Origin of the sequence: Fictibacillus fluitans, assembly GCF_030418125.1 — a bacterium.
Taxonomy (GTDB): Bacteria; Bacillota; Bacilli; order Bacillales; family Fictibacillaceae; genus Fictibacillus_C; species Fictibacillus_C fluitans.
In genome coordinates, this window is the sequence record NZ_JAUHTR010000010.1 from 57672 (window position 1) to 151346 (window position 93675).

Here is a 93675-nt window from a genome sequence, read left to right on the forward strand (position 1 = left end):
TTCTCCCGCCTCTTTACCAGGATGACCGTTATATTTTCTTTGGTCATTTTAAAGAACATCCAAAGTACGGAAAGCAATACCATATCACGCAATTTCGCAAAGACATGCCACAGACAAAAGAAGGCATGGTTCAATATTTGTCGGGGGATTTATTCCATGGAATCGGTAAAAAGACCGCCCAGGCCATCGTGGACCATCTTGGAGAAAACGCGCTTTCTGCTATTTTGGAAAACCCTGATGTTCTTAACGGGATTCCGCAGCTGAATGAGGAAAAGGCGAAAAACCTGTATGATGTTCTCGTTGAGCATCAAGGCCTCGAGCAAGTCATGATCACACTGAATCCATTTGGCATCGGGCCACAGCTGTCGATGAAAATTTACCAAACCTATCAGGAAGAGGCACTTCATATTATTCAAAACAATCCGTATCAGCTGATATACGATATTGAAGGCATTGGCTTTCAGCGGGCTGATGAACTTGGAAGAGGAATTGGATTGTCCTACAACCATCCGGAAAGAATCAGGGCCGGCTGTCTTTACGTTCTGCAGGAAAGAGGAACCGATGCGGGGCATGTTTATCTCCCTGCTGATTTTGTGCTGGATGAAGTGAAAAAATTGCTGACGAATGGGGAAGCCCCCATTAATGACAGCGATATTTTCCGTGAAATCGAAGCGCTTCGGGAAGATAAAAAAATCGTAATGGAAGAAGACCGGCTGTATTTGCCGTCTCTATACTTTTCTGAAAAAGGACTTGCCGAATCGGTAACAGGTATTGCAGGTCAGGAAGATTATAAAGAGGCGTTTCCGCAGGCTGAATTTTTAAAGGCGCTTGGTGAGCTTGAGGAACGGCTTGGCATTCAATATGCCCCTTCGCAAAAGCAAGCGATCGAAACGGCCATTTTTTCTCCAATCATGGTTCTTACGGGAGGACCGGGAACCGGGAAAACCACGGTAATCAAAGGAATTGTAGAGGTCTATGCGGAGCTGCATGGTGTTTCCCTTGACCCTGGTTCCTACAAAAAGGATGAGCCGTTTCCGGTGCTGCTTGTAGCTCCGACCGGGCGGGCCGCCAAACGGATGTCGGAATCCACAGGCATTCCCGCCTTCACCATCCACAGATTGCTCGGATGGAAGGGCGGAGCGGGCTTTGAACACACCGATGAAAATCCGCTTGAGGGCAAACTGCTGATTGTGGATGAAATGTCCATGGTGGATATCTGGCTTGCGCATGCCCTGTTTAAAGCTGTGCCCGGAAATATACAGGTGGTGATCGTGGGGGATGAGGACCAGCTGCCATCTGTCGGTCCCGGCCAGGTATTGCGTGATTTCATATCTTCGAAAGCCATTCCGACGGTTGAATTGAAGGATATATACAGGCAGGCAGAAGGGTCATCGATTATTGAACTTGCTCATCACATGAAAAACGGTGTGCTTCCAAACGACCTTGCAAAGAGAAAAGCGGACAGAAGCTTCTTTTCCTGTCAGGCGCATCAGGTTTTGGAAGTGGTCAAGCAGGTGTGCCAAAATGCCCGGCAAAAGGGATATACGGCAAGGGATATTCAGGTGCTCGCCCCTATGTATCGAGGAAACGCAGGTATCGATGTTTTGAATCAAAAGCTGCAGGAATTGTTTAATCCGCCGACACCGCAAAAAAGGGAACTCAACATCCAGCAGGTGGTCTATCGCGTGGGTGATAAGGTGCTTCAGCTTGTTAACCAGCCGGAAGACCTGGTATACAACGGGGATATGGGTGAAATCGTCTCGATTATTTATGCCAAAGAAACAACAGACAAAGAAGAACAGCTCGTCGTGGCGTTTGATGATGTGGAGGTTGTTTACACGCGCTCTGATTTCCATCATATTACCCATGCTTATTGCTGTTCCATTCATAAATCTCAGGGAAGCGAATTTCCCATTGTCATCATGCCAGTGGTGAAAAGTTATTTCCGGATGCTGAGAAGGAATTTGATTTATACGGGTATTACAAGGAGCCGGGAGTTTTTAATTTTGTGTGGGGAAGAATCGGCTTTTGAACTGGCTGTTCAAAGGAATGATGAAGCGTCCAGGTATTCTCGTCTAAAGGACCGTTTGACTCAATTCCAGATGGAAAACCTTTCAAGCATGAATCCCTGACTCCTGTGGGATGATAAGGATGTTCGGAAGGGTGGGGGTTACTTTGCGGACATTTTCTTTTTTAAAAGGTAAAAAGGCTGTTCTTTCGGCGAACCGAAAATCAATCGGTAAAGTCGAAGATATACTGACAGATTCAGGAGGAAATGTGCTGGGTTTCATTTTATGCGAAAACAGCCTTTTCTTCCGGAAAAGTTATTTGCCGTATTCCTCAGCCAGAATACAGGAGGAAGATTCCGTTTTGATTTGCAGCTGCAGGCCATCCAGGGTGCCTTCCTATCCGGAGGGAACATTCCGGATGGAAAAACAACCTTGCTGTTTGCTGAAGCAGGCTCTCTTGTCTAAGGACGGAGAGACGGAAGCAGTAGTCGAGGATGTATATTTTTCGGATAATTGGGGCAGGATTGTAGCCATTGAGGTATCAAAAGGATTGTTTTCGGACTGGACGGATGGACGATCGCTGATTTATTCGCACGAGCCGTTGCACATCGGAAAGCAGTCTCTTTTTGTACGATAGTGCTATGAAGGAGGGCCCCACACTTGAAATGCCCCAACTGCAGCTGTAAGGATATCGGAAAAATCGGTGTTAATCAATATTATTGCTGGAACTGCTTTATTGAGCTGTCCATTGTAAATGGCATGCTTTCCCTTCACCAGGTGGAGGAGGATGGAAGCTTGACCTCACTGGATGATCTGTTTGAGGATCAGGATTTGTCCTACAAAGCAGATGCCCAATAAGCAGGCTAACTTGACAAAAGGGTTGGTGACAACATGAACAGCTATTTAAAACCTGTACTTGCCCTTGGTCTTTGGGCCGCTTTTTACGGAATGAAATCCCGAAAAAACGGGATGAGCTTTATGGGGATGGATGACATGCTGTCCTCAAAACGTGTACGAAAGTTCCGCAAAAGACTGGCAAAGGCCATTTATTAAAGAAAGCAAGCCCATGCTGCAAAAAGCGTGGGCTTTTTCTTTACTTACATGAAAAATGAGCAGGTGGCAACAATAAGGGAGGAGGTGATACCATGCAGCGGGAGAAGTACATAAAATGGATCATCCGTTTGTCTCTTCTGGTCTTGCTTTTTCTTTGCGGCTGGCTGCTGTTGAAGCTGGCTCCTTTTTGGGCTCCTGTACTTGCCATTCTAAAAGCGGTGCTGTTCCCTTTTTTTATTGCCGTATTCATCACCTATTTGCTTCATCCCCTGGTGGAAATTCTTCACCGGAGAGGCATGCCGCGTACCTTATCCATCTTATGCATCTATCTGCTTTTTTTTGGCGGAACCGGCTATGCTTTATATAAAGGAATACCTTACATGGTCCTTCAAATCCGGGAACTTGCATCCAATCTTCCCACCATTTCAAAAACGTATCAAAGCTGGCTGCTTGAAGTGGATCATCATACCTCGAACCTGCCCAAATCAATTCATCTAAGGATTGAGGATTACATTCATTCCGGTGAAAGGTACTTGCAGAAAAGCGCAGCCAATGTGATTGGCTCCCTAAAAAAAATAGTGGATTATTTTTTTGTGCTCATCATTATTCCGTTCCTTGTTTTTTATTTTCTAAAGGATATTGACGGAATTAAACGGGCATGCTGGTACGTAACGCCGCAGAAGTGGAGAAGGGAAGGCAGGCAGGTTCTCAAGGAAATTGACAGGTCTCTGGGGGGGTATATCCGTGGCCAGTTGTTAGTGGGGACGCTTCTGGGAGCAGCAGCCATGCTCGCACTCTGGCTTGCAGGAATGCCGTATCCTATCATATTGGGAATTATTATTGCCATCACGGATATCATTCCGTATTTTGGGCCGATTCTCGGCGCTGTACCCGTCATTTTTATTGCGTTTACCATTTCTGTGAAAATGGTTTTGGTGGTGGCCGGCATCATGCTGGTACTGCAGTTCATTGAAGGAAACATATTGGGCCCGCTGATTGTGGGAAAGAGCCTCCACATCCATCCCGCTTTAATTATCCTGGCGCTCCTGGCCGGCGGGGAAATCGGAGGAGTGGCCGGTCTGATCCTGGCTGTTCCTGTGTTTTCAATCATGAAGGTTATTATTGTGCATATCCGAAACCACAGGCTGCAGGCCAAGATTGACAAGATGCCTTAGAACGAATTATACTACTGCTAGATAAAGCAAATCGATGATGGAGAAAAGTATGTTCCGAAACCTTTTTAAGAGAGGAAACCCACGGCTGTAAGGTTTCTAAAAGGGAAGAACAGAAAGCTACTCCCGAGTGCAGTTAATTCCTGCCGGTGAAACCCCGTTACGGTTTACATAAGGTGATGTTTTTGGTGTTTTGGCTGAAATCATAACCAGGGTGGTACCGCGTGATAACAACTCTCGTCCCTGATGCAGATCAGGAACGGGAGTTTTTTTATTTTAGCAGGACAAAGCGCTGCCGCTTTTTCTAATAAAAGAAAGGAGAATGGAAAGATGAAAACCTTAACGTCTGCTCAAGTAAGACAAATGTTTCTTGATTTTTTCCAGGAAAAGGGCCACGGTGTTGAGCCAAGCGCTTCCCTGGTGCCTTATGAAGATCCATCACTATTGTGGATCAACAGTGGGGTCGCTACCCTTAAAAAGTACTTTGACGGCCGGGTCATTCCGGAAAACCCGAGAATCGTAAACGCCCAGAAATCAATCCGTACAAATGACATTGAAAATGTAGGAGTAACCGCACGGCATCATACGTTCTTTGAAATGCTCGGAAATTTCTCCATCGGTGATTACTTTAAAAAAGAAGCCATCATTTGGGCATGGGAATTTTTGACCAGTGAAAAATGGATCGGCTTTGATCCTGAGAAACTCTCAGTCACCATCCACCCGGAAGATGATGAAGCTTATGAGCTTTGGAACAAAACCGTAGGAGTGCCGCCCGAGCGAATTATTCGATTGGAGGGCAACTTCTGGGATATCGGAGAAGGCCCAAGCGGACCAAACACTGAAATTTTCTATGACAGAGGAGAAAAATACGGCAGTGATTCCAATGATCCGGAGTTGTACCCGGGCGGAGAAAATGACCGTTACCTCGAAGTATGGAACCTTGTATTTTCCGAGTTTAATCATAACCCGGATGGAACATACACCCCGCTTCCAAAGAAAAATATTGATACCGGAATGGGGCTTGAACGCATGGTTTCTGTCATACAGGATGTCCCGACCAACTATGATACAGACTTGTTTATTCCAATCATTCAGCAGACAGAAAAGCTTAGCGGCAGCAAGTATGGCCAATCCAAAGAAACCGACACTGCGTTCAAAGTTATTGCCGATCATATCCGTACCGTTGCGTTTGCTGTTTCTGACAACGCCCTTCCTTCAAATGAAGGCAGAGGGTACATTCTGCGCCGATTGATCAGAAGGGCCATTCGCTTTGCCAAGCAGATCGGGCTCGACCGTCCGTTCATGTTTGAACTGGTTCCAACCGTTGCCGAAATCATGGTAGACTATTATCCGGAAGTAAAGGAGAAAGTGCCTTTCATCCAGCGCGTTATCAAAAACGAGGAAGAGCGGTTCCATGAAACAATCAACGAAGGGCTTGCCATTCTCGAGGATGTGATCCAAAAGGAAAAAGCGGCCGGAAACAGCACAGTTTCAGGAAAAGATGCCTTCAAGCTTTACGATACTTTTGGCTTCCCGTTTGAGCTGACCGAAGAATATGCTGCGGATCACAACATGGAAGTTGACCGAACCGGTTTTGAAAAAGAAATGGAAGGCCAGCGTGAACGGGCGCGTTCTGCACGTCAGGATGTGGACTCCATGCAGGTACAGGCCGGTGTATTAAGCGACATCAAAGCACACAGCGATTTTGTGGGCTATGACGAGGAACGAAGCACATCAAAAGTAGTGGAAACCCTGCAAAATGGTGAGCGCATCGATATCCTTGCCGAAGGAGAAGAAGGGCAGATCATCCTTGATATTACTCCGTTTTACGCAGAAAGCGGAGGACAGGTTGCAGACCAGGGCACAATAACGGGGGAAGGGCTGGAGCTGGTTGTCAAGGATGTTCAGAAAGCGCCAAATGGACAAAATCTCCATACGGTTGTCGTGAAAAAAGGAAATCTTCGTAAAGGAATAGAAGTTGTCGCTCAGGTTGATACTGAAAAACGTGCGGCCATAGTCAAAAACCATACGGCTACCCACCTGCTGCATCAAGCGCTCAAGGATGTTCTCGGTACCCACGTCAACCAGGCAGGTTCCCTGGTTGCACCTGGAAGGCTGCGATTCGACTTTTCCCATTTCGGCAGTATCTCGCAGGAAGAAATGGAACAAATAGAGGATATTGTAAACCAGAAGATCTGGAAGACCATCTCTGTCGATAAAATGCAAAAGCCGATCGAGGAAGCAAAAGCGATGGGGGCGATGGCCCTATTCGGCGAGAAATACGGAAAAGTGGTCCGTGTGGTTCAAATCGGTGACTACAGCCTTGAATTATGCGGGGGCTGCCATGTACAGAATACTTCTGAGATCGGCCTCTTTAAAATCCTTTCAGAGACTGGCATTGGTGCCGGTACCCGAAGGATTGAAGCGGTAACCGGCCAGGAAGCCTATCAAGTCATGAAGGGCCAGGTGCAGACACTGCGTGACTCAGCCGCTTTGCTGAAGACCAATGCTAAGGAAGTGCCGGGCCGTATAGAAGCGCTGCAACACCAGGTACGAGAGCTTCAGCGGGAAAAAGAGGCATTATCCGCGAAGCTAGGCAATCTTGAAGCAGGCAGCCTGATTAACGAGAAAGTTGAAATCAATGGTGTTCCGCTGATTGTCAAAAAAGTAAATGCTGCCGACATGAATGGCCTCCGGTCCATTGTGGATGATCTGAAAAACAAGCTTTCAAGCGGAATTGTCGTACTCGGTGCAGTAAATCAAGATAAGGTGAATATTGTCGCCGGGGTAACCAAGGACTTAATACCAAAAGGCTATCATGCAGGAAAACTTGTAAAAGAGGTGGCTTCACGCTGCGGCGGAGGCGGCGGAGGCAGGCCGGATATGGCGCAGGCAGGCGGAAAAGACCCGGAAAAACTTGAAGCTGCCCTGGAATACGTAGCAGAAGCAGTGAAATCTGTTTCCTAATCCCCCTATTAAGGGTACAATGAGGATATAAAGGGAGAAGCTAGAGAAAGAGGTGTTGGCCGTGAGCTCTATGGACAAAACAATGAAGTTTAACTTTCATGACGATTCAATGGATCCCAATGTCCAAAAAGTGCTGTTTTCAGTGTATGAGGCGCTTCAGGAAAAAGGGTATAATCCGATCAACCAGATTGTAGGCTACCTGTTATCAGGAGATCCAGCTTATATTCCACGCCACAAGGATGCAAGAACCATGATTCGAAAGATTGAACGGGATGAACTGATTGAGGAACTGGTTAAATCCTATCTTGATACAAAGAAAGAGGATACTCTCTAATGATCAGAATTTTGGGACTTGATGTAGGATCCCATACAGTAGGAGTGGCTGTGAGCGATGAAATGGGCTGGACAGCCCAGGGAATCGAAACGGTCAGAAGGAAACCGCATCAGCCCGATGAAGTTTTTGAACGTATTGGTGATTTTATCAAACAGTATGATGTGAAAGAAATAGTGGTCGGCTTGCCCAAGAATATGAATGGATCCATCGGTCCCAGCGGGGAAGCGTGCCAGGAATTTGCCAGGCAGGCAGAAGCCAGGTACGGGGTTCCTGTGGTATTATGGGACGAGCGTCTGACCACGATGGCTGCTCAAAAAATGCTGATCTCTGCGGATGTCAGCCGGAAGAAAAGAAAACAGGTCATCGACAAAATGGCCGCCGTTTTAATTCTCCAGGGATATTTGGACAGCCGTCAATTAAAAAAATGAGGTGATCAAATGGCAAACGAAGAAAAAGAACACATTATTATTCCAGGTGAAAACGGAGAAGAGAATCTATTTGAAGTGCTGATGACGATTGATGGCAGCACAACGCCGACAGGCCATTCATACATTCTTCTTGTTCCAGCAGGAGAAGATCAGGAAGATGACAGCGATGAGCAGGAAGTTTTCCCTTTCCGCTTTGAGGACAAAGGAGAAGGCGAAGATGATATCGAGCTATTCCCATTGGAAACAGATGAAGAGTGGCAGATGATTGAAGAAACTCTAAACGCATTTCAGGATGAAGAAGAATAAAACGACTTTGCAGCTAAAGATAAACTTTAGCTGCTTTTTTTATACAAATTGAACATACTAAAAGACTGTACCAGTGTTGCATAGATCTGGAAATTTATCTGATTTTTGTTTCTTTATTATGGAAACTAGACATGAAATTTACTTATCAGTATAATAAAGCAGATGAAAGGGGAGAAAAAGGTGTCACAATATAATGATGTTCCCGGCGGCCCGGCAGGTTCCGGTAAGAAAAAGAGAAAGAAAAAAGTACTTACTGTGCTGACCGTCATTATCGTGCTGCTGGCAGCAGCTGCTGTTTTTGGCTATACATATATTAAGGATGCACTCGGCCCAGCCGATGCAGGAAATAAAAAGGATGTAACGGTTGATATACCAATCGGTTCATCTGTTTCAACAATCGGAAAGATTTTGGAAGAAAAAAACCTGATCAAAAACAGTATGGTCTTTCAGGTGTATGCCAAAACAAAAGAAAATGGCAACTTGCAGGCCGGGGTCTATGACCTTAATCCTTCCATGAATATGGACCAGCTCATTGCTGCTCTTAAAAACGGGAAAGTATACCGTCACCCTGAAACGTCCTTTACGGTACCTGAAGGGTTTATTATTCCTCAGATCGCAGAAGTGATTGCGAAGAACACGGGAAGCAACAAAGAGGATGTCATGAAGCTGATGAATGATCCCTCATTCGTCAAAGAGCTCCAAAAGGAGTTCTCTGTGATCGATAACAAAGTATACAACAAAAAAATATACTACCCGCTTGAGGGCTATTTGTTCCCTGCGAAATACGAGTTTGATGAAAAGCAGCCGGATCCTAAAGCTGTTATTACAAAAATGGTGCAGAAAACGCAAAGCGTAATGGATGTGCACCAGGAAGAAATCGAAAAGAGCGGAAAAAAACCATTCGAAATTCTGACGCTGGCGTCCATGATTGAGGAAGAAGCCCAGCGGCCTGAAGACCGGCCCAAAATATCAGGTGTATTTTATAACAGACTAAAAAAAGGAATGAAACTCGATTCCGACCCGACGGTTAAATACGCCCGCAAGAATTTTAAAGTACAGGTGCTCTATAAAGAGCTGAAAGTGGATTCTCCATATAATACTTATAAGTACAAAGGGCTGCCTGTTGGTCCGATCGCTTCCCCCGGGGAAGAAGCGATTAAAGCGGTATTGAACCCGGCACAAACAAGTTTTTACTTTTTTTATGCACGTCCAAATGGACAAGTCATTTATACCAAAACATTTGACGAGCATAAGAAAATTGTTCAAAAATATCGTAACGAATGGCAGGAACGTGCAGGGAAAAACTAAAAACAAAACATGGCAGGTTGTTTTTATGATATAATGTTTCGGTTAAGTAAGGAGGCGCAGCCTTGATTTCACAGGAAGTCCAGAATTATATTGAACAATTAATCCCCAAGAGGGATATTCGGATTCAAAAAATAGAGGAGTACGCCAAAGAGCATGGTGTACCCATCATGGAGCTGGTTGGGATTGAAGTTCTGCTTCAGCAGCTTCGGATGATCAAACCCGAAAGAATACTGGAAGTCGGAACGGCTATCGGATATTCAGCGATAAGAATGGCGGAAACTTTGCCGGCTGCATCCATTGTTACGATTGAAAGAGACACGGAACGCTACAAGCAGGCACTTCATAATATTAAAGAGTTTGACTTGGCTGACCGAATTGAAGTACTGTTCGGTGATGCCAATGAATTGGTCCCTGAAGCAGGAAAAAAGGGACCTTATGATGTGATTTTTATTGATGCAGCTAAAGGGCAGTATCAGCGTTTCTTTGAAAGTTATGGAGAGTTTCTCCGGCGGGGAGGCATCATATTTTCAGATAATATTCTGTTTAAGGGATATGTTGCGGACGATGCTCCCAAAGGAACCAGGCGGCTCACTTCCCTGATCCGGAAAATACGTTCCTACAATGAATACCTAATGAATCATACAGGATACACAACCGCCATTTTGCCAGTAGGAGATGGCCTGGGCATCAGCATTAAAAAAGATAACGAGCAGCGTTAGAGATTTTGGAAGGAGAAAGAACATGGTACAAAAACCGATTGTCATTGGGGTAGCCGGGGGATCGGGCTCCGGAAAAACAACTGTAGCGAAGGAGATATACCGCCAGTTTGCCGATCAGTCGATTCTCATCATTGAGCAGGACTCATATTACAGAGACCAATCCGAAAAAACAATGGATGAGCGTTTGAAAACAAATTATGACCATCCTTTGGCATTTGATAATGAATTGTTAATTTCACAATTGAACGCTCTTTTGGAATTTAAATCCATTGAAAAGCCGGTTTATGACTATACAGCACATACAAGAAGTGATAAAATTATCCCAGTTGAACCAAAAGATGTTATCATTCTTGAAGGAATTTTGATACTGGAAGATGAGCGCCTCAGAGATTTGATGGATATCAAGCTCTTTGTTGATACAGATGCCGATGTACGCATTATAAGGCGCATGGTCAGAGATACCCGGGACAGGGGGCGCACCCTTGAATCGGTCATCGACCAATATACGTCGGTTGTTCGCCCGATGCACAATCAATTTATTGAGCCAACCAAACGATATGCGGATATCATCATTCCGGAAGGTGGACAAAACCGGGTAGCCATTGATTTAATGGTAACCAAAATTCAAACCATCCTTGAAGAAAAAGCAATATTAAAAAAATGAGGCCAAGCCCTCATTTTTTACTTGTATTTTGGATGATTACTGAGTAAATAATTTGGCAAGCGCTTTATTTTTTAGTAAGGTGTAACCATCCACTATACATATCCGATCTATTAGACAACATATATAGTTATCAGGGTACTGATTAATTGAAGGAGTGAATACAGTATGTCAGAAGAGAAAAAGCATTATATGACGCTTGAGGGTAAGCAAAAGCTTGAAAACGAACTGGAACAGCTAAAAACAGAAAAAAGAAAAGAAGTTGTCGAACGCATCAAGATCGCCCGCAGTTTCGGAGACTTGTCCGAGAACTCGGAATACGATGCAGCCAAAGACGAGCAGGCTTTTGTGGAAGCTCGGATTGTTCAGCTGGAAAAAATGATCCGTGATGCAGTAATCATCGAAGAAAACAAAGCTGCAGGAGATGTGGTTTCTATCGGGAAATCCGTCAGATTCCAGGAACTTCCTGATGGCGATGAAGAAACGTATATGATTGTCGGAAGTGCCGAAGCAGATCCGTTTGAAGGCAAAATTTCCAACGATTCTCCAATGGCTAAAAGCTTGCTTGGCAAGAAAGTAGGAGAAAAAGTATCTGTTCAAACTCCAGGCGGAGAAATTAGTGTCAAAATCGTAGAAATAAAATAGAGCACTCAAGGCGCCAGCGCTTATGCCTGGCGTCTTTTTATTTTGTTCCGTTTATATATTCTTCCATCCGACCACACTGGGAGGTGAGGTGGTCTTCATGAAAAGGATCCATAAACGGATAGTCATTGCAGGCGCTTTATTTCTTGCCGCATTATTTTTGCTCGTTGGACGGCTGGTTCAAATTCAGCTCATTTCAACAGAATCTTTTTCAAAGCATAACATCAATTTAATAGATGAGAGCGTCAGACAGCGTACTCATTCTTTTATGATCAATGAGGGAAGAGGCTTGCTGCTCGACCGCAAAGGACAAATGATTTCAGCTGAATTGAAGCCAGCGATCATTTTATTTCCTTTTATCAAGGAGCAAAAAGGCGCAATTGACAAGGTGGCAGCAATCCTGGATAAACAACCTGAAAATATCAAAAGCGCCCTCAAACGTCATGAGGAACCCTTTGTGATAGCTGATGATCAGGATCAATTAACACAGGAGACCATGGAAGAAATCAATAATCTCCAGCTCCCTGGCGTTTATGCGCAATATATTTCACGTACAAAGCATTCTCCGTTTGCCGGTGCGCTGCTTGGTGTTACCGGCCAGGCACCGGAAATCATCAAAAAAAAATATCCTGACAAATTGGAAAAAGGAACCATCACCATTAACACAAAGATAGGAAAAACAGGATTGCAGCAGGCTTTTGATCCTTTTTTAATTTCAGAAGGTGAGACCAAACTAATTTACCATGTTGACCGCTCAGGTTCTCCCTTGTTCGGGCTCGATGTCAAGTATCTTTCTCCATCAAATCCCTTTTACCCAGTTAGCGTCAAAACAACAATCGACAAAAACCTTCAAGAGATAATGGAAAAGTCGGTAAAAGCCAGTCATATTAAAAGGGGCGGGGCTGTACTGATTGATATCGAAACCAATGAGCTGTTAGGCATGGTGAGTGTTCCTTATACGTCTGGTTTAATAAAAAACCAAATGCTGAGCCGCCATGCACCAGGTTCTGTGTTTAAACTGGTGACGGCCGCATCTGCCATCGAGCATCAGGACCTTGCAAGCGGGAGGACTTTCGATTGCAATCTGGGTATTGATGGCAAGGAGGCTAAACATCCACTTGGAAGACTTGATTTTTCTGAAAGCTTTGCTCAAAGCTGCAATCGGACATTTGGATTGCTGGCTAATGAAATGGTGATAGAAAATCCAAAGCGGATTGATGAATACGCAGAGAAGCTTGGCTTATCCGGAAGGTCCGGATGGAGGGGACAGGTTTATCATTATCAGGATTTTGCCCAGTTCCCCGAGGAAGAAGCAGGAAACATATGGGGCGCGTCCTATGACAAGAAAGTGCCGCTTGCAATCTCCCAAACCGCAATCGGCCAGAAGGATGTTCAAGTAACACCATTATCGGTCGCCCGCATGGTTGCCGCTATTGCGCGGGGAGGAACGGTAAAAGAAGTTAAAGCGGCTACGGAAATTGAATATAAAAACGGAACAACGTTTCTTTCATTTCCGGATCATAAAACGGAAGACAAAATTGAGCCCTATACCGCGAAAAAGCTGCAAATGCTCATGCGCGAGGTGGTGACCAGCCCAAAAGGAACGGGCCGTGCCTTAAACGAGCTTCCCTATGCCGTTGCAGGAAAATCGGGTACTGCCGAAAAAGGCGGATCTGAAGCATCGAACAAATGGTTCGCCGGCTATTTTCCTGCTGGCCAGCCAAAATATTCACTGGTCATTGTCGATCTGGATTATAAAGGGGGAGCGAATGGGGTACTGTCTGCTTATTCAGAAATCGTAAAACAAATTTACAAATATGACAAAAAAAATAAATAAAGTACTCCGACATACGCAAAATCTCAAACTTGTCGAATTCGTTTATCGTGGTAAAATTGATGTAGGCATAGTTTTGAGGAGGTTAGTATGGGAAGAAAAGAGTACCGTTCTCGTTTTGAGAAACGAAAACAAAATCGGGCGCTAAACATAGCAATTGGAGTCGTGCTATTATTAATCGTGGTAGTGGGAGCAAGCATTTTTATAAACGGAGGAAGCAGCCAGCCATCATCGTCTTCTGCTAATAATTCAACCGAAAAGAAAGACCAGTCTTCTGGAGATAAAGGTTCTAAAAAGAACGATGATTCATCCATTGCTGTTGAGGATAATAATGACAGCGAGGCTGCAGATGCAAATCAGGATGCTGCCAAAAAAGAAGAAAAAGATAAAGAAGCCGCTGAAAAACAAAAGGAAAAAGAAGCCGCTGACAAAGAAAAGGCTGATGATGAAAAATCTAAAGGCGGCCCCGAAGGTCCATGGGATGCTGTAGGGACGTCACAAACCGGTGAGCATACCAAGTCGTATGACAAAGGATCAGCTGATTGGAGCGAACAGACAAAAGCTCTTTCTTATGCTTCTGGAATCCCGGAAGATCAAATGACCATCCTTTGGCTCGGTAATGGGGGAGCACCTGATCAATCTGTTGGAAGGGTGTTATCCAAAGCGGACGGATCCCGATATGAGGTTCAGCTTAAATGGGAAGACGGACAAGGCTGGAAACCGACAAGTGTAAAAAAACAATAACAGAATTGATTAAAGCTGGCGGGAAGCATATGTCTTACCGCCGCTTTTTTTGTGCTTTTAAAAGGATAAGAATGGAAGCGCTGTTTCATTGATTATTACGGATTTCTGTGATAAATTGTAACTTGTAACGAATTAATCCATAGTATAGTGATAGGAATTATATATTTTATTGATAAACGGAGTGAAGACAATGGGCAGAGAGTTTATTTCGCTGTTTGATGAGTGGGCAGATTCCTATGATCAGTCGGTATCGGGCAAAGACGAAGAATATAGGGAAGTGTTCGATCATTATGAACACATCCTTGAAACTGTCGCATCCAAAACGACAGGAACAGTAGTGGAGTTTGGGGTAGGGACTGGAAATCTGACAGAAAAGCTGTTGGCCGCCGGAAGAATCGTATACGGCATCGAGCCTTCTTTGGGAATGCGCGAAAAGACGAAAGCCCGTTTCAACAATCTTGAACTGATTGATGGTGACTTTTTAACATTTCCGCAGCTTCCTGGTGAAGTGGATGCGATCGTCAGCACTTACGCTTTCCACCATCTCACAGATGAGGAAAAGGACTCCGCCATCCAATTATATAGCCAGATTTTAAAAGAAAATGGTAAAATTGTTTTTGCGGATACAGCATTCATCAATGAAGCCGATCGTAAGGAAAGGCACCGCCTTGTAAAGGAAAAGGGATACCTGAATCTTCTTCAGGATTTGCAGACAGAATACTACACGACCATTGACGTGCTGGATCATCTTTTCCGCAAGCACGGCTTTGACGTTTCCTTTGAAAAACTGAACAATTACGTTTGGCTGATGGAAGCTGTAAAGACCAAAAAAATCTGAACAGAATATACTGGAGTTGTCGCTATGAAAATTGGAATTATTGGGGCTATGGAAGAGGAAGTCGTCATTCTCCGCAGCAAACTTGCTGAGAGAAAGGATACAAAGCTCGCAGGATGTGAATTTTACACCGGCCGAATTGACGGACTTGATATTGTTCTTCTAAAATCGGGTATTGGAAAAGTAAATGCCGCCATCGGAACGACGTTAATGATTGAGATGTTCAAGCCCGATTGCATCATTAACACAGGGTCTGCAGGTGGATTCCATCAGGATTTAAATGTGGGGGATGTTGTCATTTCGACTGAAGTCCGCCATCATGACGTAGATGCTACTATATTTGGGTATGAATATGGTCAGGTGCCTCAGATGCCCGCCTATTATGTGCCGGACCCTGAATTGGTGTCTGCTGCTGTAAAGAGCGCAAAAAAGGTCAGCGGGGTTCAAGTCGCTCAAGGACTGATTGCTTCGGGTGATTCCTTTATGAGCGATCATGAACGCGTGGAATTTATCCGAACCAAACTTGCCGGTCTTTATGCAGCAGAAATGGAGGCGGCTGCGATAGCGCAAGTGGCTTACCAGTTCAATGTCCCGTTTGTTATTATTCGGTCACTGTCGGATATTGCAGGAAAGGACGCCCGTGTGTCCTATGATCAATTTTTGGATACTGCATCCAAGCATTCAGCAGAATTGATTTTACTAATGATTGAGGAGTTGAAACAGAATGGTTAAAAAGATGAATGTAGAAAGTTTTAATCTGGATCATACTAAAGTAGCAGCGCCATATGTGCGCCTGGCTGGAACAACACAAGGTAAAAACGGAGATGTAATTCATAAATACGATATCCGTTTCTGCCAGCCGAACAAGGACCATATGGATATGGCCGGCCTTCACTCCATTGAGCATCTGATGGCTGAAAACATCAGAAATCATCACGACTCTGTTGTGGATATCAGTCCGATGGGCTGCCAGACAGGCTTCTATCTTTCTGTGATCAATCACGATAATTACGAAGAAATTCTGGATGTCTTGGAAAATACATTAAACGATGTATTAAAAGCGGAAGAAGTACCTGCCTGCAATGAAATCCAATGCGGCTGGGCAGCCAACCACAGCCTGGAAGGCGCAAAGGATATTGCAGAGAAGATGCTTGCGAAAAAAGATGAATGGAACAAGGTATTTGCTGACTAAGAGGAGCCTGAGCAATGACGGTTTACAAAAACATACATGAGTTAATAGGAAACACACCTTTGCTTCAGCTAACCCAATTTCAGCTGCCTAACAAGGTAAAACTTTATGCAAAGCTGGAATATTTGAATCCGGGCGGCAGTGTAAAGGACCGGCTTGGTAGAGAATTGCTGGATGAGGCTTTTCGTACGGGTAAACTGGCTGAAGGAGGGACCATCATTGAGCCGACAGCCGGGAATACGGGAATCGGGCTGGCTCTTGCTGCGATCAATCGGGGAGTGCGTGTTATTTTTGTAATCCCTGAGAAGTTCAGTATTGAAAAACAGGAAATAATGAAGGCGCTTGGAGCGACTATCATTCATACACCTACAGGGGAAGGGATCAAAGGAGCCATCAAAAAAACGGAACAGCTTCTTAAAGAAATTCCGGGCTCCTTTACGCCTGCCCAATTCTCCAATCCTTCCAACCCGAAAACGTACTACAAAACATTGGGACCTGAGATTTGGCACGATTTAAACGGTGAGGTAGACATCTTTGTTGCAGGAGCCGGTACGGGAGGAACCTTTATGGGTACTGCCCAATTCTTGAAAGAAAAGAAACCATCACTAAAAACGGTAATCGTAGAGCCGGAGGGATCCATTCTAAACGGTGGACAGTCCGGGCCCCACAAGACGGAAGGAATTGGCATGGAGTTTTTGCCTGGCTATATGGATCCTTCTTATTTTAACGCGATCCATACGATTCAGGATACTGACGCCTTTTCCAGAGTAAAAGAACTGGCGCAAAAAGAGGGGATCCTGGTGGGCAGTTCATCGGGTGCTGCGCTTCACGCAGCCTTGCTGGAAGCAGAAACAGCACCTGCTGGCTCCACGATTGTGACGATCTTCGCTGACGGAAGTGACCGGTATTTAAGCAAGAAGATTTATGAAGGGGGAATTTAAGTGAAACGTAAAACAAAATTAATTCACGGCGGGATTCCGAGTGATGCAGCAACAGGAGCTGTTTCTGTTCCCATTTATCAAGTGAGCACATATAAACAGGAAGAAGTCGGAGTGCATAAAGGGTATGAGTATTCACGAACTGGAAATCCAACCCGATTTGCGCTTGAAGAGCTTGTAAAAGATCTCGAAGAAGGAAAACGAGGCTTTGCTTTTGGATCTGGAATGGCTGCTATCACAGCTGTCATGATGCTGTTCAGTTCAGGCGATCATGTTATTTTAACGGATGATGTGTATGGCGGCACGTACCGGGTGGTTTCCAAGGTGCTGAACCGGATCGGCATTGAGTCCACGCTGGTGGATACAACCAATCTGGATGCCATTAAAGAAGCGATTCAGCCGAATACAAAAGCTCTTTATGTAGAAACACCAACAAATCCGCTGTTAAAAGTAACCGATCTTAAATCGGCATCCCAGCTGGCAAAGGAAAACAACCTTTTGCTGATCGTCGACAATACCTTCAGCACTCCATATTGGCAAACACCGATTACATTTGGTGCGGATATCGTCCTTCATTCGGCAACGAAATACCTTGGCGGCCACAGCGATGTGGTGGCTGGAGTGGTTGTAGTAAACGATGAAAAGCTTGGCGAGGATCTGCACTTTGTTCAAAATTCCACAGGCGGTATTTTAGGGCCTCAGGATTCATGGCTTCTCATCAGAGGGATCAAAACACTCGGCTTGCGAATGGAAGCAACTGAAGCAAACACGAAAAAGATCGTGGATTTTCTGTCCGATCATCCATCGGTTAAAAAGATCTACTATCCTGGCCTCGAGAGCCATCCGCAGCATGAGATTGCCAAAGCGCAAGCCGGTGGTTTCGGAGGAATGATTTCTTTCGATGTAGGCAGTGAAGAAAAGGCAGCTGAGGTGCTCAGTAAGGTTCGTTACTTTACGCTGGCTGAAAGCCTTGGAGCGGTGGAAAGCCTGATTTCTGTTCCTGCCAAAATGACTCATGCTTCCATACCGGCTGAGCGGCGTGCTGAGCTGGGTATTACCGACGGATTGATCAGAATTTCGGTTGGTATTGAAGATGCTGAGGATTTGATCGAAGACTTGAAAGAAGCTTTGGCGTAAATCCCAGTCAAAATTTCTTTAAAACTCCCGTTTCTCTTTAGAGAACGGGAGTTTTTTCATATATTTGTCAAAAATTAAGTATGTCTTTCTACCTGTTTTATGTTATTGTAATAAAAGAGGTTAGGAGGCTGTTAAAAGTATGGAATCAAAAGTATTGCAAGACCTAAAGCAAAAGATCCAGGACTATCAGCACTACGGGATTGTCCTATTAGGGCTTAGCTCTTTTATGTATTTGGGAACAGTAATTCCGTTCGCAGGCAAAGACGTAACCGATGAAATCGTCTGCGGAACCACATCATTGACTGGACTTGGATTCACAACACTTATGTATTATCAAGCAAAGCGGCTGAAAAAACAGCTGCAGGATATAGAATCATAAAACAAAAAAATGACCGGCAGCGTGGGGGCTGCCGGTCATTTTTTTTGTATGTTGGAATAACAGCTACTTTATATTGATATACCAATTAAGGTGCCGATGCAAAGCAGGATGCCAAAGGCTAAATGAAGCATGGCCGTTAATCCCAGTGTAGTGTTCAATTCTTTTGGCTCCCAGGTGCGCAGACTGATGGAGAGGGCTTTAAGGGCAATGGGAAGCGACAAGAAAGCAAGCAGGCTCCATACAGGAAGCATAGAAACTGCAACCAGGATCAGCAGCAGAACATAGGCGCCAATCATCAGGATCAAATATTCAACGCGGGCACCGGTTCGGCCAAGCAAGCCCGCCACGGTAATTTTGTTGATCAGTTTATCACTGTCAATGTCCCTTAAATTATTCGCCTGCAAAATCGCCATAATCAAAAAGGCATTAGGCAAGGCGATCAGTACAGTACCCCAGTCAACGGTAAGTGTCTGAACATAATAAGAACCAATGACAGCAAGCACGCCAAGCGTGGTACCGGATGCGAACTCTCCAAACCCGTTATATGCTAAAGCATAGCGGGTGGCCGTATAAAAATAGCCGATCAGGAGAGACGGAATACCGATATAAAGGATAAAGCGGCCAGTAAGACCAGCCAAAACCAAGCCAATGATACTGCCGAGAGCAAAAAAGATAAGACCGGTAATATGGACTTGTTTTGGAGTCATTTCTCCGCGGTCTATAACGCCTGAAGGGCTGAGTGATCCGGGCTGGTCAGCCCCTTTCACATGGTCGTAATAGTCGTTGACCAGATTTGTTCCGCACTGCATAAAGACGGCACCAAGGAGTGTTAAAACAAACAGTCCCCAATGAATGCCGGTGGATTGCAGAGCGAGTATGGTTCCGAACAGAACCGGTATAATAGCAGCCGTTAATGAAAATGGCCGTGTAGAAGCCAAAATAACTTTAGGGCTTACCATAATGTTCCTCCTTACTAAAATGCAAATGATGTAGTATAACCATTATAATACAAATGTTTGTGAAAATGTACACAAGATGCTTGGGCCACAGAAATAATCATGGCAGGGCTGGAATCTTTTTCTTGAGAAACAAATAATAAAATGGGTGATCTTTTACCTTTCTTTTGCATATAAATAAATTGTTTGGAAAAAGTGGTTTACAAAGTGATCAGACTACGTTTATACTTACCGTGTAAAGAATAATCAGAATTCAAGAAGGAGGTCGGACACAATGATGAAATTACAGCCAGCTTTTGCACAACTACAACTTCATGCAGCACTAAGATGTTCGGCCAATGGACACCCGCTTTTTTGATTTGTAATTTTCGATAAAAAAGCGCCGCAGGCCGAATGATGCCCTGCGGCTTTTTTGCGCCCTTTTTTAGGGAAGGCTGCAGGGATCATCAGGATCTCTGCGGCCTTTTTTTATACAACTAAAACGAGAAGGAGATGAGTGTAATGATGATTAGCATCGCATTACTAACCTGGTTTTCACTGGAGAAGGATATGGACTGTTAAAGGCCACAAGAAAGGAGGAATGCCAAATGATTACACTGAACTTATTTTTTGGAACCATTACGATGTCATTTCAACGAAAAATGAACAGCAAGAGTGAAATAGTTCATCAGCAGCAAGTCGATAAAATGTACAGGGAAACTCAAGAAAAATTGATGAATCAAGTGTATTAAAACCTTGAAAGCATTTGATTAAAAAAGGAGAGGGTATAAATGATGAAGCGAAAACTGGTATTTCTGGATTGGATGGTAACGGAGAAGGATACGACCTGAAAGAGTAAGAACGCAGGAGAGGAGGAGCCTGTATGCTAACATTAAATCTTTTCTTTGGTACGTTGACCATTTCATTAAGGAAGAATGAAAGAACGTACAAAGAATATGTACATCAGCAAAATGTAAACGAAATGTTCGAAGCTGCCCATAACAAGGCGAGAGAAGCGAACTATATAAGATAAATGAAAAGCAAAACCGCCCGTGCCAAATGATTGCAGGGCGGTTTTTTTGCGGTATGATGAAGATATGACTTCAGTATAGAAGGGTGGAATATCATCCATGAAAAAAGATGTTCATTGCTGTGCAACGTGCGTAAATTTCAAGGCATCGCGGCTCAATAACGGAATGAAATATGAATGCGTACGGCTGGGATTTGATACAAAGCCTTCCTACAAATTCGATTGCTGGGATCCAAAGGAGCACGTAAAAAAATGGATCGAAAAGTAGCTACCACCCCCTGCCTGCACCACCACCGCCAGAGGATCCACCTCCGCCTCCTCTGCGGCCGCCGCCTCCACCGCCTCCTCTTGAAAGCATGGAAAGAATCATGTAGGTGAGAAAGCCGTTAAAGAATTTAATGTCCAAAAAAATAACCGCTACAATAATGATGATGTAAAACCAGGAAAAGGGATCCTTTTTCTGCTCCTTGTTCTTGGCCGTGGGAGCATCCTGGCCTTTATATTCCTTTTGGATTTCTTTGGCCAGGGCTTGATAAGTATGAGTGATGGCCTGATCATTTTTTCCCTGCTTTAAATAAGGAATGGCATTTTCATCCAGAATTCTTCCCGCTTTGCCATCCGGAATGGCTCCTTCAAGCCCGTATCCCACTTCAATACGGATCTTTTTCTGCGAAAGGGCCACCACAAGCAGAACACCGTTATCCGCTTCCTTCGTTCCAAGTCCAAACTTCCTGTATGCCTCATTTGAATACGTTTCAATGGGTGTATCACCAATGGATTGAACGGTAAGAACAGCAAGTTGTGCACTTGTTTGATCCTCCAGCTGTCTTCCAAGAGACAGAATCTCCGTCTTTTCCTGCGGGCTAAGCACTCTTGCATGGTCCTGAACATAAATGTCTCCCTCTTGTGCCGGTATCGTATCAGCAGAAACCGGAATGGCGGTTGTAAGTACGGAAAAAATAACAAACAAGCCCACGAAGAGGGAGAATTTTTTGGAAAACATCAGCTGTTTCCTCCAAAGTCTACTTTAGGCGGCTCCTGTGCATTGGCACTTGCCTTAAAGTATTCTTTTTTATCAAATCCTCCAATCCCTGCAATTAAGGCTCCTGGAAACCTTTTTACTTTTTTGTTGTAGGAAGCAACTTTTTCATTGTAATCTCTTCTCGCCACGGCAATTCGATTTTCAGTGCCGGCAAGCTCATCCATCAGCTGGGTAAATTGCTTGTCTGCTTTCAGATTGGGGTATCTTTCCTGAATGACAAGCAGGCGGCTAAGGGCACCGGTCAGCTGGTCATTCGCCTGGGCTTCATCCTGTGGCGATTTAGCGCCGGCAAGACGTGCGCGGGAATCAGAAATATCTTTAAGAACCTCTTTTTCGTGTGAGGCATAGCCCTTAACTGTACTCACAAGGTTTGGTACCAAATCAACACGCCGCTGCAGTTGAGTTTCGATTTGGGAATACGACTGGTCCACATCTTCTTCGCTATTTACGAATCCGTTATAGCTTGTGAAAAACAGGATTACGAGTACAGCAATAATTAATACAGGCACTAGCCAGCTTTTTTTCATATGTACACTCCTCGATTCTTATTGGATAATTTTTATTTTTCCCCTATCGTATGATTTAAAAACGAAAAATATGGCACATGATTAATATCTGTTGGACATGGGTATATACCACTATAGACGATTTTGAATTTCCTAAAGGAGGAACCAACCATGAATGACGATCAAACACAAGGAAAATTAGACAAGCTGAAAGGCGAGGCAAAACGCGGACTCGGCAAACTGACAAATGATGAAGCAACAGAGGCAGAAGGAAACAAGGATAAAATGAAAGGCGAAGCGCGTGAAGGAGTTGGCGATTTGAAAGATAAAGCAGCCGACAAAGTAAATGACGCGTTTGATAACAGAAGATAATTATTTATAAGTAAGAAATGAGGCAAAAGGAGAAACTTCTTTTTGCCTCATTTTTTTTGGGGAACCTCTCTTACGGAGAGGTTTTTTTTGTATGAAAAAATGCCCAGGCAGACTGTACCCTTTTCCTACAAAAGATCCCTTTTTTTGTATTTGTATTTACTTAAATTGACAAAATTATATAAATATTCAAAAATTAAAGTATCTAAAATAATAGGGAGGTAGGAAAGAGTGTTGAAAAAATCAATGCTTTCGTTGATAACAGCATTTGCATTTTTAATGGGAGGTTCTTCGTTTTCCACGAATGCGGAACCGCTTACTCACCAGCAAAATTGGATGGCTTCATGGGGAACGAGCCAGCAAATGCCATATGACACCGGAATTTCACATGAAGGTTTCCGTAATCAAACGATCAGAATGGTCGTAAATCCCAATCAGAAAGGGAACCAGATTCGACTGCGTTTTTCCAATCGGTATGGAACCAAACCATTAGCACTGGACCGGGTGGTGGTTTCCAGGTCTGCAGGAGGAGCAGATACGGTTTCCCATACAAAACGAACCATAACGTTTGGAGGGAAAAATGGAGCAGTTATTCCTGTGGGAGAAGAACTGGCCAGTGATGCAGTAAAGATGCGGATAAAAGAAAACAAGAACCTGACCGTGTCCGTTTATACACATTCCGCTACAGGCCCGACTACCTGGCACTCTCTGGCAGAGCAAACCACTTATGTATCTGATGGAGGGGAGCATACTGCTGAAACGAACGGAGCTTCTTTTTCAAGAAGGTATAATAATTGGTTTTGGCTGGAAGGGCTGGATGTTATTCGAAAGCAAAAGAAAGACAGGGTGATCGTTGCCTTAGGAGATTCCATTACTGATGGGTATGGATCCACGGCCAATACCAATCAGCGCTGGCCTGATTTTCTTGATCAAAGACTGCAAGATACAAAAAAGGACGGATCGATCGCCGTCATTAATCAAGGAATATCCGGGAATAAAATTCTTCGTGATTCCCCCATCTTTGGTATCAAGGCTCTCGACAGATTTGATCATGATGTTCTTGAGCAGCCCGGTGTAAGCGATTTCATATTAATGGAGGGCATAAATGATATTGGGCATGAGCCGCATGAGTTTAATTCGGGGAACATTATTGCCGGAATGCAGCAGATGATTGACAAAGCACATGCAAGAGGAATAAACGTGTATGGCGGCACATTGACGCCATTCCGGGGTACAACCATTGCCGATTATTTTACGGAAGAGGGAGAACAAACGCGAAAAGAAGTGAATGAATGGATCAGGCACAGCGGGGAATTTGATGGAGTCATCGATTTCGATCAAATGATTCGTGATCCGCAGCAACCTGAGCGTATGCTTCCCGCTTTCGATTCAGGAGATCATCTGCACCCGAATGATGCGGGATACCGTGCTATGGCATATGGCATCAATCTTTCTTTATTTAAATAAAGCAGGGAGGTTGTTTTATGTATCGTCCATTATTTAAATGGCTGGCTGCATTCCTCATTGTCCTTGTGATTCTTCCGCCTTTACACACACAAGCAGAGGGCGGGGAGCATTTACGAGTTGTTTCTGATACGGCATTAACTGAAAGGCTGCACGAAATCGTGCTGGACAGCCCGGCTCTTGGAAAACAGACCCCTTTGAGGGTCCTCCTGCCAAAAGATTATGATGAACACGCAAAGAAAAAGTATCCTGTGCTTTATATGCTTCACGGCTGCTGTGGCGATTATAAATCCTGGACAGTTGCAGGTGATATTGAAAACATGACAAAGGATCTGCCTTTGGTTATCGTAATGCCTGACGCAGGCCGGGGAGGAAGCTACTCCAACTGGTACAACAATGGGTCCTATGGAAAGCCTCAATGGGAGGATTACCATATCAAAGAGCTCATTCCATGGGTTGAGCAAGCCTATCAAGTTAAAAATACAAGAGAGGGAAGAGCTATTGCCGGCTTGTCGATGGGTGGCTTCGGCTCCCTGTCCTATGCTGCCAGACATCCGGATCTATTCCTGGCTGCTGCTTCTTTTTCAGGAGTCATAAATACAAACCTGGACCCTGTTTTCCTGGACAAAACCATTTTTCAAAATCAGGAAAATGTGCCTCCGGGAACCGTCTGGGGAGACCGTGAGACACATGAAATCATATGGAGAAGCCACAATCCATGGGATCTTGCCGAAAATTTAGATGGTGTAAACCTGTCAATCTATACGGGAACAGGTGAAGCTGGCGGTCCTTTGGACGGCGGGGTGGCTTCGTCTGTTGAAGAGATTTGCTACAGCATGTCCACAAGCCTGCATAACCGGCTGGAGCAGCTTAACATTTCGCATGAATGGAATAGCTATGGCCCCGGTTCTCATACATGGGGTTACTGGAAGCGGGACCTTGAGCAGACGCTTCCCCGTTTCATGACATTGTTTGCGCATCCAACGAAAGCTCCGATGCCCTTTTCGTATAAATCGGCAGAAACCTCGTTTTCCATTTATGGGTGGAGCGTGCAATTTAACAGAGTAGCAGAAGAGTTCGCAGAACTGCAGCAAGTCTCGAAAAATGGTTTTACAATTACCGGTTCCGGGACGGCTGAAATGAAGACAGCAGCCTGGTATAATCCGCATAAACGATACCTCGTTAAAATGCACGGAAAAGGAAATCACCAAACAATAATCATTAAACCGGACCGTAACGGAAAGCTGAAGTTCGATGTGAAAATTTCTGCTGATCCGTCAAAGCAAGAGAAAAATACAATTGAGGTTATCATTCGAAAATTAGGCTGAAAAAGCCGCCCTCCTTCCAAAAGAAGAGGGCGGCTTTCATGATTTTTTACAGTTTAATAGAGCTTTTCTGTAGAGCCCATGTTTTCTTCCAGGCGTTTTGTGCGACCATTAAAAGAATGAAAGCAAAACCACCAATCAAGGAATAAACGATAAAACCCGAAGCATATGTGCCTGAAAGTTCCTTTAGTGAGCCCAGAATAATCGGAACGAAAAAACCGCCGACTCCTCCTGCAGCCCCTACAATCCCTGTAATTACCCCGATCTCGTTTTTAAACCGCTGAGGAACCAACTGAAAAACCGCACCGTTTCCCTTCCCAAGGCATGACATTCCGGCAAAAAGCAAAACAGTTGTCACAGAAAGGGAAGGGAGCTGGCTGACACCAAGCATGCACAATGTCACACCAATCAGTAAATAACTCAAAAGCCGGACGCCTCCGATACGGTCGGCGATCATGCCGCCAATCGGACGGACAATGCTGCCAGCGGCAACACATAATGTAACAAAATTGCCGGCTGAAACGCTCGGCAAGTGATATTGATCCACGAAAAAAATACTTAAAAAACTGGTCAGGCCCACGAATCCTCCAAAGGTTACACAATAAAGAAGGCAAAAATACCACGTATCTTTTATCTTAAGCACGTTGAAATAATCTCTGACCGGCTTAGCGGGAGGCTGCGAGGGAGCATCTTTCGTAATGAAAAGGTATAACACCAGCGTGCACAGCAGCGGGATCAGGGCAATTCCCATGACTCCATTCCAACCGTAGTGTTCGGCGAGCCTTGGACCAAACAGTGTGGCAAGCAGTGTACCGCTGTTGCCGGCTCCGGCAATTCCCATCGCCACTCCCTGAAGGTGTGGAGGATACCAGCGGCTTGCCATTGGCAAAGCGGCCGAAAAGCTCGCGCCTGCCACACCAAGCAAAAATCCGATGCCATAAAGCTCTGCCAGATGCGTTCCTGATAACCAACCCCATAAAAGAGGGACAGTGGTCACCAGCATTCCTCCAACAGCCGTCTTTCTTGGACCGATCCGATCAGTGAGTACACCGAACAAGAGCCTGAATAATGAGCCGCTGAGAATAGGGATGGCGACAATCAGTCCTTTTTGAGAAGGGGAAAGTCCAAAATCCTTTGTAATATAGACACCCAGAGCACCAAGGAGCACCCAGATCATAAAGCTTACATCAAAATACAAAAAAGAACCCAGCAGTGATGGGGCATGTCCGTGACTTCTTAACTCTTTTAGTCTCATTCATCTCTCTCCATTCCTGATTTTTCTTTTAAGTCTACGATTGTTGTCTGGGCATTGCTTTGTTAATGGAAGAAAAGATAACAAACTTTTTTCATGAAAAAACCATGTCAGCTTTTCTTACAATAAACGAGAAATTATTCCAGTGGTTGTGATAACTTTCTAAAAAAGAGAGATAGGATATTGACTAACAGGAGGCTACCATGGAAAAAAAGAAGCTTGTGCTTATAGGCAATGGCATGGCCGGAGTTCGCTGCATTGAGGAAATCTTGAAAATAGACACTGAGGCTTTTGATATTACCATTTTCGGAAGTGAGCCGCATCCCAACTATAATCGAATCCTTTTATCTACTGTTCTTCAAGGCGACACTTCCATTGAGGATATTACTCTTAATGATCGAACGTGGTATGAGAAGAATAACATCACATTATATACAGGGGAAACGGTGATCAGCATTGATTCGGAACAAAAGAGCATATATACCAATCTTGGAAGAGAAGTGGCATATGACCGCTTGATACTGGCAACAGGATCGAAGCCCTTCATGCTCCCGGTTCCGGGTGCAGATAAAGAGGGAGTTACGGCGTTCCGTGATATAAAAGACTGTGAAACGATGATCGATGCCGCACAGAATTATAAAAAAGCGGTGGTTATCGGCGGAGGGCTTTTGGGGTTAGAAGCAGCAAGGGGGCTGATCAACCTTGGAATGCAAGTGGATGTGGTTCACCTTGGCAGTCAGCTGATGGATCGTCAGCTCGATGGCACTGCTGCTGCCCTTTTGAAAAAGGAACTGGAGCAGCAGGGTATGAACTTTTTGATGGAAAAACAAACAGCAGAAATAATAGGTGAAAAGCGGGCAGAAGGTGTCAGGTTCAGTGATGGGTCGATGGCAAAAGCCGATCTGGTGGTCATGGCTGTTGGCATCCGGCCGAATGTACAGCTTGCCAAAGACGGCGGAATTCCTGTAAACAGAGGGATTCTTGTCAATGATTATCTGGAGACTGAAGTTGGAGACATTTATGCAGTGGGAGAATGTGCGGAACACCGCGAAATGGTGTACGGCCTTGTCGCTCCGCTATATGCACAAGGAAAAGTATTGGCTGAACATATTACAGAAACAGGAACAAGCCAATATGAAGGTTCTGTTATTTCCACACAATTAAAGGTTTCAGGCGTAGATGTGTTTTCTGCAGGTCACTTTATGGATGAAGAACATACAAAATCGGTAAAGATTTACGATGAAGTAGAGGGTGTATATAAAAAGATCGTCTTTCAGGATAACCGTGTAATTGGTGCGGTCATGTTTGGGGAAATCCAGGATGGTCCGAGGATTTTTAAAATGATACTTGAAAAACAGGATGTTACCGGCATTCCAAAAATAGCGGTTATGGCAGCGCCTGTGGAAGAAACAGCAGAAAGTGTTGTTGCCTCCATGACTGAAAGTGAAGTTGTCTGCGGATGCAACGGGGTAACCAAAGGTGCGATATGCGATGCCATCGTGAATCAGGGTCTGACCACACTTGACGAAGTAAGGGATTGCACCAATGCTTCCCGTTCCTGCGGAGGGTGCAAGCCGGTAGTTTCAGAGCTGCTGGAATACACGCTTGGAGATGACTTCAAGTATATTGAGCAAAAAGAAGCGATCTGCAGCTGTACCAGCCTTAGCCGGGAAGAAGTGCTGGAAGAGATTAAAAGCAAGAACCTGAAGTTTGTGAAAGAAGTCATGCATGTTTTGGACTGGAAGGAAAAAGAAGGCTGTTCCAAATGCCGTCCTGCCCTTAACTATTATTTGGGAATGATGAATCCACAGCATGAAGACGAAGCAGCTTCGAAATTTGTAAATGAGCGGATGCACGCGAATATTCAAAAAGACGGAACCTATTCTGTCGTACCGAGAATGTACGGCGGTGTAACCACAGCAGAAGACCTGCGAAAAATCGCCAATGTCGCGGAAGCCTACAATGTACCAATGATTAAATTGACCGGAGGCCAGCGGATTGATCTTTTGGGCATTAAAAAGGAAGATCTGCCAAACGTCTGGGCAGAACTGGATATGCCTTCCGGTTATGCGTATGGAAAAACCCTGCGGACAGTGAAGACGTGTGTAGGGGAGCAATTCTGCCGTTTTGGAACACAGGATTCCACCAGCCTGGGCATTGAATTGGAGAAGAAATTCGAGCGGCTTAATACCCCGCATAAGGTGAAAATGAGTGTATCAGCATGTCCTCGGAACTGTGCCGAGTCGGGAATCAAGGATTTTGGAATCGTGGGAGTAGATGGCGGATTTGAGCTGTATGTCGGAGGAAACGGAGGTACCCACCTGAGAGCCGGAGATTTGCTCTGCACCGTCCAAACGAAAGAAGAGGTCATTACAATGGCGGCCGCCTTTTTGCAATTTTACAGAGAAACCGCCCATTACCTGGAGCGTACGTCAAAATGGGTTGAGCGGATGGGGCTTGAATACGTCAGGGAAGTTCTTTTTGATGAAGAAAGCCGTTCCCAATTGGCCGGACGGATTGAAGAAGCTCTTTCCTACACGAAAGAGCCGTGGAAAGAGATCATTAAAAATAAGGAAACGAAAGAGAAGTTGTTTGAAAGCCTTAGTGTTTAATAGATCAAAAGGAGGACAAACATAATGAACCGAATCGAAGTCGCCAAGCTGAGTAAATTACCGGAAAAGCTGGGAATGTCATTGAAAGTGGGAGAGCATGATATTGCTCTCTTCAAGCTGTCGAACGGAAAGATTAAAGCCGTGGAAAATCGCTGTCCGCATAAAGGGGGCGTACTCGCACAGGGAATGGTTAGTGGAGAGTATGTATTTTGCCCGATGCATGACTGGAAAATATGCACTGAAAGCGGAGAGGCGCAAGGTCCGGATACAGGCTGTGTGAAAACGTATAAAGTGGAAGTGCAGGAGGAGAAGGTTTACCTTTGTTTATAAGAATGAAAGACAGGGAGGGAGGAAGGTGAGTATCTTTGACAAGTAGTTTTCTGGAGCATTTCCGCCATCAGCAGCAGGATACAGAAACAGAGAGTGTGATGGATACACAGTGTCCCTTCTGCAGTGTTCAATGCACCATGCAGCTGCTTGAACAGCGTACGGGAGACCGGAAAAAATATAAAGTTCTGCCGCTGAAGGAAACGGTTTCCGAGGGTAGATTGTGCATAAAAGGCAGAAACGCGCATCAGCATGCACTTCATAAGGAACGGATTCTGCATCCGATGAAAAAGGTAAACGGACAATTTGTGGAGATTACGTGGGAAGAGGCATTGTCCTTTATCAATAAGCAGTTCCGCACGATTCAAGAGCAGTACGGACCGGATGCTGTGGGGGTGTATGGAGGAGGCTCCTTAACCAATGAAGAAGCCTACCTTCTTGGAAAGTTCGCCAGAGTTGGGCTGCAGACAAAGCATATCGATTATAATGGGCGCTATTGTATGTCAGCAGCTGCTTCTGCGATGAATGAAGCGTTTGGTCTGGACCGCGGTTTAACAAATGAAATGGAAGAAATTCCACTTGCAGAGTGCATCTTACTTGCAGGAACAAACATTGCCGAATGCCAGCCGACACTTCTTCCCTATTTTCGCAAAGCGAAGGACAACGGTGCGTTTATCATCGCTATTGATCCAAGAGAAACGCTGACTACCAAACTGGCTGACCTGCATTTAAAAGTAAAGCCGGGGATGGATGCCGCTCTGGTTAACGGGATGTTAAAGGTGATTCTTGACCGCAATCTTCATGACGAGCAGTTTATAAAAGAGCGTACAGAAGGTTTTGAACAAGTGCAGCAGCACCTTTCCGAAGTTAACCTTGAAGAAATCGCTGATTTAACAGGTCTTCCCCGTGAGATCATTGAGTATGCGGGAGTTGCATTCGGTTCCGTATCACGTGCCATGGTATTTACCGCCAGAGGGGTCGAGCAGCAAACACACGGTCATGAAACCGTCAGAAACTTTATTAATCTTGTGTTGGCTACAGGGAATATTGGTAAGCCGGGTGCAGGCTATGGTGCCGTCACAGGCCAGGGAAATGGACAAGGCGGCAGGGAGCATGGCCAGAAAGCAGACCAGCTTCCGGGCTACCGAAGTATTGAGAACCCGGAACACAGGAACTATATTGCCAGAGTGTGGGGCATTCCCGAAAAGGCGCTGCCAGGCAAGGGAGTTTCTGCGTATGAGATGATGGAAAAGATGGCAGATGGCGAGATTTCGGCTTTGTTCATCATGGGCTCTAATCCTCTGATTTCCACACCAAATGCCAATCTTGCCGAACATGCACTAAGGCGGCTCAAATGCCTGGTGGTGGTCGATATGTTTCTTTCAGAAACCGGGGAGCTTGCCGATTTGCTGCTGCCCAGTTCTTCGTATTTGGAAGACGAAGGAACATTGACTAATCTCGAAGGCAGGGTGACGTTGAGAAGAGCAGCCCGCAGCTGCCCGGGAAAGGTGAAGCATGACTGGGAGATCCTTTGCGATGTGGCGAGGGCATTGGGGAAGGAAACCTATTTTTCCTATTCCAAAGCAGAAGATATATTCAATGAACTAAGACTGGCGAGCAAGGGAGGAAAAGCCGATTACTTTGGAATCACCTATACACGCCTGAAGGAGGAACGAATGTACTGGCCCTGCCCAAGTATGGGACACCGGGGTGAGGGCAGGCTGTTCGATGGATCTTTCGCCCGGACGAACGGGAAGGCAAAGATGCTTCCTGTTATCAATCATGTGCCCATGGAGCAAACCTCAGATCGGTATCCTCTGCATTTGACAACAGGAAGGGTCATGAGCCACTATCTTTCCGGAGCGCAGACCAGAAGGAGCCCAGCCCTTTCTGCCCGTCAGATTGAAAGCTTTGTTAAAATACATCCGAAAACTGCTCATGCATTCGGCATTAAAGACGGGACCATGGTCTATGTGGATTCACAAAGAGGAAGAATGAAAGCACGGGGAGCGTATGATGAATCGATACGGGAAGACACCCTGTTCATTCCTTTTCACTGGGGTGGAGAGCAGAATGTGAATAACGTAACCTATGATGGGCTTGACCCTGTGTGCAAGATGCCCGGATTTAAAGTGTGCGCAGTTAAAGTGTCGCCTGTCATAGATTTGACCATAAATTAACCAGGACAAATAAAAAGCAGTTTCTCTTTTTAGAGAGAAACTGCTTTTTGATATCAACCGGACTTGGAGGAAAACTCTCTGGAATAGAGGCGGGAGTACTCTCCGTTTTTTGCGAGCAGTGACCGGTGGGTTCCCTGCTCCGAAACGCCTTTTTTGTTAAGGACAATAATGCGTTCTGCATTGCGGATCGTCGAGAGGCGGTGGGCAATAACAATGGTTGTTCTTCCCCTGGCAAGCAGGTCCAGAGATTCTTTTACGATGCTTTCACTTTCGTTATCCAGGGAACTGGTTGCTTCATCAAGAATCAAAATCGCCGGGTCTTTTAAAAATACCCGTGCGATGCTTAACCGCTGCTTTTGCCCGCCGGACAGCCTCACTCCACGTTGTCCGATTTCAGAATCGTAGCCGTTTGGCAGACTCATGATAAAATCATGGGCATTGGCCTGCCGGGCTGCTTCTATAATTTGAGCATCACTTGCCACAGGAAATCCATAGCGGATGTTTTCACGGACCGTGCCGTCAAAAAGGTAAACATCCTGCTGCACCGTTCCAATATGCTTTCGAAGTTCCTTTTGTTCAAAATGGCGGACGTCGATTCCGTCAATTAGCAATTCACCTGATGTGACCTCATAAAAACGGGGGATGAGGGAGCACAAGGTCGTTTTCCCGGCACCTGAGGGACCAACCAGTGCTACATATTCTCCAGGCTGGATAGTAAGTGACAGATCGGTGATAACAGGATCCAAATCCTGCTCATACTGAAAGCCAACCTGCTTGAATTCGATTTTTCCTTCCAACGCTGGAAGAGATAAGGCGTGGCTGACATCTTCAATTGCGGGCTTTGTATTCATAATTTCCATAAAACGTGTGAAACCGGTAAGCCCTTCTTGAAGCTGGGTGCTCATGTGCGTCATACGCTGAATCGGTTCAACCATGAAATTGACATAAAGAAGAAAGGTGATCAAATCAGAAAGGTCAAGTGTATGATGCACAATCTTCGAGCTTCCATAGATGATTACTGTCAGAGTGATCAGTTGAATGAACGTTTCAACACCGTTAAAAAATATCGCTTCTGCCCGGTAAATGTTTTTCCGGCTGTCAAGAAAACGGTTGTTTTCCACATTGAACTTTTGGATTTCAATGTTTTCGTTGGCAAACGATTTAACGACGCGTATCCCTGAAAGGCTATCCTCAACACGGGCATGAATATCGCTGATTCTTTCTTTGTTCTTCGTCAGGGCCCGGTTCAGTACTTTATTGAAGATCAGGGAGAAAAAGCCGAGCACCGGCAGAAAGCAAAATACGGCAAGCGTCAATGATGGATTGATTAGAAATAAAATAACAAAGGCACCAGCAAAGCGCACCAGGTATTTAATGTAATCCTCCGGTCCGTGATGATACAGTTCAGAAAGCAAAAGCAAATCATTTGTGACCCGTGACATCAGCTTTCCGGTTTTCTCGCGATCAAAAAAACTGAAGGAAAGCTTTTGCATATGTGCGAATAATTCGCTCCGCAAATCACGTTCCATCCGGGCGCCAACCTCATGGCCTTTAAAATCCACAAAATAATTGCCGATGTTTTGCAGGCCAGTTAGAACAAGCATCAGGGCACCTGTCCAATACACTTTTTCGATGTCCAAAGAGATCTCATCAGCCAGAATGTCCTTCGTAATATACCGGACAAGAAGCGGGTAGACGAGTGCAATGGCAGACGTAATCAGCGCACAAAACAAAACGGAAAGAAACAAACGCAGGTAAGGTTTGTAATAGGATAGAAACTTTTTAATTGGAAATCGCATGGTTTACCCCTTTATGAGTGATTCAAAGACACACATACAAGGGGGAGACACTGTTCACTCACTGCTTAAGAATGTGTATCACCCTTATATGGTCGCTGGCGATGGACATGTCTTAATTTTCTCATTTGAACAGCCTCCTTGTTTATCGTTGCTTATATTGTAAACGATTTCTTTAAAGGAAGACATAAATAAAAAGAAAATTGAAAAAAATTATTTTTGCTTGTTGACATCCACCTGTCATGTGGTAAACTTTTTAAAAATGGAACCGGTTCCAAAGAGAAGATTTGATTGAAGGTAAGGTGGGAAAAGTGGCCCAAAAGGTAACCATTTATGATGTAGCGAAACGGGCGGGTGTTTCAAAAACCTCAGTTTCACGTTATTTAGGCGGACGGCTGGAAGAACTGGCGGAAAAAACAAAAAAGAAAATAGAGTCGGCGATTCAGGAATTGGATTACCGGCCCAGTACGGCTGCCAGAGGTTTAAAGGGGAGAAAAAGCTATCTTATTGGCGTCATTATAGCTGATATCCGCAATCCATACAGTACAGCAATATTAAGAGGTGCAGAAGAGATTTCATCGAAAAATGGTTACAGCCTTATGATCTGCAATTCCGATAATGATCCGGAGAAGGAGAAAAATTTTATTCATATGCTTCAATCTCACCGGATCGACGGGCTCATTATTCATACGACGGGTGGAAATAACTCTTCTTTACTGGAAATGAAAGATGATTCCATTCCGGTCGTACTTCTGGATCGAAATATTCCAGAACTGGATATGGATTTTGTGGGCCTGGATAACCGGACAGCAATAAAGGATTCTCTCGAATTTCTTTTGCAGCAGGATTACCAGCGCATCGCGTTTTTTAGTGAACCGTTTCATGAAATCAGCACTAGGCATGAGAGGTATCAGTTCTTTCAAGATGTTTTGAAAAAGAATAATCACGAAAGCTCTGAGGATATTTATATTGTTTCTACAGAAGACAGCTGCCGGTTTAGAAATAAGCTGCTTTCATTTCTTGAAGATGCCAAGGGACAATCAAGAGCCATCTTTACTGTAAATGCACTATTAATGCTGAAAATCGCAAATGAACTTAATACCATGAACATTTCAGTGCCAGATGAACTGTCACTTCTCACGTTTGATAATCCGGATTGGGCGCCTGTAGTTTTTGGAGGAATCACATGCATTGAGCAGCCCACATTTGAAATTGGAGTAAGCGCAATGAATATGGTGCTGGAACGAATCAGGGGAGAAAGGACAACCTCCGAGTCTTTCTTGTATAAAGGTAAATTAATTAAAAGGAATTCCACCCCGCTGATGTAAAAGAGGTCTTATCGCTAGACCCTTTTTTAAACAGAAAAATGGTACCGGTACCATTAAAAAGTAAGCGCATTCAAGGAGTGAAGACATGAATCACATTTATTGTACACAAAATGCATTTGGGAACACTGGGTCTATTTCGCAGGAAGTTGAAGAGATAGCAGTGTGCTTAGCGGTAGCAAATGCCGATGGAATGGAGGTGCGCCGGGAATTGCTTCCTTCGGGGATTTCGTTGGAGGATGCGGGAGAAAGATTAAAGGAACTGAATCTGGACGTTGTTTTTTCCTCACCCGAGCCATTATTCGATGAAAACGGAAAGCTGAACAACAATAACCTTACGTGTCTTCTTCAGGAGGCAACAGCCATGGGGGCTTTGCTGTTAAAAATCCCGCTTGGCCGCTATAAGGGCATGAAGCATGAACTATTTTCTTTAAAACATCTCTTGTCACAGTTCCCAGCGATAACGTTTACCGTCGAAAACGATCAGACCGCTTATGGCGGAGTAACAAAACATTTGGAAGCCTTTTTTCTGGACTGTCAAGATGAAGAAGTTCCTGCAGGGTTCACCTTTGATGTGGGCAACCCAAAATATGTGGGAGAGAATCCGCTTGCTATGTTTAGAAAGTTGGAAGTTTTTATTCGATACATTCATGTCAAACACGTGATCAATGGCATGGGAGGGTGGAAGACAGTCCAGGTTTCACCTGAGCCTTCTGCCGAGATTGATTGGGTGATTGGTCACACTCCTGAAGATGTTCCCATAGCAATCGAATATCCGGTAGATTTTCTGAATGTATCTCAGCATGTATCAAGGCTGCGTAGTGAACGGTTGAGAAGCTGTCAGGAGCAGGTGCAATAAACGTACTGAAAAAAATGATAGTAAAAAGGAGCGTTTAACAATGATGGATTCGATAGCTTCAAAAAAACGGTTTCGCCGTTTGATTCCTTTAGCTTTTATTACGTACAGTCTCGCTTATCTGGACCGTGCAAATTATGGATTCGGTGTAGCTGGAGGGATGGGTGAGGAACTGAATATTACAACTGGAGTTTCTTCCTTTTTGGCTTCTCTCTTTTTTCTTGGATACTTCTTCTTCCAGGTTCCGGGTGCTCATTACGCAGAAAAGCATAGCGCCAAAAAGCTGATCTTTTGGAGCCTTATCCTATGGGGCGGCCTTGCGACTGCTACAGGCATGGCAACCCATGTGGGATGGCTTTATCCGATCCGGTTCCTTTTAGGAGTTGTTGAAAGCGCTGTTATGCCAGCCATGCTTGTATTTTTGAGCCATTGGTTTTTAAAAGAAGAACGCTCAAGAGCCAATACATTCTTAATCCTCGGTAATCCGGCCACCGTATTATGGATGTCAGTTTTATCCGGTTACCTATTAAACTCGTTCAGCTGGAGATGGATGTTTATTTTAGAAGGGATTCCGGCGGTATTGTGGGCATTTATCTGGCTGAAGCTGGTCAACGACCGTCCCAAAAATGCTTCATGGCTTTCAAATAAGGAAAAGAAAGATATTGAAAATGAATTCAATAAAGAACAATCTGCATTAAAACCCGTTAAGAATTATCGTGAAGCGTTTAAATCCAAGGCCGTTATTCTGCTGAGCCTTCAATATTTTGCATGGAGCATAGGGGTTTATGGCTTTGTTATGTGGCTTCCGTCCATCATTAAAAATGCGTCCAACATGGATATTGTTTCAACAGGGTGGCTCTCTTCCGTTCCCTATGTTGTAGCTGTGATTGGCATGCTCGTCCTTTCTCATTACTCTGATAAAACATTGAACCGAAAAATATTTGTATGGACATCACTGCTGATCGGTTCCATTGCCTTTTTTGCTTCGTATCTTATCGGTTCCAGCAATTTCTGGCTGTCCTACTCGCTTCTTGTTATAGCTGGCGGAGCCATGTATGCCCCATACGGACCGTTTTTTGCCATCATTCCCGAGATTCTTCCGCGAAATGTGGCCGGTGGAGCAATGGCCCTCATCAATAGTATGGGAGCACTCGGTTCTTTTGTAGGGTCTTATATTGTAGGGTATTTAAATGGTGTCACCGGCGGACCGTCTGCCTCCTTCATATTCATGGCATCTGCGCTCTTTGTATCGGTTTTGCTGACAATGGCTGTTAAGGCTCCAGCTGCAAATGAGACGAAAAAGAGAATGAAGGTTGCTTCTCAATGAAAATTCAGCTGGCACTCGACCGGATGACCATTCCTGAGGCAATCGAAACCGTAAAAGAGGCAGAGCATTATATCGATTTAATCGAGGTTGGCACATCATTAATTAAGGAATTTGGCGTTGACAGCATTTCTGAAATTAAAAAAGAGTTTCCATTAAAGCCGGTGCTCGCAGATATGAAGACCTTTGATAATGCTGCCTATGAATTTACCATCGCCTTTGATGCGGGAGCCGATATGGCAACCGTCATGGGAGCAGCTCCACTTGTAACGATTGAAACATGCCTGCAGGTCGCTGAGGAAAAACGAAAAGAAGTGATGATTGACCTGCTGAATGTCACACCAGAACAAATGAAAAGGCTCCTAACCTATCAGTCTGCTGTTTTCTGCGAACATGTGAGCAAGGATGAACAGGAGTCGGGCAGTAAAACGAAACAGAATAAGGGAAGGTTGCCCGTAGACCGGCTGGCTCTTGCCGGCGGAATTGCCTTTTCCTCCCTCCCGTTGGCTGCCGATAAAGATCCGGAGATTATTATCGTTGGATCAGCGATTACAAAAGCTGAAAATATACAGGAAGCGGCCAAACAAATCTATACAGCTTTGCAAACGATCAAGACAGGAGAAAACGTATGAATGAATTGAGTGTTATTGTAAAAGAGATGCAAGGCGTTATTGAACAGATTGGAGAAAAAGAGGTTGAGCGCTTTTTTACAGAACTCCAGAAAACAACGAGGATCTTTGTCACAGGCGAGGGAAGATCCGGGTTTATGGCAAAAGCATTTGCCATGCGCCTGATGCACCTTGGGTATAATATGTATGTCGTTGGTGAGACAGTAACACCAGCGGTTGCCGGGGGAGATTGCCTCATTGCCATATCCGGTTCTGGGTCCACTCAGTCCGTGATCCATCAGGCACAGCGGTCAAAGTCAGCAGGCTCCAATGTAGTATGCATTACAGCAAATGAGGATTCTGATCTGGCGCAAGTGGCTGATACATGTATTGTCATTCCGGCAGCCACTAAGAACAGAGGAGAGAAGGAAGCCAAGAGCATACAGCCGCTCAGTTCCCTTTTTGATCAGTGTTTGCATGTTTTTTGCGATGCGGTGTGCCTGAAAAGCAGCACCCGGAGAACATTGAGCCATGAGGAAGTCTTGGCTAAGCATAGCAATACGGAATAAAAAAATATAAAAAGAAAGCTTGAAACATTCAGATAATTGCGGTACACTAGGAACTACAATTTGATACGGATTAGATTTTCTTATCAAGAGAGGTAGAGGGATTGGCCCGATGAAACCTCAGCAACCTTCAGCGATTTCTGCTGAAAAGGTGCTAAGTCCAACAAGTTCTGTAATGAACTTGGGAGATAAGAAGAACGACAATTTGATTATTCAAAAGTCTTCTTCTTAAGAAGGCTTTTTTTATTTTTTCTTTTGACTTTAGGAGGCTGTCATGTATAAACCAGAGACAAAATTAGCTCAAATTGGAAACCGAAGTGAAGACCGCACGGGAACGGTTAATCCGCCCGTCTATTTTTCTACAGCATACCGCCATACCGGAATCGGAGAATCAAGTGGATACGATTATATTCGAACAGGCAATCCCACACGGGAGGTTCTTGAAAAAGCGATCGCCGAACTGGAGGGAGCTGACGCCGGGTTTGCCTGTAGTTCGGGGATGGCGGCTATTGCAGCCATCCTCTCCCTCTTTCAATCAGGTGATGAATGGATTGTTTCCAGTGACTTGTACGGTGGTACCTACCGGCTTCTGGAGGAAGGATATAAAAAATGGGGATTACCCAGTAAATATGTAGACACAGCAGACGTTGCCGAAATTGAACAGGCCATCTCTGAGAATACAAAAGCTATTTTTCTGGAGACTCCGACAAACCCGCTCATGGAAGTATGCGATATTGAAGCCGTTGCCAGCCTGGCCAAGAAACACGGGCTGCTTGTCATCGTCGATAATACCTTTTACACACCTTTGCTTCAAAAGCCGATTGAGCTAGGGGCGGATATTGTCATCCACAGTGCAACCAAATATCTTGGCGGTCATAATGATGTCCTCGCAGGTCTGATTGCTGCCAAAGGTGAGGACTTATGCCAGGAGCTTTCCTACCATCATAATGCCTCGGGAGCGGTATTAAGCCCGTTTGATGCCTGGCTGTTAATGCGCGGGATGAAAACACTGGCCCTCCGAATGAAGAAGCATGAAGAAAACGCAAAGGCCCTGATTCAATTTCTTCAGGATCATGAAGGCGTAGATGACGTCCTTTATCCAGGAAGAGGAGGGATGATCTCCTTCCGGCTGAAGAAAGAAGAATGGGTTCCCCGTTTTCTGAAGTCTGTGAAACTGATTACTTTTGCTGAAAGCCTGGGCGGTGTTGAAAGTCTTGTAACCTATCCTGCAACCCAGACCCACGCCGATATTCCTGAAGAAATTCGTACAGCACGCGGAGTCTGCAACCGGCTTTTGCGTTTATCGGTGGGCATTGAAGACGAAAATGATTTGATAAGCGACCTAAAACAAGCGCTGGACATTGTCCAGAAGGAGGCTGTTATTTATGAGTGACCAATCGTGTCATACCTTTCAAACCAAGCTGCTGCATCATAAACATAAAACCGACCCGGCGACCGGCGCGGTGAGTGTGCCTATGCATCTGTCCTCCACGTTTCATCAGGACGATATCGATCAATTTGGAAAATATGATTATGCACGGTCGGCCAATCCGACAAGGGAAGCGCTCGAACAGCAAATTGCAGATCTTGAAGGAGGATGCAGAGGCTTTGCGTTTGCCTCGGGCATGGCAGCAATCTCCACCTCATTTCTTCTTCTGTCACAAGGCGATCATATGATCATATCGGAGGATGTGTATGGCGGTACGTTCCGTATGGTCACGCAGGTGCTTTCAAGACTGGGAATCACCCATACCTTTGTGGACATGACAGACCTTTCCGCAGTAGAAAAGGCAATCCAGCCCAACACAAAAGCCTTTTACATTGAAACGCCATCCAACCCGCTTTTAAAAGTGACCGATATTCAGGCGGTCAGCGAATTGGCAAAAGAGGTTGGCGCGTTAACCTTTGTGGATAATACCTTTTTAACACCGGCTCTCCAGCAGCCTTTGTCGATCGGGGCGGATATTGTTCTTCATAGTGCTACCAAATTCCTTGCCGGCCACAGTGATGTGGTTGCCGGCCTGGCCGTGGTAAAAGATGAAGAATTGGCCGAGCGCCTTTACTTTTTGCAGAACTCGTTTGGTGCTGTGCTAGGTGTCCAGGATTGCTGGCTTTTAATGAGAGGGCTGAAAACGTTATACGTACGCCTCCGCCACTCTGCAGAAGCAGCAGGGAAACTAGCAGACTATTTAAACGGACACCCGCTGGTCAAAAAGGTCCACTATCCGGGGTTAAAGGAGCATCCAGGCTACTTTGTACAGCGGAGCCAGGCAGAGGGGCCAGGTGCGGTCTTCTCATTTGAACTGGAAAGCGAACAGCTGGTGCGGCCATTAACTTCCAATCTTCAAATTCCGGTTTTGGCGGTGAGCCTTGGCGCGGTGGAGTCGATTTTATCGTATCCGGCAAAAATGTCACACGCCGCTATGCCTGAAGAGGAAAGAAGAAAGAGGGGAATTTCAAATACTCTGTTCCGATTCTCTGCAGGCTTGGAAGACCCCGAAGATTTAATTGCAGATTTTGAATTTGCTTTGGCACAAAGCACTATACACACGCTTGCAAGATAAGCGTTATTGAAGGGAAAACGAGTCTTCGTTTAAAAGACTCGTTTTTTGTTTTTTTTTAAAACTTTGTGCATTCTCTTTACCCCAATTTTTCCTTCCATCAAAATAAAGACTTTTTTCGCCGGAAAGGGGTTCCTGGACAGGAATTCCTCTTTTTTGTATGTGAGATGTCTATACCATTTTAAGTATTTGTACATAAAATAAACAGACACTCATACAGAAAGGGAGCACAGCATGAAAGACGCATCCTACCTGCCTTTTTGTGCAGAGGATTTCCTGCAAAACGTTCAAGCCGGGGATACTCACTTTTTTGTCTTCCGGGGCTCAACCATTCCGGTGAGACTGACATTTATATCGTATAACTCGGTGACCAACTGTATCACAGCATCCCTTGAAGAGGGAAGAAATCTTATATTTGACTGCAAATATGTGGCTGCAGTCTTCTAAAAACCTCCCAGATTCCGAGACGAATCGGTTCCGGGAGGTTTTTATTATTCAAGCAAGAGAAAAATCAGTAGAGAAAAGGTACAAGTTTGCTTGTGCTCTTTCGATATTGCAAAAAAGCGGTACCGTATTTTTCTTCGAGGTGCTGGTCGAGCATGGGGATATTATAGAAAGTAAATAAAATAAACAGGGCAGCAGGAATGAAAAGTGCCCACAGGTTCCAGGTTAACATAGCCAGCGCCAATACCCACAGGCAATCGCCAAAATAGTTCACATGCATGGAATAGCGGAACAGTCCGCCAGTATACAGTTTTCCGTGATTGGAAGGATTCTTTTTCCAGCGGTCCCGCAGCCATTCGGAATAAGTGTTAATAAACGAACCCAGAAAAAAGATCAGAACAAAGGATATATCCCAAGCATTTAAGGGCTTGTTAGTAAAAAGGCTCAGTAGAGGAATGAGCAGATAATAGATGGCAAAGGCAAAAGGTACGGTAAATGCTTCTTCCCACGGGAGGGGCCTTTTTAAAAAATAAAAAATCGTAAAGATCATTCGGATATAGGTGAGAACAATTAAGAATAACATCAGACCATTGCGGCGTTCATCGCCATGGGGAAGGTTCCAGTTCAACCAGCTGTTCATTATGGCAGGTCCATTATACAAAAGCAGCCAGCATGCAGCGATAAGAATGAGGGTTTCCAAACCCATTAGGACGAGTCGGGGATACAACGAATGGAGCTGGTGGTCATACAATTTATTCATTGATAAACCTCCGAATTTTAAAATTTGAATATATTGTATTTCATATTTTAAGTATAAGGCTGCACCTGAATAAAATCTACATAATTTTGAAATTTCATGATTCTGTATTTCAAAATGGAGTATAATGAGAAGGAGGTGATGGTGAATGGATGGATTTACCCGTCGTACGGAACAGAAAAAAAAGATCATTCTGGATGTTGCATTTGAGAAATTACAAAACCAAAATTATAAAAAGGCAACGATAAAAGAAATAGCCAAAATGGCTGGTGTTTCCCAAGTGACCATCTATAATTATTTCGGCAGCAAGGATCAGCTTCTTTTTGAAGCACTTGAGAGGTTGATGAATCAGAAGCTTAATAAGTATGAACAAGCGATGAAAATGGAGGGGAATTATCCAAAGCTGGTAAGTCATATCATGGCTGAGGAAATGAAGTTTGTAAAGGTAATTATGGAGGGCATCAATCAGTCAGCGGAGATCGAGTGGATGCAAGAAAAAATGAAAGACTTTCAGAATTCACATTTGATTCCCTTCATGATAAAACTTATCAAACAAGGAATTAGAGAGGGATTCATTTCTCCTCATTTATCTGAAGAAGAGCTGCTGTTTTATTTTGGCATGTACCAAAGGGAATTAAGCCGGCTGTATGTAGAAAAAGGCGAGACTAAATCTCTAATTAGTGAAGAAACGTTTATTCATTTCTTCTTTAATGGACTAACAGGAGGAATTACAATGAAAAGTAAAAATATGTCCGATTTTTACAATCATTTAGATAAATAGTGTTCTAGAATAGAGATGTACGATATGAGAACGAGATTTCAAGGAGGTGTGCAGGTTTCCTTTGATCAAGAGTTTCTGGATTTACTGATCGTTTAAGAAAAGTAAACGGAAGGAGTCTGGTAATGAAATCAATAACAAAGAACGCGCAGTATATGGCACTTGCTTTGGGATTGACGCTCACCTCAGTAACAGGTGTGCTCCCTTTATCAGAGGCTGCCCCTGTATCCGCCTCATCCGATGACTTGCAGAATACTGTGGCTTACCACGAGGTGACGGCCTGGATGCTGAATGTCCGTGCCGAACCAAATGCGCATTCACATATAATCGGTGTGCTCCATAATGGAGAAGTTGTTGGAGTCGAAGGGTATATTGAGGATACTAAATGGGCCTTGATTGATTACGACAAAGGTGAAAATGCGTTTGTTAACTCTAGTTATTTGAAGATAACATTAAGCACAGTCAAAACGACTGCCAATTTGAATTTGCGGGAAGATGCAAAAATGAGCGGGAAGATATTGGCTGTAATCCCTAAAGGAACAAAACTAACAAATGTACGGTGGGGATTCGGAGACTATCAAAAGTGGGCTTATGTTACGTATAAAGGTTATACCGGCTGGGTTTATGACTCCTATCTCTATCCCAATGATACGATAGGATAGGTCTGTGCGATAAAAGGTAGGGGCCTTGGTCAAAAGAAAAGTGTACGTACCAGTTTTCAGTAGGAAAACTGGTTTTTTTTATTAAGCAAAAATCAATATTCGGTTTATAGTCAGTTATCTGGAAATCCGAATGAAAGCGCTATAATTCATACTGAAAAGGTGGATGGCAGACGATGAATCGTACTAATGGTCAGCCCCATCTGTTCAGATAACATAGGATTAAGACAAGGGAAAAAGTGGTATGTACTTAGAGCACGCAATAACAACAATAGGAGGAATAAAAAAGATGGCAACTAGTTTAACAGATACAACTACTCTACATAATGGAGTAAAAATGCCGCGCTTCGGGTTGGGTGTTTTTAAAGTAAAAGAAGGAGAAGAAGTAATCGAATCTGTAAAAGCTGCAATTAAAAATGGTTATATCAGTATTGATACGGCAGCAATTTACGGAAACGAAGAGGGAGTAGGGCAAGCGATCAGAGAATCGGGAGTTGCTCGTGAAGACCTGTTCATCACAACAAAGCTATGGAACAGCGAGCAAGGATATGACTCGACATTAAAGGCATTCGAAACAAGCATGGAAAAACTCGGTCTGGAATATCTGGACCTCTATCTTATTCACTGGCCTGGAAAAGATAAATATAAAGATACATGGAAAGCGTTTGAAAAGCTGTATAATGACGGAAGAATAAAGGCAATTGGGGTAAGCAACTTCCAGGTTCACCATTTGGAGGATTTGATGAGTTCATGTGAAATCAAACCGATGGTTAATCAGGTGGAATATCACCCGCATTTAACCCAGAAAGAGCTTCATGCGTTCTGCAAAAAAAATGAAATCCAATTGGAAGCATGGTCACCGCTTAAACAGGGACAGCTTTTGGAAGATGCTACACTGAAAGAAATTGCCGATAAGCACAATAAAACGGTAGCTCAGGTGATCTTGCGCTGGGATCTGCAAAATGAAGTGGTAACCATTCCAAAATCAACAAAAGAACACCGTATTATTGAAAATGCTGATGTATTCGATTTTGAATTAAGCAGTGAGGATATGGAGCGAATTGATGGGTTGAACCAGGACAGCCGTGCTGGTACGCATCCGGACCATATGACTGTTGGCTTCGAATAAAACGTGCAAAGGATGACCTGCTGCAGGTCATCCTTTTTATTTTTCATATTGAAATATCTTTTAGTCACTATCAATTCACTCGCGGGAATAATTCATTGTACAATCCGTATCTTCGAGATCAATTTGAATGGTTGTATGCTCAATATGAAATTGTTCCTTCAACAGCTGATTCGCCTTTTTCAACAAGGTTTGCTGATGTTCCTCTGAGTCCGCCACGAGGTGACAGCTGAGAGCGGGAAAATCTGAAGAGATCGACCATACATGAAGATCATGGACTTGCTTCACTTCAGGAATCGAAAGCAATGCCTGTTTGATCTCCTCAAAGTTAATATTTTGAGGTGTTCCTTCCATTAATATGTGAACAGATTCTTTCGTCACTCTCCAGCCGCTGATCAGGACCAGAATTGCTACAATAATGCTTGCGATGGGATCTGCCAGATTCCAATTGAAAAACATGATGAGAAGGGCAGCCGTGATTGCGCCGACGGATCCGAGCATATCCCCAAGTACGTGAAGAAAAGCACTTTTAACATTCAGGTTTTCATCTTTGTCGCCCTTCATGAGGATGTAGGCTGCTGCAATGTTTACAATCAAACCGATGATTGAAATAATAAGCATCCCTTTACTGATGACTGAAGGGGGATTCAAGATGCGCTGATAGGATTCCCAAAAGATATAAATGGCGATCGCTAACAGAGCAATTCCGTTGATAAATGCCGCTAAAATTTCAAAACGCCGATAACCATACGTTTTTGACTGGGAGGATGACTTTTGGCCATAGGTCAAGGCCAGGTAGCTTAATCCAAGAGCTGCCGCGTCACTTAACATATGCCCTGCATCTGATAGTAACGCCAGGCTGTTGGTCATTATACCGCCGGCAATCTCCACGACCATATAAGCTGTGATCAGAAAGAATGCCCATTTTAATGCCCTTTTATTGTTCGTACCATGATGGTGATGTCCATGAGTTTCCCCATGGCTGTGAGAATGAGCCATAAATGCACCACTCCTTTTTATCTATATATGAATATATGCTCATATATATTGTATAAGAACATCTTTTACCGCGCAATGATTTTCCTTTATTTTGTATACTTTTCCCCATATTTCTTATGAAATGCGGAATAGATGCACAGTTTATTCATTATAGTTAAAGAAAAGAGAAAAGCAGCATATCAGATTGCAGCATTTACAGAAGGATATCATTCGTTTACAATATGAGTAGTTATTCATATAGGTTGAAGTGGTTAGGAGATGATATATATGGATGAACACGAAAAAGCGATTATAGAAAGTGAACATTTGGATGAGGAAACTCTTTTTGTAGCCTCTCAAACCTTTAAGGCGCTTTCTGACCCTACGCGAATACGAATTCTTCACCTGTTATCACTTAAAGAATCTTCAGTGAATGAAATAGCTGAAAAGCTTTCATTATTACAATCAACTGTTTCACATCAATTGCGGTTTTTGAAAAATCTTCGCCTTGTAAAATTCAGAAGAGCAGGAACAACCCTGTTTTATTCAATTGATGATGATCATGTGATTACATTGTTAAACCAGGCAATTCATCATGCATGCCATGATTGAACCTTTACTTAATACACTGTGTTGACACTCTTATTCGTATTGAACATATAATGAATTATATATGAATTACTGCACATATAAGCATAGATGAAAAGATTCATGGCCAGAGGGGAGTGAACCAAGTGAATGATCAACATAAAGAGTTTTTATTGGAAGGTTTGGATTGTGCACATTGCGCCTCCAGGATTGAAAATGGTGTCCGGGAACTTGAAGGAGTATCATCCTGCAGTGTCAATTTTGTAACCAAGACATTAAGAATGGAAACGGAACAGGGGATAGATATTCCTGTAATTCAAAATACAAGGGAGCTTATTCAATCGATTGAGCCTCATATAAATGTGGTTGATCGGCGGAAGACAAAGCAAAATCCTGTAAGGAATTTCTATCTGGAAGGCCTGGACTGTGCCAATTGTGCAGCAAAAATAGAGAAAGAAGCCGCTGGTCTTCCGGGTGTAAGCCTTTCAAGCCTGGATTTTGTTTCGAAAACGTTGCGTATAAAAACGGATCCGACAGCAACGGAAAAAAACGATTTGTCAGCTGAAATCGTGCAAATCGTCAAACGTCTGGAACCGGGGGTTAAGGTGGTACAGCAATCTCCTCACTCCAGAAGCGAGAAATCACAAGAAGATGGGACAAAAAATGCGGTCATGTTAACACGCATTGGTGTGGGGGCCGTTTTAACTGCAACTGCTGCATTTGCTCCACTTAACCAGTGGCTGGAGTTTTCCCTCTTTCTTGCCGCCTACCTGATTGTTGGCGGAGATATCCTGCTTAAGGCCATCCGTAATATTACTCGGGGCCAGGTCTTTGACGAAAACTTCCTGATGTCATTGGCAACGGCTGGTGCTTTCGCTGTTGGCCAGTTCCCCGAAGGAGTAGCCGTCATGCTGTTTTACCAGGTTGGTGAATGGTTTCAGAGCCTGGCGGTCAACCGGTCGCGGAAATCAATACGAGCGCTCATGGATATCCGGCCGGACTATGCCAATCGCAAAGTGGGGAACAAAACAGAGCGTGTATCACCTGAAGACATACGGACAAATGAAGTAATTATTGTTAAACCGGGTGAAAAGGTCCCGCTGGACGGTAAAATCATTGAAGGAGAGTCCATGGTGGATACTTCAGCGCTAACCGGCGAATCGGTCCCGAGGAAAGTGAAGCCGGGCAGTGATTTGTTAAGCGGGACAATCAATAAAAATGGAGTGCTAACCGTAGAAGTAACAAAGGAATTTGAAGATTCCACGGTATCTAAAATTTTGGACCTTGTTCAAAATGCAAGCAGCAAAAAGGCGCCAACGGAAAATTTCATTACAAAATTTGCGAGGTATTACACTCCTGTTGTGGTTATTACAGCTGCTGTTCTTGCGTTCCTGCCTCCTGTTCTCATCCAGAGTGCTTCGTTTTCAGACTGGATTTACAGAGCCTTGGTCTTTTTGGTCATTTCTTGTCCTTGTGCGCTCGTTGTTTCCATTCCCCTCAGCTTTTTTGGCGGTGTGGGAGGAGCTTCAAAAGCTGGTATTCTTATTAAAGGAAGCAACTATCTTGAAGCATTGAACGATGTGAAATATGTTCTGTTTGATAAAACAGGGACGTTAACAAAAGGCGTTTTTAATGTGACAAGGATCCAACCGGAAAATGGATTTTTAAGTGATGAATTGCTTGCTTATGCTGCTGCAGCAGAAGCGCATTCCAACCATCCCATTGCTGTTTCTATCCGCGCCGCGTATGGGATAGAAATTCAGCCTGACCAGATAGAGGGTTATAACGAGATTTCCGGACATGGCATTGAGGCAACCGTAAAGGGGAAAGAGGTTTTTGCCGGAAATGAAAAATTAATGAATCAAGAGAAAATAGCTTTTACGAAACCTGAAGCTGACGGTACAATTGTCCATGTGGCAGTTAACCGGGTTTATGCCGGATACTTGGCCATTTCAGATGAAGTGAAAGAGGATGCAGCATCGGCTATTAGAATGTTGAAAGAACTTGGAATCAAGAAGACAGTCATGCTGACTGGGGATTCCAAAACCGTTGGTGAACGCGTGGGACATCAATTAGGATTGGATGAGGTGCATGCCGAACTGCTTCCCCACGAAAAAGTGGCGCAAGTTGAAAAATGGGATGCCCGGAAACTTAAAAATGAAAAGCTGATATTTGTTGGTGATGGCATTAATGATACACCTGTACTCGCCCGGGCGGATATCGGAATGGCCATGGGAGGATTGGGGTCAGATGCGGCGATTGAAGCAGCTGATGTGGTTATCATGACAGATGAACCCTCCAAAATTCCTGAAGCCATAAAAATAGCGAAACGAACAAGAAGAATCGTTTGGCAAAATATTATTTTTGCATTAGGGGTCAAAGCGATCTTCCTCACATTGGGGGCCTTTGGAATTGCCACCATGTGGGAAGCCGTATTCTCGGATGTCGGTGTAACCCTGATTGCCGTTTTGAATGCCATGCGTGTCTTGAATGTTAAAAACAGCGCATAATGAAAAACAACCTGCCAAATTTTCGGCAGGTTGTTTATGATTACAGTCCCTTTTCATTAAGATGTGAATAGTATAGAGATATATTAAATTTCTTACAAATTTATTGATTCAACAGGCTGAATGTAGTATTGTTGATTCAACCTATTTCTTCAATAAGAAAGGACTGTTCTGATCTGTTTGCTTATTCGCATAAAGTGATGGCGCACCACATTCAATCACATGTCAGAGAAAGCGTTCAGTATGATTTAAATAAGTCGATGTTTACCTGGGCCAATATGAAGCCCGACTTCATCCCGGAACTTGCCAAACGAAAGCATTATATAGAAGAAAGCTTTGAATTTGTTGTTGATAAAATTGTGGCTTTGCTGGAAACTCCCGCATCTGATTTGCTCGATAAGCAAAAGCGGAGATGGCTTGAAATCGAAATGGGCGTCATTTGCCACTTCGTTACCGATTTCTTCTGTGTTCCCCACAACCAGCGCTGGGAATTTAAGCATGCGATGATTCCCCATGTGAAATATGAAAGAGCATTGGATAAAAAGGCCAGGATGCTCAACAGTATTAACTGCTTGACATTGCCTGAAATCAAAGAGTATTCCAAGGAAAGCGTTAGTTTTTTCCTTGATGAGCTGCTTTATGAGTATGAGCAAAAAAAGGATTATAAACGGGATATGGTTTATTCCATCAGTGTCTGCAGTGCGATCTGTACCTTTATCCTGGAAAAGATTTATTTGAATGACTTTGGCAAAACAGCATAAGATAACCAAACTCCAAGTGGATTCAGCAGAATTCCCTTGGGTTTTTTTGTTTTTACAATTAGGAAAAGACCGGCTGATCAAAGCCGGTCTTCTTGCTGTTTTAAGAGGTTTTTAAAATCAGGAAGGAGGGGTGCTGATTTCTGAATTCGGTTTCCCATTCAACCGGCAACTGGCTCCAGTGGCGTTCCCCAGCGTTTAACCGGTACATTCCAAAATTATTGAAGGCATAGAAGCATCCCGGGTCTTTTTGATCCGCTGCCAGTGCTGCGAGATAAGCTCCTTCACATTCCACACCGTCACTGAGCTCCTCCCATTTTTGATCTCCTTGTTTTCTGTATATGGTAGAAAAAAGTGAAGCGTGATGCCCGGTGGAAGGACTGGCTGCTGCGGCAACAAGCTTTTCATTCGGATCATGTGGATGGAGGACCATGTTGTAAAGGTAAGGATGTTCTTCCAGCCCTTCACTGTCATAGTTCCAGGTTTCTCCATCGTCGTGGCTTTCCGCATAGGAATGTCCTTTTATCATGAAGCCATCGCCGCAAGCTGCATACAGGGTTCCCGGTTGATTTGGATGGGCGAGTAGTGTGTGTGCATCCAACGGACTGCCGAACGGACGGTCTTTCCATGTATGCCCCCCGTCAAATGAACGGATCAATGCTCCAAATTCGATGGAAACAGAAACAGCGGAAGGATCCGTATAGCTTGGCGTAATCCAGCGAACATGGCTTGTGTAAGGCCTGGGAGGAAACTGCCAATTGACCTTCGACTTCAAATTTTGCACAGACTTACATTCACGCCATGACTCTCCCTTATCCTCCGAGTAATAAATGGCGGATGGTTCCGTTCCTGCCCACACGTTTCCTTCCTTATCAGGTTGAGAGGCAACAAACGTAACATGTGGAGACCGTATTCCTTTTCCATGATCAGGTTGATGGTAAGAAGTCACTTTACCGATGGCAGTCCAGGTTTCCCCGCCGTCTATACTTCTCCATAATCCATGCCCAAAGGTCGAACAGTAGATAAGCATAGAATTTAAAGAATCAATCGCAAGGTGAGTGGGCTGGGTGCCGTGCAAACGGGATTCAGAGGAATAAGCGCCGTTTTCCTCTTTTACGATCAGAAGTCTGTCTTCGAGTCCCAAGAAAAAGGTTTTCATTAATATCTCTCCTAGAATAATAGTGTATGAAGCTGCCATTGTTGTTTTACCTAAAAGAAAATGAAGTAAACATCTTCCAGAAGGACAGCGTAGCGGAAATATTGTTTCACAAATCCCTCAAATTGGGGATACACAGCATTGTTTTATTTATGGCAAGATAGTAGGAAAGACGATCTATATTCATTAAAGCGGGGGATAGGATGACTTACAAACAAATCAAATGGCTGATTTTAATGCTGCCCACACTTTCAATCGGTGCCTGGGAGTATTTGCGGCACACCTTATTAATGCCTTATCTGTCGATGGAAATGGGGAATTTCTTATCGCCCCTCATTGTTTTTGGAGTCACTGTCATCTTTTTGGTCAAGCTGTTCAAGCGGCTGGAACAAATTCAATCGGAATTGAATGAAGAACGGTCCCAGAAAACGGCATTGCAGGAACGGGCAAAAATAGCTCGTGAGCTGCATGATGGAATGGCACAATCCCTGTTCCTTTTATCCATAAAAATAAATAAGCTGGGGAGGCAGGCAAATCTCGCTCACAATCCTCATTTTATAAAAATGAAGCAAACCCTCCATCATATTCACGAGGACACGAGACAGGCCATCAATAATTTGCGGTCACCGCTTGTGGAAACCAATTTCAATTGGACAGAAGCGTTGCTGAAGTATATCAGTGGGGTGGAAAAGGAACATCAGCTGCAGGTGGAGTTGAATTGGAAGATTAACGAAGCGCTGCTTTCAACCAAAGAAAAAGTTGAACTGTTCGCATGCATTAAAGAAACATTGATTAATGCCATTAAACATGCAAGCACAAAACAGGTGTTGATGGCGGCGGAAGAACAAGCGGGAGGATGGCTGCTGACCATTCGAAACCAAACCGAAAAGGAATCTTTGCCGGAATCGTCACAGGGTTACGGACTGCAGATTTTAAAAGACAGGGCGGCTGCCATGGGCTGTTCATTGGCCATATCCATCGATCATGGAGAGATGTGTGTTTCTTTTCGTAAAGGAGTGTTGCAGGATGGCAGAGCCAATCCGTCTGCTGCTGGTGGATGATCACCAGCATGCAAGGGAAGGAATACAGGAATTGCTGGAGGAATATGAGGAATTCACCATTATAGGCGAAGCAACAAATGGCCTTGAAGCAATTGAACTGACAGGAGCTTTACAGCCGAATCTCGTCCTGATGGATATTCGGATGCCGGTGATGGACGGTTTGGAAGCAACCAAATTGATTAAGTTTAAGTACCCCAAAGTTAAAGTGGTCATCATGACCGTTTCAGATGAAATCACGGACCTTTTTGAGGCGATAAAGAGAGGAGCACAGGGCTACTTATTGAAAAACCTGGATGCTAATGAGTGGTACAGCTATTTGCGCGCGTTTGCGGTTGACGAAGCTCCCATGTCCCAAAATATGGCGAATCGGATTCTGGATGAGTTTACAAATATCAGGAAAGAAAAAACACCAACACCGTTGTCGGACCGTGAATTGGAAGTGTTGCAGCTTGTTGCTAAAGGTAAATCAAACCGTGAAATTGCCCAGGCTTTTTTCATTTCGGAGCATACCGTGAAAAGCCACCTGAAAAACATTTTAAATAAACTCCACCTTGATAACCGAGTACAGCTGACGAGCTATGCTTACAGCAAGGGATGGATTGAATAAACGAAAAAAATCAGACACAGTGTCTGATTTTTTTATTTCACACTAAATTCTTTTTTAGGCATGGTGTGCATCCCCCGTGCCGTCACATGGGAAATAACCACATATTTGCCTGGCTTTAAATCATGAGTTTTCAACGTATAAATGCCATTCTTACCCTCTTTTATTTCGACCTTTTGATGTTTTTTCTCACCGGAACGCCACCATTCAAAAAGGACTTCATCCGCAGCATTAACCGGTTCACCATTTTGGCTGACGGCCGCCTTGATTGCAGGATGATTATTCCCTGAGATGGTAAGTTCTACTTTCACCGGCTGTGCCTCTTCCTCATTTTGTATCGGGTTTTCCTTAACAGCTTGGTTTGCTGCCGCTTTCGTATCCTTTACGATTTCATCAAAGGGGACATTTTGAACTCCATCATATCTTCTCAATACTTTCCCTTTTGAATTGACCAGGTAAATGGAGGTGCCATGGATAAATTGATCGGATGTGGGATCTGCCGAAACAGCAGCTTTGAACGAATCTTTGGCGAAGTTTTCGATTTCGTCTTGTGAATATCCGGTTAAAAAATGCCAATTGGTGAAGTCGCTATTAAATTTCTTGCCGAATGACCGTAATTGTTCAGGCGTGTCCCTTTTTGGGTCAACGCTGAACGAAACGATTTCAGCGGTTATCTTTTCACCCACCAGCATCTGCTGAAGTTTAGCCATATGGGCAGTCATTGGCGGGCATACCGTTTTGCAATTGGTAAATATAAAGTTGGTGAGCCAAACCTTTCCCTTTAATTGTTCAATGGAAAAAGGCTTACCCTCTTCATCTGTATATGTAAAAGAATCTACCTTCCAATTTAATGAATCGTTTGCTTTTACATCTTTACTTTTATCCATCTTCATATTCTCATGCTCTTCCTGGCTGCTGCATGAGGCAAGCAACAAGAACAGGAGAGCGGACAACAGCAGGCATGCTGTACTTCTTTTTTTCAAAATGTTTCCCTCCCTTTTCCACACACATGAATCTATCATTTCATAATCCGCTGTCAGTTTGTATCCCTCTTTCGGGTGAAAGCAGCTATAAATGAACATTTAACTGCTGGTCATTGGAATCTTACTCTTTTCGTAAGCATACATTATAGCCAACCGCTGGCTATACGTCTGACCGGAGTGATGAACAATGAACAGACCGGCTAAAGTAATAAAGGAAATCGAACGGCGTGCACACCGGCTGCTGAAACTTCAGCAGCCAGACGGCTCATGGTGCTTTAGTTTTGAAAATGCCCTCCTGACGGATGCCTATATGATTATTATGCTACGGACACTGGAATGGGATGACGAGCTGCTGATCAGGCGTCTGACAAGACGATTGTTAGCCAAGCAAACAAAGAGCGGAGCATGGAAAGCCTATCCTGATGAAAAAACAGGCAATTTGTCTGCTACATCGGAAGCCTATACAGCGCTGCTTTATTCCGGGTTTATTTCTCGTGATGAGATAGCAATGAAAAAAGCGGCAAAGTTTATAAAAGACAGCGGCGGGCTGAAAAAGACAAGCCTATTAACAAAGGTCTTCTTCGCATTTAACGGAATTTATCCATGGCCGGAGCGAGAGGTGGATCCAGCCAAACTGTTTCGGATCATGAAGAAAGTGAGAATGAATTTTTTTGATCTGGGAAGCTATGCAAGGGCCCACTTTGCTCCGGTATTGCTTGGGATGGCAGAAAAGTTTCAGGTGCAAAACAGCAGAAAGCCTTGTCTCGATCATTTGTTTACAGAAGAAGACTGTAAAAAGGGGAGTGGAAAAAAGAGTACTAAACGTCCGGGGTATTCTCTCCATACTGCTTTTCTGGAAAATTACATACTGAAGAGAATTGAAGATGATGGAACTCTCCTGAGCTATGCAACTTCTACTTTTCTTATGATTTACGGGCTTCTGGCGGTCGGGTATAATCCCAACGATCCTGTCATTCGGAAGGCAATTACCGGCCTGATTAGTTTGGTTCACCCGGCTGGAAAAACCTTTCATCTCCAAAACTCGCCGCCAACGGTGTGGGATACTTCTCTTGTAAACTATGCGCTGCTGACTGCAGGAATTTCTCCTTCCTCCTCACAAATGAGGAATAGTATGAGTTTTATACAGAACCATCAGCAAACCCGTATGGGAGACTGGCAATACCACAATCCAGATGTCATGCCAGGCGGCTGGGGATTCAGCAAAAGTAACACCATCCATCCGGACATCGATGATACACAGGCTGCGTTGCGTACGATGTTCTCTTACGCAGAGGCAGATAAGACTATCCAGAACGCCTACAAAAGAGGTGTTGGATGGCTTCTTTCCATGCAAAACAAAGATGGAGGGTGGCCGGCCTTTGAAAAAGACACCAATAAAAGCTGGATGGCGAAACTGCACATTGAAAATGCAGGAGATGCCTTAACCGATCCTTCGACAGCTGATTTAACGGGACGGACACTCGAATTTCTCGGAAACTATGAAGGCATGCGCCTGCCGACTTCCAACATTCAATCTGCTGTTTACTGGCTGAAGCAACATCAGGAAAGCAATGGTTCCTGGTATGGACGCTGGGGCATCTGCTATATTTACGGGACATGGGCAGGTGTAACAGGACTCGCGGCAGCAGGCTTGCGGCCAAAGGATCCTGCCATTCAAAAGGCGGCAGAGTGGCTCTCTTCCATACAGAATCCAGATGGAGGATGGGGCGAATCCTGTAAAAGTGATATTGAGAAGTACTATTGTCCCCTCCTATACAGCACGGTTACTCAGACGGCATGGGCTGTTGACGCCCTGATTGCAGCAAGCCCGACACCAACCCATTCCATCAAAAAAGGGATTGATTTTCTTCTGCATCGCGAAAATTATCATGGCAAACAGGTATCCTACCCCACCGGGGCCGGACTGCCAGGAACATTTTATATGTATTATTACAGCTATAATCATATCTGGCCTCTGTTGGCACTGTGCCATTACAGGGATAAATACAGAGAATAGAAGAAAGCTGATTACCTAATGGGGAATCAGCTTTTTTGTATGATGATAATAAAAGTCCAAAAAATAGATTGTGTCTCCTGATTATTGGTGATAATATAGGAATTAACCTAAATAGTATGACACATTAAAGAAAATGTAATTAAAAGTATAACACATTTATTTAAAAGAGAGCAGAAAAACTCATAGGATAGGAGATTCAATTTGGATACAAAGAAAATCGTCTATGTGGTTTCAGACTCAGTTGGGGAAACGGCAGAACTGATGGTAAAAGCAGTCGCTGCGCAATTTAATGGGGGTGACATTGAAATTCAAAATGTTTCTTTTATTGAAGATATCCAGGATTTAAAAAATGTAATTTCTGTCGCCAAATACCGAAATTCAGTGATTGCCTATACCATTGTGGTTCCCTTTTTGAAACAGTATCTTGACCAACGGGCGCAGGAAGAAGGAATTATTGCCATTGACCTCATGAAGCCGCTCATGCACGCCTTCTCCGAAAAATTTCATAAGGAGCCGGTATATCAGCCGGGGCTGCTCCGGAAGATGGACGAAAACTATTTTCGCAGAGTGGAAGCCATTGAATTCGCCGTTAAATATGATGACGGGCAGGATACACGGGGTCTTTCCCGGGCGGATATCGTATTGGTGGGCGTGTCCAGAACATCGAAAACGCCGCTTTCCATGTATTTGGCCAATAAAAGGTTCAAGGTGGCCAATGTTCCTTTAGTGCCCGAAGTAGAGCCTCCGGATGAGGTTTTTACCTTTAAGAAGAAATGTATAGGCTTAATCATTACGCCTGATAAGCTGAATGAGATTCGGAAGGAACGTTTGAAGAATCTAGGATTAACGGTAAGAGCCCATTATGCGAACTTGGAGAGAATTATGGAAGAATTGGATTATGCCGAAAAAATCATGAAGAGAATCGGCTGCCCGGTGATCGATGTTTCCAATAAGGCGGTTGAAGAGACGGCAGATTTAATTTTGGCCATGCTAAAAAAGGAGAGGAGCTGGATATCATGACGCAATTCGTATATCTGTTTGACGAGGACGGGAAAAAAGGAAAAGAGCTTTTGGGCGGAAAAGGGGCCAACCTTGCAGAAATGACGCGCATTGGACTCCCGGTTCCATACGGGTTCACCATATCAACGGAGGCTTGCAATGCTTATTACCAGGCAGGGAAACGTCTTCCCTCCGAGATGAAAAGGCAAATCGAGACAGCTCTTGGTCATCTTGAAAAAAGGACAGGAAAGAAATTGGGCGATACCAGAAACCCTCTGCTTGTTTCCGTGCGTTCAGGTGCTGTTCACTCGATGCCGGGAATGATGGATACCGTACTGAATTTGGGCATGAACGATCAAACGGTAGAAGCAGTGGCGAGCCTCACGTACAATCCGCGATTTGCGTATGATACATATCGCAGGTTCATTCAGATGTTCAGTGATGTTGTGCTCCAGGTGGACAGCTTTTACTTTGAACAGCTGCTCGAAGAAACCCGCGAAGCAAAAGGTTATGCTGCAGACCCCGAGATGACGGCCGAAGACTGGAAAGAAGTGATCCAAGGCTATAAAGAACTGGTTCGAAAGCACGCAAAAAAAGACTTTCCACAGGATCCCAAGGAACAGCTTCAATTGTCCATATCTGCTGTTTTCGATTCATGGAACAACCAGCGTGCTTTTGTGTACCGCCGGCTTCATAAGATTCCGGATGACCTGGGGACTGCAGTTAATATACAAAGCATGGTATTCGGCAACATGGGCAATGATTCTGGTACCGGTGTGGCTTTTACCCGAAACCCTTCAACCGGTGAAGCTAAGATTTATGGCGAGTATCTGATCAATGCACAAGGAGAAGATGTGGTGGCTGGGATCCGGACACCGCAGCCGATCGCTGCCATGGAAACAGCAATGCCAAAAGTGTATCAGCAGTTTGCTGAAACATGCCAATTGCTTGAGTCTCATTACAAGGATATGCAGGATATTGAGTTTACTGTAGAGAGGGGAAGGCTCTTCATTCTGCAGACACGGACAGGCAAGCGGACCGCACAGGCCGCAATCCGGATTGCGGCGGAAATGGTCCGCGAAAGTATTATTGATAAAAAAGAAGCGATACTGCGCATTGAACCTGAACAGCTAAACCAGCTTCTGCACCGCCGTTTGGATGACGCCAAGGAAAAAAGCGTCATTGCAAAAGGCCTTCCCGCATCGCCGGGTGCGGCTACAGGACAAGTGGTATTTGATGCAGATGAAGCTGAAAGAATGGCGAAAGACGGCAAAAAGGTGATACTTGTCCGTCCGGAAACGACCCCCGATGATATTCATGGAATTGTGGCAGCAGAGGCAACCGTTACCTCCCGCGGCGGGATGACCAGTCATGCGGCAGTGGTGGCCAGGGGTATGGGGAAGGCCTGCATATGCGGATGTGAAGCACTATCCATTAACCTGAAATCACAGCACATTGCTGTAGCTGGAACGACGATAGAAAAAGGCGACGTAATTACCATTGATGGTTCAACAGGCGAGATTATGCTCGGTGAAATTCCTATGATTGATCCGGAACTCTCGGAGGAATTTCAATTGCTTCTTTCATGGGCTGATGAGGTAAGAACATTGGGTGTGCGAGCCAACGCGGATACTCCTGAAGATGCCCAAAAAGCAATGGAATTCGGTGCAGGGGGCATAGGACTTTGCCGCACCGAGCATATGTTCATGGATGGCTCAAGAGTGCCCGTTGTACAGGAAATGATACTTGCCGAAACCTTTGATGAACGGATGAAAGCCCTTGATCAGCTGCAGGTTATGCAACAGGAAGATTTTGAAGGAATTTTTGAAGTCATGAAGGGATTGCCGGTAACCATTCGGCTGCTCGATCCGCCGCTTCATGAATTCCTGCCAGACAAGGAAGAACTTCTTGTGGAAGTGACGAAGCTTCAGCTATCCGGTTCCTCCTCCGACGAATTAATGCAGAAAGAACAACTGCTTCGCAAGGTTCGCAAATTGGATGAATGCAACCCGATGCTTGGACACCGGGGCTGCAGGCTGGGCATGATTTTCCCCGAGATCTATGAAATGCAGGTTAAAGCAATTTTTTATGCCCTTTGCAGCCTGAGGAATAAGGGGATGGACGCTGTCCCTGAAATAATGATTCCATTGGTAGGCCATGTCAATGAATTAAAAGAAATGAGGCAATTGGTGATCAGTGCCGCCTTGCAAATCCAGAAAGAAACCGGCCAGGAATTTGATTACCAAATCGGAACAATGATTGAGGTTCCCCGGGCAGCTCTTACAGCTGACCAGATTGCCCAGGAAGCTGATTTTTTCTCCTTTGGCACCAATGATCTGACACAAACGACTTTTGGCTACAGCCGGGATGATGCGGAAGGGAAGTTTCTTTCCACATATATCGAAAATAAGGTGCTGCCGGAAAATCCATTTGCCACTCTCGATCAGGAAGGAGTCGGCAAACTAGTAGAACTCGGTGTCAAACTGGGACGGGAAACGAAGCCGGGGTTAAAGACAGGGATTTGTGGTGAACACGGAGGGGAGAAAGCATCCATTCTCTTTTGCCATGAGACGGGACTTGATTACGTCAGCTGCTCCCCATATCGCGTGCCGCTTGCCCGGCTCGCAGCTGCTCATGCGGCAATTAAACAAGCGCAAAAACAGGAGAAAAGCAGAGAACTTCTACTTCAAAGATAAAAGAAGCTGTCCAAAACGGACAGCTTCTTCTTTTCTTGATCAGGCAGATCGCTATAAACATTTACAATTTATAATAGACCTTTGCTTCATTTTTACTATGGTGCTGTGCTTGATCATCCTTATCCCATTGAAGCCCTGCACCAATCCAAACACCAATAATAACAAAAAAGGCAATCAAAGGTGAAAGGATGGGTTTTTTATTATTCATCTTTCATCCTCCTTTTTTCCATTTTTGATAGGTTTCCCCGTGAGACAGCTTGTAAACCCATACTGGGATATCTTACAAAAAAGTTTGATGAGGGTTTAGTTGGCAATCGTTTAGGGAAGTCCAAAAAGGTATATTTATACAGCGATTAAGGAGCGATGATGATGTCCAAACCTGTAAACCCTCATAGGTATGGTACAGATAATATCACTATCCACCGTGCAGATCTGCACAAAATACTATTGCAAAATCTGAAGGGAACTCGAGTGGAAACAAGCAAGAAAGCTTTGAATGCTGAACAAAATGAACAAGAGGGTACTCTTTATTTTGAAGATGGAACCAGTGCAAAAGGGGATTATATTATAGCCACAGATGGCATCCATTCCAGGATTCGGAAATCATTAATCCCGGAACCGGTGCCCCGCTATGCTGGCTATACCTGTTGGCGGGGAATCATAAATCATCATTAATTTAATGAAGACACTGTTACAGAAACATGGGGTCCAAACGGCCGATTTGGTATTGTTCCTTTAGCCAACAATAATATATAATGGTTTGCCTGTGTAAATGCAAACGCTCACGATCTGAAAATGAGAGCTATGAAAACAGATGGGCTGCACTCTATTTTTAATGAATATCATGATCCGATCCCTTCCATTATTCAAATGATTGAAGATCAAGCGCTCATCCATAATGATATATTGGACATTACACCAATCCAGAGGTTTGCTTTTGACAGGCTCCTTTTATTGGGCGATGCCGCTCATGCATCCACACCAAACCTGGGACAGGGAGCCGGACAGGCAATTGAAGATGCCATAACCCTCGCCAATTGCCTTAAGAAAAATACGGACGTTAAGGATGCCTTTAAATCGTTTGAAACTAAAAGAATAGAAAGAACTGCAAAAATAATAAAAATGTCAAGAAGAATTGGGCAAGTGGCACAGCTTGAAAACAAAATGATTATAAAGATGAGAAACTTTCTGTTGAAACAGGAATCAGAAGCCACTCAATTGAAACGGGTGGCCTTTTTATATGATGTCGATTTAAGCTGATTTTCATCATTGCAGGATATTCTTTGGTCCATTACATGTGAAAAGGAGGAGCACAAGATGTCGAGACACCTTTACACTCTTTTTCAGCCAATACAAGGTTATGGCCGGGTTGCTTTTTATCATTATTTGGAGTTCAAACCCTCTTTATTGTTAGCTCCTTTTGTTTCTTGTTTTTGGTTGACAGAACCTGCACCTGCCGACCAGAAAAGCAGGCTTATGTGTGTTCCAGAGGTGGATCGGGTTCTGCCAAATGGGTGCAGCGATTTAATCTTCGAACATGACATTTACCGTAATCAGTATAGAACGCTTTATTCTGGGTGCTATGATATGCCTTTTACCATTGCTTATGATTGGAATTTTCCCGTACGGAAGTTTGGAATTCGCTTTTTTCCTGGAGGAGCGCATTCACTTTTCGGCATATCGCTTGAGGATTTCGCTAATTCCCATTCTTATATCGATTCGGTTCTGCCTTTTTGGAAACAAGAGCTGCAATACGAGATTCTGGAAACACCTTCTATCTTTAAGAGAATAGAAATGATTGAAGAATATCTTCTGTGCAAAGCCAGCCAAAATCCAACCCAGCATACCTTAATCAATAATCTTTTATATGATATTTTCAGTGTCAATGGAATAACAAAAGTACAGGAACTGGCCCAAAGAGAAGCAGTCAGCACCAGGCAAATGAACCGGATGTTTTATCAATGGATCGGAACAACTCCGAAAAAATTTTGCGATATTGTCCGGTTTCAGGCAATGATGGAAAAACTTCAGTCACAAGGTATCTATGATGGTCTATCTCTTGCCCTGGATTATGGATACTTTGATCAAGCACATATGATAAAAGATTTTAAACGGCATTACGGTGAATCCCCACTCATTGCTTTTAGAGAATGTAATCAGTAAAAAACAATAAATACACAGATGATAAAAGAGCCTGTTGGAAATTGGTAGGCTCTTTCTTTTATCCTTTAATATTTCCATTTTTGCAGAGGATACTTTGGTTCAGGAAGCAATACTTTATTGCGTTTTTTTGTAGAATGCGGGTGTTTTTTTTTTGGACACCCTTTAGTAAATAAACTCTCCTTAAAATTGCAAATCGAAGGTGAACTGGGAATCGCTAAAGAGCTCGAACATAAACTAGAGCTAGAGCTAGAGCTAGAGCTAGAGCTAGAGCTAGAGCTAGAACTAGAGCTAGAGCTAGAACTAGAGCTCTCTTCACAATTAAAATTATTGGTTTTTGAAGCGATTTGAAATATGGTTAGGCTGGCGAATTCAATTCGAATAATAACGGGAACAGGGTTAGGGGATGAGAGGACTAATTGTAAACGATCTCCCTTACAAAATTCCTGGGATAATAGTGTTGATGTTACATAAAGTGTGTCCGCACTATCGACCGAGAAAGTAGTTTGGGAGTCTATGAGAGTTGCGCCATTTTTCCTTAGTTCGAAACGCAAATTTGGAGTAACAGATGGAACGGAAGCATTTGTTAATTGCAAACTGAATTGTAAAAGGAACAGACCTGTCCTTTTAAATTCAATCACATCTTGTGCTGGGAAAAAAATAAAATGATTGGTGCTTTTTGCACTATTAAAGTTAATTGTAACTGGCACAGTTGAATTGGAATCAATAAATTGCTGAATAAAATCATTTGTTACGTATATATGTCCGGCATTAAATCCACATTCATCGATGTTCATAAAAGTACCACTCCTTTTTGTTGTCTGTATAGTCAATGATGAAGTTGGATGAGCTGTGTGGGACAATACCTATATTTTGCAACATTTATTTAGGAAAGATTCGTTCCTTTATCAACTCAATGAAAAAAATCACTATCCTCTCTTCTAGTGAGAGAATAGTGATTCGTAAATTATTTAATTTCAATGGCTGAGGCCTTGTTGTTCCAATCCGAAGCCATATTCGCTGTTTTTCCATACCAATCGGAGTGTCTGAAGTATACGCCTTTACCGTATCCTTGTGAAGAAGTGTGCTCCCACAATGTGGTAGAGTAGCTTGATGAAGGTGAGGCGGTGCTTAATGAGGAAATCCTGTCATTCCAGTTGGAAGGCAGGTTCTTAAATCCGTCTCTCCAATAAATGTAGCTTCCACCTTTATTTTTATAGTCATAAAAATCGGTGCAGCATGCGCCGGTACCCATAATATTTATCTCGCTTTGAAGTCTCTTCTTATCTTTTTCAATAAAGGAATCCATTGTTCTTCGGCTAGTAAAACCATATGCCAGCCAATTTCCTTGTTTGTCCTGTTTTGGCAGAACCATAGTTACCTGTATATTATCCTGAGTTTTTTTGTTCGATTGCATGGAGGTAAGTCCATCTACTTTCAAATAGTGAAAAGAGTTATTAATGGTATAGACGTTTTGGTTCCCCGCAGCAGATGCTTTTCCTGCAGGCAATTGTACCATTCCCAATACAACGAAAAGCATACACCCTATGGAAAGCCATTGTTTTACTCTCATTCTTCTTCACTCCCGTATCAAGTTAATTTAGAAACACTAACTGAAAAAGTGGACGGATGTTAACAAACATCTTAGTAAATCCTGAACGGAACAGCTGATGCTGAATCACGTTTTCATTACGTGCGTCCTCCTCCTTCCCGGTTCCCCGTATTAACATGACGGAAATTTCCTGGCAGGGTGCTGGGGTTTATACTGGTCACTTTAAATTATTTGGATATAGTTGTAAATAGATAGATTGTATGAATATTCCATTGGTTAATTATTCGTTTTCGAACTAAAGTCGCCCCTCTAAAGTATCCCTTGTCTTCATTCATGCGGCTTCATCCAACTGATTATGAATCTTCTTCAACCCTGCTCTATGTACTCGAAAAATACAATTCTATTTCCGAAAGGGTCACCCACACGTATTTCTCTCGTATTCCATGGAGTGGTTTCGATGCCTGGTCGTGCAAATTTGTATTTTTTTGATGAGAGATTGGCATGCAGCAATTCCAAGTTTTGAACTTCAATCCTGATAGCAGCCCCGGGACAGCAATCTCCGTAATTCTCTGAAAGATGGATCACACAGTTGTTATAGGAAATTTGCATGTAAAGAGGTAAATCATTTTCAAACCGATGCTCCCAATCTATCTTAAAACCTAAAAAAGACAAGTAAAATTCTTTTGCTTTTTCCTCGTCAAACATACGAAAAATGGGGGTGGGGCTTTTCATGGTTATTGGTGTATGGCTCATTTAAAACAACTCCTTTTTTAATATAGGAATACATAACTAATCTAATTATACATGTGTTTTGTGATGCTACTGTTGACATATTTGGTGAAACGATGGATGAACAAAAGCTTGAAACAAATAAAGATGCCTTTTCGAAACATGCCTTTATGTTTTAAGAATCTTTGTTTACAACAAAAGGAGTTATGTCAAAAGGATCTAGTTCTTAATTGCTTCAGTTAAATATAGATAGTGGCAGATAACTATACATTGAGGTGGGGATTATGAAACCATGCATGGGTTGTGGCTGCATCGAGCTAAAGAAAGCTCAAAAAGGAAAAGAATTTCTCATTCTCTTGGAAAACCCCACTCAATTTTTAAGTTTTGTGAACCCAGGATTAAATGAACCCACAGTATTTTCTATTTCCGGAAATCAAAAAGGATGTTGTTTTACATTTTCATTTACTAATTCAGCAGGACAACGACAGCTTTTCATCTTGAACTGCAGAGAAATAGCAGTATTGGTACCAACCCTATAGAAAGGGGAACTGCGTTCACATGAAAAATAAGCAGAGAAGAAAAAGCAGCTTCACTAACAATTGTATATGCAATGTATTTAATGAAGCTTTACCTGGTGATGTGTTTTTCTTAGTTTTTAAGGGTTTGCATTTTCAGACTCCTCAGCAAACATTTGTCGATTATAATTCTAAAACAAATTGTGTTACGGTTCAGTTTGACTTTAACGGTACGACACAGGTGGCCCTCGTAGATTGTGATAAAATCGCGGGTGTAATCCCGGGAAATATATAAGGGTTAGTCATAAAAATAGTTTATAGTTTTTCCAAGCATCCAATTAATTGGGTGCTTTTTTTTAGAAGCAGTTCTTCATAAGTTCTTCATAACTGTTTTCTATAATGAATAACAGAAGAATTTATAAGGAGGAAGACAGCTATGAAACGGAAAAACATTTGGTTAGCACCGGTTCTTGCGATGTCACTGACGTTAGGTGCATGTTCAAATGATAATGGGAACCACGACAAAAAAGATGAAGGCACGACTCATGAGGGGATGAACCATTCGGCTTCCGGAGAAGTACCAAAGGATCTAAAAAAAGCTGAGGAGCCAAAGTATGAAATGGGCAGCCAGGCGGTGATGAATGCAGACCATATGAAAGGGATGAAGGGGGCTAAAGCAAAGATTACCGGAGCCTTTGACACAACAGCCTATATAGTCACTTATACACCAACCACTGGGGGAAAGCCTGTTAAACATCATAAATGGGTCATTCAAGAGGAGATTCAGAATGCAGGAAACAAAACGCTGAAAAAGGGGCAAAAGGTAAAGCTGAACGCCGATCATATGAAGGGCATGAAAGGAGCTTCAGCTGTGATTGAATCCTCGGAAAAAACCACCGTATACATGGTAGACTATACACCAACAACCGGCGGAAAAAGGGTTAAAAACCATAAATGGGTAACGGAAAGCGAGCTGCAGGCTGAATATGGAAAGTAGGGAGAATCCGTGAATTATTATAAGGATTCCCTTTTCGTCTATAATTGAGGAATAAGAAAGGGAGAGAGAACAAATGAAAACTGTCCTGATTGTAGATGATGAAGAGAAAATTCTCGAGGTTGTCTCTTCGTACTTAAGAAATGAAGGCTATCAAACTGTTGAAGCATCCACTGGCCAGGAGGCCATGCAGTATATAAGAAAATGGAAAATCGATTTTGTCATTTTGGATTTGATGCTTCCAGACCGAAGCGGCGAGGATATCTGCCGGTGCATACGGCAGGAAGCGTCCGTTCCGATCCTCATGCTAACGGCAAAAGCCAAGGAAACCGAACGGATCAACGGTTTGTCACTGGGGGCTGATGATTACATGGTTAAACCGTTCAGCCCAAGGGAGCTAGTGATGAGGGTGAAAACCATATTGAGGCGATCCAACGACAACGATCTGCTTGCAGATCAAATTACGTATAATCAAGGCGAGTTAACAATAAACGCAAAGTCAAAAGAGGTATTTTTAAAGGGGAATCCCGTCAGTCTGACTCCGATTGAATATAAAGCGATGCTTGTTTTTGCGCGACATCCTAAACGCACATTTTCCAGGGACGAGCTTGTTGAAAAAGTGCTGGGTTTTGACTATGAGGGAGAAACCCGTACCATTGACCAGCATATCAAAAACCTTCGTCATAAAATCGAGAACAATCCCAAAGAACCAAGATACATACACACCGTTTTTGGAATGGGCTATAAGTTTGAAGGAAACCGCAATGAAGATTAAAGGCCTTCATGCGCGATTGACCCTCGTCTTTATATTGGCGGCCACTGTCATTCTAATGGTAGCAAGCCTGGTCATTTTGTTGGAAATTCATCATCATTTTACCATGTTTAAATTGGATGCTCCTGAATTTAGGGTAATCAAACCTCTGGCCATTCATTTTGAAAGAGCGGTAATCGGCACCATTCTTTGGACAGTATTAGGGGTATTCATTCTGGTTTGTTTGATCAGCTATGTGGTGGCCAGAAAACTATCAAAACCCCTTGTGCAAATGAAATGGGCAGCAGAAAAAATGGCAAAAGGAGACCTCGATGTCAGAGTGAAGATCCAGGGGAAGGATGAACTTCAGGAGTTGGGACAATCGTTAAATCAATTAGCGGCCCAGCTGCAGAAGCAGGAGATTGCAAGAGAAAATATGACCAGTGATATCGCTCATGAATTACGAACTCCTCTGTCAACGCTGAAGAGTCATATGGAAGCGATTGAAGATGGGATCTTTGAGGCAACTCCTGAGCGGCTCCATTCGTTTGCAGAAGAAATTGACCGGCTGATCCTGCTGGTTCATGACCTCGAGCAATTAACGGCTTATGAAGCACCCAACTTTACACTGGAAAAGCAAAGAGAAGATTTGGGTGAGGTCATTCAACAAAGTATGAGTACTTTACGAGAGGCTTATGTGCAAAAAGGGGTAGCCTTGTCCTATCATGAAAAAGACAGCATAGAAATGCTGAATGATAAAAAGCGAATCATGCAAGTCATGATTAATCTGTTAACTAACGCCTTAAAGTTTACCCCCTCTGGTGGGAGTGTTGACGTTACAATGGAAGTTAAAGAGCGGGACGCAGTGATCGCCATAAAAGATACAGGAATAGGAATAGCAAAAGAAGAACGTTCCATTGTATTCGAACGATTTTACCGGACGGAGAAATCCAGGAACCGGCGATTTGGAGGAAGTGGCATTGGCCTTACCATAGCCAAACAGTTGGTTGAAGCTCATGGGGGAAGTATCTGGATGGAAAGTAATCATGATGAAGGGACGACAGTATTTGTTGCCTTGCCCTTAAAATAGAAAAAAGCAAGCAGCCTGAATTGGCTGCTTTTTCTAATCCTCCCAAACCTCATCCATCAAATCTTCAATTTCTTTTCTCCGTTTTTCTGTCTCTTCCTTATCGACAACAACTTTATCGCCTTTAAAGTAAACAACATCACCGGTTTGAACATGTTCAGGCAGGTTAGAGCGGAGAATGTCCCTGGTTTCATTTCCGATCTCAACGACAGCATATTTACCCTCGAAGCGGTCAATGATTCCTTTGACTTTCTTCATTACTTCTTCTCCGTTTTTACAGTCAATGTTGAGCCGTTGGTTGTAAAGACGATGGAACCTTTTTGATCGGTTCGATATACTTTCGTTTTCTTCAAACGGTTCAATACTTCTTTTGTAGGGTGGCCGTAATGATTCTTTTTACCGACAGAAATAACGGAATACTGCGGGTTCACCGCTTTGATGAATGCGGTACTTGATGATGTTTTGGCTCCATGGTGTCCTACCTTCAGAACATTCGCTTTTAAGGTTTGTTTGGACTTAATCATATCAGCTTCTGATTTTGCTTCGGCATCACCCGTGAACAGGAATGATTTCTTGCCATACACCAATCGAAGAACAGCACTCCAGTCGTTCAAGTCACTTTTGCTGTAAGTTTTTACAGGCGCGACAAACTTGGCAGATACACCCTTAAGCGGCACCTTTACGTCCTTTTTCGCCGTTTTGATAGTCAACCCTTCACGTTTTACGGCGAGCAGGAAATCTTTGTAGGCTTGACTTGTATGAGAGACTTTTGGTGCATATACGGACTTCACCTTGAATGCCTTTAATACTTCGTCCAGTCCGCCAATATGGTCGGCATCCGGATGTGTTGCGATCATAACTTCAATATCTTTCACTTTTTGCTTTTTCAAGTAGGCAACCACATCGCTGCCATCTTTGTTTCCAGCATCGATGATTACATCATCACCGCCGGCGGTTTTAATATATGTGCCGTCCCCCTGGCCCACATCCATAAAATGCACAGCGGTTGTCTTTGTGGCCGCTGTTGTAGTTGTGCTTATGAATATCAGACTACTGCTTAGTAAAGCAGCGAATATCAATGTTGGTTTTTTCACCTGTAAATTATCCCCCTGTAAATGTAAATAAATAACTATGTAATAATAACCCAATCAGTTAAAAATTTCTATACTATTATAATAAACTATTTAAATATTTTAGGAGGAGATTTCTTAAAGCCCTGTTTCATGACAGAGTTGATTAGTGTCGCCTATATTTTTAAAGTGCATATACTGATTTAAATGAGTATATAAAGAGGTGGCTTGCTTGAAACACCAAGAAGAATCATCTTCATTTCATCAAAAGAACACCGATTGTTGCTTTAAGCCATTTATTAGTCCAAACCCCAAGACCTCGTTTAATCCTGTTCAGATTTCACCCAAGATTGATAAAAGTGCTTTTATTAGTCCATTTACCAGTGTGATCGGCGATGTAGCTATCATGAAAAACGTGTATGTGGCTCCTCTTGTCAGTATCCGCGCTGATGAAGGGACTCCATTTTATATTGGCTCAAATACCAATCTCCAAGATGGTGTCATTTTACATGGTTTATTGAATCGATTTGTCAGTGTAGACGGTAAGGAATATTCCATATTTATCGATAAAAAGGTTTCCGTTGCTCACGGGGCTCTTATTCATGGTCCTTGTTTTATCGGAAAAAATGTATTTGTCGGCTTCAAGGCCATTGTATATGATGCGATTGTTGAAGATGGTGTATTTATTGCCTATAATGCGGTTGTCACCAATGGTGTTCATGTACGAAAGAATCGATTCGTTCCGCCGGGTGCTTATATTGATACACAGAAAAAGGCCGATGCCCTTTCAAAAGTTCCATCTGACTCCAGAGAGTTTGCGAGGGAGGTTCAGCGAGTCAATCAGGAATTCCCCACCTCCTATCATTTGTTGTTTGGTGACAGCAGATGCTCATGCGGCGTCGCCTATAATAAAGAAAGCAGTAAAGAGGAAGAGTCATAAAAGAAGTAGAAAGGTGGACCTTTCAGGTGAAGGCTGCCTTTTTGTTTTGCATGATTGTCTATTAAAATCACTCCATGGAGCGATGACGGTGGAGGAGTTAGCCTTTATACTCAGGATAGTTTTTGGGGAAAACATCCTAAGTCATCATGGAGGTTGAGAAGTGAAAACAAGCTATTATAATCGTTTATGGCGCTGGCATTTTTATGCCGCATTATTTATCGCACCTTTATTGATCACATTAACGCTGAGTGGCATCGGGTATTTATTTTATACAAATGTAGAAAATAAAGCGTACGATCATTTATTCTTTGGAAACAGTGCATCATTGGAAAAATTAGCGATCGACGAAGGAATTGAAAAGGCGGTACAACTTAATAAAGGTTATTCTGTCGCTAAGGTTATCGTATTGGATGATCCCTATAATACTAGATTAACAATGACCAACCAGGACGGAGATCAAAAATATGTCTTTCTTGATGATCACTATGAAGTAGTTGGGACTCAAAATGCGAAATATACTTTTTCCAATATGATGAGAGAGATTCATAGTTCACTTTTTGTTGGCGGTACGGCCGTCAATTATTTAGTGGAACTAGCCGCCTGCTGGGCAATCTTTTTACTTTTAACCGGTCTTTACATGACGATGAAGAGCAGAGCATTGAAGAAAAGAAAGAATTCTTCCAAGCGGCAAAAAAGCAGGAAGTGGCATGCTTGGGTGGGTACCGTTATTACGATTCCTATGATTATTATTATTTTTACAGGTTTGCCCTGGTCTGTATTTATGGGTGACTTTATCTATTCCGCAGCTCAAAAGCACCCATCGATTGGAACTCCAATGCTGAAGCAACAGCCACCCGAATCTGATAGGAGCGAAATCCCCTGGGCTACCCGAAAAAACAAGGCTCCATCCTCTGAGGTTGAGAATGAACATCATGCGGGAATGCAACATATGCAGGACAAGCAGGATCAAAGTGCCATGATTAGTATTGAACAGTTGATAAACAAGGCCGATGAAGCAACTATTCAAAAGCCTTATACCATTAATTACCCTTCAACGGAAAAAGGGGTTTATACCGTATCCAAAAGCAGCAACACCGGTATCACAGGTTTGGATGTGAACCCGGATGATGAAATGACAGCCTATTTTGATCAATATAGTGGAAAGTTCCTCTCGAAAGTGGGCTATAAAGAATACGGTATATTGGCCAAATGGTTCACCTGGGGCATTCCGTTACACGAAGGCCATTTATTCGGCTGGCCCAATAAGTTATTGAATCTGGCTGTTTGTCTGTCCTTCCTTTTAGTTATCTTTTTGGGGATGAAGACGTGGCTGACTAGAAAAAGAAAAGGGGAGCTATCAGCTCCGCCCGTTGCCTCCAACGGTCTTTCGATCAGTTTTGTTTTCTTCATGGTGTTTTTAGGTATGATTATGCCGCTATTTGGTCTTTCTTTAATTGCTGTAGCGTTTATTGAGGGGGTCCTTTACATCAAGAAAAAAGAAAAAAAGGAAAGAATTGCGTCATGAATTTTTCTGTAAAAAGCACTGCAATATAAAGATTCCGCCAAATATTGTTTTGACACTGATAGTTTATAATGCTATTATCACTATTAATTCAAAATATTTAATGAATATCTCTTATTTAGAGAGGTGGAGGGGCCGGCCCGATGAAACCCAGCAACCTTTCAATATGATGAAAAGGTGCTAATTCCTGCAAAGCAATCTGCTTTGAGAAATAAGAGGGGATGATTTCATAAATCTGGTCCTCTCAAAATTTGAGAGGCTTTTTTATTGAAAAATAACAAATGAATACATAATGCATCAGGTGCTGAATTTTATATTCAGCTTAAAAGGGAAGACCGGTGAAAATCCGGCACGGTCCCGCCACTGTAATGGAGAGCGACTTTTCAAATACCACTGTTTCATAGATGAAATGGGAAGGATGAAAGGAAGCAATGACCCTTAGTCAGGAGACCTGCCTGTTGTATGCGCTTGTGCTCTACGGACGATAGAGAGGGTGATCACTTTTTGTTGAGGAAGATTCAATATCTCAATTCTAGTTAGTGATGTTTAAACCCCCCTTTTCTGTAGAAAAGGGGGGTTTTTGGTTGAGATAAACTATTTTTAAGGAGTGGAAATAATGTCTATTAAAAGTTCAAATCTGGGTTATCCGAGAATTGGTGAAAATCGTGAATGGAAAAAAGTAATGGAGAAATATTGGGCAGGAGGAATGGAGGAGGATGAGTTTCAGGAAAAAATGAAAGAGATTCGCCTGCAGCACCTGCGCAAGCAACAAGATTTGGGAATTGATATGATCCCGGTTGGTGACTTCAGCTTTTATGATCACGTCCTTGATACGGCTGTGATGTTTGGTCTGGTGCCCAAGCGATTTAATGAATATGGTGGAAAAGCATCAATTAAAACGTATTATGACATAGCCCGGGGCACAAAAGAAGCTGTCGCTTCTGAGATGACAAAATGGTTTAACACAAACTATCACTATATCGTCCCTGAATTGGACGAGACAAAGCCTTCTCTAATCGAAAACCGTCCACTCCAACTCTATCAAGAGGCAAAGCGAGAGCTCAATATTGAAGGTAAGCCAGTTATTTTAGGTCCTGTTACTTTTGTTAAATTATCAAAAGGATATAAGAAGGACCTGTTTAGAACAGTTGTGGACCAATATGTACCGCTTTATGCCCAGTTGCTTCGTGAACTTGAAGCAGAAGGTGTAACCTGGGTGCAAATAGATGAGCCTGTTTTAGCTACTTCACTTTCCCGTGAGGAAGTGGATTATTTTCAAGAAATATATAAAATCCTGACGGAAAGTGCACATGGAATAAGAGTCATTCTACAAACTTATTATGAAAGTGTAGATGATTATCAAGATATTGTTTCACTCCCTGTACATGGAATTGGACTTGATTTTGTTCAGGATGATGGAGAGAATTTGAATTCTCTTATAAAGTACGGTTTTCCAGAAGACAAGGTACTGGCTGCCGGGATAATAAATGGCAGGAATATCTGGCGTGCAAATCTTGAGGAAACGTTTTCGCTTGTCCACAACATTCAGCAGCATGTGGCTGATGACCGCTTGATCATTCAGCCATCTTCAAGTCTATTGCATGTCCCTGTGACTAAAAAAAATGAAAAGAAACTGGAAGACAACATAAAAAATGCCCTCTCTTTTGCCGACGAGAAGTTACATGAAATCAGTATCATAAAGAAAGGTCTAGATAAAGGAATAACCGAGATACAAAATCAAATTTCGGATAGTAAAAGAGCGATAGAAGCACTCAGAGCACTACAAAGTACAACAGATGCAAAATCAAAGGAAGCAGAATTGAGCATGGAACGAAAAGAACCGTTCCGGGTGCGCCGGCAGCTGCAACAATCATTTTTTCAGCTCCCTTTACTTCCCACTACAACGATCGGCAGCTTTCCTCAAACTCCAGAAGTGAAAAAACAACGTTCATTATGGAGAAAGGGCCAAATTGATCAAATGCAGTATGAAAAGTTTATTAAAGAGGAAACAGAACGTTGGATAAAAATTCAAGAAAAACTTGGATTGGATGTTTTTGTGCATGGCGAGTTTGAGCGTACGGATATGGTTGAGTACTTCGGCGAGAAATTGGAGGGATTTCAAATAACGGAACTAGGCTGGGTACAATCCTATGGATCCCGTTGTGTTAAGCCGCCAATCATATATGGGGATGTCTCTTTTAGAGCGCCAATGACCCTGAAAGAAACCCTTTATGCTCAATCCTTAACCTTGAAACCGGTAAAGGGGATGCTGACAGGACCAATCACAATATTAAATTGGTCATTTGCAAGGGATGATATCTCAAAATATGAGGTAGCCAATCAAATTGCATTTGCTCTTCGGGAGGAGGTCAGGATTCTCGAGGAAAATGGCATACGTATGATACAGGTGGATGAACCAGCTTTAAGAGAGGGTGTGCCTTTAAAGGAGGAAAAGAAGGAGGGATATCTCCATGCAGCAGTAAATGCCTTTAAATTGGCCACTGCCTCGGTAGAGAATGAAACACAAATCCATACCCATATGTGTTATTCAAACTTCAAAGAAATTATGGGAGCAATTAGTGAAATGGATGCCGATGTCATTTCAATTGAAACTTCGAAAAGCCATGGAGAATTAATACATGCTCTGGAAGAAAGTACGTATGACAAAGGGATTGGGTTAGGTGTCTATGATATTCATAGTCCAAGAATTCCTCTTTTAAATGAGATAAAAGAAAACATCGAAAGAGCGCTCAACGTATTGGATGTTCATCAATTTTGGATTAACCCTGATTGCGGGTTAAAAACCCGCGGAGAAGATGAAACCATATCCGCTCTGCAGGTAATGGTTGAAGCAGCTAAACAAGTCAGAGAAGAAGTTACTCTGCAGAAAGCGCTGAGGAGTTAAGGAGATGGAGAAGGCTTATTCGGTTGATCGGTCACGAACCATTCAAACCAGACTGGTTCTTCCTCCAGATACAAATCATCTACAGACGATTTTTGGCGGTAAGGTACTGGCGTATATTGATGAGATCGCGGCATTGGCAGCCATGAAACACTGCAATCGTGTAGTGGTAACAGCCTCGATAGACTCTGTTGATTTTTTATCTTCAGCAAAAGTTGGAGATGCATTGAGTTTGGAAGCTTTTATTACTTCAACGGGACGTTCCTCTATGGAAGTCTATGTACAGGTCGTTTCAACTGATTTACTGTCAGGAAATAAAACGTTAACCACGGAATCTTTTCTTACAATGGTTGCAGTAGATGAAAATGGTGTACCTGTTGCGGTGCCAAAAGTGATACCACAAACAGATGAAGAGAAAAGCCTTTTTGAAACGGCTTCAGCCCGCAAAGAACACAGGAGGAACAGGTCAAAGATTCGTTAGTTTTTCCAATAATGAATTTCCCCTGAAAATTTTGCAGCATGGCTCCTGTCTCAATAGACAGGGACATTTTAGTTTTTAGTCCATTTTAAAGGAGCGGGAGCCTGTTTTTGGCTAACCGCTCCTTTTTGATGAACTTACTTTTGCTTACTGCCAATCGCTTTTAACTCACCATCTTACGGCAAACCTCAGCACACCGGAGGCATGCTTCTGCACATTGCTGACAATGATCATGGTCATGTTTTTGGCATTCATTGCCGCACGCTTCACAAATCTCTGCGCATAATTGACAGATTTGAGAAGCAAATGGGCTATTTCGGGATATCGCATCAGCAGCATATGCACAAATATCAGCGCATTCACGGTCTAAACGAATGCATTCTGCCATCATTTTCACATCATCTTCTTGTAAGCATGCATTAAAGCAATGGTTACACACTTGCATGCAGGATAGGCACTCCTCGATACATTCCTTAAATTGTTCATGTGACATCGTCAATTCCTCCTTATTTAATAAGATGTTCAGTCCTTGTTTAACCTCTAGTTAGAAGCATTAAACGCTTTTAAAATAAATACTGAAACTTCATAACTTCTATATAACTATCCTTTATTATGAAGTTATCTGTGTGTCTCATGTGGAAGAATTGACATGCTTGCGAGGTAAGCAGAGAAAAACATTCACAAACTGATATTTCAATCAAAAAAATCGATTAATAACTAAAACTAACAACTGGGTTTGAAAATACAGCATAGCTCATGGGAAAGCAGATGATTAATCTCTTTCGTGTTAATGCTGTAGTAACTGTTGGTTCCTTTGGTTTCTTTATTGATGATTCCAGCGTCCCAAAGGATCTTTAAATGATAAGAGAGCTTGGATTGGGTCATACCCATCAAAGGAGTAAGATCACAAACACAGGTCCTTCCTTTTTGAGTAAGAATGTTCATGATTTGGAGTCGCTTTTTATCGGCTAATGCTTTGAATTGCCTTTCATACCTGTCGAACGCTTTATCTTCTGAAAGATTTTGAAGCGGTATTTCATTGTACATAATTCATCACCTCGTTTTGGTAAATTTATCGTATATCGCCGAACAGAAAGTTGTCAATTTATTTAATCAAAAAAAATTGATGAAAGGGGTTGTATTTTAATCAAGTCACTCATATACTATTATTAATCAATAAAATTTGATTAACTAGGAGGAATGAGCATGAATGTACATATTGGTTTAAATGTTACTGACTTAGAAAAGTCCATTGAGTTTTATTCCCAGGTCTTTGATGTTTCGCCTGTTAAAGTGGAATCGGATTACGCGAAGTTTTTATTAAATGATCCAGGACTTAACTTTACGTTAAACTTGAAAGACGAAGTTTCAGGAAACCAGGTCGGTCACTTCGGATTTCAGGTAGAAGACGCACAAGAGGTATTAAAGCACAAAGATCGCCTGGAAAAAATCGGCTTTTTTGCTCGTGAAGAAATGGACGTGACGTGTTGCTACGCGACTCAGGATAAATTCTGGGTTACTGATCCTGACGGCAACGAATGGGAGTTCTTCTATACCAAAAGTGATGCAGAGAGCATAAAAGTGGTGGAATCGGATTGTTGTGCTCCTAAGACACTAACTGAGATCACTGCATCATCATCTTGCTGCTTAATCTAAACTATACAAGAGGTGGCCATTATATCCAATGACCACCTTTTTTTATGTGTAAAAAGGAAGGGGTTTCCACTGTTAATTCTGTGATTTAAGGTTGCTTATATAAGTATATACTTATATAATGATGGATGGAAATGATGTTGTATGAGGAGGTGCTTATATGATTGCCAATAAAACATTTGATTTAGGAACCGCTGCGGGTATCCTAAAGCTGCTAGGGGATAAAACACGGTTGACCATGGTTAAAATCGTTTCGGAAAATGAATGCTGTGTATGCGAATTTGTGGATTTGTTCGACATGAGCCAGCCTGCTGTCAGCCAGCATTTGCGAAAGCTAAGGGACAGCGGGATTGTGAAGGAACGGAGAAAAGGCCAGTGGATTTACTATTCATTGAACACTTCCTACCCGTACTATTCATTTGTACTGCAAATTATTAAAGATCTTCCCAGCCAACATTATCGAGTGGAAGAATTAGAAGCACAAGGAAACCGAGTAACTTGTTGCGATGAATAGGAGGTATCAGTTTTTGTGAGTTCAGTTATTATTGCCAGTGCCATCTTCCTGGTCACACTGACACTTGTCATCTGGCAGCCGAGAGGTCTTAATATTGGTTGGAGTGCTTGCGGGGGAGCCGTCTTAGCCCTGATTTTCCAGGTGGTCTCCTTCCAGGATGTGATCGATGTAACAGGTATTGTTTGGAACGCCACGCTAACCTTTGTGGCTGTTATCATTATTTCCCTTATTTTAGATGAAATCGGGTTTTTCGAATGGGCTGCTCTTCATATGGCCCGCTTTGCTAATGGTAGTGGAATCAAAATGTTCTTGTTGGTTACGCTACTCGGGGCGGTCGTTGCAGCCTTTTTCGCCAATGACGGAGCAGCATTGATTTTAACACCAATTGTACTCGCCATGGTACGTAACCTTAAATTTGAGGACAAAATGATTCTGCCATTTATCATGGCCAGCGGATTTATTGCAGATACAACATCACTGCCTCTAGTGGTTAGTAACCTGGTGAACATCGTATCCGCCGACTTCTTTGGCATCAGTTTTTCAATGTATGCCAGCCGAATGATTATTCCGAACATCTTCAGTTTATTAGCCAGTATTCTGGTGCTGTATCTGTATTTCAGAAAAAGCATCCCAAAATCGTATGACGTCAACCAACTGAAGAATCCTGCAGATGCGATCAAAGACGTGGAGATGTTTAAGTCATCCTGGTTTGTACTTGCTGCCTTGCTGGTCGGTTATTTTGTTGGAGAGTTCTTTTCCGTGCCTGTATCATTTATCGCAGGCATCATTGCGATTGTTTTCTTGCAAACGGCACGAAAAAGTAATGCCGTTCATACAAAAACCGTGCTCAAAGGAGCACCATGGGCAGTTGTCTTTTTCTCCATTGGGATGTATGTAGTCGTATATGGACTGAAAAACGTGGGGCTTACCAGTCTTTTGGCTGACTTAATTCAGAATGTCACCCACCATGGATTGTTTGTTGGAACTATTGGAATGGGCTTTATTGCCGCCATTATCTCATCGATCATGAACAATATGCCAACAGTGATGATTGATGCACTGGCGATTCAAGACACCCATACCTCTGGTGCCATGAGAGAAGCCTTGATCTATGCAAATGTCATCGGTTCTGATCTTGGACCTAAGCTCACACCAATTGGTTCGTTAGCCACGCTGCTTTGGCTCCATGTGCTAAACACTAAAGGGGTCAAAATCTCTTGGGGATACTATTTCAAAGTAGGAATCGTTTTAACCGTTCCAACGCTGTTCATTACCCTGACAGGTCTGTATATCTGGTTAACCATCATTCATTAATTTTTTAAAGGAGTGTTTCAAATGGCAAAAAAAACAATCTACTTCTTATGTACAGGAAACTCTTGCAGAAGCCAAATGGCTGAAGGCTGGGCTAAACAAATTTTGGGTGACGAATGGGAAGTAAAAAGTGCGGGGATCGAAGCTCACGGCTTGAATCCTAATGCGGTAAAAGCAATGAAGGAAGTGAATATCGATATTTCCAACCAAACGTCAGATATCATCGACCCTGAAATCTTGAACAATGCGGACTTCGCGGTAACACTTTGCGGGGATGCGGCAGATAAATGCCCGGTGACTCCCACTCATGTTAAACGCGATCACTGGGGGTTTGATGATCCTGCGAAAGCTCAGGGGACGGAAGAAGAGAAGTGGGAGTTCTTCCAGCGTGTTCGCGATGAAATTGGAGATCGCATCTCCAACTTTGCGAAAACAGGAAGATAAATTTCACTTGAAATAGAAGAGCTTGAAATCAATCAAGGGCACATTTCTCTTAAGAAATGGTGCCCTTTTGTTGTGTGCCCGGCATGGGTGCAGGATATAGGGTGAAAGTCCCGAACTGTGAAGGCAGTAGTAACAGTAGCTTAAGACAAGGTGGTGCGAGGCGACTCGCATAGCTGAAGGAAGTCGGCGGCAAACTTCCGCCCCAAGGAACACGAACTTCATACGAGGCTAAGTGACATTGGATGAGGCTGCAGCACAAGTCAAAGTCCTTACTGCCAAAGGTGTCACAGAGTAAATGAAGTGGGGACATGGAAGGAAAGTCTGTACCCTTACCCGGGGAGAGCCTGTCGGTACGCCATGCCCACATGGTAAGCGTCGTTGTGAGACGACGTTGAACGGCAGGAAGTCAGCAGAGGTCATAGTACTTCGCACTTCGTGGAGGAAGGACCGAACTTGTTAGGAAGAATGGCGCCTGCACGTACATCCCGTTCGATGAACCAGAAAAGTTATCCCTACTTGAAGGAGGAGACGGTGAGTCCCGTCGGGGACTTCAAGAGGGTGGAGAATGAGGATGACACAAACAGGAAGTCCATTCACGCAGGAGGAATATCTTATGATGGAACGAATCGTGTCACGTGAGAACACACTGCGGGCACTCAAGCGCGTAGAAAAGAATAAAGGCAGTCACGGAGTGGACGAAATGCCCGTACAAAACCTACGAGCGCATATGGTTCAACACTGGGGCGACCTGAAATGTTCTCTATTGTCAGGCACCTATTTCCCATCCCCCGTACGTCGAGTCGAAATCCCGAAACCAGACGGTGGAGTACGGAAATTGGGCATCCCGACCGTGACCGATCGTTTCATTCAACAAGCAGTAACCCAGGCTTTAACACCGATTTACGACCCAACCTTCTCACCGTGCAGTTTTGGTTTCCGGCCGGGTAAACGGGCCCATGACGCAGTAAAACTCGCACAATCTTACATTCGGGAAGGATATCGATGGGTGGTTGATATCGACTTAGAGAAGTTCTTCGACAAGGTCAACCACGACCGATTGATGACCACGTTGGCACGAACGATAACCGACGTCTCTCTCATCAAATTAATCCGAAGGTACCTGCAAGCCGGTGTGATGGAGAATGGGCTGACCACGATGAACGTCGAGGGAACACCCCAAGGAGGGCCTCTCAGTCCTCTCCTTTCTAACATTGTATTGGATGAACTGGATAAAGAGTTGGAACGCAGAGGACACCGTTTTGTACGATATGCGGATGACTGTAATATCTATGTGAAATCCAGACGAGCAGGGGAACGGGTGATGAAGGCCATCACGTTATTCATTGAGAAGAAACTGAAATTAAAGGTGAACCGAGCCAAAAGCGCCGTTGATCGACCATGGAAACGAAAGTTTCTTGGGTTCAGTTTTACGAACCATAAAGACCCAAAAGTCCGAATATCGCGATCCTCTATTCAACGGTTCAAGAAGAAAATTCGGGAACTGACGAGCAGAAGATGGTCAATAGCGATGGAAAACCGGATAAGAGAAATGAACAAGTATCTGGTAGGGTGGATGAGTTACTACTCGTTAGCCCAAACAAGGTCCACTATAGTGGCACTGGAGGGTTGGTTAAGTCGAAGGCTTAGAATGATCTGCTGGAAAGAGTGGAAGAACCCGAAAACACGGGTTAGGAATCTAGGCGCTCTAGGTGTACGTAAAGATAAAGCCCATGAATGGGGGAACTCAAGGAAGGGCTACTGGCGAATCGCCAGTAGCCCCATCCTGCACAAAACCCTTGGAAAAGCCTACTGGCTTTCCCAAGGGTTAAAGAGTTTAACTGCAAGATACGATGTTCTGCGTCAGACATAACAGGAACCGCCGTATACGGAACCGTACGTACGGTGGTGTGAGGGGATGTGGAGGCTAGACGCCTCCCCCTATCTCAATTGTTAAATAAAAGATCTGGCGCGATACATGACATTTATCATACTTTGGGGGTGACACGTATGTCTTATAAGCAGACACTGCCTTCTGTATACTTGAGTAGAACTAATGGGAGGGAAGCATACTATGTCTAAAAACAAAAACGCCGTAAATATACGTAAACAAGTTGCCCCATATGAAAAACCAAGTACGAAAAATAGTTTATTGCAGCTAATTAATACTCTTGTTCCTTTTATTCTTTTGTGGTATCTGGCTTACGAAAGTTTATCCGTTTCATTTTTACTTACTTTGCCTCTGACGATAATTGGTGCAGGATTTTTGACTCGGATTTTTATTATTTTTCACGATTGCTGCCACCATTCATTCTTTAAAAACCGGAAAGCCAATAAAATAGTCGGAACACTCACGGGAATCCTGACTTTATTTCCGTATCACCAATGGCAGCATGAACATAACATTCACCATGCGACAAGTGGTAATTTAAATAAACGTGGCACAGGTGATATTTGGATCATGACGGTAGATGAGTATTTAGCAGCCTCTTTTTGGCAGCGCATGGCTTATCGATTGTATCGAAACCCAATCATTATGTTTGGTCTTGGACCCATTTATGTGTTCCTGATTACAAATCGCTTTAACCGTAAAGGAGCAAGATCCAAAGAACGGATCAATCTTTATTTAACGAATCTTTCCATTGCCGGCTTGGCTGGATTAATGTGCTGGACAGTAGGATGGGAAGCATTTTTGCTGGTGCAAGGTCCGATTTTCTTCATCTCTGGAGTAGCTGGCATCTGGCTGTTCTATGTACAGCATCAGTTTGAAGATTCTTATTTTGAACATGACGAAGAATGGGATTATGTGAAAGCCGCTATGGATGGAAGTTCTTATTATAAGCTTCCGAAAGTTCTGCAATGGCTGACAGGCAATATTGGATTCCATCATATTCATCATTTAAGCCCGAGAGTGCCGAATTATCATTTGGAAGATGTCCATAGTATCAATTCAACATTCCAGGATGTCCAAACAATTACCCTTGCTTCAAGCCTTCGTTCCCTTGGATTCCGCCTATGGGATGAGGAGCGCAGAACGTTTATTAGCTTTAAAGGCATTCAAAAGATAAAATCAAAAAAGAATACAGTGAACGCAACCTATTTAAAATCAAGCTAAGCGGCTCATAACATACAAAGTCCTGAAAACATGGTTCAATCCATGTCTTCAGGACCTTCTGTTTTGAAAAGCCATTGTGATACAATTATGTTAGATATTTAACACCGCAAAAGAGGTTTCAATATGAAAAAGATCTATAAGCTGTTTCAAAGGAATACTGGAATTTCTCCGTATGTTTGGAGCGTTTTTAGTATTTTGCCATTTTATTTTGTATTCCAGTCATCTTCCACGAAAGCCATTGTGGTGGGTATTTTACTGACCATTTTATTCTTTATCTGTTACCGTTTTGCTTTCATTTCAAAAGGATGGCCAGTATACGCCTGGGCATGCATTCTGATTGCCATATCCATAACGATGACAAGCCTTTACAACTATATTTATTTTGCATTTTTTATCGCGTATTTTATCGGTAATATAAAAGAATGGATTCCTTTTATTTCCTTATACATTATACATCTTGTCAGCATGACCATCTCTTTTAATTTCAATATTGTTTTTCAAGATGATCAGTTCCTAAAACAACTGCCATTTATCATTATCATTTGGATCAGTATCATCCTGATGCCATTCAGCTTATATAACCGAAAAAAGCGAGAACAGCTTGAAGAACAATTGCAGGATGCAAACTCCGTACTCGTAAAGCAGCAGGAGCGACAGCGGATTGCCCGTGATCTGCACGATACGTTAGGACAAAAACTTTCATTGATTGGATTAAAAAGCGACTTGGCTAAAAAGTTAATTGAAAAAGACCCTGAGGAGGCTCATTCTCAGTTGGATGATGTCCAGCAAACCGCCAGAACAGCATTGAATGAAGTTCGGAAAATGGTGTCTCAAATGCGGGGCATCCGATTAGAAGAGGAACTCGTCAATGTGAAACAAATACTTAAAGCAGCTCAAATTGAATATATAGGCGATCAAAAAATAAATGTGGCTAATGTTTCCCTTCTGATAGAAAACATTCTGAGCATGTGTTTAAAAGAAGCGGTAACCAATGTTGTAAAACACAGCAACGCAACCACCTGCCATATCATCTTCGAGCAATCATCAAACGAAGTTATCATTTCTGTGAAGGATAACGGAAGAGGCATTAAAGTAAATGAAGAAATAACAAAAGGTCACGGATTATTGGGAATAAAAGAACGGCTTGAATTTGTTAACGGACGTCTGGAAATCTTTTCAGAGGAAGGGACTACGTTGATGATACGTGTGCCGAATGTCATAAAAACCGCTGAAAAGGAGGGGGCCAAATGATTCGGATCGTCATTGCGGAAGATCAGCAAATGATGTTGGGGGCACTGGGTCTGCTGCTTAATTTAGAAGAGGACATGGAAGTTGTGGGAAAGGCCAGTGATGGAGAAAAAGCGGTTTCGCTTGTTCATCAGCATCAGCCGGACATTTGTATTATGGATATTGAAATGCCAGTGAAAACCGGACTTGAAGCGGCGGAAGAACTAAGAAATTCAGATGCCAAAGTGATTATATTAACGACATTTGCCCGTACAGGATATTTCCAGCGGGCTATGAAGGCGGGTGTCCGGGGATATTTACTGAAAGACAGCCCCAGTGAAGAATTGGCAAGTTCCATCCGCAGTGTGATGGCAGGCAGGCGCGTATATGCTCCAGAACTCGTAGACGATGCCTACAGCGAGGAGAACCCGCTGACTGACCGTGAAAAAGAGGTCTTGACCCTCATTGCCGATGGGAAAAATACAAAGGAAATCGCCAATCAGCTTTCGATCAAAGCTGGAACGGTGAGAAACTATATTTCAACAATACTAGAAAAACTCGAAGTCACCAATCGGATTGAAGCGATTACCCGTTTTCAGGAAAAAGGCTGGTTTAAGTAAGTGTTCCTTTAGGCCGATTAGGTTTATGTATAAAAAGTCAGGGAATATTAACTATTAACTTTTTATATGAAAGGAAACCTATGATGAAATTTGAACGATCACGTACAAATAATATGGTCTCAGGAATAATTGGCGGGCTTTCACAAAATATCGGCTTAAATGCAACGATCTTACGTATTTTATTTTTAATCCTATTAATATTTACTGGATTTTTTCCAATGGGGTTAATTTATATTGTATTAACATTCGTGATTCCTAAAGAAAAGTATTAATTTTCTGGTGAATGTAACTGAAAATCCATCACGTGTTTCAGCTTGTAGACAAAATTTCATGTCTTCAAGCTTTTTTAATGTCACTTTTGCTGGGTGTATGGGAAAAGAATGAAAATGCCATCGCATTTTATAAGAAAGCAGGATTTGTCCAAAGAGGTGCGCATTCCTTTTACATGGGGGATGAAGAACAAACGGACCTTATCTTGACCAAACCACTCAACTAACTGTATAGGAAAGGAAGGATGTTATGTATATCCCTAAATCCTTTAACATTGATGATGAAGAAGTCATTTATGATGTGATCGAGCAAAATGGTTTTGCCACGTTATTTTCTCAGCATAAAGGAGAACCGTATGCGACGCATCTTCCTCTGATGTTTAACCAATCTGAAAATGCAATATACGGCCATTTTGCACGACAGAATGAACAATGGAAGGATACCGAAGACCAACAGGTCCTTGCTGTTTTTCAGGGCCCTCACTGTTATATTTCACCTTCATGGTATGAGACAAATAAAGCGGTACCCACCTGGAATTATGTTTCTGTCCATGTGTATGGAGTGTTAAAGGTTGTCGAGGACAAAAACATAATAGCAGATTCGCTGAACGATCTGGTCAATAAATATGAACATCCTGATAGTTCATACCATTTAAATGACGTGGAACCCGATTTTATCGAAGGGATGACTAAAGGAATTGTCCCGTTCAGAATAAAGGTTACTAAAATAGAAGCAAAAGCGAAATTAAGTCAGAATCATCCAGTGGAGCGGCAGAAGTTAGTGATTCAACAGCTGGAAAACTCATCTCAAGAAGATAATAGACAAATAGCAGCTTTAATGAGAAAAAACCTCTAATGTTATTTTAGTTATGGAATAACTTCAAAAATAGTACCTTTATTTAAATCAGTGACTTTCATGGAACCGTACACTCCTAAATATAGTCTGGTTTGAGCGAGATTCGTTCCTAAGCTCATATAAAGTGCAGATTGGGAACCGAAATTATAATTGGTTTCAATAACTCCGAAATCACTAGGGCTACCATCGGTTCTTGCCCTGGTATAGGCCAGAACACCTCTGACCGGTTGAGACTCTTGCCGGGCAGCATCGGTAAATACAACGCTTCCTGATAAATCAGGGATGCTATTCCCGAGATATGGCTGGACTCCTGTAAGAGCAGTACCGCCAAACTTATTTGGACGGACATCTTTATGATAATAACTTGTCAAAGGTTCAAGCCGTTTTACCGAAGTTTCTATGGCCTCACTGTGGTAAGCGATGACTTTCTCATCTATAGCAGAGTTTGCAGAGCAGCCTTTTTTAATCATAGTAGGAAAAGAACCTTCCCAGCCACGCCAGCCAAAATTGATAAATCCTTCTTGGTCTGTTGCGGATATCATGGAGGAAGCGTGCTGTACAAGCTGGGTAACTGGTACTGGTTTATAATGAACGAATGAAAAAACGGACTCTGCAAGGTCCTGTCCCACATTACCCGTATATTTGATGAAGTGATTATGAAACCTTTGAAATGATATGCCTGTGATATTGCGGACTCCTTTTGCAATTACAGTTAGTGTCTCCTGAATAGGAACGGGAAGCTCATTAAAACGTGTAACAACAGGCGGATTATTGATAAAGGTATTCTTAACCACATCAATTTCAATTATTTTGCCCGCAATTTCCATATCATCCTGACTTAAATTAAAATGATCAAAGCCCGCCCCGCCATCACCTGTTGTTAAAATAAGCCTTCCGCTTTCAGGCGAAAAGTTTAAGCTGTTTACTCCATTGTGATTGAAAAAGGGTCTTCTTAAATTAAGTAATGTTCGCCGTTTTTGGGGCCGGCCATTTGATTGTAATATCCATTCTTCCACTGTATCGATATGATCATATTTCGTTTCTCGATTGGTCCACTTTAAGTTTAACGTGTTGGGATCACATGGATCAGGCTTGAATTGTTTGGAAAGAGCACCCGGGCCTTGTGTTCCAGCCATTGAATAATGAAGATAAAAGAGACCGTTATAATAAAGGTTCGGATGGAACGCCATCCCCAGTAATCCACGTTCATCATACCCGCCTCGAGAAACACCAGGTTCAAAAGTACCCAGTTTTATAATATCTGGGCGAATATCCAAAAAAGTCTTTATGACTCCATCTCCTATGTAAAAGATTTCTCCGACTTGGGTTGCAATAAATAATCTTTCAACGGAGTCACCCGGCAGTATAGTTGTTTTTAAAACAGTTGGTAAATTGATATTACCAACAAGGGGCGATAGCCGAACCTTCATTGTTCGCAACTACGTTACACTCCTTCTTGTGCTTTTTGTAAAACATATGATTAGAACCGTTTTGTTAGTATCAATTTCTGAAGGGTCTGGCAGGGATATGAACGGGACGAAATCAATTGCTTGGAGAATTAATCTATTATTTAAGACCACGACGTAAACTTCTGTCATCTGCTCCGCGTAAGGAGAAAAACTATTTACAAATACCTTTATCTGATAAATCCTCTGTTCTAATGCCTCTTATTATTACAATCATTTCAAAGTCAGTTATTAAGCAAAGCTCTTAATAAAAAAAATACATATGGACATTCTATAGGCAGGAATACAAATCACTTTATAGGAGGATCAAATGGTCGATATTTGCCGTGAAAAACCAAAAGATGCTATACAAATTAATGCTAAAAAATGCCGCGTAGTTAATCTGTGTATGTATATCACTCCGACTTCAACCTATTTCCATAATCCTCATCAAAAAGAAGAGATTTGCAAAATCGTTCAGGAAGCATCCACTATTTGGTGCGATGCAGAGATTGTTTTTAATGTTAACAGAATTGACGAGCTTCAACATGTCAGAACTGATCCGCCATTTGAAAAACTAAGAGCTGAAGATATAACCTGTAATGCAGACATTGGTGAACGTCTTGTTAATTTGTTTAATACACGGCCAGGCTGTGATGATCTCACAATTGCTGTTTATTGGATCGGTGGAAATGCTTTTCAAGACGGTAGTACAGGATGTCATCATTTTTCATTTTCTACACCGAAAGAACACCTGCAGCATTCCATAGTACTTACAGACAACGCCAATGGAAAGGTGTTTGCACATGAGTTGGGTCATGCTCTTTTTGTGAGAGAGAAAACACCTGGCGATTTTTTTAATGATGACCCAGGACCAGGCACAGATCCAAATGATCCTATCCACAATAAGAATTCTGATAACTTAATGAATCATATAGCAGGCACGCAAACAACGGACGATCAGCGGAAAGTTGCCAAAAACAGTAAACTTGTCGTACAAGAATTTTGTGATGTCAGCTTTATACCTCTTTTCCCCAAACGGTTTGAAGTTGAAATATTAAGTATGGGGGTTCATGAAGTGGATGACGGTCTTGATCCTGATGACGATCTTGAATTGAGATGGAATTTTAATATTAATGGAACTGTTTTAACATGGGAGCATCACCAAATTGAGGACGGACCTGTTCCCTATCACATTGGGGTCAGAACGGTAGTATCTGTAGATAAAGAGACAGATGTAATCACGATAGGGATGTCTGGAGTAGAATTTGATGAAGATGAAAACGATGCTTTGCCCACCTTCTCAGCAACTTTTGATAAAACAACTAACTGGGGGACAAATATTCCTACTCCACCGGTTGTTTTAAGCACCTCAATTTTAGAAAATGACGAAATCAAATGTGAGATATTCTTCAAAATCACTTCAGTTGCTTCTGCTGAAAAAGCCATACCTGGTTTTTGTCAAACAGCGCTGGTATAAAAGGTGACTGATACTGATTAATACAACAAAGGAAAGCCTTCCACAAACAAGGGTGGGGGCTTTCCTTTCTATATGTAATGCAGAGAAAATGATGCAGTCGTGTCCTGTTTCTTTTTTATAATAACTTCTTCGTACGGATTAGACATTTCAATCATTGTACAGCAATCAGCATTTCCCATCCCACCCATTAAAATCATGAAGTATCTCATGATGATGTAGTGAATTTATACAGTAGGGGGCAGATAGAGAAGAACATACAATAAGGGCAAATATAAAAAAAGGAGACCCCACGATGAAAAGAGCCCTAAGAATTTTTATGTATGTGATGATAGTAATTGTGCCTTTTCTTTTAACAGGCTTGTCTGGTGCGGCCGATTACGCGGGTATGATGTTTGGAGGGGGTAAGCAGGACGGCAACTACCACATAAAGCCTCCTGCCTACGATCGTTCCAAACCGACTGTTGTAATCCTGCTTGGCAGCGGGACGACTGAGGTGATTGATTTCCTGGCTCCATATGAATTATTCTCAGCTACCAAATCATTTAATGTGTTTGCTGCTGCTCCTACAACAGATGTAACACATTTAAGCGGATCTTTGGATGTCTTGCCGCATTATTCATTTAAGCAATTAGATAAACTGCTCGGGAAAAGTCCCGATGTGATCGTCGTCCCTTATATTTTTAAAATGAAAAGTGAGAAATACAAGCCGGTAAAAAGCTATCTGCGCAAGCATGCAGCAAAGGCATCTTCTATTTTATCCATCTGCGGAGGTGCAGTGAACCTTGCAGACGCCGGGCTGCTGGAAGGCAAGACCGCCGCAACTCACTGGAGCCGAATTGGGCGGGAAATAAAAAACTATCCGGAAGTAAAGTGGGTCCGGGATCAGAGGTTTGTAGAGGATGGTAGAATCATCTCATCCGCTGGATTAACTTCCGGGATTGATGCCTCCCTTTATTTAATCACGAAGCTTGCTGGCCATGAAAAAGCAGCACTTGCAGCGGATTCCATTCATTATTCCGGTTCCCATTTCCTAAAGAATCCATCCATCAAACCCCATTATCCTGGAATTGAAGATGCTCCTTACTATTTTAATATCGCTTTTAATCTCAATAAACCTAAAACAGGGGTCCTATTGTACAACGGCATTGGAGAAACCTCTCTTGCTTCAATATTCGATACTTTTCCAGCAGCAGCAGCCATAAAAACATACGCTGTTTCTTCCTCTAAAAAACCTGTCCAGACAAAGCATAACCTGTACGTGCTTCCTCGCTATGTATTCGAGAATGTTCCAGAGATGAATCGTGTTTACGCTCCGGGAACCGATGCCAGAGTTCAGGCGAAATCAGAAGCACAAAAGTGGTCAACTATCCATCCCCATTCAAAAATAACCTATTTGCATGCCGACCAGCCGGATCGTTTCGTTCTTGAACCTCCATTGGAGGAGCTTGCGGGCAGAACAAATCTTCCTACTGCAGATTATGCAGTGAAGCGTCTGGAGTACCGGGAAAATAACTTGAGTCTGAAAGGAAGCCCATTCATGATGCATGCAGCTGTGCCGCCGATTTTGCTACTCTTGGGCAGCGCCATTATTATTTTAATTCTGGAGGCGCGCAGAAAGAAGAAGATCAAAATAACAGCTTAAAGGAAACGATTATACTGTGTTTCTCTTCCTCTATAAACGTTCATAGAAATGAAACAAAAACTGAAATATATGCAGGCTCGCTAGAAGACGATAGACAGCGAACCTGTGTAGAGGAGAGGTGGTTTAAAAGACATGAATGAAATGTCGGAGAATACGGTTTTAGAACGCTAATTGCTTGCTCCCTGTGTATTGATCCGAGTCATAGTCGATTCGTAACCTCCTCCAGGATAAACCCAACAGCCTGAATTCGTACTGCCATCCTCACTCCAGATACCTTTATAGTAAGCGGGTGAGCCTTTTTCACCGCCCCAGATGGTTAATGAGTTCTCATCGACCTCATACGTGTAATCAAATGTACTGCCGTGATTGTCGTATATTCTCGATTTCAAATGCTCACTCGGTGATTCTGCAAAAAATTTTTTTGTATATCCAATGATCTCTATCCCTTTATTCTTACGTCCATTATGGATGAGGTCGAAACGCTGAATGAGAAAGAAACCTCCATCCATCCACTCGTAGGAGACTTCCCCGGCAATTTCCGGGCCAGTAATTTTCCAACGGCCAACCAGTCTCTCAAGACATTCGAGACCAGGATACGGGTATGGCTGTTGTGACTCTCCAGCATCTTTCTTTTTCAAATGAATCCCTCCAATACATTCAGTGCTACACGTTTTCCTCAAATGGTACATCCTTTTTATGTGTGGCAATCCACCAAATGTGTCCAAATGGATCCGTTACTCCACCTCGTCGATCGCCATCGGAATGATTTTCTACCCTCATTAATTCCTTTGCACCTGCATCAATAGCTTGCGAAAAAAGAGCATCCGCGTCTTCAACGTAAAGATAAATATGCATCGCAGTGCCTCCAAGAGCTTCCGGGCTCTTCATCATCTGGTATTCCGGAAATTCATCCACAATCATAATTGGTGAATCTCCAATCTCGATCTCTGCATGACGTACCTTACCACTTTCATCTGATATACGCATCAGTTCAGTCGCTCCAAATGCTTTTTTATAAAATTGTATAGCATTGGCTGCATCCCTGATAATCATGTACGGTGACACAGTGTGATGTCCCTCCGGTATGTGTTTTGTTATAGGTGTCATAAATACTCCTCCAATGGATTAAAATTTTGGCTGCTTTGATCCCCAAAAAATTAGGTTGAATACAGGGGACGATCGCAACACATTTAGTTTAAGTCAGATGAGAAGGAGTGTATTGTAAAAAAATGACCTATCAGACAAGCGGAACATGATTGTTTTGTTTACCTTGCTGCAAGTGGTAGGTTGCTGGGGTAAATCCAGAAAAAGATCGAAAATCGTGTATGAAATGTGCCTGGTCATAATAGCCGCAGGTTAAAGCAATATCTGCCCAATCGACTCGCTCTTCACCTTTGATGAGACGAAGCACATGCTGAAAGCGCTGAATACGGCAATATTGTTTGGGTGTCAATCCCACTTCTTCCTTGAACACTTGAATAAATCGTCTTGAACTTAAACTGATTTGTTCCGTCACATTAGCAACCTTCCATTGATTAGCAGAAGGCTGGAATTTCCTTAGCGCGAATACAACAGCAGGGTGATGTAACACGGGTTGAATCATCCTATCCATTAAATAGCGCTCAAGAAGTTTAAATTTCTCAATTGGCGTTTCAACTTCTAAGAGCTGTTCTCGTATTTCATTCGCACTGGTCCCCCAAAGTACCTCTAACGAGATATGCTCATTACGCAATTCATTAGCTGGCAAGTTAAAAAATGGGAAAGCACCACCGGGCTTAAAGTGAACCCCCATGGATGACACCTGACATGCCGTGTCGATTACCGTGAAATTCGAATGCGGGCCGGAGATCAAGCTTCCACGTAAACTTTTGAACCGTTTATGATTCTTTTGGTTGTATACCTTAATCAAGTCTTCCCCGAGATTAATAATTAATTCCATAGCTCCATCCGGGAGTACACATTCCATTCTGTGAGGTGAGTGATAGCCTTTATATAGCCAAAAAAGATTTATATAAGCCGACAAGGGGGGAGGAGGATGGTATATAAGAAAAAGGGTCATGGTATACAATCCCTTCAAACGTTTTCGTTTTTTATGTCAAAAACAACTTTTTAACCTTTTCCCGAAAACACTTTGAAAATCACCAACTGTTAAGATGTTCCTTTTAAGTTAAGCTTGAGCCGTCATTAGTAGTGCTGATATATGAATGGGAAGAAGCATAAAAAAACACATTAACCATTTGTCCATTTTTGGATCATACATATTTAGTTATCCAACAAACGAATCGGGCCATTTAATGGAATAAGGGAAGGGATTTATGATAAATAATCGCTTATTAAATTCTCAAACAATACGCCCCACTTAAAATAAAAAAGTGAATATTCTTAAACAATAGGGCGCTTATTTGTAAGAAGATAGATGTATTCTTTATTGGGATAAAAGATTGAGTTAATCAGCTAATTTCGAAATATTTGGTATTAAGCAATCTTAGCAGTTTAATTGAATAAGACTGTCTAATTATCTTTAACAATTCACAACCGCTTTTCAAATGAAAATGAAAAGGGGTTGAATTTCTTTATTTTAGGTAAATGTTAAATGCCTTTATTTTATTAAAGCTCTTACCATTAAACAGTATCAACATTTCTATTAACATGATCAATAACCAAACGCTGATCCTTAGCAATATCACTCCGTCAAGCTTAAAGAAAGTGGCATATTCCGCTAAAACCTTTCGCATATCATGTAAATGTAACGAATGATTGTCTTTTAGATAAATCATTAATTCTTCTATACTCTCTATTTCAACTTCTTTTACTTCACCAATGCCACCAACATGAATGGTTCTATTTTCAATCTTGTGGTGTTCATCAATTTTCGATAGGAGGCTTTAACCAAAATGAGTCTTACTAGTTATCTGTGTCTAAACGGAAAAACAAAGGAACTTGACTCTTTGATTTCACCTTCACAATCGGATTGTGGAATTATTAAAATGAATTTATGTATCTAGGTTAAATAAAAAATGGTGTTCTATTGGGAAAGGGACTCCGATAAGATTTTTCCATACTTTTATCTCTTTTGAAAAAATTTTAACTTGACCCCTACGTCACGTAATGGTTTATATTTAAGCCACCGGTAATAAATAGTCGCGTGAAATGAGGGGATGATTATTGCAGGAAAAAAATATTGGAAAGTTGGGGAACTTGCCACATTAACAGGGTTAACCGTTCGCACATTACGGTATTATGATCAAATTGGTTTGTATTCTCCATCTGGATATTCTAACTCAGGATACAGATTGTATAACGAATCCGACCTATCACGTCTACAACAAATTCTAGCATTAAAGGAACTGGGTTTATCACTCGATGAAGTTAAATCCATTCTAGCTGATCACAATTACAGTGCATTCGAAATTGTATCGCTCCAAATTGATCGACTTAGAGAAAATATCAGAATTCAACATAAGCTTTTAAAAGAATTACAAAATGTATCGAGTCTGGTGGAAATGGAAGAGCCGTTGACGGTTGAGGATTTCACAAAATTATTAAGCTTGATGAAAAAGAATCATGAAAATTTTTTTACTGAACGACGATCAAGTATGGTACACCACTTCGACAGGCTAGACGACTTTCTCGACAAGTATTCAAATAAACCAAACTAAAAGGAGGAAAAAATGATGAACAAACGCTTTGCAACACATGACACTTTTGTCATTGAAAAGATTTATAATGCTTCACCTGAACAAGTGTTCACCGCCTGGTCAGATTCTGAAACCAAGGCAAAATGGTTTCAGAAGGCTGACGAATTCAACTTTCGAGTTGGCGGGCGTGAGTATAGTCAAGGTGGTCCCAAAGGGGGACCAGTCTTTACCTTTGATGCTTGCTATCAGGAGATTGTTTCGAATCAGCGTATCGTGTATTCCTATACGATGGATCTTGAAGAAACACGTATATCAGTATCCTTGACCACGGTGGAGTTTAGGCATGCAGAAGCTGGTACTCAGCTCATATATACCGAGCAAGGAGTCTTTCTCGACGGTCATGATACGGTAGCTCAGCGTGAACACGGCACGAGGGTCATTATGGACAAACTTGGCGAGTATCTACAGATAGAGTCAATTGTTGAGAAAAATTAATGACGAGCACTATGACCAGGTCTAACCGATAGTTGGGAAAATCAAAGGGTAACAGTCTTAGGGGTATAGAAAACCTTGACAGCACTACACAAAGAAAAGGGAGCTGATTTTATGAAATTTCTCCTCACATCTGCAGGCGTTAATAATAAAAGCATACACGACGCACTAGTAGATATGCTGGACAAGCCAATCGCCGATTCCACCGCACTGTGCATCCCCACAGCGATGTACGGAAACCCTTGGGGCGGACCAGGCGAGAAAATTTGGAAGTTCATCAGCGGGAATCCCGAGCACCCCATGGTTAATTTAGGCTGGAAGTCAGTGGGCGTGCTGGAGCTCACTGCGCTGCCAAGTATTGACAAAGATCACTGGGTGCCACTGGTACAGGAAACGGACGTCCTGTTGGTATCCGGCGGCGACGCTCTCTACCTAAGCCACTGGATGCGAGAATCTGGGCTGGCAGAGCTCTTACCATCTCTACGCGCAGTCTATGTGGGAATGAGCGCCGGGAGCATGGTGATGGCACCTAACATAGGAGAGATCTTCGTTGGCTGGACTCCACCCAACGGTGAGGATAAAGCACTTGGTTTTGTTGATTTTGCAATGTTTCCACACCTTGATCACGAGATGCTGCCGGATAATACCATGGCTGCCGCAGAGCGATGGGCTGCCGAGATACCCGGACCAGCGTATGCGATTGATGATGAAACCGCCATCAAAGTGATTGACGGAGCAGTCGAAGTTGTTTCCGAAGGGCATTGGAAGCTTTTTTCGTCTTGATATTACTACTCTGCTAAAAATATTCATTGTGCTGCAATTTAGAGAGAATAGTATAGGTTTCTTATTAATATATTGTAAAGGGTTTCACCTAACGGGTGCGTTGATCTAATAAGGATTAACGCCTTTTCTAATGGAACTTATTCAACAAACAAGCAGGATTGTTGAATAAGATAATTGATTGAATGAGGGGATAATCTTTATTATAAAAATTGACAATTGACATTAGTAATAGAGAAATTGCTGAGGAAGTATTAAACCTCCAAATCCCTTCTTATCAAGTAGAAGCAAATATAATAGGCTCTTATGGCATCCCATCATTAAAAGATACAGTTGATAATTTACAACGATGCGGAGAATCTTTCTATGGCTTTTATTCACAAGAAAATCTATGTGGAGCAATCATTCCCTGCTGTCTTTCAACGAAATCCAAAAGGCTCTAGGCAATTCCTTTTCTAAATTGTTTAGGATCTACAATTATCCGATGTATATCAATTTCTTCTTTTTCTATTTTTATTGATAGTTTTTTAAAGATATTTTATAGATTTTTAATGTGGCAATCATTCCCCTTGGTACAGACACCTAACAAGCCCAACCCGGCATACAGATAAGAGTACGGAAAAATCGCCGGGAGGTGTCTGAATGTCT

Annotated in this window: 99 protein-coding genes, 3 pseudogenes, 3 riboswitches and 1 other annotated feature (1 of these 106 cut by a window edge); of the genes and pseudogenes, 80 read left to right on the top strand and 22 right to left on the bottom strand. The window is 43.0% G+C overall.

Features of this window, described 5'->3' with window-relative positions; all coding sequences use genetic code 11:
- The 23 genes and pseudogenes from recD2 to QYB97_RS17590 form a co-directional block, all read left to right on the top strand.
- Positions 1-2132: the 3' portion of an SF1B family DNA helicase RecD2 gene (gene recD2 / locus QYB97_RS17485; RefSeq protein WP_301167399.1), read on the top strand. The gene continues 169 nt to the left of window position 1, outside the view; only the last 2132 of its 2301 coding nucleotides appear in the window; its start codon lies off the left edge, out of view; it ends in the stop codon at positions 2130-2132.
- 19 nt (positions 2133-2151) lie between these two features.
- Positions 2152-2304, top strand: a pseudogene (locus QYB97_RS25235) (PRC-barrel domain-containing protein); the annotation flags it as partial.
- A complete protein-coding gene (locus tag QYB97_RS17490; RefSeq protein ID WP_301167309.1) occupies positions 2295-2474 on the top strand; it encodes a hypothetical protein in 180 nt (59 codons plus the stop codon). The pseudogene QYB97_RS25235 and the gene QYB97_RS17490, both read left to right, overlap by 10 nt.
- Positions 2467-2646, top strand: a complete 180-nt coding sequence (locus tag QYB97_RS17495; RefSeq protein WP_301167310.1) for a PRC-barrel domain-containing protein — start codon at positions 2467-2469, stop codon at positions 2644-2646. The genes QYB97_RS17490 and QYB97_RS17495 overlap by 8 nt, the downstream gene beginning before the upstream one ends.
- Positions 2647-2669: 23 nt before the next feature.
- Positions 2670-2867: a hypothetical protein gene (locus tag QYB97_RS17500; RefSeq protein WP_301167311.1), complete on the top strand. Its 198-nt coding sequence runs from the start codon at positions 2670-2672 to the stop codon at positions 2865-2867.
- Between the two features lie 33 nt (positions 2868-2900).
- Positions 2901-3062: a hypothetical protein gene (locus tag QYB97_RS17505; protein ID WP_301167312.1), complete on the top strand. Its 162-nt coding sequence runs from the start codon at positions 2901-2903 to the stop codon at positions 3060-3062.
- 92 nt (positions 3063-3154) lie between these two features.
- On the top strand, positions 3155-4237 hold the full coding sequence (locus QYB97_RS17510; RefSeq protein ID WP_301167313.1) for an AI-2E family transporter: 1083 nt from the start codon (positions 3155-3157) through the stop codon (positions 4235-4237).
- A 25-nt stretch (positions 4238-4262) separates the two neighbouring features.
- Positions 4263-4482 (top strand) — a binding site (T-box leader).
- 82 nt (positions 4483-4564) lie between these two features.
- On the top strand, positions 4565-7201 hold the full coding sequence (gene alaS, locus QYB97_RS17515) for an alanine--tRNA ligase (protein ID WP_301167314.1): 2637 nt from the start codon (positions 4565-4567) through the stop codon (positions 7199-7201).
- A gap of 61 nt (positions 7202-7262) precedes the next feature.
- Positions 7263-7535: an IreB family regulatory phosphoprotein gene (locus QYB97_RS17520; RefSeq protein ID WP_301167315.1), complete on the top strand. Its 273-nt coding sequence runs from the start codon at positions 7263-7265 to the stop codon at positions 7533-7535.
- Between the two features lie 2 nt (positions 7536-7537).
- On the top strand, positions 7538-7963 hold the full coding sequence (gene ruvX, locus QYB97_RS17525) for a Holliday junction resolvase RuvX (protein WP_301167400.1): 426 nt from the start codon (positions 7538-7540) through the stop codon (positions 7961-7963).
- Positions 7964-7972: 9 nt separating this feature from the next.
- Complete coding sequence (locus tag QYB97_RS17530; RefSeq protein ID WP_061972691.1) at positions 7973-8269, top strand: DUF1292 domain-containing protein; 297 nt, start codon at positions 7973-7975, stop codon at positions 8267-8269.
- A gap of 180 nt (positions 8270-8449) precedes the next feature.
- Entirely contained in the window at positions 8450-9577 is a 1128-nt protein-coding gene (mltG, locus tag QYB97_RS17535) for an endolytic transglycosylase MltG (protein WP_301167316.1), read from the top strand.
- 62 nt (positions 9578-9639) lie between these two features.
- Positions 9640-10296 carry an O-methyltransferase gene (locus QYB97_RS17540; protein WP_301167317.1) on the top strand — a complete coding sequence of 219 codons (657 nt, stop codon included), beginning with the start codon at positions 9640-9642 and terminating at the stop codon, positions 10294-10296.
- Between the two features lie 22 nt (positions 10297-10318).
- Positions 10319-10960, top strand: coding sequence for a uridine kinase (gene udk, locus QYB97_RS17545; protein ID WP_301167318.1), 642 nt, complete (start codon positions 10319-10321; stop codon positions 10958-10960).
- Positions 10961-11125: 165 nt separating this feature from the next.
- On the top strand, positions 11126-11602 hold the full coding sequence (greA, locus tag QYB97_RS17550; RefSeq protein ID WP_301167319.1) for a transcription elongation factor GreA: 477 nt from the start codon (positions 11126-11128) through the stop codon (positions 11600-11602).
- A 97-nt stretch (positions 11603-11699) separates the two neighbouring features.
- Complete coding sequence (locus tag QYB97_RS17555; RefSeq protein ID WP_301167320.1) at positions 11700-13436, top strand: peptidoglycan D,D-transpeptidase FtsI family protein; 1737 nt, start codon at positions 11700-11702, stop codon at positions 13434-13436.
- An 87-nt stretch (positions 13437-13523) separates the two neighbouring features.
- Positions 13524-14177 (top strand): YrrS family protein, encoded by a 654-nt coding sequence (locus QYB97_RS17560; RefSeq protein ID WP_301167321.1) that lies wholly within the window; start codon positions 13524-13526, stop codon positions 14175-14177.
- Between the two features lie 190 nt (positions 14178-14367).
- Positions 14368-15015: a class I SAM-dependent DNA methyltransferase gene (locus QYB97_RS17565; RefSeq protein WP_301167322.1), complete on the top strand. Its 648-nt coding sequence runs from the start codon at positions 14368-14370 to the stop codon at positions 15013-15015.
- A gap of 24 nt (positions 15016-15039) precedes the next feature.
- On the top strand, positions 15040-15744 hold the full coding sequence (gene mtnN, locus QYB97_RS17570; RefSeq protein WP_301167323.1) for a 5'-methylthioadenosine/S-adenosylhomocysteine nucleosidase: 705 nt from the start codon (positions 15040-15042) through the stop codon (positions 15742-15744).
- Positions 15737-16204: an S-ribosylhomocysteine lyase gene (locus QYB97_RS17575; protein ID WP_301167324.1), complete on the top strand. Its 468-nt coding sequence runs from the start codon at positions 15737-15739 to the stop codon at positions 16202-16204. The genes mtnN and QYB97_RS17575 overlap by 8 nt, the downstream gene beginning before the upstream one ends.
- Positions 16205-16218: 14 nt before the next feature.
- On the top strand, positions 16219-17142 hold the full coding sequence (locus QYB97_RS17580; protein WP_301167325.1) for a PLP-dependent cysteine synthase family protein: 924 nt from the start codon (positions 16219-16221) through the stop codon (positions 17140-17142).
- Positions 17143-18276 carry a bifunctional cystathionine gamma-lyase/homocysteine desulfhydrase gene (locus QYB97_RS17585; RefSeq protein WP_301167326.1) on the top strand — a complete coding sequence of 378 codons (1134 nt, stop codon included), beginning with the start codon at positions 17143-17145 and terminating at the stop codon, positions 18274-18276.
- Between the two features lie 139 nt (positions 18277-18415).
- Positions 18416-18655: a YrhC family protein gene (locus tag QYB97_RS17590; RefSeq protein ID WP_301167327.1), complete on the top strand. Its 240-nt coding sequence runs from the start codon at positions 18416-18418 to the stop codon at positions 18653-18655.
- A gap of 68 nt (positions 18656-18723) precedes the next feature.
- Here the strand turns inward: QYB97_RS17590 and menA are convergent, their stop codons facing one another.
- Positions 18724-19614, bottom strand: a complete 891-nt coding sequence (menA, locus tag QYB97_RS17595; RefSeq protein ID WP_301167328.1) for a 1,4-dihydroxy-2-naphthoate octaprenyltransferase — start codon at positions 19612-19614, stop codon at positions 18724-18726.
- 584 nt (positions 19615-20198) lie between these two features.
- Between menA and QYB97_RS17600 the strand changes: the two genes are divergently transcribed.
- The 3 genes from QYB97_RS17600 to QYB97_RS17610 all read left to right on the top strand — a co-directional run bounded on the left by QYB97_RS17600 (position 20199) and on the right by QYB97_RS17610 (position 20888).
- Positions 20199-20342 carry a YrzI family small protein gene (locus QYB97_RS17600; RefSeq protein WP_301167329.1) on the top strand — a complete coding sequence of 48 codons (144 nt, stop codon included), beginning with the start codon at positions 20199-20201 and terminating at the stop codon, positions 20340-20342.
- 131 nt (positions 20343-20473) lie between these two features.
- Positions 20474-20623 (top strand): YrzI family small protein, encoded by a 150-nt coding sequence (locus QYB97_RS17605; RefSeq protein WP_301167330.1) that lies wholly within the window; start codon positions 20474-20476, stop codon positions 20621-20623.
- A gap of 97 nt (positions 20624-20720) precedes the next feature.
- The gene (locus QYB97_RS17610) at positions 20721-20888 is read left to right on the top strand and encodes a hypothetical protein (protein WP_301167331.1); all 168 of its coding nucleotides are present in this window, start codon (positions 20721-20723) and stop codon (positions 20886-20888) included.
- Here the strand turns inward: QYB97_RS17610 and QYB97_RS17615 are convergent, their stop codons facing one another.
- The gene (locus QYB97_RS17615) at positions 20889-21623 is read right to left on the bottom strand and encodes a TPM domain-containing protein (protein WP_301167332.1); all 735 of its coding nucleotides are present in this window, start codon (positions 21621-21623) and stop codon (positions 20889-20891) included. It abuts the gene before it with no gap.
- On the bottom strand, positions 21623-22189 hold the full coding sequence (locus QYB97_RS17620; protein WP_301167333.1) for a LemA family protein: 567 nt from the start codon (positions 22187-22189) through the stop codon (positions 21623-21625). Before QYB97_RS17620 ends, QYB97_RS17615 begins: the two co-directional genes overlap by 1 nt.
- Before the next feature lie 150 nt (positions 22190-22339).
- Here QYB97_RS17620 and QYB97_RS17625 point away from each other — a divergent pair, with 150 nt between their 5' ends.
- The 3 genes from QYB97_RS17625 (at position 22340) to QYB97_RS17635 (ending at position 25329) form a co-directional block, all read left to right on the top strand.
- On the top strand, positions 22340-22540 hold the full coding sequence (locus QYB97_RS17625; protein WP_301167334.1) for a CsbD family protein: 201 nt from the start codon (positions 22340-22342) through the stop codon (positions 22538-22540).
- A gap of 228 nt (positions 22541-22768) precedes the next feature.
- Positions 22769-24004, top strand: coding sequence for an SGNH/GDSL hydrolase family protein (locus tag QYB97_RS17630; protein ID WP_301167335.1), 1236 nt, complete (start codon positions 22769-22771; stop codon positions 24002-24004).
- Between the two features lie 17 nt (positions 24005-24021).
- A complete protein-coding gene (locus QYB97_RS17635; RefSeq protein ID WP_301167336.1) occupies positions 24022-25329 on the top strand; it encodes an alpha/beta hydrolase in 1308 nt (435 codons plus the stop codon).
- Positions 25330-25375: 46 nt separating this feature from the next.
- Here QYB97_RS17635 and QYB97_RS17640 read toward each other — a convergent pair whose 3' ends face one another.
- The gene (locus tag QYB97_RS17640) at positions 25376-26581 is read right to left on the bottom strand and encodes a nitrate/nitrite transporter (protein WP_301167337.1); all 1206 of its coding nucleotides are present in this window, start codon (positions 26579-26581) and stop codon (positions 25376-25378) included.
- Between the two features lie 200 nt (positions 26582-26781).
- Between QYB97_RS17640 and nirB the strand changes: the two genes are divergently transcribed.
- Genes nirB through nasC form a run of 3 tightly spaced genes read left to right on the top strand, consistent with a single transcriptional unit; the run spans position 26782 to position 31697 of the window.
- Entirely contained in the window at positions 26782-29190 is a 2409-nt protein-coding gene (gene nirB, locus QYB97_RS17645; protein ID WP_301167338.1) for a nitrite reductase large subunit NirB, read from the top strand.
- Positions 29191-29214: 24 nt separating this feature from the next.
- Positions 29215-29520: a nitrite reductase small subunit NirD gene (gene nirD / locus QYB97_RS17650; RefSeq protein WP_301167339.1), complete on the top strand. Its 306-nt coding sequence runs from the start codon at positions 29215-29217 to the stop codon at positions 29518-29520.
- Positions 29521-29555: 35 nt separating this feature from the next.
- Complete coding sequence (gene nasC, locus QYB97_RS17655; RefSeq protein ID WP_301167340.1) at positions 29556-31697, top strand: assimilatory nitrate reductase catalytic subunit NasC; 2142 nt, start codon at positions 29556-29558, stop codon at positions 31695-31697.
- A 53-nt stretch (positions 31698-31750) separates the two neighbouring features.
- Here nasC and QYB97_RS17660 read toward each other — a convergent pair whose 3' ends face one another.
- Positions 31751-33496 carry an ABC transporter ATP-binding protein gene (locus QYB97_RS17660; protein ID WP_301167341.1) on the bottom strand — a complete coding sequence of 582 codons (1746 nt, stop codon included), beginning with the start codon at positions 33494-33496 and terminating at the stop codon, positions 31751-31753.
- Between the two features lie 284 nt (positions 33497-33780).
- Between QYB97_RS17660 and QYB97_RS17665 the strand changes: the two genes are divergently transcribed.
- From QYB97_RS17665 to QYB97_RS17700, 8 genes are all read left to right on the top strand, one after another.
- The gene (locus QYB97_RS17665) at positions 33781-34821 is read left to right on the top strand and encodes a LacI family DNA-binding transcriptional regulator (RefSeq protein ID WP_301167342.1); all 1041 of its coding nucleotides are present in this window, start codon (positions 33781-33783) and stop codon (positions 34819-34821) included.
- 85 nt (positions 34822-34906) lie between these two features.
- A complete protein-coding gene (locus QYB97_RS17670) occupies positions 34907-35677 on the top strand; it encodes a hypothetical protein (RefSeq protein ID WP_301167343.1) in 771 nt (256 codons plus the stop codon).
- Positions 35678-35720: 43 nt separating this feature from the next.
- A complete protein-coding gene (locus QYB97_RS17675) occupies positions 35721-37001 on the top strand; it encodes an MFS transporter (RefSeq protein WP_301167401.1) in 1281 nt (426 codons plus the stop codon).
- Entirely contained in the window at positions 36998-37630 is a 633-nt protein-coding gene (gene hxlA, locus QYB97_RS17680; RefSeq protein ID WP_301167344.1) for a 3-hexulose-6-phosphate synthase, read from the top strand. The genes QYB97_RS17675 and hxlA overlap by 4 nt, the downstream gene beginning before the upstream one ends.
- On the top strand, positions 37627-38175 hold the full coding sequence (gene hxlB / locus QYB97_RS17685; protein ID WP_301167345.1) for a 6-phospho-3-hexuloisomerase: 549 nt from the start codon (positions 37627-37629) through the stop codon (positions 38173-38175). The genes hxlA and hxlB overlap by 4 nt, the downstream gene beginning before the upstream one ends.
- A gap of 77 nt (positions 38176-38252) precedes the next feature.
- A riboswitch (SAM riboswitch) is annotated at positions 38253-38367 on the top strand.
- Between the two features lie 79 nt (positions 38368-38446).
- A complete protein-coding gene (locus tag QYB97_RS17690; protein ID WP_301167346.1) occupies positions 38447-39565 on the top strand; it encodes a methionine biosynthesis PLP-dependent protein in 1119 nt (372 codons plus the stop codon).
- Positions 39558-40736: a cystathionine beta-lyase gene (gene metC, locus QYB97_RS17695; RefSeq protein ID WP_301167347.1), complete on the top strand. Its 1179-nt coding sequence runs from the start codon at positions 39558-39560 to the stop codon at positions 40734-40736. The genes QYB97_RS17690 and metC overlap by 8 nt, the downstream gene beginning before the upstream one ends.
- Positions 40737-40967: 231 nt before the next feature.
- A complete protein-coding gene (locus QYB97_RS17700) occupies positions 40968-41180 on the top strand; it encodes a hypothetical protein (RefSeq protein WP_301167348.1) in 213 nt (70 codons plus the stop codon).
- Positions 41181-41244: 64 nt separating this feature from the next.
- Here QYB97_RS17700 and QYB97_RS17705 read toward each other — a convergent pair whose 3' ends face one another.
- Complete coding sequence (locus QYB97_RS17705) at positions 41245-41937, bottom strand: DUF1295 domain-containing protein (RefSeq protein WP_301167349.1); 693 nt, start codon at positions 41935-41937, stop codon at positions 41245-41247.
- Between the two features lie 145 nt (positions 41938-42082).
- Between QYB97_RS17705 and QYB97_RS17710 the strand changes: the two genes are divergently transcribed.
- From QYB97_RS17710 to QYB97_RS17720, 3 genes are all read left to right on the top strand, one after another.
- Positions 42083-42715, top strand: coding sequence for a TetR/AcrR family transcriptional regulator (locus QYB97_RS17710; protein ID WP_301167350.1), 633 nt, complete (start codon positions 42083-42085; stop codon positions 42713-42715).
- 122 nt (positions 42716-42837) lie between these two features.
- Positions 42838-43374, top strand: coding sequence for an SH3 domain-containing protein (locus QYB97_RS17715; RefSeq protein WP_301167351.1), 537 nt, complete (start codon positions 42838-42840; stop codon positions 43372-43374).
- A gap of 286 nt (positions 43375-43660) precedes the next feature.
- The gene (locus QYB97_RS17720; RefSeq protein ID WP_301167352.1) at positions 43661-44500 is read left to right on the top strand and encodes an aldo/keto reductase; all 840 of its coding nucleotides are present in this window, start codon (positions 43661-43663) and stop codon (positions 44498-44500) included.
- 75 nt (positions 44501-44575) lie between these two features.
- On the opposite strand, the gene QYB97_RS17725 is transcribed toward QYB97_RS17720, so the two are convergent.
- Positions 44576-45496 (bottom strand): cation diffusion facilitator family transporter, encoded by a 921-nt coding sequence (locus QYB97_RS17725; protein ID WP_301167353.1) that lies wholly within the window; start codon positions 45494-45496, stop codon positions 44576-44578.
- Positions 45497-45763: 267 nt separating this feature from the next.
- Here QYB97_RS17725 and QYB97_RS17730 point away from each other — a divergent pair, with 267 nt between their 5' ends.
- The 3 genes from QYB97_RS17730 to QYB97_RS17740 all read left to right on the top strand — a co-directional run bounded on the left by QYB97_RS17730 (position 45764) and on the right by QYB97_RS17740 (position 49331).
- A complete protein-coding gene (locus QYB97_RS17730) occupies positions 45764-46087 on the top strand; it encodes an ArsR/SmtB family transcription factor (RefSeq protein WP_301167354.1) in 324 nt (107 codons plus the stop codon).
- A 122-nt stretch (positions 46088-46209) separates the two neighbouring features.
- Entirely contained in the window at positions 46210-48573 is a 2364-nt protein-coding gene (locus QYB97_RS17735; protein ID WP_301167355.1) for a heavy metal translocating P-type ATPase, read from the top strand.
- 128 nt (positions 48574-48701) lie between these two features.
- The gene (locus tag QYB97_RS17740) at positions 48702-49331 is read left to right on the top strand and encodes a zinc dependent phospholipase C family protein (protein ID WP_301167356.1); all 630 of its coding nucleotides are present in this window, start codon (positions 48702-48704) and stop codon (positions 49329-49331) included.
- Between the two features lie 100 nt (positions 49332-49431).
- On the opposite strand, the gene QYB97_RS17745 is transcribed toward QYB97_RS17740, so the two are convergent.
- A complete protein-coding gene (locus QYB97_RS17745; protein WP_301167357.1) occupies positions 49432-50487 on the bottom strand; it encodes a WD40/YVTN/BNR-like repeat-containing protein in 1056 nt (351 codons plus the stop codon).
- Positions 50488-50687: 200 nt separating this feature from the next.
- On the opposite strand from QYB97_RS17745, the gene QYB97_RS17750 reads away from it, so the two are divergent.
- Together QYB97_RS17750 and QYB97_RS17755 are read left to right on the top strand one after the other, a co-directional pair.
- On the top strand, positions 50688-51545 hold the full coding sequence (locus tag QYB97_RS17750; protein ID WP_301167358.1) for a sensor histidine kinase: 858 nt from the start codon (positions 50688-50690) through the stop codon (positions 51543-51545).
- Positions 51511-52152 carry a response regulator gene (locus tag QYB97_RS17755; protein ID WP_301167359.1) on the top strand — a complete coding sequence of 214 codons (642 nt, stop codon included), beginning with the start codon at positions 51511-51513 and terminating at the stop codon, positions 52150-52152. Before QYB97_RS17750 ends, QYB97_RS17755 begins: the two co-directional genes overlap by 35 nt.
- Positions 52153-52184: 32 nt before the next feature.
- Here QYB97_RS17755 and QYB97_RS17760 read toward each other — a convergent pair whose 3' ends face one another.
- Positions 52185-52460, bottom strand: coding sequence for a FixH family protein (locus tag QYB97_RS17760; RefSeq protein WP_301167402.1), 276 nt, complete (start codon positions 52458-52460; stop codon positions 52185-52187).
- 51 nt (positions 52461-52511) lie between these two features.
- Positions 52512-53042, bottom strand: a pseudogene (locus QYB97_RS17765) (SCO family protein); the annotation flags it as partial.
- Between the two features lie 277 nt (positions 53043-53319).
- On the opposite strand from QYB97_RS17765, the gene QYB97_RS17770 reads away from it, so the two are divergent.
- From QYB97_RS17770 to ppdK, 3 genes are all read left to right on the top strand, one after another.
- On the top strand, positions 53320-55149 hold the full coding sequence (locus tag QYB97_RS17770) for a terpene cyclase/mutase family protein (RefSeq protein WP_301167360.1): 1830 nt from the start codon (positions 53320-53322) through the stop codon (positions 55147-55149).
- Positions 55150-55350: 201 nt separating this feature from the next.
- Positions 55351-56169: a pyruvate, water dikinase regulatory protein gene (locus QYB97_RS17775; RefSeq protein WP_301167361.1), complete on the top strand. Its 819-nt coding sequence runs from the start codon at positions 55351-55353 to the stop codon at positions 56167-56169.
- Positions 56166-58844 carry a pyruvate, phosphate dikinase gene (gene ppdK, locus QYB97_RS17780; protein ID WP_301167362.1) on the top strand — a complete coding sequence of 893 codons (2679 nt, stop codon included), beginning with the start codon at positions 56166-56168 and terminating at the stop codon, positions 58842-58844. Before QYB97_RS17775 ends, ppdK begins: the two co-directional genes overlap by 4 nt.
- A gap of 61 nt (positions 58845-58905) precedes the next feature.
- On the opposite strand, the gene QYB97_RS17785 is transcribed toward ppdK, so the two are convergent.
- Entirely contained in the window at positions 58906-59052 is a 147-nt protein-coding gene (locus QYB97_RS17785; RefSeq protein WP_301167363.1) for a hypothetical protein, read from the bottom strand.
- A gap of 263 nt (positions 59053-59315) precedes the next feature.
- On the opposite strand from QYB97_RS17785, the gene QYB97_RS17790 reads away from it, so the two are divergent.
- The 3 genes from QYB97_RS17790 (at position 59316) to QYB97_RS17800 (ending at position 61007) form a co-directional block, all read left to right on the top strand.
- Positions 59316-59519: a hypothetical protein gene (locus tag QYB97_RS17790; protein WP_301167364.1), complete on the top strand. Its 204-nt coding sequence runs from the start codon at positions 59316-59318 to the stop codon at positions 59517-59519.
- Between the two features lie 129 nt (positions 59520-59648).
- Positions 59649-60104, top strand: a complete 456-nt coding sequence (locus tag QYB97_RS17795) for an FAD-dependent monooxygenase (RefSeq protein ID WP_301167365.1) — start codon at positions 59649-59651, stop codon at positions 60102-60104.
- A gap of 57 nt (positions 60105-60161) precedes the next feature.
- On the top strand, positions 60162-61007 hold the full coding sequence (locus QYB97_RS17800; protein WP_301167366.1) for an AraC family transcriptional regulator: 846 nt from the start codon (positions 60162-60164) through the stop codon (positions 61005-61007).
- Between the two features lie 65 nt (positions 61008-61072).
- On the opposite strand, the gene QYB97_RS17805 is transcribed toward QYB97_RS17800, so the two are convergent.
- From QYB97_RS17805 to QYB97_RS17815, 3 genes are all read right to left on the bottom strand, one after another.
- On the bottom strand, positions 61073-61801 hold the full coding sequence (locus QYB97_RS17805; RefSeq protein WP_301167367.1) for a hypothetical protein: 729 nt from the start codon (positions 61799-61801) through the stop codon (positions 61073-61075).
- Between the two features lie 170 nt (positions 61802-61971).
- Positions 61972-62523, bottom strand: coding sequence for a hypothetical protein (locus QYB97_RS17810; protein ID WP_301167403.1), 552 nt, complete (start codon positions 62521-62523; stop codon positions 61972-61974).
- Between the two features lie 399 nt (positions 62524-62922).
- Positions 62923-63309 (bottom strand): glyoxalase superfamily protein, encoded by a 387-nt coding sequence (locus tag QYB97_RS17815; RefSeq protein ID WP_301167368.1) that lies wholly within the window; start codon positions 63307-63309, stop codon positions 62923-62925.
- Positions 63310-63569: 260 nt separating this feature from the next.
- Here QYB97_RS17815 and QYB97_RS17820 point away from each other — a divergent pair, with 260 nt between their 5' ends.
- The 5 genes from QYB97_RS17820 (at position 63570) to QYB97_RS17840 (ending at position 66635) form a co-directional block, all read left to right on the top strand.
- Entirely contained in the window at positions 63570-63824 is a 255-nt protein-coding gene (locus tag QYB97_RS17820) for a hypothetical protein (RefSeq protein WP_301167369.1), read from the top strand.
- 19 nt (positions 63825-63843) lie between these two features.
- Positions 63844-64095, top strand: coding sequence for a hypothetical protein (locus tag QYB97_RS17825; protein WP_301167370.1), 252 nt, complete (start codon positions 63844-63846; stop codon positions 64093-64095).
- A 141-nt stretch (positions 64096-64236) separates the two neighbouring features.
- Positions 64237-64797: a YdhK family protein gene (locus tag QYB97_RS17830; RefSeq protein WP_301167371.1), complete on the top strand. Its 561-nt coding sequence runs from the start codon at positions 64237-64239 to the stop codon at positions 64795-64797.
- 73 nt (positions 64798-64870) lie between these two features.
- Complete coding sequence (locus QYB97_RS17835) at positions 64871-65569, top strand: response regulator transcription factor (protein WP_301167372.1); 699 nt, start codon at positions 64871-64873, stop codon at positions 65567-65569.
- Positions 65559-66635, top strand: coding sequence for a sensor histidine kinase (locus tag QYB97_RS17840; RefSeq protein ID WP_301167373.1), 1077 nt, complete (start codon positions 65559-65561; stop codon positions 66633-66635). Before QYB97_RS17835 ends, QYB97_RS17840 begins: the two co-directional genes overlap by 11 nt.
- A gap of 33 nt (positions 66636-66668) precedes the next feature.
- On the opposite strand, the gene QYB97_RS17845 is transcribed toward QYB97_RS17840, so the two are convergent.
- The gene (locus QYB97_RS17845; protein WP_301167374.1) at positions 66669-66890 is read right to left on the bottom strand and encodes a DUF3006 domain-containing protein; all 222 of its coding nucleotides are present in this window, start codon (positions 66888-66890) and stop codon (positions 66669-66671) included.
- Positions 66890-67711 carry a ComEC/Rec2 family competence protein gene (locus QYB97_RS17850; protein WP_425589821.1) on the bottom strand — a complete coding sequence of 274 codons (822 nt, stop codon included), beginning with the start codon at positions 67709-67711 and terminating at the stop codon, positions 66890-66892. The genes QYB97_RS17845 and QYB97_RS17850 overlap by 1 nt, the downstream gene beginning before the upstream one ends.
- A gap of 223 nt (positions 67712-67934) precedes the next feature.
- On the opposite strand from QYB97_RS17850, the gene QYB97_RS17855 reads away from it, so the two are divergent.
- From QYB97_RS17855 to QYB97_RS17870, 4 genes are all read left to right on the top strand, one after another.
- Entirely contained in the window at positions 67935-68642 is a 708-nt protein-coding gene (locus QYB97_RS17855) for an LbetaH domain-containing protein (RefSeq protein ID WP_301167375.1), read from the top strand.
- A gap of 160 nt (positions 68643-68802) precedes the next feature.
- Positions 68803-70167: a PepSY-associated TM helix domain-containing protein gene (locus QYB97_RS17860; protein ID WP_301167376.1), complete on the top strand. Its 1365-nt coding sequence runs from the start codon at positions 68803-68805 to the stop codon at positions 70165-70167.
- A gap of 108 nt (positions 70168-70275) precedes the next feature.
- Positions 70276-70382, top strand: a riboswitch (SAM riboswitch).
- 64 nt (positions 70383-70446) lie between these two features.
- Positions 70447-70637, top strand: a riboswitch (cobalamin riboswitch).
- Between the two features lie 143 nt (positions 70638-70780).
- A complete protein-coding gene (metE, locus tag QYB97_RS17865) occupies positions 70781-73069 on the top strand; it encodes a 5-methyltetrahydropteroyltriglutamate--homocysteine S-methyltransferase (RefSeq protein WP_425589820.1) in 2289 nt (762 codons plus the stop codon).
- 4 nt (positions 73070-73073) lie between these two features.
- Positions 73074-73547, top strand: a complete 474-nt coding sequence (locus QYB97_RS17870) for an acyl-CoA thioesterase (protein ID WP_301167377.1) — start codon at positions 73074-73076, stop codon at positions 73545-73547.
- Between the two features lie 160 nt (positions 73548-73707).
- On the opposite strand, the gene QYB97_RS17875 is transcribed toward QYB97_RS17870, so the two are convergent.
- Positions 73708-74037, bottom strand: coding sequence for a four-helix bundle copper-binding protein (locus tag QYB97_RS17875; RefSeq protein WP_301167378.1), 330 nt, complete (start codon positions 74035-74037; stop codon positions 73708-73710).
- Positions 74038-74267: 230 nt separating this feature from the next.
- The gene (locus QYB97_RS17880; protein WP_301167379.1) at positions 74268-74591 is read right to left on the bottom strand and encodes an ArsR/SmtB family transcription factor; all 324 of its coding nucleotides are present in this window, start codon (positions 74589-74591) and stop codon (positions 74268-74270) included.
- 159 nt (positions 74592-74750) lie between these two features.
- On the opposite strand from QYB97_RS17880, the gene QYB97_RS17885 reads away from it, so the two are divergent.
- From QYB97_RS17885 to QYB97_RS17940, 12 genes and pseudogenes are all read left to right on the top strand, one after another.
- Positions 74751-75200, top strand: coding sequence for an ArsI/CadI family heavy metal resistance metalloenzyme (locus tag QYB97_RS17885; protein WP_301167380.1), 450 nt, complete (start codon positions 74751-74753; stop codon positions 75198-75200).
- A 160-nt stretch (positions 75201-75360) separates the two neighbouring features.
- A complete protein-coding gene (locus QYB97_RS17890; protein WP_425589822.1) occupies positions 75361-75711 on the top strand; it encodes an ArsR/SmtB family transcription factor in 351 nt (116 codons plus the stop codon).
- A 15-nt stretch (positions 75712-75726) separates the two neighbouring features.
- Positions 75727-77025 carry an arsenic transporter gene (locus tag QYB97_RS17895; RefSeq protein WP_301167382.1) on the top strand — a complete coding sequence of 433 codons (1299 nt, stop codon included), beginning with the start codon at positions 75727-75729 and terminating at the stop codon, positions 77023-77025.
- Positions 77026-77046: 21 nt separating this feature from the next.
- Positions 77047-77466, top strand: a complete 420-nt coding sequence (gene arsC / locus QYB97_RS17900; RefSeq protein WP_301167383.1) for an arsenate reductase (thioredoxin) — start codon at positions 77047-77049, stop codon at positions 77464-77466.
- 453 nt (positions 77467-77919) lie between these two features.
- Positions 77920-78105, top strand: a complete 186-nt coding sequence (locus QYB97_RS17905) for a hypothetical protein (RefSeq protein WP_301167384.1) — start codon at positions 77920-77922, stop codon at positions 78103-78105.
- On the top strand, positions 78080-79336 hold the full coding sequence (ltrA, locus tag QYB97_RS17910) for a group II intron reverse transcriptase/maturase (protein ID WP_301167385.1): 1257 nt from the start codon (positions 78080-78082) through the stop codon (positions 79334-79336). Before QYB97_RS17905 ends, ltrA begins: the two co-directional genes overlap by 26 nt.
- 201 nt (positions 79337-79537) lie before the next feature.
- On the top strand, positions 79538-80578 hold the full coding sequence (desA, locus tag QYB97_RS17915; RefSeq protein ID WP_301167386.1) for a Delta(5) desaturase DesA: 1041 nt from the start codon (positions 79538-79540) through the stop codon (positions 80576-80578).
- 123 nt (positions 80579-80701) lie between these two features.
- The gene (locus tag QYB97_RS17920; RefSeq protein WP_301167387.1) at positions 80702-81829 is read left to right on the top strand and encodes a sensor histidine kinase; all 1128 of its coding nucleotides are present in this window, start codon (positions 80702-80704) and stop codon (positions 81827-81829) included.
- On the top strand, positions 81826-82425 hold the full coding sequence (locus QYB97_RS17925; protein ID WP_301167388.1) for a response regulator transcription factor: 600 nt from the start codon (positions 81826-81828) through the stop codon (positions 82423-82425). The genes QYB97_RS17920 and QYB97_RS17925 overlap by 4 nt, the downstream gene beginning before the upstream one ends.
- A gap of 83 nt (positions 82426-82508) precedes the next feature.
- Complete coding sequence (locus tag QYB97_RS17930) at positions 82509-82697, top strand: PspC domain-containing protein (protein WP_301167389.1); 189 nt, start codon at positions 82509-82511, stop codon at positions 82695-82697.
- An 80-nt stretch (positions 82698-82777) separates the two neighbouring features.
- Positions 82778-82921: pseudogene (locus QYB97_RS17935) on the top strand (GNAT family N-acetyltransferase); the annotation flags it as partial.
- Positions 82922-82944: 23 nt separating this feature from the next.
- Positions 82945-83550, top strand: coding sequence for an FMN-binding negative transcriptional regulator (locus QYB97_RS17940; protein ID WP_301167390.1), 606 nt, complete (start codon positions 82945-82947; stop codon positions 83548-83550).
- An 11-nt stretch (positions 83551-83561) separates the two neighbouring features.
- Here QYB97_RS17940 and QYB97_RS17945 read toward each other — a convergent pair whose 3' ends face one another.
- Positions 83562-84980 (bottom strand): PQQ-dependent sugar dehydrogenase, encoded by a 1419-nt coding sequence (locus tag QYB97_RS17945; protein WP_301167406.1) that lies wholly within the window; start codon positions 84978-84980, stop codon positions 83562-83564.
- Positions 84981-85326: 346 nt separating this feature from the next.
- Here QYB97_RS17945 and QYB97_RS17950 point away from each other — a divergent pair, with 346 nt between their 5' ends.
- Positions 85327-86475: a hypothetical protein gene (locus QYB97_RS17950; protein WP_301167391.1), complete on the top strand. Its 1149-nt coding sequence runs from the start codon at positions 85327-85329 to the stop codon at positions 86473-86475.
- Between the two features lie 292 nt (positions 86476-86767).
- Positions 86768-88117 carry a DJ-1/PfpI family protein gene (locus tag QYB97_RS17955; protein WP_301167392.1) on the top strand — a complete coding sequence of 450 codons (1350 nt, stop codon included), beginning with the start codon at positions 86768-86770 and terminating at the stop codon, positions 88115-88117.
- A 167-nt stretch (positions 88118-88284) separates the two neighbouring features.
- Here the strand turns inward: QYB97_RS17955 and QYB97_RS17960 are convergent, their stop codons facing one another.
- The 3 genes from QYB97_RS17960 to QYB97_RS17970 form a co-directional block, all read right to left on the bottom strand.
- Positions 88285-88755 (bottom strand): hypothetical protein, encoded by a 471-nt coding sequence (locus QYB97_RS17960; RefSeq protein WP_301167393.1) that lies wholly within the window; start codon positions 88753-88755, stop codon positions 88285-88287.
- Positions 88756-88780: 25 nt separating this feature from the next.
- Entirely contained in the window at positions 88781-89224 is a 444-nt protein-coding gene (locus tag QYB97_RS17965) for a VOC family protein (RefSeq protein WP_301167394.1), read from the bottom strand.
- 130 nt (positions 89225-89354) lie between these two features.
- Complete coding sequence (locus QYB97_RS17970; protein WP_356948193.1) at positions 89355-90176, bottom strand: DUF6597 domain-containing transcriptional factor; 822 nt, start codon at positions 90174-90176, stop codon at positions 89355-89357.
- 1099 nt (positions 90177-91275) lie between these two features.
- Between QYB97_RS17970 and QYB97_RS17975 the strand changes: the two genes are divergently transcribed.
- From QYB97_RS17975 to QYB97_RS17985, 3 genes are all read left to right on the top strand, one after another.
- On the top strand, positions 91276-91776 hold the full coding sequence (locus QYB97_RS17975; RefSeq protein WP_301167396.1) for a MerR family transcriptional regulator: 501 nt from the start codon (positions 91276-91278) through the stop codon (positions 91774-91776).
- A gap of 15 nt (positions 91777-91791) precedes the next feature.
- Positions 91792-92250, top strand: a complete 459-nt coding sequence (locus QYB97_RS17980) for an SRPBCC family protein (protein WP_301167407.1) — start codon at positions 91792-91794, stop codon at positions 92248-92250.
- 111 nt (positions 92251-92361) lie between these two features.
- Entirely contained in the window at positions 92362-93030 is a 669-nt protein-coding gene (locus QYB97_RS17985) for a Type 1 glutamine amidotransferase-like domain-containing protein (protein WP_301167408.1), read from the top strand.
- The last annotated feature ends 645 nt before the right edge of the window (positions 93031-93675 follow it).

Excerpts from the sequence above, each read along its gene's own strand:
- QYB97_RS17490 (WP_301167309.1), top strand. The coding sequence starts at position 2,295 with ATGCGAAAACAGCCTTTTCTTCCGGAAAAGTTATTTGCCGTATTCCTC.
- QYB97_RS17505 (WP_301167312.1), top strand. The coding sequence starts at position 2,901 with ATGAACAGCTATTTAAAACCTGTACTTGCCCTTGGTCTTTGGGCCGCT.
- QYB97_RS17510 (WP_301167313.1), top strand. The coding sequence starts at position 3,155 with ATGCAGCGGGAGAAGTACATAAAATGGATCATCCGTTTGTCTCTTCTG.
- alaS (WP_301167314.1), top strand. The coding sequence starts at position 4,565 with ATGAAAACCTTAACGTCTGCTCAAGTAAGACAAATGTTTCTTGATTTT.
- QYB97_RS17530 (WP_061972691.1), top strand. The coding sequence starts at position 7,973 with ATGGCAAACGAAGAAAAAGAACACATTATTATTCCAGGTGAAAACGGA.
- udk (WP_301167318.1), top strand. The coding sequence starts at position 10,319 with ATGGTACAAAAACCGATTGTCATTGGGGTAGCCGGGGGATCGGGCTCC.
- greA (WP_301167319.1), top strand. The coding sequence starts at position 11,126 with ATGTCAGAAGAGAAAAAGCATTATATGACGCTTGAGGGTAAGCAAAAG.
- QYB97_RS17555 (WP_301167320.1), top strand. The coding sequence starts at position 11,700 with ATGAAAAGGATCCATAAACGGATAGTCATTGCAGGCGCTTTATTTCTT.
- QYB97_RS17560 (WP_301167321.1), top strand. The coding sequence starts at position 13,524 with ATGGGAAGAAAAGAGTACCGTTCTCGTTTTGAGAAACGAAAACAAAAT.
- QYB97_RS17565 (WP_301167322.1), top strand. The coding sequence starts at position 14,368 with ATGGGCAGAGAGTTTATTTCGCTGTTTGATGAGTGGGCAGATTCCTAT.
- mtnN (WP_301167323.1), top strand. The coding sequence starts at position 15,040 with ATGAAAATTGGAATTATTGGGGCTATGGAAGAGGAAGTCGTCATTCTC.
- QYB97_RS17575 (WP_301167324.1), top strand. The coding sequence starts at position 15,737 with ATGGTTAAAAAGATGAATGTAGAAAGTTTTAATCTGGATCATACTAAA.
- QYB97_RS17580 (WP_301167325.1), top strand. The coding sequence starts at position 16,219 with ATGACGGTTTACAAAAACATACATGAGTTAATAGGAAACACACCTTTG.
- QYB97_RS17590 (WP_301167327.1), top strand. The coding sequence starts at position 18,416 with ATGGAATCAAAAGTATTGCAAGACCTAAAGCAAAAGATCCAGGACTAT.
- menA (WP_301167328.1), bottom strand. The coding sequence starts at position 19,614 with ATGGTAAGCCCTAAAGTTATTTTGGCTTCTACACGGCCATTTTCATTA.
- QYB97_RS17600 (WP_301167329.1), top strand. The coding sequence starts at position 20,199 with ATGATTACACTGAACTTATTTTTTGGAACCATTACGATGTCATTTCAA.
- QYB97_RS17605 (WP_301167330.1), top strand. The coding sequence starts at position 20,474 with ATGCTAACATTAAATCTTTTCTTTGGTACGTTGACCATTTCATTAAGG.
- QYB97_RS17610 (WP_301167331.1), top strand. The coding sequence starts at position 20,721 with ATGAAAAAAGATGTTCATTGCTGTGCAACGTGCGTAAATTTCAAGGCA.
- QYB97_RS17615 (WP_301167332.1), bottom strand. The coding sequence starts at position 21,623 with ATGTTTTCCAAAAAATTCTCCCTCTTCGTGGGCTTGTTTGTTATTTTT.
- QYB97_RS17620 (WP_301167333.1), bottom strand. The coding sequence starts at position 22,189 with ATGAAAAAAAGCTGGCTAGTGCCTGTATTAATTATTGCTGTACTCGTA.
- QYB97_RS17625 (WP_301167334.1), top strand. The coding sequence starts at position 22,340 with ATGAATGACGATCAAACACAAGGAAAATTAGACAAGCTGAAAGGCGAG.
- QYB97_RS17635 (WP_301167336.1), top strand. The coding sequence starts at position 24,022 with ATGTATCGTCCATTATTTAAATGGCTGGCTGCATTCCTCATTGTCCTT.
- QYB97_RS17640 (WP_301167337.1), bottom strand. The coding sequence starts at position 26,581 with ATGAGACTAAAAGAGTTAAGAAGTCACGGACATGCCCCATCACTGCTG.
- nirB (WP_301167338.1), top strand. The coding sequence starts at position 26,782 with ATGGAAAAAAAGAAGCTTGTGCTTATAGGCAATGGCATGGCCGGAGTT.
- nirD (WP_301167339.1), top strand. The coding sequence starts at position 29,215 with ATGAACCGAATCGAAGTCGCCAAGCTGAGTAAATTACCGGAAAAGCTG.
- QYB97_RS17660 (WP_301167341.1), bottom strand. The coding sequence starts at position 33,496 with ATGCGATTTCCAATTAAAAAGTTTCTATCCTATTACAAACCTTACCTG.
- QYB97_RS17670 (WP_301167343.1), top strand. The coding sequence starts at position 34,907 with ATGAATCACATTTATTGTACACAAAATGCATTTGGGAACACTGGGTCT.
- QYB97_RS17675 (WP_301167401.1), top strand. The coding sequence starts at position 35,721 with ATGGATTCGATAGCTTCAAAAAAACGGTTTCGCCGTTTGATTCCTTTA.
- hxlA (WP_301167344.1), top strand. The coding sequence starts at position 36,998 with ATGAAAATTCAGCTGGCACTCGACCGGATGACCATTCCTGAGGCAATC.
- hxlB (WP_301167345.1), top strand. The coding sequence starts at position 37,627 with ATGAATGAATTGAGTGTTATTGTAAAAGAGATGCAAGGCGTTATTGAA.
- QYB97_RS17690 (WP_301167346.1), top strand. The coding sequence starts at position 38,447 with ATGTATAAACCAGAGACAAAATTAGCTCAAATTGGAAACCGAAGTGAA.
- metC (WP_301167347.1), top strand. The coding sequence starts at position 39,558 with ATGAGTGACCAATCGTGTCATACCTTTCAAACCAAGCTGCTGCATCAT.
- QYB97_RS17700 (WP_301167348.1), top strand. The coding sequence starts at position 40,968 with ATGAAAGACGCATCCTACCTGCCTTTTTGTGCAGAGGATTTCCTGCAA.
- QYB97_RS17705 (WP_301167349.1), bottom strand. The coding sequence starts at position 41,937 with ATGAATAAATTGTATGACCACCAGCTCCATTCGTTGTATCCCCGACTC.
- QYB97_RS17710 (WP_301167350.1), top strand. The coding sequence starts at position 42,083 with ATGGATGGATTTACCCGTCGTACGGAACAGAAAAAAAAGATCATTCTG.
- QYB97_RS17715 (WP_301167351.1), top strand. The coding sequence starts at position 42,838 with ATGAAATCAATAACAAAGAACGCGCAGTATATGGCACTTGCTTTGGGA.
- QYB97_RS17720 (WP_301167352.1), top strand. The coding sequence starts at position 43,661 with ATGGCAACTAGTTTAACAGATACAACTACTCTACATAATGGAGTAAAA.
- QYB97_RS17725 (WP_301167353.1), bottom strand. The coding sequence starts at position 45,496 with ATGGCTCATTCTCACAGCCATGGGGAAACTCATGGACATCACCATCAT.
- QYB97_RS17730 (WP_301167354.1), top strand. The coding sequence starts at position 45,764 with ATGGATGAACACGAAAAAGCGATTATAGAAAGTGAACATTTGGATGAG.
- QYB97_RS17745 (WP_301167357.1), bottom strand. The coding sequence starts at position 50,487 with ATGAAAACCTTTTTCTTGGGACTCGAAGACAGACTTCTGATCGTAAAA.
- QYB97_RS17750 (WP_301167358.1), top strand. The coding sequence starts at position 50,688 with ATGACTTACAAACAAATCAAATGGCTGATTTTAATGCTGCCCACACTT.
- QYB97_RS17755 (WP_301167359.1), top strand. The coding sequence starts at position 51,511 with ATGGCAGAGCCAATCCGTCTGCTGCTGGTGGATGATCACCAGCATGCA.
- QYB97_RS17770 (WP_301167360.1), top strand. The coding sequence starts at position 53,320 with ATGAACAGACCGGCTAAAGTAATAAAGGAAATCGAACGGCGTGCACAC.
- ppdK (WP_301167362.1), top strand. The coding sequence starts at position 56,166 with ATGACGCAATTCGTATATCTGTTTGACGAGGACGGGAAAAAAGGAAAA.
- QYB97_RS17785 (WP_301167363.1), bottom strand. The coding sequence starts at position 59,052 with ATGAATAATAAAAAACCCATCCTTTCACCTTTGATTGCCTTTTTTGTT.
- QYB97_RS17795 (WP_301167365.1), top strand. The coding sequence starts at position 59,649 with ATGAAAACAGATGGGCTGCACTCTATTTTTAATGAATATCATGATCCG.
- QYB97_RS17800 (WP_301167366.1), top strand. The coding sequence starts at position 60,162 with ATGTCGAGACACCTTTACACTCTTTTTCAGCCAATACAAGGTTATGGC.
- QYB97_RS17805 (WP_301167367.1), bottom strand. The coding sequence starts at position 61,801 with ATGAACATCGATGAATGTGGATTTAATGCCGGACATATATACGTAACA.
- QYB97_RS17810 (WP_301167403.1), bottom strand. The coding sequence starts at position 62,523 with ATGGTACAATTGCCTGCAGGAAAAGCATCTGCTGCGGGGAACCAAAAC.
- QYB97_RS17815 (WP_301167368.1), bottom strand. The coding sequence starts at position 63,309 with ATGAGCCATACACCAATAACCATGAAAAGCCCCACCCCCATTTTTCGT.
- QYB97_RS17820 (WP_301167369.1), top strand. The coding sequence starts at position 63,570 with ATGAAACCATGCATGGGTTGTGGCTGCATCGAGCTAAAGAAAGCTCAA.
- QYB97_RS17825 (WP_301167370.1), top strand. The coding sequence starts at position 63,844 with ATGAAAAATAAGCAGAGAAGAAAAAGCAGCTTCACTAACAATTGTATA.
- QYB97_RS17830 (WP_301167371.1), top strand. The coding sequence starts at position 64,237 with ATGAAACGGAAAAACATTTGGTTAGCACCGGTTCTTGCGATGTCACTG.
- QYB97_RS17835 (WP_301167372.1), top strand. The coding sequence starts at position 64,871 with ATGAAAACTGTCCTGATTGTAGATGATGAAGAGAAAATTCTCGAGGTT.
- QYB97_RS17840 (WP_301167373.1), top strand. The coding sequence starts at position 65,559 with ATGAAGATTAAAGGCCTTCATGCGCGATTGACCCTCGTCTTTATATTG.
- QYB97_RS17845 (WP_301167374.1), bottom strand. The coding sequence starts at position 66,890 with ATGAAGAAAGTCAAAGGAATCATTGACCGCTTCGAGGGTAAATATGCT.
- metE (WP_425589820.1), top strand. The coding sequence starts at position 70,781 with ATGTCTATTAAAAGTTCAAATCTGGGTTATCCGAGAATTGGTGAAAAT.
- QYB97_RS17870 (WP_301167377.1), top strand. The coding sequence starts at position 73,074 with ATGGAGAAGGCTTATTCGGTTGATCGGTCACGAACCATTCAAACCAGA.
- QYB97_RS17875 (WP_301167378.1), bottom strand. The coding sequence starts at position 74,037 with ATGTCACATGAACAATTTAAGGAATGTATCGAGGAGTGCCTATCCTGC.
- QYB97_RS17880 (WP_301167379.1), bottom strand. The coding sequence starts at position 74,591 with ATGTACAATGAAATACCGCTTCAAAATCTTTCAGAAGATAAAGCGTTC.
- QYB97_RS17885 (WP_301167380.1), top strand. The coding sequence starts at position 74,751 with ATGAATGTACATATTGGTTTAAATGTTACTGACTTAGAAAAGTCCATT.
- arsC (WP_301167383.1), top strand. The coding sequence starts at position 77,047 with ATGGCAAAAAAAACAATCTACTTCTTATGTACAGGAAACTCTTGCAGA.
- ltrA (WP_301167385.1), top strand. The coding sequence starts at position 78,080 with ATGATGGAACGAATCGTGTCACGTGAGAACACACTGCGGGCACTCAAG.
- desA (WP_301167386.1), top strand. The coding sequence starts at position 79,538 with ATGTCTAAAAACAAAAACGCCGTAAATATACGTAAACAAGTTGCCCCA.
- QYB97_RS17920 (WP_301167387.1), top strand. The coding sequence starts at position 80,702 with ATGAAAAAGATCTATAAGCTGTTTCAAAGGAATACTGGAATTTCTCCG.
- QYB97_RS17925 (WP_301167388.1), top strand. The coding sequence starts at position 81,826 with ATGATTCGGATCGTCATTGCGGAAGATCAGCAAATGATGTTGGGGGCA.
- QYB97_RS17930 (WP_301167389.1), top strand. The coding sequence starts at position 82,509 with ATGAAATTTGAACGATCACGTACAAATAATATGGTCTCAGGAATAATT.
- QYB97_RS17940 (WP_301167390.1), top strand. The coding sequence starts at position 82,945 with ATGTATATCCCTAAATCCTTTAACATTGATGATGAAGAAGTCATTTAT.
- QYB97_RS17945 (WP_301167406.1), bottom strand. The coding sequence starts at position 84,980 with ATGAAGGTTCGGCTATCGCCCCTTGTTGGTAATATCAATTTACCAACT.
- QYB97_RS17950 (WP_301167391.1), top strand. The coding sequence starts at position 85,327 with ATGGTCGATATTTGCCGTGAAAAACCAAAAGATGCTATACAAATTAAT.
- QYB97_RS17955 (WP_301167392.1), top strand. The coding sequence starts at position 86,768 with ATGAAAAGAGCCCTAAGAATTTTTATGTATGTGATGATAGTAATTGTG.
- QYB97_RS17965 (WP_301167394.1), bottom strand. The coding sequence starts at position 89,224 with ATGACACCTATAACAAAACACATACCGGAGGGACATCACACTGTGTCA.
- QYB97_RS17970 (WP_356948193.1), bottom strand. The coding sequence starts at position 90,176 with ATGACCCTTTTTCTTATATACCATCCTCCTCCCCCCTTGTCGGCTTAT.
- QYB97_RS17975 (WP_301167396.1), top strand. The coding sequence starts at position 91,276 with ATGATTATTGCAGGAAAAAAATATTGGAAAGTTGGGGAACTTGCCACA.
- QYB97_RS17980 (WP_301167407.1), top strand. The coding sequence starts at position 91,792 with ATGAACAAACGCTTTGCAACACATGACACTTTTGTCATTGAAAAGATT.
- QYB97_RS17985 (WP_301167408.1), top strand. The coding sequence starts at position 92,362 with ATGAAATTTCTCCTCACATCTGCAGGCGTTAATAATAAAAGCATACAC.